This window comes from Cupriavidus sp. D39, assembly GCF_026627925.1.
Classification (GTDB): Bacteria; Pseudomonadota; Gammaproteobacteria; order Burkholderiales; family Burkholderiaceae; genus Cupriavidus; species Cupriavidus ulmosensis.
The window spans coordinates 4,000,002-4,115,344 of sequence record NZ_JAPNLE010000009.1; the positions used below are offsets into that span (position 1 = coordinate 4,000,002).

At 63.2% G+C, this 115,343-nt stretch carries 93 protein-coding genes, 1 tRNA gene and 16 pseudogenes (2 of these 110 cut by a window edge); 63 read left to right on the top strand and 47 right to left on the bottom strand.

The features are described from left to right. From OMK73_RS30720 to OMK73_RS39470, 3 genes and pseudogenes are all read left to right on the top strand, one after another. Nucleotides 1-288: the 3' end of an HsdM family class I SAM-dependent methyltransferase gene (locus tag OMK73_RS30720; protein WP_267605339.1), read on the top strand. 1,251 nt of this gene lie to the left of the window's left edge; only the last 288 of its 1,539 coding nucleotides appear in the window; the start codon falls outside the window, past its left edge; its stop codon occupies nt 286-288. Continuing rightward, nucleotides 285-1,421, top strand: a complete 1,137-nt coding sequence (locus OMK73_RS30725; protein ID WP_267605340.1) for a restriction endonuclease subunit S — start codon at nt 285-287, stop codon at nt 1,419-1,421. The genes OMK73_RS30720 and OMK73_RS30725 overlap by 4 nt, the downstream gene beginning before the upstream one ends. Continuing rightward, nucleotides 1,422-4,812, top strand: a pseudogene (locus OMK73_RS39470) (DEAD/DEAH box helicase family protein). A 503-nt stretch (nt 4,813-5,315) separates the two neighbouring features. Here the strand turns inward: OMK73_RS39470 and OMK73_RS30735 are convergent. Further along, nucleotides 5,316-5,975: a DNA-binding protein gene (locus OMK73_RS30735; RefSeq protein ID WP_267605341.1), complete on the bottom strand. Its 660-nt coding sequence runs from the start codon at nt 5,973-5,975 to the stop codon at nt 5,316-5,318. 377 nt (nt 5,976-6,352) lie between these two features. Between OMK73_RS30735 and OMK73_RS30740 the strand changes: the two genes are divergently transcribed. Then, nucleotides 6,353-7,408 (top strand): DUF6035 family protein, encoded by a 1,056-nt coding sequence (locus OMK73_RS30740; protein ID WP_267605342.1) that lies wholly within the window; start codon nt 6,353-6,355, stop codon nt 7,406-7,408. A gap of 457 nt (nt 7,409-7,865) precedes the next feature. Here the strand turns inward: OMK73_RS30740 and OMK73_RS30745 are convergent, their stop codons facing one another. Together OMK73_RS30745 and OMK73_RS30750 are read right to left on the bottom strand one after the other, a co-directional pair. Then, nucleotides 7,866-8,501: a VIT1/CCC1 transporter family protein gene (locus OMK73_RS30745; protein ID WP_267605343.1), complete on the bottom strand. Its 636-nt coding sequence runs from the start codon at nt 8,499-8,501 to the stop codon at nt 7,866-7,868. A 793-nt stretch (nt 8,502-9,294) separates the two neighbouring features. Further along, nucleotides 9,295-10,344, bottom strand: a complete 1,050-nt coding sequence (locus OMK73_RS30750; RefSeq protein WP_267601047.1) for an IS30 family transposase — start codon at nt 10,342-10,344, stop codon at nt 9,295-9,297. A 252-nt stretch (nt 10,345-10,596) separates the two neighbouring features. Between OMK73_RS30750 and OMK73_RS30755 the strand changes: the two genes are divergently transcribed. The 5 genes from OMK73_RS30755 to OMK73_RS30775 are packed head-to-tail and all read left to right on the top strand — an operon-like array spanning nt 10,597 to nt 14,356. After that, on the top strand, nt 10,597-11,361 hold the full coding sequence (locus OMK73_RS30755; RefSeq protein ID WP_267605344.1) for a hypothetical protein: 765 nt from the start codon (nt 10,597-10,599) through the stop codon (nt 11,359-11,361). Nucleotides 11,362-11,399: 38 nt separating this feature from the next. Next, entirely contained in the window at nt 11,400-11,867 is a 468-nt protein-coding gene (locus OMK73_RS30760) for an ABC-three component system protein (RefSeq protein WP_324291834.1), read from the top strand. Beyond that, nucleotides 11,867-12,358 (top strand): three component ABC system middle component, encoded by a 492-nt coding sequence (locus OMK73_RS30765; protein WP_267605346.1) that lies wholly within the window; start codon nt 11,867-11,869, stop codon nt 12,356-12,358. The genes OMK73_RS30760 and OMK73_RS30765 overlap by 1 nt, the downstream gene beginning before the upstream one ends. Then, a complete protein-coding gene (locus OMK73_RS30770; protein WP_267605347.1) occupies nt 12,345-13,373 on the top strand; it encodes a hypothetical protein in 1,029 nt (342 codons plus the stop codon). The genes OMK73_RS30765 and OMK73_RS30770 overlap by 14 nt, the downstream gene beginning before the upstream one ends. Further along, complete coding sequence (locus tag OMK73_RS30775; RefSeq protein ID WP_267605349.1) at nt 13,367-14,356, top strand: DUF3732 domain-containing protein; 990 nt, start codon at nt 13,367-13,369, stop codon at nt 14,354-14,356. The genes OMK73_RS30770 and OMK73_RS30775 overlap by 7 nt, the downstream gene beginning before the upstream one ends. Nucleotides 14,357-14,378: 22 nt before the next feature. On the opposite strand, the gene OMK73_RS30780 is transcribed toward OMK73_RS30775, so the two are convergent. The 5 genes and pseudogenes from OMK73_RS30780 to OMK73_RS30800 all read right to left on the bottom strand — a co-directional run bounded on the left by OMK73_RS30780 (nt 14,379) and on the right by OMK73_RS30800 (nt 22,290). Next, a complete protein-coding gene (locus OMK73_RS30780; RefSeq protein ID WP_267605350.1) occupies nt 14,379-15,050 on the bottom strand; it encodes a hypothetical protein in 672 nt (223 codons plus the stop codon). A gap of 45 nt (nt 15,051-15,095) precedes the next feature. Further along, the gene (locus tag OMK73_RS30785; protein WP_267605352.1) at nt 15,096-18,179 is read right to left on the bottom strand and encodes a VPA1269 family protein; all 3,084 of its coding nucleotides are present in this window, start codon (nt 18,177-18,179) and stop codon (nt 15,096-15,098) included. A 400-nt stretch (nt 18,180-18,579) separates the two neighbouring features. Beyond that, nucleotides 18,580-20,025 carry a site-specific integrase gene (locus tag OMK73_RS30790; protein ID WP_267605354.1) on the bottom strand — a complete coding sequence of 482 codons (1,446 nt, stop codon included), beginning with the start codon at nt 20,023-20,025 and terminating at the stop codon, nt 18,580-18,582. Nucleotides 20,026-20,827: 802 nt separating this feature from the next. Next, nucleotides 20,828-21,889, bottom strand: a pseudogene (locus tag OMK73_RS30795) (YifB family Mg chelatase-like AAA ATPase); the annotation flags it as partial. Nucleotides 21,890-22,026: 137 nt separating this feature from the next. Further along, a complete protein-coding gene (locus OMK73_RS30800; protein WP_043343307.1) occupies nt 22,027-22,290 on the bottom strand; it encodes an accessory factor UbiK family protein in 264 nt (87 codons plus the stop codon). 377 nt (nt 22,291-22,667) lie between these two features. On the opposite strand from OMK73_RS30800, the gene OMK73_RS30805 reads away from it, so the two are divergent. The 13 genes and pseudogenes from OMK73_RS30805 to mnmH all read left to right on the top strand — a co-directional run bounded on the left by OMK73_RS30805 (nt 22,668) and on the right by mnmH (nt 36,342). Beyond that, nucleotides 22,668-23,477, top strand: a complete 810-nt coding sequence (locus OMK73_RS30805; protein WP_267605355.1) for a TorF family putative porin — start codon at nt 22,668-22,670, stop codon at nt 23,475-23,477. 65 nt (nt 23,478-23,542) lie between these two features. After that, nucleotides 23,543-23,881 (top strand): P-II family nitrogen regulator, encoded by a 339-nt coding sequence (locus OMK73_RS30810; protein ID WP_006159494.1) that lies wholly within the window; start codon nt 23,543-23,545, stop codon nt 23,879-23,881. Between the two features lie 31 nt (nt 23,882-23,912). Then, nucleotides 23,913-25,448, top strand: coding sequence for an ammonium transporter (locus OMK73_RS30815; protein WP_267605357.1), 1,536 nt, complete (start codon nt 23,913-23,915; stop codon nt 25,446-25,448). A gap of 488 nt (nt 25,449-25,936) precedes the next feature. Continuing rightward, on the top strand, nt 25,937-27,334 hold the full coding sequence (gene ltrA, locus OMK73_RS30820) for a group II intron reverse transcriptase/maturase (RefSeq protein WP_267602818.1): 1,398 nt from the start codon (nt 25,937-25,939) through the stop codon (nt 27,332-27,334). Nucleotides 27,335-27,815: 481 nt separating this feature from the next. After that, nucleotides 27,816-29,110: pseudogene (gshA, locus tag OMK73_RS30825) on the top strand (glutamate--cysteine ligase). A 29-nt stretch (nt 29,111-29,139) separates the two neighbouring features. Then, nucleotides 29,140-30,093 carry a glutathione synthase gene (gene gshB, locus OMK73_RS30830; protein ID WP_267605358.1) on the top strand — a complete coding sequence of 318 codons (954 nt, stop codon included), beginning with the start codon at nt 29,140-29,142 and terminating at the stop codon, nt 30,091-30,093. Between the two features lie 52 nt (nt 30,094-30,145). Continuing rightward, nucleotides 30,146-30,600 (top strand): annotated as a pseudogene (locus OMK73_RS30835) (PTS sugar transporter subunit IIA). Beyond that, nucleotides 30,569-30,838, top strand: coding sequence for an HPr family phosphocarrier protein (locus tag OMK73_RS30840; protein ID WP_035861002.1), 270 nt, complete (start codon nt 30,569-30,571; stop codon nt 30,836-30,838). Before OMK73_RS30835 ends, OMK73_RS30840 begins: the two are co-directional and overlap by 32 nt. A gap of 137 nt (nt 30,839-30,975) precedes the next feature. Next, a complete protein-coding gene (gene ptsP / locus OMK73_RS30845) occupies nt 30,976-32,751 on the top strand; it encodes a phosphoenolpyruvate--protein phosphotransferase (RefSeq protein WP_267605360.1) in 1,776 nt (591 codons plus the stop codon). 234 nt (nt 32,752-32,985) lie between these two features. After that, nucleotides 32,986-33,282 carry a (2Fe-2S)-binding protein gene (locus OMK73_RS30850; protein WP_324291786.1) on the top strand — a complete coding sequence of 99 codons (297 nt, stop codon included), beginning with the start codon at nt 32,986-32,988 and terminating at the stop codon, nt 33,280-33,282. A gap of 112 nt (nt 33,283-33,394) precedes the next feature. After that, entirely contained in the window at nt 33,395-33,874 is a 480-nt protein-coding gene (gene bfr / locus OMK73_RS30855) for a bacterioferritin (RefSeq protein WP_267605363.1), read from the top strand. A gap of 249 nt (nt 33,875-34,123) precedes the next feature. Further along, on the top strand, nt 34,124-35,191 hold the full coding sequence (gene selD / locus OMK73_RS30860) for a selenide, water dikinase SelD (protein WP_267605365.1): 1,068 nt from the start codon (nt 34,124-34,126) through the stop codon (nt 35,189-35,191). Continuing rightward, nucleotides 35,191-36,342, top strand: a complete 1,152-nt coding sequence (gene mnmH / locus OMK73_RS30865; RefSeq protein ID WP_267605366.1) for a tRNA 2-selenouridine(34) synthase MnmH — start codon at nt 35,191-35,193, stop codon at nt 36,340-36,342. The genes selD and mnmH overlap by 1 nt, the downstream gene beginning before the upstream one ends. On the opposite strand, the gene OMK73_RS30870 is transcribed toward mnmH, so the two are convergent. The 3 genes from OMK73_RS30870 to gpmA form a co-directional block, all read right to left on the bottom strand. Continuing rightward, nucleotides 36,339-37,115: a HesA/MoeB/ThiF family protein gene (locus OMK73_RS30870; RefSeq protein WP_267605368.1), complete on the bottom strand. Its 777-nt coding sequence runs from the start codon at nt 37,113-37,115 to the stop codon at nt 36,339-36,341. The two genes, mnmH and OMK73_RS30870, sit on opposite strands and share 4 nt — an antisense overlap. Nucleotides 37,116-37,165: 50 nt before the next feature. Next, complete coding sequence (locus tag OMK73_RS30875; RefSeq protein WP_267605369.1) at nt 37,166-38,752, bottom strand: S41 family peptidase; 1,587 nt, start codon at nt 38,750-38,752, stop codon at nt 37,166-37,168. A gap of 160 nt (nt 38,753-38,912) precedes the next feature. Then, nucleotides 38,913-39,659 carry a 2,3-diphosphoglycerate-dependent phosphoglycerate mutase gene (gene gpmA, locus OMK73_RS30880; RefSeq protein ID WP_267605370.1) on the bottom strand — a complete coding sequence of 249 codons (747 nt, stop codon included), beginning with the start codon at nt 39,657-39,659 and terminating at the stop codon, nt 38,913-38,915. Nucleotides 39,660-39,799: 140 nt separating this feature from the next. On the opposite strand from gpmA, the gene OMK73_RS30885 reads away from it, so the two are divergent. The 6 genes and pseudogenes from OMK73_RS30885 to OMK73_RS30910 all read left to right on the top strand — a co-directional run bounded on the left by OMK73_RS30885 (nt 39,800) and on the right by OMK73_RS30910 (nt 46,346). After that, nucleotides 39,800-40,213, top strand: coding sequence for a rhodanese-like domain-containing protein (locus tag OMK73_RS30885; protein WP_006159481.1), 414 nt, complete (start codon nt 39,800-39,802; stop codon nt 40,211-40,213). Nucleotides 40,214-40,318: 105 nt separating this feature from the next. After that, nucleotides 40,319-40,576, top strand: coding sequence for a glutaredoxin 3 (grxC, locus tag OMK73_RS30890; protein WP_043343338.1), 258 nt, complete (start codon nt 40,319-40,321; stop codon nt 40,574-40,576). Nucleotides 40,577-41,792: 1,216 nt separating this feature from the next. Then, the gene (gene ltrA / locus OMK73_RS30895; protein WP_267605372.1) at nt 41,793-43,496 is read left to right on the top strand and encodes a group II intron reverse transcriptase/maturase; all 1,704 of its coding nucleotides are present in this window, start codon (nt 41,793-41,795) and stop codon (nt 43,494-43,496) included. Nucleotides 43,497-43,692: 196 nt separating this feature from the next. Next, on the top strand, nt 43,693-44,211 hold the full coding sequence (gene secB, locus OMK73_RS30900; RefSeq protein ID WP_267605373.1) for a protein-export chaperone SecB: 519 nt from the start codon (nt 43,693-43,695) through the stop codon (nt 44,209-44,211). Nucleotides 44,212-44,316: 105 nt separating this feature from the next. Further along, a pseudogene (locus OMK73_RS30905) lies at nt 44,317-45,331 on the top strand (NAD(P)H-dependent glycerol-3-phosphate dehydrogenase). Between the two features lie 22 nt (nt 45,332-45,353). Further along, on the top strand, nt 45,354-46,346 hold the full coding sequence (locus OMK73_RS30910) for a Bug family tripartite tricarboxylate transporter substrate binding protein (RefSeq protein ID WP_267606574.1): 993 nt from the start codon (nt 45,354-45,356) through the stop codon (nt 46,344-46,346). Nucleotides 46,347-46,367: 21 nt separating this feature from the next. Here OMK73_RS30910 and trmL read toward each other — a convergent pair whose 3' ends face one another. The 3 genes from trmL to OMK73_RS30925 form a co-directional block, all read right to left on the bottom strand. Then, nucleotides 46,368-46,838, bottom strand: coding sequence for a tRNA (uridine(34)/cytosine(34)/5-carboxymethylaminomethyluridine(34)-2'-O)-methyltransferase TrmL (gene trmL, locus OMK73_RS30915; protein ID WP_267605374.1), 471 nt, complete (start codon nt 46,836-46,838; stop codon nt 46,368-46,370). Nucleotides 46,839-46,943: 105 nt separating this feature from the next. After that, complete coding sequence (locus OMK73_RS30920; RefSeq protein ID WP_267605375.1) at nt 46,944-47,075, bottom strand: ComF family protein; 132 nt, start codon at nt 47,073-47,075, stop codon at nt 46,944-46,946. Beyond that, on the bottom strand, nt 47,039-47,428 hold the full coding sequence (locus tag OMK73_RS30925) for a ComF family protein (RefSeq protein ID WP_267605376.1): 390 nt from the start codon (nt 47,426-47,428) through the stop codon (nt 47,039-47,041). The genes OMK73_RS30920 and OMK73_RS30925 overlap by 37 nt, the downstream gene beginning before the upstream one ends. A gap of 433 nt (nt 47,429-47,861) precedes the next feature. Here OMK73_RS30925 and OMK73_RS30930 point away from each other — a divergent pair. The 8 genes and pseudogenes from OMK73_RS30930 (at nt 47,862) to OMK73_RS30965 (ending at nt 54,622) form a co-directional block, all read left to right on the top strand. Next, a pseudogene (locus OMK73_RS30930) lies at nt 47,862-48,811 on the top strand (methyltransferase domain-containing protein). A gap of 265 nt (nt 48,812-49,076) precedes the next feature. Next, on the top strand, nt 49,077-49,586 hold the full coding sequence (locus tag OMK73_RS30935) for a DUF2244 domain-containing protein (protein WP_267606575.1): 510 nt from the start codon (nt 49,077-49,079) through the stop codon (nt 49,584-49,586). Between the two features lie 58 nt (nt 49,587-49,644). After that, entirely contained in the window at nt 49,645-50,907 is a 1,263-nt protein-coding gene (gene coxB / locus OMK73_RS30940; protein ID WP_267605379.1) for a cytochrome c oxidase subunit II, read from the top strand. A 23-nt stretch (nt 50,908-50,930) separates the two neighbouring features. Further along, on the top strand, nt 50,931-52,535 hold the full coding sequence (ctaD, locus tag OMK73_RS30945) for a cytochrome c oxidase subunit I (protein ID WP_267605381.1): 1,605 nt from the start codon (nt 50,931-50,933) through the stop codon (nt 52,533-52,535). A gap of 77 nt (nt 52,536-52,612) precedes the next feature. Beyond that, nucleotides 52,613-52,744 carry a cytochrome oxidase small assembly protein gene (locus OMK73_RS30950; protein ID WP_006159470.1) on the top strand — a complete coding sequence of 44 codons (132 nt, stop codon included), beginning with the start codon at nt 52,613-52,615 and terminating at the stop codon, nt 52,742-52,744. Between the two features lie 17 nt (nt 52,745-52,761). Beyond that, nucleotides 52,762-53,376, top strand: coding sequence for a cytochrome c oxidase assembly protein (locus tag OMK73_RS30955; RefSeq protein ID WP_267605383.1), 615 nt, complete (start codon nt 52,762-52,764; stop codon nt 53,374-53,376). Between the two features lie 38 nt (nt 53,377-53,414). Next, nucleotides 53,415-53,626: pseudogene (locus tag OMK73_RS30960) on the top strand (DUF2970 domain-containing protein). Nucleotides 53,627-53,761: 135 nt separating this feature from the next. After that, a complete protein-coding gene (locus OMK73_RS30965) occupies nt 53,762-54,622 on the top strand; it encodes a cytochrome c oxidase subunit 3 (protein ID WP_267605385.1) in 861 nt (286 codons plus the stop codon). Between the two features lie 172 nt (nt 54,623-54,794). On the opposite strand, the gene OMK73_RS30970 is transcribed toward OMK73_RS30965, so the two are convergent. Continuing rightward, a complete protein-coding gene (locus OMK73_RS30970; RefSeq protein ID WP_006159466.1) occupies nt 54,795-55,004 on the bottom strand; it encodes a twin transmembrane helix small protein in 210 nt (69 codons plus the stop codon). A 78-nt stretch (nt 55,005-55,082) separates the two neighbouring features. Here OMK73_RS30970 and OMK73_RS30975 point away from each other — a divergent pair, with 78 nt between their 5' ends. The 5 genes and pseudogenes from OMK73_RS30975 (at nt 55,083) to OMK73_RS30995 (ending at nt 59,413) form a co-directional block, all read left to right on the top strand. Next, nucleotides 55,083-55,844: an SURF1 family protein gene (locus OMK73_RS30975; RefSeq protein WP_420715611.1), complete on the top strand. Its 762-nt coding sequence runs from the start codon at nt 55,083-55,085 to the stop codon at nt 55,842-55,844. Between the two features lie 98 nt (nt 55,845-55,942). Beyond that, nucleotides 55,943-56,599: an SCO family protein gene (locus tag OMK73_RS30980; protein WP_267605389.1), complete on the top strand. Its 657-nt coding sequence runs from the start codon at nt 55,943-55,945 to the stop codon at nt 56,597-56,599. A gap of 7 nt (nt 56,600-56,606) precedes the next feature. After that, nucleotides 56,607-57,709, top strand: a pseudogene (locus OMK73_RS30985) (COX15/CtaA family protein). A 60-nt stretch (nt 57,710-57,769) separates the two neighbouring features. Continuing rightward, entirely contained in the window at nt 57,770-58,639 is an 870-nt protein-coding gene (cyoE, locus tag OMK73_RS30990; RefSeq protein WP_267606576.1) for a heme o synthase, read from the top strand. Between the two features lie 147 nt (nt 58,640-58,786). Then, on the top strand, nt 58,787-59,413 hold the full coding sequence (locus OMK73_RS30995; protein WP_267605391.1) for an SCO family protein: 627 nt from the start codon (nt 58,787-58,789) through the stop codon (nt 59,411-59,413). 98 nt (nt 59,414-59,511) lie between these two features. On the opposite strand, the gene rpoH is transcribed toward OMK73_RS30995, so the two are convergent. Then, a complete protein-coding gene (rpoH, locus tag OMK73_RS31000; protein ID WP_267605392.1) occupies nt 59,512-60,408 on the bottom strand; it encodes an RNA polymerase sigma factor RpoH in 897 nt (298 codons plus the stop codon). 411 nt (nt 60,409-60,819) lie between these two features. Here rpoH and OMK73_RS31005 point away from each other — a divergent pair. Next, nucleotides 60,820-61,682: pseudogene (locus OMK73_RS31005) on the top strand (pirin family protein); the annotation flags it as partial. Between the two features lie 39 nt (nt 61,683-61,721). Here the strand turns inward: OMK73_RS31005 and ybiB are convergent. From ybiB to OMK73_RS31030, 5 genes and pseudogenes are all read right to left on the bottom strand, one after another. Continuing rightward, nucleotides 61,722-62,741 (bottom strand): DNA-binding protein YbiB, encoded by a 1,020-nt coding sequence (gene ybiB / locus OMK73_RS31010; RefSeq protein ID WP_267605395.1) that lies wholly within the window; start codon nt 62,739-62,741, stop codon nt 61,722-61,724. Nucleotides 62,742-62,868: 127 nt separating this feature from the next. Then, nucleotides 62,869-63,672: an ABC transporter ATP-binding protein gene (locus tag OMK73_RS31015; RefSeq protein WP_267605397.1), complete on the bottom strand. Its 804-nt coding sequence runs from the start codon at nt 63,670-63,672 to the stop codon at nt 62,869-62,871. Nucleotides 63,673-63,724: 52 nt separating this feature from the next. Continuing rightward, on the bottom strand, nt 63,725-64,663 hold the full coding sequence (gene ntrB / locus OMK73_RS31020) for a nitrate ABC transporter permease (protein ID WP_420715612.1): 939 nt from the start codon (nt 64,661-64,663) through the stop codon (nt 63,725-63,727). 85 nt (nt 64,664-64,748) lie between these two features. Then, the gene (locus OMK73_RS31025; protein ID WP_267605398.1) at nt 64,749-66,068 is read right to left on the bottom strand and encodes a CmpA/NrtA family ABC transporter substrate-binding protein; all 1,320 of its coding nucleotides are present in this window, start codon (nt 66,066-66,068) and stop codon (nt 64,749-64,751) included. A 364-nt stretch (nt 66,069-66,432) separates the two neighbouring features. Then, nucleotides 66,433-67,006, bottom strand: a pseudogene (locus tag OMK73_RS31030) (ANTAR domain-containing response regulator). A 288-nt stretch (nt 67,007-67,294) separates the two neighbouring features. On the opposite strand from OMK73_RS31030, the gene OMK73_RS31035 reads away from it, so the two are divergent. Together OMK73_RS31035 and maiA are read left to right on the top strand one after the other, a co-directional pair. After that, on the top strand, nt 67,295-67,996 hold the full coding sequence (locus OMK73_RS31035) for a fumarylacetoacetate hydrolase family protein (RefSeq protein WP_267605400.1): 702 nt from the start codon (nt 67,295-67,297) through the stop codon (nt 67,994-67,996). Nucleotides 67,997-68,000: 4 nt separating this feature from the next. After that, nucleotides 68,001-68,648 (top strand): maleylacetoacetate isomerase, encoded by a 648-nt coding sequence (maiA, locus tag OMK73_RS31040; RefSeq protein WP_267605402.1) that lies wholly within the window; start codon nt 68,001-68,003, stop codon nt 68,646-68,648. Between the two features lie 87 nt (nt 68,649-68,735). Here maiA and ftsY read toward each other — a convergent pair whose 3' ends face one another. Beyond that, nucleotides 68,736-69,887 (bottom strand): signal recognition particle-docking protein FtsY, encoded by a 1,152-nt coding sequence (gene ftsY, locus OMK73_RS31045; RefSeq protein WP_267605403.1) that lies wholly within the window; start codon nt 69,885-69,887, stop codon nt 68,736-68,738. Nucleotides 69,888-69,947: 60 nt separating this feature from the next. Here ftsY and OMK73_RS31050 point away from each other — a divergent pair. From OMK73_RS31050 to OMK73_RS31070, 5 genes and pseudogenes are all read left to right on the top strand, one after another. Next, a pseudogene (locus OMK73_RS31050) lies at nt 69,948-71,473 on the top strand (M16 family metallopeptidase). A 59-nt stretch (nt 71,474-71,532) separates the two neighbouring features. Further along, nucleotides 71,533-72,858 carry a M16 family metallopeptidase gene (locus tag OMK73_RS31055; protein ID WP_267606578.1) on the top strand — a complete coding sequence of 442 codons (1,326 nt, stop codon included), beginning with the start codon at nt 71,533-71,535 and terminating at the stop codon, nt 72,856-72,858. A gap of 75 nt (nt 72,859-72,933) precedes the next feature. Continuing rightward, nucleotides 72,934-73,563, top strand: coding sequence for a 16S rRNA (guanine(966)-N(2))-methyltransferase RsmD (rsmD, locus tag OMK73_RS31060; RefSeq protein WP_267605404.1), 630 nt, complete (start codon nt 72,934-72,936; stop codon nt 73,561-73,563). Between the two features lie 217 nt (nt 73,564-73,780). Beyond that, a complete protein-coding gene (gene coaD, locus OMK73_RS31065; protein WP_267605405.1) occupies nt 73,781-74,269 on the top strand; it encodes a pantetheine-phosphate adenylyltransferase in 489 nt (162 codons plus the stop codon). A gap of 69 nt (nt 74,270-74,338) precedes the next feature. Next, nucleotides 74,339-74,599 (top strand): YfhL family 4Fe-4S dicluster ferredoxin, encoded by a 261-nt coding sequence (locus OMK73_RS31070; protein ID WP_043343403.1) that lies wholly within the window; start codon nt 74,339-74,341, stop codon nt 74,597-74,599. A gap of 91 nt (nt 74,600-74,690) precedes the next feature. Here the strand turns inward: OMK73_RS31070 and pth are convergent, their stop codons facing one another. The 7 genes and pseudogenes from pth to OMK73_RS31105 form a co-directional block, all read right to left on the bottom strand. Then, a complete protein-coding gene (gene pth, locus OMK73_RS31075) occupies nt 74,691-75,284 on the bottom strand; it encodes an aminoacyl-tRNA hydrolase (RefSeq protein ID WP_267605407.1) in 594 nt (197 codons plus the stop codon). 504 nt (nt 75,285-75,788) lie between these two features. Continuing rightward, on the bottom strand, nt 75,789-76,391 hold the full coding sequence (locus tag OMK73_RS31080) for a 50S ribosomal protein L25/general stress protein Ctc (RefSeq protein WP_267605409.1): 603 nt from the start codon (nt 76,389-76,391) through the stop codon (nt 75,789-75,791). 121 nt (nt 76,392-76,512) lie between these two features. Next, nucleotides 76,513-77,466 carry a ribose-phosphate pyrophosphokinase gene (locus OMK73_RS31085; RefSeq protein WP_017229695.1) on the bottom strand — a complete coding sequence of 318 codons (954 nt, stop codon included), beginning with the start codon at nt 77,464-77,466 and terminating at the stop codon, nt 76,513-76,515. Between the two features lie 95 nt (nt 77,467-77,561). Continuing rightward, nucleotides 77,562-77,638 (bottom strand) — tRNA-Gln (locus OMK73_RS31090). Between the two features lie 59 nt (nt 77,639-77,697). After that, nucleotides 77,698-78,576: a 4-(cytidine 5'-diphospho)-2-C-methyl-D-erythritol kinase gene (gene ispE, locus OMK73_RS31095; RefSeq protein WP_267605410.1), complete on the bottom strand. Its 879-nt coding sequence runs from the start codon at nt 78,574-78,576 to the stop codon at nt 77,698-77,700. Beyond that, nucleotides 78,573-79,201: pseudogene (lolB, locus tag OMK73_RS31100) on the bottom strand (lipoprotein insertase outer membrane protein LolB). The gene ispE and the pseudogene lolB overlap by 4 nt, the downstream one beginning before the upstream one ends. Before the next feature lie 119 nt (nt 79,202-79,320). Then, nucleotides 79,321-81,177 carry a tetratricopeptide repeat protein gene (locus OMK73_RS31105; protein WP_267605412.1) on the bottom strand — a complete coding sequence of 619 codons (1,857 nt, stop codon included), beginning with the start codon at nt 81,175-81,177 and terminating at the stop codon, nt 79,321-79,323. A gap of 168 nt (nt 81,178-81,345) precedes the next feature. Here OMK73_RS31105 and mutM point away from each other — a divergent pair, with 168 nt between their 5' ends. From mutM to mutY, 3 genes are all read left to right on the top strand, one after another. Then, on the top strand, nt 81,346-82,227 hold the full coding sequence (gene mutM / locus OMK73_RS31110; RefSeq protein ID WP_267605413.1) for a bifunctional DNA-formamidopyrimidine glycosylase/DNA-(apurinic or apyrimidinic site) lyase: 882 nt from the start codon (nt 81,346-81,348) through the stop codon (nt 82,225-82,227). A gap of 283 nt (nt 82,228-82,510) precedes the next feature. Further along, nucleotides 82,511-84,454: a dynamin family protein gene (locus OMK73_RS31115; RefSeq protein WP_267605414.1), complete on the top strand. Its 1,944-nt coding sequence runs from the start codon at nt 82,511-82,513 to the stop codon at nt 84,452-84,454. 163 nt (nt 84,455-84,617) lie between these two features. Then, on the top strand, nt 84,618-85,733 hold the full coding sequence (gene mutY, locus OMK73_RS31120; RefSeq protein WP_420715613.1) for an A/G-specific adenine glycosylase: 1,116 nt from the start codon (nt 84,618-84,620) through the stop codon (nt 85,731-85,733). A 381-nt stretch (nt 85,734-86,114) separates the two neighbouring features. On the opposite strand, the gene OMK73_RS31125 is transcribed toward mutY, so the two are convergent. The 11 genes and pseudogenes from OMK73_RS31125 to OMK73_RS31175 form a co-directional block, all read right to left on the bottom strand. Next, nucleotides 86,115-86,792, bottom strand: coding sequence for an LON peptidase substrate-binding domain-containing protein (locus OMK73_RS31125; protein WP_267605416.1), 678 nt, complete (start codon nt 86,790-86,792; stop codon nt 86,115-86,117). Between the two features lie 66 nt (nt 86,793-86,858). Beyond that, entirely contained in the window at nt 86,859-87,776 is a 918-nt protein-coding gene (gene rapZ / locus OMK73_RS31130) for an RNase adapter RapZ (RefSeq protein ID WP_267605417.1), read from the bottom strand. Nucleotides 87,777-87,895: 119 nt separating this feature from the next. Further along, a complete protein-coding gene (locus OMK73_RS31135; protein WP_267605418.1) occupies nt 87,896-88,228 on the bottom strand; it encodes a PsiF family protein in 333 nt (110 codons plus the stop codon). Between the two features lie 175 nt (nt 88,229-88,403). Beyond that, on the bottom strand, nt 88,404-89,375 hold the full coding sequence (hprK, locus tag OMK73_RS31140) for an HPr(Ser) kinase/phosphatase (RefSeq protein ID WP_006159437.1): 972 nt from the start codon (nt 89,373-89,375) through the stop codon (nt 88,404-88,406). 35 nt (nt 89,376-89,410) lie between these two features. After that, nucleotides 89,411-89,866 (bottom strand): PTS IIA-like nitrogen regulatory protein PtsN, encoded by a 456-nt coding sequence (gene ptsN / locus OMK73_RS31145; RefSeq protein WP_006159436.1) that lies wholly within the window; start codon nt 89,864-89,866, stop codon nt 89,411-89,413. Nucleotides 89,867-90,246: 380 nt separating this feature from the next. Next, on the bottom strand, nt 90,247-90,597 hold the full coding sequence (hpf, locus tag OMK73_RS31150) for a ribosome hibernation-promoting factor, HPF/YfiA family (protein WP_006159435.1): 351 nt from the start codon (nt 90,595-90,597) through the stop codon (nt 90,247-90,249). A gap of 49 nt (nt 90,598-90,646) precedes the next feature. Next, on the bottom strand, nt 90,647-92,122 hold the full coding sequence (locus tag OMK73_RS31155; protein WP_267605421.1) for an RNA polymerase factor sigma-54: 1,476 nt from the start codon (nt 92,120-92,122) through the stop codon (nt 90,647-90,649). A 135-nt stretch (nt 92,123-92,257) separates the two neighbouring features. Next, nucleotides 92,258-93,043, bottom strand: coding sequence for an LPS export ABC transporter ATP-binding protein (gene lptB, locus OMK73_RS31160; RefSeq protein ID WP_150991814.1), 786 nt, complete (start codon nt 93,041-93,043; stop codon nt 92,258-92,260). Nucleotides 93,044-93,089: 46 nt separating this feature from the next. Then, nucleotides 93,090-93,734, bottom strand: coding sequence for a lipopolysaccharide transport periplasmic protein LptA (gene lptA, locus OMK73_RS31165; RefSeq protein WP_267605422.1), 645 nt, complete (start codon nt 93,732-93,734; stop codon nt 93,090-93,092). 54 nt (nt 93,735-93,788) lie between these two features. Next, complete coding sequence (gene lptC / locus OMK73_RS31170; RefSeq protein ID WP_267606579.1) at nt 93,789-94,415, bottom strand: LPS export ABC transporter periplasmic protein LptC; 627 nt, start codon at nt 94,413-94,415, stop codon at nt 93,789-93,791. A gap of 15 nt (nt 94,416-94,430) precedes the next feature. Beyond that, nucleotides 94,431-95,412, bottom strand: a pseudogene (locus OMK73_RS31175) (KpsF/GutQ family sugar-phosphate isomerase). A gap of 151 nt (nt 95,413-95,563) precedes the next feature. On the opposite strand from OMK73_RS31175, the gene OMK73_RS31180 reads away from it, so the two are divergent. Then, the gene (locus OMK73_RS31180; RefSeq protein WP_267605423.1) at nt 95,564-97,543 is read left to right on the top strand and encodes a monovalent cation:proton antiporter family protein; all 1,980 of its coding nucleotides are present in this window, start codon (nt 95,564-95,566) and stop codon (nt 97,541-97,543) included. Between the two features lie 36 nt (nt 97,544-97,579). On the opposite strand, the gene OMK73_RS31185 is transcribed toward OMK73_RS31180, so the two are convergent. Together OMK73_RS31185 and OMK73_RS31190 are read right to left on the bottom strand one after the other, a co-directional pair. Continuing rightward, nucleotides 97,580-97,963: a ribbon-helix-helix domain-containing protein gene (locus tag OMK73_RS31185; protein ID WP_267605424.1), complete on the bottom strand. Its 384-nt coding sequence runs from the start codon at nt 97,961-97,963 to the stop codon at nt 97,580-97,582. Nucleotides 97,964-98,031: 68 nt separating this feature from the next. Continuing rightward, complete coding sequence (locus OMK73_RS31190; protein ID WP_043343454.1) at nt 98,032-98,610, bottom strand: DJ-1/PfpI family protein; 579 nt, start codon at nt 98,608-98,610, stop codon at nt 98,032-98,034. A 161-nt stretch (nt 98,611-98,771) separates the two neighbouring features. Here OMK73_RS31190 and OMK73_RS31195 point away from each other — a divergent pair, with 161 nt between their 5' ends. Next, nucleotides 98,772-99,344 carry an adenine phosphoribosyltransferase gene (locus OMK73_RS31195; protein WP_267605425.1) on the top strand — a complete coding sequence of 191 codons (573 nt, stop codon included), beginning with the start codon at nt 98,772-98,774 and terminating at the stop codon, nt 99,342-99,344. A 359-nt stretch (nt 99,345-99,703) separates the two neighbouring features. Beyond that, a pseudogene (locus tag OMK73_RS31200) lies at nt 99,704-101,352 on the top strand (Na/Pi cotransporter family protein); the annotation flags it as partial. A gap of 63 nt (nt 101,353-101,415) precedes the next feature. Here the strand turns inward: OMK73_RS31200 and OMK73_RS31205 are convergent. The 3 genes from OMK73_RS31205 to uvrA all read right to left on the bottom strand — a co-directional run bounded on the left by OMK73_RS31205 (nt 101,416) and on the right by uvrA (nt 105,238). Next, the gene (locus OMK73_RS31205; RefSeq protein WP_267606580.1) at nt 101,416-101,901 is read right to left on the bottom strand and encodes an adenosine-specific kinase; all 486 of its coding nucleotides are present in this window, start codon (nt 101,899-101,901) and stop codon (nt 101,416-101,418) included. A gap of 112 nt (nt 101,902-102,013) precedes the next feature. Then, on the bottom strand, nt 102,014-102,367 hold the full coding sequence (locus OMK73_RS31210; protein ID WP_267606659.1) for a hypothetical protein: 354 nt from the start codon (nt 102,365-102,367) through the stop codon (nt 102,014-102,016). Between the two features lie 6 nt (nt 102,368-102,373). Beyond that, nucleotides 102,374-105,238 (bottom strand): excinuclease ABC subunit UvrA, encoded by a 2,865-nt coding sequence (gene uvrA / locus OMK73_RS31215; protein ID WP_267605428.1) that lies wholly within the window; start codon nt 105,236-105,238, stop codon nt 102,374-102,376. Nucleotides 105,239-105,620: 382 nt separating this feature from the next. On the opposite strand from uvrA, the gene OMK73_RS31220 reads away from it, so the two are divergent. The 8 genes and pseudogenes from OMK73_RS31220 (at nt 105,621) to OMK73_RS31255 (ending at nt 113,481) form a co-directional block, all read left to right on the top strand. After that, complete coding sequence (locus OMK73_RS31220) at nt 105,621-106,877, top strand: MFS transporter (protein WP_267605429.1); 1,257 nt, start codon at nt 105,621-105,623, stop codon at nt 106,875-106,877. 190 nt (nt 106,878-107,067) lie between these two features. Beyond that, complete coding sequence (locus OMK73_RS31225) at nt 107,068-107,622, top strand: single-stranded DNA-binding protein (protein ID WP_267605430.1); 555 nt, start codon at nt 107,068-107,070, stop codon at nt 107,620-107,622. Nucleotides 107,623-107,928: 306 nt separating this feature from the next. Then, nucleotides 107,929-108,510, top strand: coding sequence for a TetR/AcrR family transcriptional regulator (locus tag OMK73_RS31230; protein WP_267605431.1), 582 nt, complete (start codon nt 107,929-107,931; stop codon nt 108,508-108,510). Nucleotides 108,511-109,036: 526 nt separating this feature from the next. Beyond that, entirely contained in the window at nt 109,037-109,702 is a 666-nt protein-coding gene (locus tag OMK73_RS31235; RefSeq protein ID WP_267605432.1) for a DUF3313 domain-containing protein, read from the top strand. A gap of 272 nt (nt 109,703-109,974) precedes the next feature. Next, nucleotides 109,975-110,585 (top strand): annotated as a pseudogene (locus OMK73_RS31240) (paraquat-inducible protein A). Then, nucleotides 110,582-111,223, top strand: a complete 642-nt coding sequence (locus OMK73_RS31245; RefSeq protein ID WP_267605433.1) for a paraquat-inducible protein A — start codon at nt 110,582-110,584, stop codon at nt 111,221-111,223. The pseudogene OMK73_RS31240 and the gene OMK73_RS31245 overlap by 4 nt, the downstream one beginning before the upstream one ends. Continuing rightward, nucleotides 111,210-112,870: pseudogene (locus OMK73_RS31250) on the top strand (intermembrane transport protein PqiB). Before OMK73_RS31245 ends, OMK73_RS31250 begins: the two are co-directional and overlap by 14 nt. Next, nucleotides 112,867-113,481 carry a PqiC family protein gene (locus tag OMK73_RS31255; RefSeq protein WP_267605434.1) on the top strand — a complete coding sequence of 205 codons (615 nt, stop codon included), beginning with the start codon at nt 112,867-112,869 and terminating at the stop codon, nt 113,479-113,481. Before OMK73_RS31250 ends, OMK73_RS31255 begins: the two are co-directional and overlap by 4 nt. A 41-nt stretch (nt 113,482-113,522) precedes the next feature. Here OMK73_RS31255 and OMK73_RS31260 read toward each other — a convergent pair whose 3' ends face one another. Beyond that, complete coding sequence (locus tag OMK73_RS31260) at nt 113,523-114,506, bottom strand: Bug family tripartite tricarboxylate transporter substrate binding protein (RefSeq protein ID WP_267605435.1); 984 nt, start codon at nt 114,504-114,506, stop codon at nt 113,523-113,525. Nucleotides 114,507-114,611: 105 nt separating this feature from the next. Continuing rightward, nucleotides 114,612-115,343: the 3' portion of a LysR substrate-binding domain-containing protein gene (locus OMK73_RS31265; RefSeq protein WP_267605436.1), read on the bottom strand. It continues 207 nt past the right edge of the window; only the last 732 of its 939 coding nucleotides appear in the window; its start codon lies beyond the right edge, outside the window — the gene reads right to left on this strand; the stop codon is at nt 114,612-114,614.

Below are 115,343 nucleotides of genomic sequence, written 5' to 3' on the forward strand. Positions count from 1 at the left end.
CAAGCGCTTACTGAGGCCGAACACGCCAAAAACAACCTGCCGGACGTTCTGGCTCGCTGGGGGCAGCGCGATGGCGATGAACGCGAGCGACCGCGCACTGCGCAGAGCTTTTGCGTGCCAAAGGCCGGCATTGCCGGACAAGGCTACGACCTCTCCATCAACCGCTACAAGGAAGTGGTCCATGAGGTGGTCGAACACTTGCCCCCGAAGGAGATTCTCGCCAAGTTGGCCGTGTTGGAGGCTGAAATTCAGGTGGGGATGAAAGTGCTTGAGGGGATGTTGACATGACGTCCGTTCGACTCCCATTTGAAGATGTTTTTGCCGATGAGTCTGGTGGAAATATCAAGACCCCGCAGAGCGAATACAGGCCGTTTGGCCGTTTCGCCGTCGTTGACCAAGGCAAGTCTTTAATTGCCGGTTACGTTGACGATGAAGCACGCATCTGTGGAGGTGGCCGAGCGGCAATCGTGTTTGGGGACCACACCCGTTGCATTAAGTTCGTTGATTTTCCCTTTTGCATGGGAGCCGACGGTGTAAAGGTCTTGCGCCCGAAGATGGACGCCGATTTGAAGTATCTGTACTATTTTTTGAGGACTCTCAAGCTCCCAGATGGTGGCTATGACAGACACTTCAAATACCTTAAGCGTACAGAAGTAGTGCTTCCGCCGCTCGCGGAGCAACACCGCATCGCCGCCATTCTCGACCAAGCGGATGCCCTCCGCGCCAAGCGTCGGGAAGCCTTGGTGCAGCTCGACAGCCTCACGCAGGCGATTTTCATGGGGATATTTGGGGACCCTGCTACTAACCCCAAGAATTGGAAAACTGGAACAGTAAAGGACGCTTTAGAGTCTGGGGAGCTTGTGGAGATACAGGATGGCAATCATGGAGAACGCCACCCAAAGGTATCGGACTTCGTATCCAATGGAATCCCCTTTGTGATGGCGAATTGCCTTGTTGATGGGCGATTGGATATCAACAAGGCATACAAACTCGACCCGTCGTGGTGTAAGAGGCTGCGTGTTGGCTTTGCAAAGTCAAATGACCTGCTGCTGTCTCATAAAGGGACCATTGGAGAGGTTGCAATTGTGCCGAGGAGCTGTGCTGGTGCAATACTTTCTCCTCAAACGACATACTACCGAACCAGCGATAAGTTAGATGTTAACTATTTGGCTGGACTCTTCAGAACGAGATGGTTCCAATCAATTTTAGAAAAAGAAGCTAAACAGTCAACGAGGGATTATATAGGAATTACTCGCCAGCAATCCTTGCCGATGCTTTTTCCCCCACTGAATCTCCAAAAATTATTTGCGGAACGGGTGAGCCGCGTTGTGGACTTGCGTAATGAATTTAATGCGGCTGTTACTGAACTAGATGCTCTTTTTGCGTCCCTTCAACACCGCGCATTCCGTGGAGAACTGTAAGTGAGTAACTTCGCCTTCCTTCGCTCGCCCGAGTGGGCTTTCCTTTTGAAGCAGTCACCAAGGCCGAAGGAACGGCGAACAGCGACCCACGCACCGCCTGTTTCTATGCCCGCCGGGCTCTCGAACTGGGGGTGGCGTGGCTATACAAGCATGACAAGTCCTTGCGGTTGCCCTATCAGGACAATCTCAGCGCGCTGATTCACGAACCGAGCTTCCGACAGGTCGTGGGCGACGCATTGTTCACTAAGGCGCGGCTCATCAAGGACCTGGGCAACATGGCTGTGCACAGCTCCAAGAAGGTCAGCGCAACCGACGCCCAGAATGCCGTCCGCGAACTTTTCCATGTTTGCTACTGGGTGGTTCGCACCTATGGACGCACCGACCGTCCGGCGCCGGGGCTGTCTTTCTCGCTGACGCTACTGCCCTCGACCTCCGCTATTCCGGCCCAGACGCAGGCGCAGCTTCAGAAGATGGAGACCGACCTCAGGGACAAGGACGAAAAGCTCACCACGTTATTGTCCCGCCATGCGGCGCTGAACGAAGAGCTGAAAAGACTCCAGGCCGAGGTCGCCGCTGCCAAGAAGGCCAATGCTGCTGAGCCGGACACTCACGACTATTCGGAAGCGGAAACCCGCAAGGCGTTCATCGACCTCTTGCTGAAGGAGGCGGGATGGGACCTCAATCCGACGAAGAACTTCGAGGTCGAGGTCACCGGCATGCCGAACGGCGAGGGTATCGGCTTCGCGGATTACGTGCTGTGGGCGGACGATGGCAAGCCACTGGCCGTGATTGAGGCCAAGCGCACGACGAAGACTCCTACGGTTGGTCAGCAGCAAGCGAAGCTCTACGCAGACTGTCTGGAACAGATGTACGGCCAGCGTCCGCTTATCTTTTACTCCAACGGCTACCAGCACTGGATTTGGGACGATTCGTCCCACCCGCCGCGCCCGGTCCAGGGCTTCTACAAGAAGCCAGAACTTGAACTACTGATTCAGCGCCGGAGTAGCCGCAAGGGGCTGGCCGAAGCCACCATCAACGGCGGCATCGTCGAGCGTTACTATCAGACCCGCGCGGTGCGACGGGTCGGCGCCACGTTCGAGCAGGATAACCAGCGCAAGGCACTCTTGGTGATGGCGACAGGGGCCGGCAAGACCCGCACCGTCATCGCACTCGCTGATGTCCTGATGCGCTGCAACTGGGTCAAGCGCGTGCTTTTCCTCGCCGACCGGGTGGCCTTGGTGAGGCAGGCGGTAAATGCCTTCAAAACCCACTTGCCTGAAGCGGTGCCGGTCAACTTGGTCACGGAAAAGGATACCGAGGGCAGGGTGTACGTATCGACGTACCCAACCATGATGGGACTGATTGATGAAGCCTTCGACGGCCAACGCCGCTTTGGCGTCGGACACTTCGACCTCATCATCGTCGACGAAGCCCATCGTTCCATCTATCGGAAGTACCGCGCCGTCTTCGAATACTTCGATGCCTTGCTGGTCGGCCTGACCGCTACACCCAAGGACGAAATCGACCACAACACCTACGGGCTCTTCGGACTCGAAACCGGGGTTCCGACCGATGCCTATGGGCTGGATGAGGCGGTGGCAGACGGGCATCTAGTGCCCCCGTCCCCATCTCGGTGCCCCTCAAGTTCATGCGCGAAGGGGTCAGGTACGACGAACTGACCGAAGAGGAGAAGGAAGAGTGGGACGAGCTCGAATGGGATGAGGAGGGCAACACCCCGACGGAAGTCGATTCCGCCGCCCTCAACCAGTGGCTGTTCAACGAGGACACGGTCGACAAGGTGTTGGAACAACTGATGACGCATGGCCAGAAGGTGGCCGGCGGGGACCGCCTGGGCAAGACCATCATCTTCGCGAAGAACAACGACCACGCGGATTTCATCTCCAAGCGTTTCGATGCCAACTACCCGCAGTACAAGGGGCATTTTGCCCGGACGGTGACGTACAAGACGGACTACGCCCAAAGTCTCATCGATGACTTCTCCAAAAAGGACAAGATGCCCCATATTGCCATCTCGGTGGATATGCTGGACACGGGTATTGATGTGCCGGAGGTAGTGAACCTGGTGTTCTTTAAAGTGGTTCGCTCCAAGACAAAGTTCTGGCAAATGGTCGGGCGTGGCACGCGTCTTTCCCCGAATCTCCTTGGGCCGGACGAGAACAAGAAGAATTTCTACATCTTCGATTACTGCCAGAACCTCGAATTCTTCAGCCAGAATCCGAACTTCAGCGAGGGCAGCGCTACCGAACCGCTGGGCACCCGACTCTTCAAGGCGCGCCTGGATGTCATCGCCGAACTGGACAAGAAACTGACTGCGGGCAAGCCCCCTGCCGACTATGCGGGCCAGGCGGGCGACACACAGCTGCGTGGGGAGGTTGCTGCGGTTCTCCATCAAGTTGTTGCGGCGATGAACGTCGACAACTTCGTCGTCCGGCCTAAGCGGCAATGGGTCGATAAGTATGCGAAAGCCGATACCTGGGCGCAACTTGGCCCTGAGGAGTTCCATGAGCTCGCCTCGCAGGTTGCCGGACTGCCCACCGAACTAAGCGACGAAGACGAAGAGGCAAAGCGCTTCGACATGCTGGTGCTGCGTACCCAGCTGGCCATCCTTCAAGCTAAACCGGAGTTCGGTACTCTCAAGGAGCGGATTCAGGCTATTGCCAGCTCTCTGGAAGAGCAAACCGCCATTCCCGCCATCAAAGCCGAAATCGTCCTGATTCAGTCCCTCTCTAGCGAAGAGTGGTGGGAAGGTGTCACGGTGCCCATGCTGGAGATGGTTCGTAAGAAGCTGCGTGCACTAGTCAAGCTCATTCCCAAAGGGCAGAAGAAGGTCGTCTACACGAACTTCGAGGATGAACTGGGCGAGCACGCTATCATCGACCTGCCCCAAGTGACTGCCGGTCTGAACATGGCGAAGTTCAAGGAAAAGGCCCGACAGTTCCTGAGAGCACACGAAAACCATGTCGCCTTGCAACGTCTGCGTCGGAATCAGCCGTTGACGCCGTCGGACCTTTCCGAGCTGGAGAAGATGTTGCTCGAAGCCGGCGGCACGCAGGACCTCATCAAGGAGGCTAAGGAAAGGAGCCATGGTCTGGGGCTGTTCATCCGGTCCCTCGTTGGCCTGGACCGGGAGGCGGCAATGCAGGCATTCAGCGAGTTCGTGAGTGGCACGACGGTGACTGCCGACCAGATTGAGTTCGTCAATCTGATTGTCGAGGAGCTGACACAGAGCGGCGTGATGGATACAACCCGCCTCTACGAGTCGCCGTTCGTGGATGTCAGCCCGATGGGGCCGGAAGGGATTTTCCCCTCAGCGAAAGTGGACCAGATGATTCAGGTGCTTTCGGAGATTCGGATTCGCGCAGTTGCCTGAGGCGCTGCCGGGCATCGACTTTGATGGGTGCGCGCTTTGCAAAATAGCAAGACCTACTTTCACTTTTCAATTAGGTTACGAAAGTTATGAGCGAATCCGCCATCTACATGCTCGCAGGTGCCATCGGTATAGTGTGGTCTTACTCCAGCTGGTCCTGCTCTTGCGCAAGGCTGCCTTTGAAACCCCGGCAGACCTCAGCACTCGGCTTGGCTTGTTAGAGCAGAATCTACAGTCACTGGCACAGGCTAGCGCGCGCAGTGAAGCCGGTAGTGAGCGCATTGAGCAGCAATTTCGGATGTTTGCCGAATCGTCCGCTCACGGATTCGAGGCATCGCGCCGCACGTTGGACGACAAGCTCGAAAAGACTGTGGAAGAGTCTCGCAGCGCGCGTACTGAGTTGATGGGCGTATTGCGCATAGACTCGCTAAGTACCGTTGCTCAGTTGGAATGGGATGCCCCCCGCAGTGGCATAAGCCTCTCTGCAGGTGTCGCGATTCATAATTTCAGCTGGTGCTGCGAACCTCCTTGGCCCGGCGCCGGCCGGCCTCCGGCTGTACTCGCAGTTCTTTGTTCTCATCGAGAAGCCGAGTAACTTGCGACTGCGCAGCTTGCAGCATGCCTCGCGCCTCCTTGACTTCATCTTCGAGACGCTTTGCGATGGCCTCTGCAGATGACAGACGCTGAACTTGCTCTCTTGCGTCGGTTAGCCTGTCACGGCAGGCCTGAAGTTCGGTGCGAAGGTGCTGCTCTGATTCACGTAGCTGTTCGACAGCGGCTTCGGCACCGCGCACTTGCTGGCGTGCTTCCTGTAACTCGCGGCTTTGCCTTTCCAGGGTATCGGTGGCGAAGGCCAGTCTTGTCGACGCTTCTTCCAACTCAAGTTCGGTTTCGCGAACACGTCCGGCTAACTCCGAAGAGCTGGTCGTGGCCACGCGTGTGAACTCGGCCTGGATAGCGGCGGCAAACTCCCGGCTGATGCTGAACTCCCAGTCCTCCCCTTGACGCTCAGCCCAGAACTGTCTGAGGTGCCTGTTGATTGTCTCCATGGACCCTATGGAGCCGAGCGCTGCTCGTATTTGCTTCTGCGTCGGAGAGATACCGAAAGCCAGTAGGTCCTCGGCCTTCTGCTTCACCAGGTCATATGTGACCAGCGTTTTGCTCATGGTCTGTTCTCGGTTACCGTACCGTATCCGAACTATAGAAATACGATACGGTATTCGCAAGCATTCTCCTAGGTCATTTTGCCTTTAGGCCCCACCCATTAGAGGGGAGTGCGGTTCTGGGTGCAGCAGAGGCCGCTTATACTAGGGAAAGCCGAGACTGCGTCATCGTGCGAGGCAATGGGAGAAGCCCGAATCACTGCCCTTCGGGCTGCTGTACAACTGGAAGTGGGGGCGATTACAGGAAGGGATTGGCGTGGCAAGGTGAACTTGGCGCTGACGAATTCGGGCGTCGGGATGGGACCTTGGTACGGTCACATGGAAAGGGCGAACCGGCCCCAGGGGAATCCTTAACGCCTTGTATATAAGCCGGAGTCTGCATGGCGACACGCACGATTGACCAAGTCCTGGACACTGAGACACAGGTTTACATTGACGCGGACAAGCTGCTCGGCGGTGATGCTGAGGCGAATCATGTACAACGTTTAGCGGACGAGGTCGCTCGGCTGGCGACTGGTAAAGGCCGCTACGCTTGCCCGTACTGCTTGGAGCCACTCTATATCCGCGGCTCTGTGGAGCGTATCTACCATTTCGCACACCCAAAGAATCCAGGGGCTGAATGCCCCTTCCGTTCAGGCATCAACCTGCCTGAAGAGCAGTGGCAGGCGCTGAAGTACAACGGAGCCAAAGAGTCTGAAGCTCACCGACAGATGAAGGCATGGATATCCGATAGTTTGCGGGCCGACGAGAACGTTACCGGCGATAGCGTAGTCGAGGATGCCAGGATGACTAGCTGGCGCGACAGAGCCATATGGCGGAAGCCGGATGTCCGTGGAAGTTGGCGAGGCAAGACTCTTGTCTTCGAGATACAACTGTCCTCGACATTCATCCCGGTGATTGCGGCACGACGGCAGTTCTACCTTCGGGAGGGGGCGCTCTTGTTCTGGATATTCAGAGATTTCGTCGCAACCGAGGAGGCGTTGAGGTTTGGCGAGCGAGATGTGTTCTATAACAATAACTCGAACATTTTTTCTGTCGATAAGGAGAGCGCCTCAGCCTCGCAGCGAGAGGGTGAGATGAAACTGTGGTGTCGGTGGCGCGAGCCCCGTGCCGATGGCACGACGCTCACGTTTGCCTGGCACAAGAAATTGGTGACCCTATCCGAGCTGACTATGGACTTCCCAAGGCAGCGCGCGTTTTACTTCGACGTCGAGGCAGCCTTTCTAAAGGCGCGGGCCGAAGTGTCTGCCGCCGCCCATGCTATTCGGCATCAAATATCGAACGCGTTTCAAGACCGTCAACTGCCGCCGGCACACCGCCAACGCCTTGACGGCGCGCGTGAAACGTGGAAAAGGCAGATTGTGGGAGAGCTGCGCATGCAGGAGGATTGCGAAATCCTGCCGCAGGAGCTTGGAACGGGCGTGGGTCGCGGCTGACAAGTGTGACTACTTTGAGATGCGACTCTCGCAGGATGTCGCTTACGAGTTCGTAACTCGCCTTCTGAGTTCCGTCTGCCCTTCGGCACCTCAGACTCTCGAAGGTCGGGAGGACTTGCGAACGGTCATTAGCGGGATTCTTTCGTTGAAGAGAGGGCGGCCAACAGGGCTTCAGGCGAAAAACCTGTGTCAAGTTGAGGACCAAATCTTCCGTCGCGCGGAGTCCTACTACCATGTCTTCCGACACGCTGCTTACGTATATCACAGGCACGGTGAACTCGGATACGGCCAGGTTGGAACCATCGCAAGTGCAAATTCCCTGATGTTTGAGGCGCGGAGGCATAGCCGGTTGCTGGCGCTGAAGCGGGACTTCAACGAAGCATTTCCGCTTTTATTTCCGGAGCTGCGTACGCGGATTGCGTGAACCCGACGGGGACATCTGTCCGATTGCGGCGCCTCAGACAACGGCGCCAAACAACGTGCCAACACCTGACGACACGCCCATTGCCAATGCGCTCCAGAAGACCACGCGGATAACGCCAGCGCCGACTTTCGCACTCCCCGTTTTTGCGGCCAGACCGCCCAAGAAGGCAAGTGATGCCAAGGCAGAGATGACTATGGCTGGAATCAAGGCTGATTCGGGAGCTAGTGCGGCAACTGCAGCCGGCAGGGCGGCGCCCACCGAAAAGCTGCAGGCAGAAGCCAACGCTGCTTGCAACGGCTTGGCGGAGGTCACTTTCGAGATGCCTAGCTCATCGCGTGCATGGGTGCCAAGCGCGTCGTGGGCCATCAGCTTTTCGGCAACCTGCTTAGCAAGCGACAAATCCAGGCCACGACGCATATAAATTGCAGTCAATTCTCGTTGCTCGCGCGGAAAGTCGGCATCGAGTTCGGCCTGCTCTTTAATCAATGCTGCCTCTTCAGTATCTGCCTGCGAAGAGACAGATACGTATTCCCCTGTTGCCATCGACATGGCCCCAGCCACCAACCCGGCCACGGCAGTGAGCACAATACTTCCATGAGCAGTATGTGCCGACGCTACGCCGATAACGAGACTTGCAGTCGATACGATGCCATCATTGGCTCCGAGCACCGCAGCACGCAACCAGCCGATGGTTTCGAGACGATGTTGTTCCCTATGTAGTCTAGCCGTATGTCCTCAACATTAGACATGTTGACGCGCCATCCCCATGGCGGTGGACGCCCAGAGCCGCCTGTTTGTCCGGTGGCGCTGCCAAGATAGTGTATGTCATTCGTCTAGCGCAGCACCGTCCGTCAGCCATCTGCGCACTCATGGTATCGACGTACACGCGTATTTCCCCTTCTGGGGAGGGGGCTATAAGAGCGAGGCGGCGGCTCGGCGGTCAGATGCGAAGCTTCGTCACCGCTATTGACTGAAAGTCGCGATATATATCGACCTCAGGTACGAGGGCTCCGATATCAACGTGAAGGAAATGAGATGGCTACCTACAAGCAATTGCTGGCAGAGAAGGAAAAGCTTGAAGCCAAGCTTAGTCGTGGCCACCCGGAATGAAATCGGGATGCTAGAGCGTGGTTACGGACTCCCCAATCCCGCCGAATGCTGGGAACGCAGCAGGAAGCGAGTTGCTCGCTGGCTCTTGGGTTGGCCGGCCGGCCCCTGGAGGCCCGTGGGGATGAAATCAGGTGTAAGCGTAGGATTCAGTGGAGGTTTAACGCCTTCCGCCCCGCGCTTATTTAGTAGCAACGCGACGCCGGAACGGACCCAGTACCTACGAGTATTAACTTTCCGGCCCCCCGCTAACCCTCCGAATTTTCGATTGTTATTATGCTCAACCAGTTGTAATATCGCCATGTGATGATTGGGGCACGAAGACGTGCGTCGTTAGCTTTTTGAGCGGGCGGTTTCAAGTCCCAAGTGCAACACCCGCGTCAGTGAATTGAAGTTGGGGGTGAGAAACTTGTTTGAGCATACGAGCGAACACCTCCAGTGGGGAGTGGAACGCGTGCGTAGCACGAGGTCGTTTGTTCAAGCTGTCGGCAATTGCGTCGAGTTCTTCTTGTGTGTGCACGGACAAGTCGGTGCCCTTGGGCAGGTACTGGCGCAGCAGCCCATTGGTGTTCTCACAAGTGCCGCGCTGCCAGGGGCTGTGCGGATCGCAGAAGTACACCTTGACGCCAGTGTTGGCGCTGAGCTCACTGTGGCGCGTCATCTCCTTTCCCTGGTCGTACGTCAGGCTCTGGCGCAGCGGCTCAGCAATCGAATTGAGCTTGGCAGAAAAGCCGGCCAGCGCCGAGGCCGCAGTAGCGTCATCCATCTTGGCCAACAGCACCAGACGACTGCTGCGTTCGACCAGCACGCCCACCGAAGACTTGTTGCCCGCGCCCTTGATGAAGTCACCCTCCCAGTGGCCCGGCATGACGCGGTCCTCGACCTCGGGCGGGCGCACATGGATGCTGACCATCTCAGGAATCTGCCCGCGTCGATCAACCCCGCGCTTGCGTGGCATGCGTGTGCTGCGGCCATGGCGCAGGCAGGCGATGAGCTGGCGGCGCAACTCGCCCCTGGGCTGCGCGTAAATGGCCGTGTAGATCGTCTCGTGAGATACATGCATGCTGGGGTCCTCGGGCCACACTCGCTTAAGGATACCGGCGATCTGTTGCGGCGACCACTTCCAATCCAACAAAGTCAGCACCGCGCCCCACCGAGCGTGTTGCGGATCGAGCTTCGCTACCGGGCGCGCCTGAACCCGCCGCGCCTGCCTCATGGCCTGCGCCGGCAGGCTCGCGTAGCCACGCAGCGCACAGCTGTTTCGCCTCAGTTCACGGCTGACGGTGCCCGCCGAGCGCCCGAGTGTGCGGGCCATGGCCCGCACACTCGAACCGCTCTGGCTCATGCTCGCAATCGTCATGCGCTCCTCAGGCTGAAGTTGTTGGTACGAAGTTCTGCTTTGCATCTGAGCACCTTACCCGAAGCAAGGTGTAGCACTTCAGATTTGAGGCCGCCGCGCCTCAACCTCGAGATGCTCCCTTCGATTCCGAAGGTAGAATCCCGGCGCTTCGAGAATCAGCTGGCTGCGCCAAGTTGCTATCGAATACTCCCGGACGGGAGGCATCAATTGTCGTTTGGAGATACTACGCTGTAAATTTGCAAGCAGTAGACAGCGTGGTGTTTTATGGAGCCCACTGCGTTCCCATCGGGGACAGGCATGAATAATAGTGACAGCAAGTCGAAAATAGAAGAACCAGTCGATACAAACGCCAAAGCTACAATTGTTGCATTCACTTTTCAATTCGAGCGAGCGCTTTTCCGACTCTTTTCAAGTCACCAAGCTAACATACGGGTTGGGATAGAAACGCTTGATGACGTCGCGGAGCTATCTCTTCAGCATGATGGCGCTGTGCAAGCGACGCTTGAGCAAGATGCGAACACTGTCCAGTCGGACGGCCATCCTTTTCAGGACAGCAGCAGAAAGCTCTGGCACACGCTGCGCATTTGGCTTAGTCACGTAGACAAGTTAAGGGCCGAATACCAGGAAGTCGCATTTTGCATGGTCACTAACGCCACAGTACCGGCTGCTGCACTAGTTCAGAGACTTGCGTTGGCGATGGCTCCAAAGGAGGTGACGCAGTGTGTGGAACTGGTCCGCCAGCATGCCATTCGTCTCAGCAAGGACGCAAAGGCGAAGGCAAAAGCGGACGCCTCTATTGTTGCGCGGTACGCCGACGATGACATCGCTTATCTGATACGTAACCTTTTCCTCTTGCACGAGGGTGGCGCCGGTTCCGGAGTGGCTCCGCGCGAGGCCACGATTCAGCTATTTCAGCTGCACTCTGGGATAGCTGACCAAGGGGTTGCCATTTACCAAAGCATTCTCGGCGCGGCGGTTGATAAATGCCAGTCGGCATGGCGAAATCAAAAGACGGCTTGGTTCTCCCCCAGGAGTTCAGGGACAAGTTGCGCGAGGAAGTGATGAGGCGGTCCCTGGATAAATATCTTGACCGCGACATGATGTCCACGAATTTTAGGGACTACGTCAAAGCCGATGGCAGAGACCATTTCTTCTTGACCCAACTGAGTCGCCTTGGACTCCCACCCAGGTTTGTTGATATGCATCTTGACAATTTCTGGGCGTTTTACTGCGAGCGTGTTCGCTTGGAGGAGGAGGGCGTGAACACAAAGGATTGGTCTTCTAGGGAGGACGAGCTCCACCAGCGTTGGAAAGTATGCCAGTTCAACGCCGAGCTCGAACTGATGAGTCAGCCCGGTTGCAGCCCTGAGGCGAGGGGGCAACTTGTGCTGGCGAAGACGCTAAGTGCAGACTACAAAGCGCCCCTGGGCGGGTACCCAACAAATCACTTGTATTTTACCCAAGGGCATTACCATTCGTTGGCGAACAAACCGCTGGAACCATGCTTTGTCTATTGGCATCCTTCATTTGGCGAGGAAGATGCCTCTGGAGAAGGGGGAGCATCCTGATGGCTGGCTACACTGACCGCTCATTGATTCACAACAGCGCGCTGGCATGTTTTGTTCTCGCAAACTTCGTCAAAGAGTATCAGACGCTGTGCGCGTATACGAGATTCCCTTCCCTCGACAAGCTGCTGCTCGTTCTCCCGCTTGTCTGGCATGGGCCAAGTCGTCGAAGCATCTCAGGGCGATTTTCGTCGACCCCACTCCATGCTGTGCTCTCCGACGAGCCGCGCATACTCGAACAGCTTGAAGACCGGATTTCGGCCTATGCAGCTGTTTCCTGTCAGGGCTTGAATCTGGCGTGCGCGACCGGTCTTCTGGCCAGGCGTCAACTGTCGAACGATGAGGCTGTCTTTGTGTTCGCACATTCCCAGTGGCCAAAAAAGAGCAAACCAACCGCGATACCGACTGAGATGCTGGCCACGTCCACAAGGTTGGCGAACTGGTTTAAGGATTTCTCCGGAGCGGAGCTCTTCGCACTTTTTGGCGTCTTCTGACAATGAAATTTTTATTTCCGACCTCATCATCTGGCCGCGCAATTCGAACAATGAAATTCGCACGCTTCATTTTGTGGAAGACAAGGTTAATGTCATTCACGGTCGAAGCCGGACAGGGAAATCATCAGTCATTGCCATCATTGACTATTGCCTTGGCGCGAGCAGGTGTGCCATACCAGTGGGTACGATTCGTGAGAAGGCTGGGTGGTTCGGTCTACAGATACGGATTCGCGACACTTGGATAATGGTTGCTCGGCGAACTCCGAATAATGGAGCTGGAAGCGGCGAGTGCCATATTTCCATGCGGGCGAGCGCGGATGCTCCCTTTCCGGGAACCATTGGGGCCACGCACAACCTCGCTCAATTCAAGGACGCTTTCAACCGCATTGCACGCGTTACCAACATCTCTCTGGGGGACGAGTCTCAGCAGGGGGAAGCCGCGGAGAACAGACCGTCGTACCGCGATTTAGCCGCTTTCAACTTTCTTCCGCAGCACATCGTCGCGAATCCAAATATCCTATTTTACAAATCCGACTCATATAAGCACAAGGAGAAACTGAAGAAGGTTCTGCCTTACGCTTTGGGCATCGTCGGTGCCGAGTATTTGATGAAAGAGCGTGAGAAAGCACGCACGCAAAAGGCCATTGATGCGTTGATGAATGAGCAGGAAGTGCGACGACGGGCGTTCGCCTCCTGGGAGGCGGATGTGCGAGGCATTTGGAATGGGGCTGTGGAACTGGGCATGGCGCAAGAGCTGGCAGGTGCCACTACCGCTTCACGCGTAGAATCTCTCAAAGCCCTGAACGAAGCGTTCCATTCTGGCCAGCTCTTCCAGCGGTTGCAAACTCCACAGTACGGATATACCAATCAATTGTTTAGAGAGGCGACGGAGCTTGAGGAAAAAGAGCAGAAGGGCGTGGATGACCTGAGCAGAGAGCTTCGCGACTACGAACGCCTCTCAGGTAGAGCGAGGGGCTTGCGCAAGCAGTTCGTACTGAGAAGGCAAGGGTGGTGAACCTTGAATGGCTTCAGCGCAGTTTGGTCAGCGATGACGCTTGCGTGGTGTGCGGTTCAAGAACGAGCCATACACACGTGGTGGTGGACCGGCTTGCGAAAGAGCTGAACCGTGTGAGTCGACTATCGGATGCGCTCATAGAAGGTCCCATTGTCGACCGCCAGCTTGAAGACCTTCGAGGCAAGTTGTTTGAGGCGGAAGGGCGACTGCAAGACGCCCGCCTAAGGCGTGCTCAATTGGAGTATAAGGACTCTTCTCCGAAGGATTCACTTGCTAGGGCGTTTGTGTTGCTCGGTAGGTTGCAGGCTCTGTTGATGGCACTTTCGACCTTGGACGGTGCGGACGAGCTCGCCGAACGATTGGAAGCCCTCAGGGCAGCCCTGAATGAGCTGGAGGCCTACTTCCAGGTTGCGGGGCGCGAGTCACGTGAGCTACATGTGAACAACGTTATCAGTCGGCTCATTCACGGATATTCGAGGAACTTCAATCTTAAACCAGAGGGGGCTATTGGTCTCGACAAGACAGAGTTGACCTTAAGCTTCTTTCGGAAGGAGCAGGGCCGAAAGGAATACCTGTGGGAGATTGGTAGCGGGGCGAACTGGATGGGATATCACCTCGCGACGTTCCTCGCGCTCCATGAATATTTTACCTATGACGCACAGATGGATGGCCCGGTCTTCAGCTTCCTAACGATTGACCAACCAAGTCAGGTGTATTTCCCTAGCACTCTCTCAGGGAAGAACCTGCTGGATGGCAAGGAGAAACAAGCTGAACGGCTGCGCGGAAAACGTGATGGTGACATTTCAGATACGAAGCGCATCTTCCGTGTGCTGTCTCGGGGTATCGAGAGGGCAAAATTTCGATTTCAAATAATCGTTCTCGAACACGCCGACAGGTCAATCTGGGGCGAGGTTTCACACATGCACGAAGTAGCGGAGTGGAAGGACGACAACGCGGGTCTGATTCCAAACGATTGGCATTGATTCAATTGTCGCAGCTGGGCATCTACTTGAGGAGTTTAAGAAGTGCTTCAACGTGTCGCTTCTCTAGTAGTTCCTCCCCGGTATTTCCGTCAAAGACCGTTTCATCCATATAACTCAGCTCGAATTTTTCCAAGTGGGTCGGGTCGGTTAGCCGTTCAATGGCTTCTCTTAAGTGCTTGAAAGATGCGGAATTATCGCCTTCTTCTGGGGGCTCTGCCATCTGAGGGCTATCGTTAAGGACGTCTGTGATAGGCATTGGTGCGAGCTTACGAAACTTAGCATTGAGCCCATCCAGCATACGTCCAAGCCATCTTATTTCGTTCTCAAGGCTGAGAACGTAGGCGCGCAGGCCGGGTTGCTCAATCTGGTCTGTTAGTTTCGTCGCCTTATAGGTAGAACCCGGAAGTACGAGTTCTTTCGCCCTGAGCTCAATATATTTCGCCTTAAGCGGTTCCTTGGAGCGATTGTGCCTGATAGAGTCGGCCGTTGGCGTTCCAAATTTCGCTTTGCATGCCTCGCCTACAACGGTTATCGAAATCGGGCAGACACGAAATCTCATACCCGCGCGCGCTTGCTCCCTAGCAGTTGAGGCTATCTCATCACAGATTGCCTTGATATTGGTTAGTGACCGTTTGAGTCGGACATCGGCGTTTGATGCTTGTGTTAAGCGGTAGAGCTTGTCTGCCTCTGACATAAGGTTGCTTTATTAGTTAGTCTCTAATATAAGGGGACCAGGCGCCTACGCGTTAAAATTCAGTGATTTCAGTTGTGGCTTCGATTTAATCAGTTGAAATACTCGACGCACGCTTGCCTGGAGTTTCGGTGATGCGACGACGTCGGGAGAATTTGTAAGCGCCTCCATCTTTGCAAATACATCGGCGCCGTCGGCCTCAGTCATGTCGGCTGAGATGAGTTCGTAAAGCGCTTGGGCAACGGTATTTGTTTTTGCCAAAGAATCTTCATCAAATCGTCCGAAGATAAATGGCTCTGCTCCTAGTTTTGAACTTAGGGCATTTATCATGTCGCGGAATTGCAGTGTTGGCACGGAGGACGCGGGATTCAGCTGCAGAATCTCAGTTGATTTGGAAATCTGCGCAAGAAGCTGAAATTTTGATGTCTTCGTAATTACCATGGAGAGACTTTCATGGTCGGCTTTGGTAATCAATATATTTCTCGATTCCCCGTCGGATTGATTGCTTGCATTCAATGTTGCCTGCATCAGGAGTAGTCGTCCCCACCAATCTCCAACAACTTCATCAAGCTTGCGCTCAATTTCGCCAACCATTACGGCAGCATCTTCGTATTCCCGTTTCCCAAGCGTGGCCTTCCGCTTCCGCTCTCGGGAACTAAGGAGGTCGCTGGACAGCTCAATAATTTCGCTCATCAAGACATTGCAAGAGTGAGCCTGTTGGTAGGTAAATGCGGTACCCGTGAGGAAAAATCTACAGTTACCACAGCGACGAGCTCCACCTAGAACCGGCGTACCATCAATTCCACCTTCGTCGCAAGAGGCGCCCGGACAAATTCCATCTCCAAACCACCGCCAAGACGAGGATGCCCCGATGACAAAGTCGGATGTGGTCGATTTGCCAAGTAGCATTTGATTCGCTTGTTTCGGCCCAAGCAGTCGCCTTAGTTCGTCAAGGGAGAGCGGTGTCCCGTCCTCTGCCTTTCGAACAAGGGCCTCAATCTGGTCTCTATCCTTGTCCGTTAATGAGCGCGCAAACGCCTTTTGTATTTCTTCGCGTACGCGCCAGTTTGGTGTCTTGTTGTACAACTCGGTTATCGCTATCGTCGAATGTCCTATTAAGCTTGAGATAATGTCAATCGGAATCCCCCGGACTCTCAGGTTGGTGATGCCGCTAACACGAAGGCTGTGGCAATCATAAGTGCATCTTAGGCCACCCTCCTTTCTGTTGGCCGGCGTGACGAGCTTGATGTTTATCCCTTTTTCATTGAGCCGTTTTTCGCCCTCTGTGCAGAGAAGAAGCCACAGTGTTTCAATCTTTCTTCGCGAAATCGGGAGAGAGCCCTCCTTTGAGTCGAAATCGCGAAACAGGGGGAAATAGCTATCGAGGAATTCCACTACGTTCTTGTGTACCGCTATATCGTCATCGCTAATGGTGATTTTTCGCGTGAAAATTGTCTCAGCTAGGAGAAATGCCCAGTCGCGCTGTATGGATAGAATTTCATAGACTTCTTTTCGTGGCCATGGAATGTGGAAGTGCACGTCCTCGGGAGAGTCAAGCGGTCCCGCCTTATTTGTTGTTATGTGAAGGCCAATCTGAGCAGTTTGTTCGGGCAAGAAAGTATCGTCAGGCTGGAAGATTCCGAATGCTCTATCTTGCTCCGCGAATTTGGTATTGCTCTGTTGGGGGTTGGGGGAACTATGGTCGAAGAGAAACCCATCTCCTACTCCACTGTCGAGCCAGCGGACCTGATGCATTCGCAACGGGATTTCTAGGAGCAGATAGACGGCGATTACTCTACTTGGCTGCCAGAGGATAGTCCGTCCTTCACGAGCCATCTTCCAGGGCCACGAGACGTGCGGCGTGGAGTCCACCTCAACCCAGTCACTGCTCAAGGATGGATGGCTGCGTACCCAATCAAACGTCGGATTTCCGTCGTTATCCTTACTGAGTAATATAGACTGCAATTCGTCAAGCACTACCTCATCGAGCGCTTTTCTTTTCGTTTTGTAACGCGTTGGGTTCCTCCATTTGCAGTCCATATCGGTTATTGGATTGACTAGCAAGAGGTCGGCTTCCGAAGTGCTCCCCTCTTCTCGCGCGACGGCATTCTCTTGGCAATGAAAGTCAAGAAGACTTTTCAATGTCCGCATGCAGTCGGATTTCCCTACATTGGATAAGGGGCGGTCTTTGGTTGGGCCAGTGGTAATCTTCAGGGCGTCAAGGTACTCTCGATACGTATTGTTGCTCTTCTGCTCGCCCGCGAGCGGCGAGATATGTTCCTTGCGAACAACATTTTTTGGCAGTAACGGCGCGCGTTCCCCCAGTTGAGCGAGGTAGTAAATCCACTTTTGCAAGTCATAGACACGACTGGCATTATTTTGGATATATAGGGCATCTAGAAAACGCTGGCCTAGTCTAATCCAAACTTCTAGCTGCGGATAATCTTCAAGCATCCAACGCAACGAGCGACAGCGCGCTTCTGGGTCAGCGCTTTTACTTGCTCCCTTTGGATATGGCAGTTCGTTTGCAAGCGATGCATATTCGCTAGTCGCTCGGAACGCCCGCCACATAAGTTTGATGTAGGATTGAGGGCCGAGTCGTGCATCAACAAGGTGCTGTAAGAGTTCGGCGGACAGGTCTCCGATATCATCTATATTCGTACTGAGAATAAACCAGGCAACATTAATTCTTCCTTCAATATCACTTTTGTCGCTATGTTCTGCGATACGCTTAAATAGCGTGTAGGATGGCATATTATAATGCCGCCCTAGTTTCTCAAGCGCACTCACTAAGCTTCCGACATTTCTGCCGGCGCCGTTTGACGTTGAGTTCGCTTTACGAATTGTGGAATATGTTCGGAAAGAGGCAAGTAAGATGTCTTTGTGATGCAAAAAAACTATTATTTGGAGGACGTTGTTTTTGAAGCCTTCATTGAGTATCCAATTGGGCCTATCGTCGCCGCTTCGAATGTGCTGAGTGGGATAGGAGAGGGCGGATAGTAGGGCATCCACGCAATCTCTGGGCTCCATTTCCAACAGAGGCTCTACGTCGATTCCGATGCCAAGGCTGAAAAGCCTTTTTTGGCAGCTATGCGCCACTCCGACAGACTGGCTGGCTTGATTTTTTGCCATAGTTCGCGCTGTTCCGAAATTGATAATTTTTTGATAGCGCTCAGTACACCGGCATAGCCGGGTGATGCTGGGCTTAGCGAGCCTATGAGACGGGGAAGCGCCCACGCCGAGTTGAGATAGGAAAATTGACTGTTTTCGCTTTCGTCGTATTGGAAGGCGCGAATTACTTTTTTCTTTAGTGGTATCTGAAAGGGATGTATTGCAGAGGTCAAAAAGGCAGAAGGAGAAATCGGTCAATAATTGGCGCCACTCTGATTTTGTAACCGTTCGTCGCAATACAAAGTGCGCGTTCGAGACATTGCAGACGGTCGTGCGCTGGGTCCCAATGCCTCTGTGCAGGAGGAGATGAGAGGTATCTTGCGTTACCAGCTGACGCATTAACGTGGGGAATTTGGATTGTTCACGCACTTCTCCAACGACTGGGAAAGTTTGGTCTCATCGATAATCCGTCGAGATAATTCTCGTGGGTCGCGCCTGGTTCAAGGCGTCGTTGCAATTCGGCCCTGACGGTGGTTGGATGGGTTAAGTAGTAAACGGTGGTTGATTCGGGGCTGCCATGCCTCAATGCCTTCTGTGCCAGCTCAATGGGCAATTTCGCGACGTTGGCCATATAGAAGCCGCCATGATGGCGGCACATATGACGGTGTGCCGGTAAATCTATCCTTTTCGCAGCACGCATGAATAGCTTCTCGAAGGCCGAGTTCTTAAGGGGCTCGCCATATCCATCCCCGGATTTGCGTCTGTCTGTATTGAAGAATAAGTAGGGATGACTTATCGCTCCGCTGCAAAGCAGCCCCTTATGCTCGCTGAGATATTCGAGTAGTAGATGGCGGAAGTAACGGCCAACTATCTCTTCTTCAATCCATATGGCGTAACGCTCCTCGGGGTCGTCGGATTGGAAAGTCATGCCTTTCCAACCGGCATACTCCGGATGGCCAATTCCAATTTCATTGCGCGGTGCGCGTCTAAACTGGGTGCGCAAATACTCGCGCCTTGTCGCTTCCTTCAATCCTGTTGAACTAGCCCAGCTAACCATTTCGTCGCCAGGATGGCCGAGTAGAACTTTTGCGGCTCCGCTGGGAAGGACGTCAGCGACGTCACTAAGGAATAGATGGAGAACTTCGGATGCGCGCAGCATGGCGTACCCCATAAGCAAGACAATCATCTTGTCGCGTGGGCAGATGCATCCGTTGTCAACAAGTTCGACCATGTCGCTGGGATAAATATATTTGGGTATTCCGCGCTTTCTCTTGTCCCGTTTTTTTACCGGTTCATAGTAGCGCTGTTGTTTAGGATGGCGGTACTTCGATAGGTGTGCAAGGATGTCACCTTTTCCAGTATCGGACCGTGCGAAGCTTGTGAGATTTCTGTCTGTAGCGTCTAGTGGATGAATTACCGGGTTTATTTCATCGGCACCATAGTTTAGATGGAGAAATGAACCGTATTCTGTGAGTATCCGTATTTCGGTACAGACTTTGGCGAAGCGCACCGCGGGCCAATAGAGGCCGAGTTCATCGATGTGTTTGTCGGCTTCGTAAGTACTACGGATGCGAGCCATCCCGAATAAAATTAGTAGCTGACGCGCGCTCCTAGGGAGAGGGATGCCGTGGTCGTCCCGAACTATCCAAAAACCATACAGCCGCCCGATAACTTGTAATTTTTTCTTTATCGTGGCGTCTTCAAGGCCTGTGGCGGAGAGGTGCTCGGAATATGCTGTGGCACGCTTCGCGCATAGACCAGGTCCCACATACAGAACCGGTGTTAGCCGCACAGCGACTCCCGCTTCGCGGATGGGGTGATGGACAATTTTCCATGGCCTTAGCGGGCGCGGCGCGAAACTTTGCATGTCATCTCCTCCAGGTTGTTGGAGGTGAACTCTAGGATATATATTCGATATTATGGTGTTGAATATTTTTATCAGTTTTTCATCTAAAATAAATTCCTTTGATAACGGAATCGTGGGTATTGATATAATGACTGTTGCTGTTTTTTACGTGGTTTAAAAATCCATTATTTAAAATGACGATTGTTGAGTTAAGTGTTTGTTTTTGCGTGGGAAATTTTTTTATATGACACTTGCAGTGTCGGTTCGGTGTTGTTCGCTGTTGCTCAAGAGGCTCTTGAGCCTCGCGAATACAACGAGGAGGATGTGGTCCTCTACCGGATGGGGTGCGTCCTGACTGAGTGCCGATATGGCCTCGTCATCAATGCACAAGTGACACTGGCTAGGCGGGACGGCTGTCGCGAGGGCGGCTTGGGAGAGGCTGCTGAGGGAGTGCGGCGTTGCCATCCCGGGCTGGTTATGGAATTAGCCAGATGAAGTGCAGTGCGTTGAGCCGGTGTTTGGCGGAAGCACGACAGTTGGCAGCATCCTACGGATGCCATATCGCCGTTACTTCCGCTGAGTAAAGCCCGACGCGGATGCAGGCCGTTGAAGCTGACTCGTGGTGGGCCAAGTTGGAGGAACGGGCGAGGGCGCGTCAGGTAAGGAGTCTTTTGGGTGATGCATGGGTAACATAAATGGCGGTTTGGGCTTCGTTTGAATGACTAGCCATTGATATTCATTCTTAGTTGGCTCTCCTCAATCCATTTATCTATGCGGCGGCTGTATGTTTGAATGGCTAAATGTGGGGGCGGAGACCCTCAAACTGGAAGCGGGCGGGGAAGTCGGCCTGGCGCGTGGCGCGCGAGATGGTGACGCGGCCGGATTCGAGCGGTTCGCGCAGGACCTCGAGTACCCGGCGGTCGAATTCCGGTAGTTCATCCAGGAACAACACGCCCTGGTGCGCCAGCGAGATCTCGCCGGGGCGAGGATTGCTCCCGCCGCCCACCAGCGCCGCCGCCGACGCGGTGTGGTGTGGCGACCGGTAGGGACGCTCGCGCCATCGGGCGGGATGAAAGCCGTTGGTGGTCAGGCTCTGCACCGCGGCGGATTCCAGCGCTTCGTCCAGCGTCATGGGCGGCAGCAGGCCGGGAAAACGCTGCGCCAGCATGGACTTGCCGGTGCCGGGCGGCCCGACCAGCAGGGCCGAATGTTGCCCTGCCGCCGCGATCTCCATGGCGCGGCGCGCTTGCGCCTGTTCCCGTACCTCACGCATGTCCCGGCCGGCCGGGTCGCCCCCGGCGATCTCCACGAGCGGCTCCGCACGCGCCAGCCGATCCTCCGGCAGCGGGCCAAGGTGAGCACAGACTTCCAGCAGGGAGCGCGCCGCATATACCGTCACGCCGTCGATCAGGGCCGCCTCGGGCGCGTTTTCCGCTGCCACCACGAAGCTGCGCGCCGGGCCTTCGCCAGCGGCTTGCCGCGCCGCGTTGTCACGCCCCAGGCCCATGGCTATGGCCAGCGCCCCGCGTACCGGACGCAGTTCGCCGGACAGGGACAGCTCGCCGGCGAACTCGCTGGCGCCCAGGCCGTCCATCGGGACCTGCCCGCTCGCGGCGAGGATGCCCAGCGCGATCGGCAGGTCAAAGCGCCCGGACTCCTTGGGCAGGTCGGCAGGCGCCAGGTTTACCGTGATCCGCCGGCTGGGAAACTCCAGGCCGCTGTTGAGGATCGCCGCGCGCACCCGCTCGCGGCTCTCGCGCACCTCGGTATCTGCCAGGCCGACGATGTTGAAGACGGGCAAGCCGTTGGCCAGGTGCACCTCGACCGATACCAGTGGCGCCTCGAGGCCGGTCAGCGCCCGGCTGCGCAGGAGGGCGAGGCTCATTTCACTCCGAAATGCATCAAGGAAGTGTTAACGAAAATGGCCGCCGGAGTACGGCGGCCATTCTGGCGGTCGGGGGTGCGTCGAGGGTCATCGGATCCACAGGACCCCTCTGACAAGCACGGGACGCTGCAAGGGCTTCAGCCCGAAACAGGCGTGTCGGACCCGCCTGCGGAGCGGCTTTCCAGCGCCTGCACGCGGGCTTCCAGTTCTTCCAGGCGCGCGCGGGTGCGTGCCAGCACCTGCGATTGGACGTCGAATTCCTCGCGGGTGACCAGGTCGAGCTTGGAAAACCCCTGCGTCATCATGCTGCGGACGTTTTTCTCGATGTCCTTGGCCGGCGAATTGCGCAGGGCTTCGCTGATCTTGGCCTGGAAATCGTTGAAGAGATCGGTGGGTTTCATACTGGTTCTCCTTTTGCACCGCCTTGGTGCGATAACTGGGTGGGCGGGATTCGGCATGCTGCATCGCGGTGCACCGAAACGGGGTGCGGACAAACGCGGTGCGTGCACGGCACTTGCCGCCGGCATGGACCGATTATCACGCTTCAAGCGTCCCCGGGAAAGCGCCAGCGCGGGCTGGTAACACCTTTTAACGTCAGTAAGTTCGCTGGGAGACCGTCGGTCTCGTCCATTTTGATGCCTTTTTGCGCACAAAATGACGCTCTCACGCCTCGGTCCCAACCTGGCACGGCAGTTGCAGTAATGGTGACAGGAGCCTCGTTCTACAAACTACTTTCAAACACACGAGTACCGAGCCAGAGGAAAAGGAGAATAAACCCATGAAGAAGTTGGCCCTTGCAGTCAGCGCCAGTGCAGTTGTGCTTTGCGGGCTCGCCCCCGCCGTCTTCGCCCAAAGCAGTGCGCAGGAGGGCGGTGCACCTACCGACGCCGCTGCCGCCGCCGAGGCCTCGCCGCACACCTTCACCGCCAACGTGACCGTGGCCAGTGAGTATCGCTATCGCGGCTTGATGCAGACCAATCGCCGCCCGGCCATCCAGGGCGGGTTCGACTACTCGCATTCGAGCGGTTTCTACGTGGGTAACTGGAATTCGAGCATCAGCTGGCTCGGCGACAGCAATCCGAAAGTCTCGGCGCCGATCGAGATGGACTTCTACGGTGGCTTCAAGAACACGGTGACGCTGGCTGGCCTGGAGTGGAACTATGACGCAGGCGTGCTGCAGTACTACTACCCGGGCGATTACCCGAACGGCTTCACGCGCCCGTACACCACGGAACTGTATGTCGGCGCCGGCGCTGGCCCGGTGTTTTTCAAATATTCGCAGGCGCTGACCAACCTGTTCGGCTTCGCCGACAGCAAGTACAGCTACTACGCCGACCTGTCGGCCAATGTGCCGCTGAACTTCTGGGACCTGACGCTCAATGCCCACGTCGGCTACCAGAACGTCAAGCACGTGAACAGCGCCTCGTACACGGACTGGAAGCTCGGGCTGACCAAGGACCTGGGCAAAGGCTTCGCGCTGGCGATTGCTTATATCGACACCAATGCGCACAAGTCGGCCTACACCAACTCGTATGGCCGCTACGTGGGCAAGGCTACCGCCTGGGCTTCCATCACAAAGACTTTCTAAACACGCATCAGGTCGAGCGGGCGCCGGACGCGAGGCCGGGCCGTCCCGCACAGAGGAGAAATCGGATGAAACTGATCATCGCCGTCATCAAGCCGTTCAAGCTCGACGAGGTGCGCGAAGCGCTCTCGGACGTGGGCGTGTCCGGCATCACCGTGACTGAAGTCAAGGGCTTCGGCCGCCAGAAGGGCCACACCGAGCTGTACCGGGGCGCGGAATACATCGTGGATTTCCTGCCCAAGGTGAAGATCGAAGTGGCCGTCCCGGACGACGTGGTCGACCGGGCCATCGAGGCGATCGAGAAATCGGCGCGAACCGGCAAGATTGGCGACGGCAAGATCTTTGTCGCCCCCATCGAGCAGGTCATCCGCATCCGCACCGGCGAGACCGGCGGCGACGCGCTGTGACGCACAGCCCAACGACAAGAGGTTAATCACAATGAAATCCTGGTTCAAGCGCATCCTGACAACCGGCGCCATGGCGCTGGCCCTGGGCACGGCCGGCATCGGCATGTCCACCCACGCTGTGGCGCAGGACAAGCCCGCAGCCGAAGCCTCGGCACCGGCCGCCGCCGCGGCACCGGCCCCGGCTGCCGCCGCTCCCGCGGCAGCGGCGCCTGCCGCTGCTGCTCCTGCTGCAGCTCCCGCTGCCGCGCCCGCACCCGTGCCCAACAAGGGCGATACCGCCTGGCTGCTGGTCTCCACGGCCTTCGTGATCCTGATGACGCTGCCCGGCCTGGCACTGTTCTACGGCGGCCTGGTCCGCTCGAAGAACATGTTGTCGGTGCTGATGCAATGCCTGGTGATCTTCTCGCTGGTGTCGCTGCTGTGGGCCGTCTACGGCTACAGCTTTGCCTTCACCGAGGGTAACGCCTTCTTTGGCGGCACCGACCGGCTCTTCATGAAGGGGCTCAACGCCGATGCCGTGGCTGCCACCTTCTCCAAGGGCGTGGTGATACCGGAACTGGCTTACTTCGCCTTCCAGTGCGCCTTCGCAGCCATTACCTGCGGCCTGATCATCGGCGCTTTCGCCGAACGTGCCAAGTTCTCGGCGGTGCTGGTCTTCGTGGTGCTGTGGTTCACCTTCTCGTACATCCCGATGGCCCATATGGTCTGGTTCTGGCCTGGTCCTGACCTGTACACCGACGCGGCAGCCGGCACGGCAGCCACGGCCAAGGGCGGCTGGCTGTTCCAGAAGGGCGCGCTCGACTTCGCTGGCGGCACGGTGGTGCACATCAACGCAGCCGTGGCTGGCCTGGTGGGGGCCTTCATGTTCGGCAAGCGGATCGGCTTTGGCCGTGAGGCCCTGCGTCCGCACAGCCTGACCTTCACCATGGTCGGCGCCTCGCTGCTGTGGTTCGGCTGGTTCGGCTTCAACGCCGGCTCGGCGCTGGAAGCCAACGGTTCGGCCGCGCTGGCCTTCGTCAACACCCTGCTGGCAACCTGCGCCGCGGTGCTGTCCTGGACCTTCGGCGAGTGGATCAGCAAGGGCAAGCCCTCGATGCTGGGCGGTGCTTCGGGTGCGGTTGCCGGCCTGGTGGCCATCACCCCGGCGGCCGGTTTCGTCGGCCCGATGGGCTCGATCGTGATCGGCATCGCTGCTGGCCTGCTGTGCCTCTGGGGCGTGACCGGCCTGAAGAAGCTGCTGGGCATGGACGACTCCCTGGACGTCTTCGGCGTGCACGGCGTGGGCGGCATCCTGGGTGCGCTCCTGACCGGCGTGTTTGCCGCGCCGAGCCTGGGCGGCACGGGGATCTACGACTACGTGGCCAACAAGGTCTCGGACGACTATTCGATCATGGGCCAGTTGTGGATCCAGTTCCAAGGCGTGCTCACCACCATCGTGTGGTCGGGTGTGGTGGCCTTCGTGGCCTTCAAGCTGGTGGATATGCTGATCGGCCTGCGGGTGCCGGAAGAAGAAGAACGCGAGGGTCTGGACATCACCTCGCACGGCGAGACCGCATACGAAGCCTGATCGTAAAGGTGTTGTGCTGGAGAGCTGATTGGGAATCTTCTCTCAGGAGTTTCGCCCGGCCTTGTGCCGGGCTTTTTCATGGTGCGCCCGGCAGGGCGCACTCACTTGAGGGTGCAAGTCCCTTACACACCCGGCAAGGGGAAGTGTTAGCCAGAGACAAGGGTTTCCCGGGCGACTGGGAGTCTGAAGGAAGTCCGAGGCAAAGCGCTGGCCTGACGAACAGGAAGCGGATGAGGCGTCGTATCGGGGTGAGGTAGCCATAATTGCCAAAGCCCGATACTTGCACGGAACGATGCGGCGTAGATCCGACAGGCATAAGCGTGAAGGTGGGTGCGTCATACCCGGGGAGATCTGCACCGCTGCCACGGTGCTACCGACGTCGAGAGGCGTCGGGACGGCGGTGCAGAAGTCAGCAGAGGCCATATTAGGTGCGCGGTTGGCACTGAAGGGCCAAACATGAATGAGCGCGATTAGGACGACAGACCTCGATGCTTACCGACGAAGCCCAAATGCACGAACGAGTGCAGCCCACAGCGGAGGAAGGCGGGCGGAACCTGCCTGGGGCCGATGGGGGTGCGGAGGCTGGCACGGCGGCTGTCGGGCAAACGAAAGCGCGGGCGCCATCGCTGATGGAGGCGGTGGTCGAGAAGGGCAACATGTGGCTGGCGTACCGGAAGGTGGTCAGGAACGGTGGCGCGGCCGGGGTGGATGCCCTGGCGGTGACGGCGTTGCGGGACTGGCTGAAGGTGCACTGGCCGAGCGTCAAGGCGGCGCTGCTGGCCGGCCAATACATCCCGCAGGCGGTGCGCGCGGTGGACATCCCCAAGCCTGCGGGCGGGGTGAGGACACTGGGCATCCCGACGGTGATGGACCGGCTGATCCAGCAGGCGCTGCTGCAAGTTCTCCAACCGATCTTTGAGCCGGGATTCTCCGAGTCGAGCTACGGCTTCAGGCCGGGGCGCAGCGCTCAGCAGGCGGTCTTGCAGGCACAGCGGTATGTGCGGGAAGGCCGGCGCTGGGTGGTGGACATCGACCTGGAGAAGTTCTTCGACCGGGTCAACCACGACATCCTGATGTCGCGGGTGGCACGGCAAGTGAGGGACGCCCGGGTGCTCAAGCTGATCCGGCGGTATCTGGAAGCGGGGCTGATGCGTGGCGGGATGGTCGAGGCAAGGAGGCAAGGCACGCCGCAAGGCGGGCCGCTGTCGCCGTTGCTGTCGAACATCCTGCTGACGGATTGGGACCGTGAGCTGGAAAGGCGGGGCCTCGCGTCCTGTCGTTACGCGGACGACTGCAATATCTATGTGCGTAGCAAGACGGCAGGACGGCAGGTGTTGGCTGGCATGACAGCGTTCCTAGCGGAGCGGCTGAAGCTGCGGGTCAACGAGGCCAAGAGCGCGTGTGCGCGGCCGTGGGCGCGCAAGTTCCTGGGCTATAGCCTGACAATGCACCGTCAGGCGCGGTTGCGCATTGCGCCGGACAGCCTGCAAAGGCTGAAGGAGCGTGTGCGGGAACTGGTGCGTCCGGGACGAGGAGGGAACCCGGCCCACACGATAGCAGTGTTGAATCCGGTACTGCGCGGGTGGATGGGGTACTTCCGCTGGACCGAAGGCAAGCGTGCGCTGGAGGAGTTGGACGCCTGGATCAGACGGCGGCTGCGCTGCTTATTGTGGCGGCAAGCCAAACGTCGTCGGACCCGGGTGGTGATGCTGCGTCGGCAGGGGCTATCGGACGAGCGAGCGTACAAGTCAGCCTACAACGGGCGCGGCCCGTGGTGGAATGCTGGCGCGATGCATCTGCGCGATGCCTTCCCGAAACGCTACTTCGACGCCATGGGGCTGGTCTCGCTGCTGGATACTCAGCGGCGCTTGCAGTCTCGTTCGTGAACCGCCGTATGCGGAACCGCACGTACGGTGGTGTGAGAGGGCTGAGGGGTAACCCCTCACCCTACTCGATTGTGGCGTCCGCCGCGGGCGGCCGGGCCAGGCGGAAAGCGGAGCCGGCGGTTTTTTCGCAAAGTGCTTAAATCCGATCTTAAAAAGCTTCAATTGTTTTTGAGGGGGAGCGCACATACAGTGCCACTGAGGCAGTTTCCTCCACCTGCAGAACGCTCCCCGTATCTGTCAGGCCATTTGAAAGCGCGGCTCCGGTCGTGCTTTTTTTGCCTCCCGGCCCTGCTGGCAGGCCGCCCGGAAGTGCTTCGGATTCCTCCTGGGACCCCCCTTTTATTCCGGGCGCCCATCCCCATATCCGTATCCCTTATCCCTTATGCCGGCGCTCGCATATGCTTATTCAGGCAGCGCCAGCAGCCAATTGGCCGTTCCTCTACAATCTGGGCGAACGATAAAGACGATCAATAGGATGTTTATGGTCCCGCATCTCATCACCGCGCTGAACGGTCCGCTGCTCGAGCTGGAAAAAAGATCCTGGATGCGACGCCGTCCATCGAGCGCTGGTTCAGGCTGGAATGGCAGGAACATACGCCTCCGTTCTACTGTTCGGTCGACCTGCGCAACGCCGGCTTCAAGCTGGCCCCGGTCGATACCAACCTGTTCCCTGGCGGGTTCAACAACCTGGCGCCTGAAATGCTGCCGCTGGCCGTCCAGGCGGCCATGGCGGCGATCGAGAAGATCTGCCCCGACGCCAAGAACCTGCTGCTGATCCCCGAGCGTCACACGCGCAACATGTTCTACCTGCAGAACGTGGCGCGGCTGTCGCTGATCATGCGCCAGGCCGGCCTCAACGTCCGCCTGGGCTCGCTGTCCGAAGACATCACCGAACCCACGCCGATCGAGCTGCCTGATGGGCAGACGCTGGTGGTGGAGCCGCTGGCCCGCCTGGGCGCGCGCGGCCGCCGCCTGGGGCTCAAGGACTTCGATCCCTGCTCGATCCTGCTCAACAACGATCTCTCCGCCGGCATTCCCCCGATCCTGGAGAACATCAGCGAGCAATACCTGCTGCCGCCGCTGCACGCGGGCTGGTCGACGCGCCGCAAGTCGAGCCACTTCTCGGCCTACGACGAAGTGGCCAAGAAGTTCGCCAAGCTGATCGACGTCGATCCGTGGATGGTCAACCCGTACTTCGCCAAGTGCGGTGGCATCGATTTCCATGAGCGCATTGGCGAGGAGGCGCTGGCCGACTCGGTCGAAGGCGTGCTCAAGAAGATCGCCAAGAAGTACCGCGAATACGGCATCAAGGAAACGCCGTATGTGGTGGTCAAGGCCGATGCCGGCACCTACGGCATGGGCATTATGACCATCAAGGATGCGTCCGAGATCAAGGGGCTGAACCGCAAGGAACGCAACAAGATGAGCGTCGTCAAGGAAGGCCTCGAGGTCAATGACGTCATCATCCAGGAAGGCGTGCACACCTTCGAGAAGGTCAACGAGGCGGTGGCCGAGCCCGTGGTGTACATGATCGACCGCTACGTGGTCGGCGGCTTCTACCGCGTCCATACCGGCCGCGGCAACGACGAGAACCTGAATGCGCCGGGCGCGCATTTCGTGCCGCTGGCGTTCGCGCCCAACGGCATTCCGGATAGCCACGCCAAGCCGGGCGCGGCCGTGCCGAACCGCTTCTATATGTATGGTGTGGTGGCGCGGCTGGCTTTGCTGGCGGCGTCGCTGGAACTCGAGAAGACCGACCCCAATCCGATTCTCTGAGACAAACGCTGCGACCGGGACGAGCCAACATGCGCATTCTGTTTATTACCGACCCGCTGGACACCTTCAAGACCTACAAGGACTCGACCTACGCCATGATGGTGGAGGCGGTGGAACGCGGCCATGAGCTGTTTGCCTGCCTGCAGTCGCAACTGTCGCTCTCGGCCCATCAGGTCGAAGCGGTGGTGCGTGCGCTGCAGTTGACCGGCGACGCCCACGACTGGTACCGCGCGGGCGAGCCCAGCCTGCAGCCGTTGACCGGCTTCGATGCGATCGTGATGCGCAAGGATCCGCCCTTCGACATGGAGTACGTGACCAGCACCTGGCTGCTGGAGCTGGCTGAGTCGCAGGGCGCCAATGTGTTCAACAAGCCACAGGCGATCCGCGACCATTCCGAAAAGCTGGCGATTGCCCGCTATCCCGAGTACATCACGCCGACCCTGGTCACCCGTGACGCGGATCGTATTCGCGCGTTCCACGCGGAGCATCGTGATGTGATTCTCAAGCCGCTCGACGGCATGGGCGGGATGGGGATCTTCCGGGTTGGCGCGGACGGCCTGAATCTTGGCGCCATCATCGAGACGCTGGGGGAAAACGGCGCGCGCACGCTGATGGTGCAGCGTTATATTCCCGAGATCAAGGACGGCGACAAGCGCATCCTGCTGATCGGCGGCGTGCCCGTGCCGTACTCGCTGGCGCGCATTCCCAAGGACGGCGAAGTGCGCGGCAACCTGGCGGCGGGCGGCACCGGCCGGGCCCAGGAGCTCTCGGCGCGCGATCGCGAGATCGCCGAGGCGCTGGCCCCGGGCCTGTGGGAACAAGGCTTGCTGCTGGTTGGGCTGGACGTGATCGGCAATTACCTGACCGAGGTCAATGTGACGAGCCCGACGTGCTTCCAGGAGATCACGCAGCAGACCGGGTTCCAGGTGGCCGCCATGTTCATCGACGCGCTCGAGCACGCGGTACAGGCGCGTTCGCGCTGAATCACGGGCGGACTGCCTGCTACAATCGCGTCAATCCAACGGATTCACCACCATGGCAGGCATCCTGATCATCGCGCACGCCCCGCTGGCTTCGGCATTGCGCGAGTGCGCCGCCCACGTCTACTGCGGCCAGCCCCAACGGCTCGAGGCGATCGACGTCATGCCGGATGCCGAGCCCGCCGCCGTGCTGGCCGAGGCCCGGCGCCGCCTCGCCGAAGTCAGCGAAGACAACGGCGCACTGGTGTTGACCGATATCTTCGGCGCCACGCCGGCCAACATTGCCGCCCGCCTCGCCGAGCCGGGCCGCGTCAAGGTGCTTGCCGGCGTCAACCTTCCCATGCTGGTGCGCGCCATCTGCTACCGTGCCGAGAAACTCGACCAGCTCGCCCTCAAGGCGCTGGCGGGGGCTCGCAGGGTGTGCTGCAGGTAGGCTCCACCACCGTCCAGAACCAGATCGCAAATCATCCCGACAAATATGCTGCAGAGGGACACCAACATAATCAATAAGCTTGGGCTGCATGCCCGTGCTTCCGCCAAGCTGACGCAACTGGCGGGCAACTTCGTCAGTCAGGTCAAGATGTCGCGCAATGGTCGGCAGGTCGACGCCAAAAGCATCATGGGTGTGATGATGCTGGCCGCCGGCATCGGCTCGACCGTGACCATCGAAACCGACGGACCTGATGAGCAAGAGGCCATGGACGCGTTGCTGGCGCTCATCGCCAATCGCTTCGGAGAAGGGGAGTAGGAGGCCGACTCGGGATGAAGGGCGGCGGCACTGAACGCCGCGGCGGGCCTGGCCGGGGCCGCTTCGCCGCATCCTGAGCCGTTTCCAAGGTGGCTGGCCCTGGCCAGACTTTTTAAACGTTCCTGACGGAGCGGTACATGCCATTTGCCCTGCACGGCATCCCGGTCTCGCGCGGCGTCGCCATCGGGCGCGCGCATTTGCTGGCGCCTGCCGCGCTCTATGTCTCCCATTACCTGGTCGACGAAGACCGGCTTGATGCCGAGGTCGAGCGCCTGCGCTCGGCGCGCGCGGCGGTGCGGGCCGAGCTGGTCACGCTCAAGCGGGATCTGCCGCGCGAGGCGCCGGAGGAACTGGGCGCCTTCCTCGACGTGCATGCCATGATCCTCGATGACGAGGCGCTGGCGCGCGAGCCCGAGGCACTGATCCGCAACCGGCGCTACAACGCCGAATGGGCGCTGACCACGCGGCTCGAAGAGCTGATGCGCCAGTTCGACGAAATCGAGGACGAATACCTGCGCGAGCGCAAGGCGGACATCCGCCAGGTGGTCGAGCGCATTCTCAAGGTGCTGGCCGGCGCGGCCGTGCTGGCCCCGGCCCCTGTGCCGCCTTCCTCGCTGGCCCCGGATGGCGAGCCGGCGCCCGGCGTGATCGTGGTTGCCCACGACATCTCGCCGGCCGACATGCTGCAGTTCCGCCACACCGTGTTCCACGGCTTCGTGACCGACCTTGGCGGACGCACTTCCCATACCGCCATCGTGGCGCGCAGCCTCGACATCCCCGCCGCCGTGGGCGTGCAGAGCGCCAGCGAGCTGATCCGCCAGGACGACTGGGTCATCATCGACGGCGATGCGGGCCTTGTCATCGTGGATCCGTCTGCGATCATCCTCGAGGAGTACCGCCACCGGCAGAGCGAGCGCGCGCTGGAAAAGAAGCGCCTGCAGCGCCTGCGCCATACGCCTGCGGTGACCCTGGACGGGCTCGAGATCGACCTGCTGGCCAATATCGAGATGGCGGAGGATGCCACTGCGGCGCTGACCGCGGGGGCGGTTGGCGTGGGCCTGTTCCGCTCCGAATTCCTGTTCATGAACCGGCGCGGCGAGCTGCCCGACGAGGAAGAGCAATTCGAGGCGTACCGCGGCGCCGTGGACGCCATGCACGGGCTGCCCGTCACGATTCGCACCATCGATATCGGCGCCGACAAGCCACTGGATGGCCGAGACGGCCGGGATGGGCGCGGCGACGATTTCGAGACGGCCCTCAATCCGGCGCTGGGCTTGCGCGCGATCCGCTGGTCGCTGTCCGAGCCGGCCATGTTCCTGACCCAGTTGCGCGCGCTGCTGCGTGCCTCGGCCTTTGGCCCGGTGCGGCTGCTGATCCCGATGCTGGCCCATGCCCGCGAGATCGACCAGACCCTGGATCTGATCGCGCAGGCCAAGCGCCAGCTCGACGCGCGCGGCCAGGCGTTCGACCCCAACATCAAGGTCGGGGCGATGATCGAGATCCCCGCCGCCGTGCTGATGCTGCCGCTGTTCCTGCGGCGCATGGATTTCCTCTCCATCGGCACCAACGACCTGATCCAGTACACGCTGGCCATCGACCGTGCCGACAACGCCGTGGCGCATCTCTACGACCCGCTGCACCCGGCGGTGCTGCAACTGATCGCCCGCACCATCCGCGAGGCCAACCGCGCGGGCGTGCCGGTGGCGGTGTGCGGCGAGATGGCCGGGGACCCCGCCATGACGCGCCTGCTGCTGGGCATGGGGTTGCGCGAGTTCTCGATGCATCCCTCGCAGTTGCTGCGGGTCAAGCAGGAAGTCCTGCATGCCGACTGCGAGCGGCTGGAGCGGCTGGTGGAGCAGGTGCTGAGCGCTTACGAGCCGGAGGAGCTCGCCTGCGCGCTGAAGCTGCTCTGACAACCCTGGCTGCGTTAAGGTTTTTACGAAAATCCAACGCCGCGCAGATGGTTTCTGGGGCACTTTTCCGCCAGTTGTGACGTTCCCTTTATCTACAATTCCCGGGCTAAGTGCCGTGTTCTTGGCATGTACCCTTTGTGATTTAATGGGAATTGTTATCATTTTCGATCTCTGATATTCTGACGTACATCGCGGGTGACATGCTGGTGTCGCCCCTCTCCCAAGGAGGGATTTGTGTACGTTTGCATCTGCAATCAGGTTACCGACCGAGAAATTCACGGTGCTGCGCATCTAGGCGTGTCCACGCTCGACGAGCTGGCCGAAACGCTGGGTGTTGGCACGTGCTGTGGCCGCTGCCGCGAATGCGCCCAACAGGTGCTTTGCGAAGGCGTCGCGGCGGTACGCAATGTGACGGCCGCGACGATCCGCATTGCAGACATTTCCTCCTGTTCGCCGTCTGGGCCACGTGCCATAATGGACACTCGGGACCCGGCAGTCGCGAACGACCAGCGCACCGAGCTGGTTGCTTAAACTCGCCCGCAACTATCAGGTTGCGGCGCGTATTCGCTTGTGTTGACTGCCTGCTGCGCGCCTTGCGCCGCTTCGCGTTTTTGCGGGGGCCCGTTGCAACAAGGAGCCTCCAATGAAAGGTGACAAGAAGGTCATCCAGCATCTGAACGCGCAGCTGAAGAACGAGCTGACCGCGATCAACCAGTACTTCCTGCACGCTCGCATGTACCGCCACTGGGGCCTGAAGAAGCTCGGCGACATCGAGTACAAGGAGTCCATCGGTGAGATGAAGCATGCCGACCGCCTGATCGATCGCATCCTGATGCTTGATGGCCTGCCCAATCTGCAGGACCTCAACAAGCTGCTGCTGGGCGAAGACACACCGGAAATGCTCAAGTGCGACCTGAAGCTGGAGCAAGGCGCGCATGCCACCGTCAAGGAAGGCATCACGTACTGCGAATCGGTGGGCGACTACGTTAGCCGCGAGATCCTGGTCGACATCCTGACCGATACCGAAGAGCACATCGAATTCCTCGAAACGCAGCTCGACCTGATCGACAAGGTTGGCCTGCCGAACTATCTGCAATCGCAGATGGAGCCGGGCGAGCAGTAATCCGCCCAGCAGCCGGCCGCAAGTTCGCAAGAACCCAGTAGCCGCACCCGCGCGGCACCACTCGGTGCTGCCGGCTCCGCCCGCATCCGGGCGGTAACCCCTATCATTCAGATTCCCATTCTTTCCCCCGCCTCACCGTCTTGCCAGGGCCGCTGTTCGCGCCAGCTTGCGCGCGATCCGCCTATGCTGCGGTAAAGGGCGCCGAATCGGCATCGCACGACACCACACCAAATGACAGGAGTCAGCATCATGGAAGACCCGATCCGCCTGACGCAGTACAGCCATGGTGCCGGCTGCGGGTGCAAGATTTCGCCGCAGGTGCTCGACGTGATCCTTGCCGGCAGCGGCAACCAACACCTGGACCCGCGCCTGTGGGTGGGCAATGCCTCGCGCGACGATGCGGCGGTCTATGCGCTGGATGGGCTGGAGCAGGGCCGTGGCGTGGTATCCACCACCGATTTCTTCATGCCGATCGTCGATGATCCGTTCGACTTCGGACGCATCGCTGCCACCAACGCCATCAGCGACGTCTATGCGATGGGCGGCGATCCGCTGCTGGCCATCGCCATCCTCGGCTGGCCGGTCAAGCTGCTGCCGCCCGAGGTGGCGCGCGAGGTGGTGGCCGGTGGGCGCCGTGCCTGCGAGGACGCGGGCATTCCGCTTGCCGGCGGGCATTCCATCGACGCCCCCGAGCCCATCTTCGGGCTCGCGGTGACTGGCGTGGTCGACCGCGCGCACCTGAAACGCAACGACACCGCGACCGCCGGCTGCCGTCTCTACCTGACCAAGCCGCTGGGCATCGGCGTGCTGACCACCGCCGAGAAGCAGGGCAAGCTGCGCGCCGAGGATGTCAACCTGGCGCGCGACTGGATGTGCGTGCTCAATCGTCCCGGCAGCCGCTTCGGCAAGCTGGCCGGCGTGCGGGCCATGACGGATGTGACCGGCTTTGGCCTGCTCGGGCACCTCGTCGAGATGGCCGATGGCAGCCGCCTCACAGCGCGTCTTGACTATGCCGCCGTGCCGCTGCTGCCGGAAGTGCTGCGCTACGTGGAGGCCGGTTGCGTGCCGGGCGGCACCCAGCGCAACTTCGAAAGCTACGGCGCACGGATTGGCGCCGGCATCGACAACCAGGGCGGCGCGTTGAGCGAAGTGCAGCGCGCCTTGCTGTGCGATCCGCAGACCAGCGGCGGCTTGCTGGTGGCGGTCGAGCCTGCTGGCGAGGCCGATTTCCATGCGGCTTGCGCGGAGTTTGGCCTGGTGCTGGCGCCGGTTGGCGAATTCGTCGAGCAGGGCCGGTATGCCGTCGAGGTGATCTGATGCGCGAGGATACGGCGGATTTCCGGCAGCTCTTTCTTTCCGGCGCGCCGCTGCTCGATGCGCGCGCGCCGGTGGAGTTCGCCCGTGGCGCGTTTCCGGGCGCGGTCAACCTGCCGCTGATGGACGATGCCGAGCGGCATCAGGTGGGCTTGTGCTACGAGGAGCAAGGGCCGCAGGCCGCGATCGCGCTAGGCCACCAGCTTGTGGCCGGCGAAATCCGCGCGGCGCGAACCGCGGGCTGGGCGGCCTTTGCACGGGCGCATCCCGACGGCTACCTGTACTGCTTCCGCGGTGGCATGCGCTCGCAGATCGTGCAGCAGTGGTTGCGCGAGGACGCCGGCATCGCTTATCCGCGCGTCATGGGCGGCTACAAGGCGATGCGCAGCTTCCTGATCGAGACCCTCGATGCCGCCGCCGCATGCAGCCTGCTGGTGCTGGGCGGCATGACCGGAAGTGGCAAGACCGAGCTGATCACTGACCTGGTCACGGGCCCGAACGGCTGCCAGGACGCCGCCATCGACCTGGAGGGCCAGGCCCGCCATCGCGGGTCCAGCTTTGGCCGGCGCGCGGTGGCGCAGCCCACGCAGATCGATTTCGAGAATGTCCTGGCGATTGCGCTGCTGCGCCATCGCGCGGCCGGGCTGCCGGCGCTGGTCGTTGAGGACGAGGGGCGCTTCATCGGTGCGCGCAACCTGCCTCCGGCCTTCTACCAGGCGATTCAGGTGGCGCCGCTGGTCTGGCTGGAGGAATCCTTCGAGGCGCGCGTGCATCGCGTGCTGGAGGACTACGTGCTTGGCCTGTCGGCGGAGTTCATGGCGGCGCTGGGTGAGCAGGCTGGTTTCGCTGCCTACGCGGCGCGCCTGCGCGATGCCATGGCGGCGATTGCCAAGCGGCTCGGCGGCACGCGCTACGAGCGGCTCTCGGACTTGCTGGACCAAGCGCTGGCGCGCCAGGAGGAAACGGGCGATACCGACCTGCATCTGGGCTGGATCGTCTTGCTCCTGCAGCAATACTACGACCCGATGTATGCCTACCAGCGCGAACAGCGCGAGGCCAGGATCGTGTTCCGCGGCGAGCGCGCCGCGGTGCTGGCTTTCCTGCGCGAGCGAACTCGCGCTGGAACGCGCGCGGGTCGCTTAGCGGGAGCTTAGGGGAGCTTAGGGGCGGCTTGCGCGTGCGCGCCACCGCAGACTTCGCAATCGGCCACGCGCGCGAGGCGCATCGTGGTCCATTCCATGCGAAGCGCATCGACCATCAGCAGGCGGCCGGCCAGGGTGGTGCCAACGCCCATCAGCAGCTTGAGGGCCTCGGCCGCCTGCACCGTGCCCACCATCCCCACCAGCGGCGCAAACACGCCCATGGTGGCGCAAGCCACCTCCTGCGCCGGCTGCGAGGGCGGGAACAGGCAGGCATAGCAGGGGGCGCCCGGCTGGCGGTGGTCGAACACGCTGATCTGCCCATCGAAGCGCAGGGCCGCGCCAGACACCAGCGGCACGCTGTGCTGCACGCAGGCGCGGTTGACGGCCTGGCGCGTGTCGAAGTTGTCGCTGCAATCGAGCACCACGCCGGCATCGGCTACCAGGCGTGCCAGTTCGGCGGCGCCCACGCGTGCCCGCACCAGGCGCACGTCGATGCCCGGGTTGATGCGCAGCATGCCCTCGCGCGCCGATTCCACCTTGGGGCGTCCGACATTGGCGGTAGTGTGGATCACCTGGCGCTGCAGGTTGGTCAGGTCGACCACGTCGTCGTCGACCACGGTGATGGTGCCCACGCCGGCCGAGGCCAGGTAGGGCAGGGCGGCAGCGCCCAGGCCGCCCGCGCCGATAACCAGCGCGTGGCTGGCAAGCAGCCGGCTCTGGCCCTCGATGCCGAGTTCGTCGAGCAGGATATGCCGCGAATAGCGCAGCAGTTGATCGTCGTTCATGGCTTGCAATGCAAAGCGGCCCCGCGGGGCCGCTGCTATTCATCAGGATTTCAGGGAGCCTTGCCGGTCGGCGTGCCCAGCGGTGTTCCGAGCGGGGCGCTCGCAGGCGGCGCGCCGGCCGGTGCCTTGGTGGCCGGCTTGGCTGGGGTAGCCGCCTTGGCCGCCGGCTTGGCCGGCTTGTCCGACGTGGCCACGGCTTCGAGCTTGGACTTGGAGCGCTTGACCGGCTGGCCTTCGAGCTGGGCGATGGCTTGCTGCAGCATGAAGTCCTCGGCCGTGCCGAACTCGATCGGCTTCTTCTTGCGTTCCTTGTCGCGCTCTTCCGGCGTCTTCTTGGCGTTTTCTTCCTCGAGCCGGCGCAGTTCCTCGACGCGGCGCTGTTCGCGCTCGTTCATCTCGGGCTCTTCCGATTCCTGCTTGTTGTGCAGGTGGCGCTCGGTGTCGATCTCGCGGGTGATCAGCGCGTCGTCAGGATCGCCTTCCGGGTTCTGGTCGACCGGGATGTCCGGGCGGATGCCCTTGGCCTGGATCGACTTGCCCGTCGGCGTGTAGTAGTACGCGATGGTCAGCTTGATGCCGGTGTCGTTGGTGAGCGGGCGTACGGTCTGCACCGAGCCCTTGCCGAACGTGGTCTTGCCCATGATCAGCGCGCGCTTGTGGTCTTGCAGCGCGCCGGCAACGATTTCGGAGGCCGACGCCGAGTAGGCGTTGGTCAGCACCACCATCGGGATCTTCTTGTACAGCGCCGGCAGGCCCTTGAGCGGATCGTCCTCGAGCGAGGACAGCCGGTAGTTGTTGAACGTGGTCTTGTAGACGCGCTTGGCATCCGGCACCTGGCCGTTGGTCGATACCACGGTCACGTCGTCGGGCAGGAAGGCTGCCGCCACGCCGACCGCGCCTTGCAGCACGCCGCCGCCGTTGTTGCGCAGGTCCAGGATCACGCCCTTCAGGTTGGGGTTCTTCTGGGCCAGTTCGTCCAGCTTCTTGCCCAGGTCGGCCACCGTGCGTTCCTGGAAGCTGGTCAGGCGGACCCAGGCGAGGCGGTCATTGTCGATCAGCTTGGCCTTGACCGACTGCACGCGGATCTCCGCGCGCGTGATCGACACCGGGAAGGTGCGTTCGTCGCTCTTGCGATAGATGGTCAGCGTGACCTTGGTGCCCGGCTCGCCGCGCATGCGCTTGACCGCCTGCTCCAGCGGCAGGCCGCGCACGGGCTTGTCGTCTATGCGGGTGATCAGGTCGCCGGGCTGGATGCCGGCACGGAAGGCGGGGGTGTCTTCGATCGGGTTGATCACCTTGACCAGCCCTTCTTCCTGCGAGATTTCGATCCCCAGGCCGGCAAAGCGTCCGCGCGTGCCTTCCTGCAGTTCCTTGAAGTCCTTCTCGTCCAGGTAGGCCGAATGCGGATCCAGGCTGGCGACCATGCCCTTGATGGCTTCGGTCAGCAGCTTCTTGTCATCCACCGGCTCGACATATTCCCGCTTGATCTGGCCGAAGATGTCGGCCATCAAGCGCAACTGCTCCAGCGGCAGCGGCCCCGGCGAATTCTGCGCGGTGGCCGATAGTTGCAGCGTGGCGAGCACGCCGGCAACGAGTCCGGCAGTAACAAGACTGATGTTCTTGAGCGTCTTACGCATGAGGGCTGCCTGAACGTGTGAGGATTGTGCTGTGTCGGAGCCGGCCTGGCGCATCGCACCGACCGGATTTGTCCGACAGTATAAGAGGGAGCAGCAAAAAGGCCTGGTCCACTGCATGAGGCGGCCGGGCGAGCCTTCGGGCGCTCGCCCGGCCCGGGCCTCAGGTTGCCTTGCCTTGGTTCGCCACGGCGGCCAGGGAGGCTGCGATCGCTTCCTGGTCGCCCAGGTAGTAATGACGCAACGGGCGCAGGTCGGCGTCCAGCTCGTAGACGAGCGGGGTGCCATTGGGGATGTTGATGCCAACGATGTCGTCATCCGAGATCTGGTCCAGGTATTTCACCAGCGCGCGGATGCTGTTGCCATGGGCAGCGATTACCACGCGCTTTCCCGCTTTGATGTCGGGTGCGATGGATTCGTTCCATAGCGGCAGCACGCGCTCGACCGTGTCCTTCAGGCATTCGGTCAGCGGAATCTGCTCGCGCGGCACTTGAGCGTAGCGCGGATCGTCGTATGCCGCACGCGGATCGTCCGCTTCGAGCACCGGCGGCGGGGTGTCGTAGCTGCGGCGCCATACCAGCACCTGCTCGTTGCCGAACTTGGCGGCGGTCTCGGCCTTGTTCAGGCCGGACAGCGCGCCATAGTGGCGTTCGTTCAGGCGCCATTCGTTGCGGACCGGAATCCACATCAGGTCCATTTCGTCCTGCACGTGCCACAGCGTGCGGATGGCACGCTTCAACACCGAGGTGTACGCTACATCGAAGGCAAGCCCTGCTTCGCGCAGCAGCTTGCCGCCCAGCTTGGCCTGGGCCACGCCGGTGTCGGTGAGGTCGACGTCGACCCAGCCTGTGAAGCGGTTTTCGAGATTCCACGTGGATTCGCCGTGGCGGATGAGAACGAGTTTGTACATGCTGCTTCCAAAGCGTGAGAAACCTGTGTGCGCCCTGCCACATACCGCCGCACATGTGTCAACTAGGAGACAATAGCGGGTCGCGGGCGCCAAACCGTCTATTTTATAATGCCGCCGACTCAACCCACCGGAATGCCAACGTGAATTTCTTCGCCGACTACAACAACCTTGCCTTGATCGCCCTCGCCGTCGTGTCGGGCGGCCTGCTGGCGTGGCCCGCCATCTCGCGCGGAACCTCCGGCAAGACCGTCAACCCGGCCGCCGCGACCCAGCTGATCAACAAGCGCAATGCCGTGGTCGTGGATATCCGGGAAGCCACCGAATACGCCAAGGGCCACCTGCCGCAAGCCAAGAGTGCGCCACTTGCCGACCTGGCAAGCCGTGCCGCCAGCCTTGCAAAGGACAAGTCCGTCCCCATCATCGTCGTGTGCCAGACCGGCCAGCGCTCGGGCAAGGGTCAAGCAGCCCTGAAGGAAGCCGGTTACAGTGAGATCTATTCGCTCGAAGGCGGCCTGGCCGCCTGGCAGCAAGCCGGCCTCCCCGTAGTCAAGTAAGCGGCGGACCCAAGCGGCTCCGGGAGCCTGTCCTCCGGAGCCGCGGCTGTCCCGGCTTGCGAGCACCGACCAACCTCCGGATTCCCGTTTTTCAAGGAGATGCGCATGGCCCGCGTTGTTATGTACAGCACGGTAGTTTGTCCGTATTGCCAGATGGCCGAGCGCCTTCTGAAGGCCAAGGGCGTGGAGGCGATCGAGAAGATCCTGATCGACCGCGAGCCCGGCAAGCGCGAGGAAATGATGAGCCGCACCGGTCGCCGCACCGTGCCGCAGATCTACATCGACGAGACCCACGTGGGTGGCTTCGACGACCTCTCGGCGCTCGATCGCCAGGGTGGCCTGGTGCCGCTGCTGGCAGCCTGAAGCGCCGCCGGTCTCGCCGCGGGTGAATTCGCCACCCGCGTCATGTACCATATACGTTTTCGTGCGACACGCACTCTCGTGTCCGGGTAGCCCCAACGTAAGGGGCATCGACCTTGTTGGGACAAGGTGAGGGTCTCGACCCAAGCCGTCCAATCCCAACCATTACTTGCTTAGACGAACCTGGCCGAACAGCTTAGGGGAGTCCATTGGCCTAATGTCGAATTGGCGAAAGCTGATTTGACAAGCGGCACTTGCTTTTGCTGGATTACCTCCAGCCATCGCCCAAAGGCGGGGACGCTCGCCTTTGGGCGAGTTCTCTGTAAACAGTCTTTCGTAAGGGAGGCTGTGTGGTTTCGAGAGATTGTTGCGAGACCACAGCATGGCATTTAAACCGGCCCAGATGGGTTGGCGCTACGCTCTTTGGGGCAGGATACGTTGACTCTCTGGAGTCTGCGCCTGTCGAGTTGATTCCGCAGTATGGAGTCACGATGTCGTAAGGATTGTGAGAGGTCCCGGAGCGAAAGCTCTACACGTTATGGTTCGGTCGTGCACGGTCGTGAGACTGCCCCGATAGAGAACCTGCTATACGACTAGCAGTAGCCTAGGGAGACATGCGTCACTGGTAACGGTGGGGTGTGAAGCTTTCCTGACAATGTAGCCCCCGCAAGGGTACGAATCTGCCGCGAGGCGGGTTGGTAGAGGCTCCGAGCAGCAACGGGGTCGAGGAGCTAGGCTGGCTGGTATGGGCAACACTAAGTGAACTGCTGATAAACGCCGTGAATATGACGGTGCCAAAGCTGCTGACAGGCACTAACCAAAAGGTATGTGGTCGGATATTCCGCTGGAAACTCGGAATACGTCGTCATCGGACCACCGGCGGAGAGGCGGGTCCTAACCCAGTCTTGTAACGTGTAGGGAACGTGGTAAGCCCGTATGGCTGCCGGAGCGCGGTATGGCTCGGGCAGGCGAACCGTAAGGAACGCTGTCGGCTGTGCGGGTATGGGAGGTTGGAGAAAGCGAATGCCGGGCTGTAATGGTCCGGATAGGGGTTGAAACATCATCCCACGCGAAAGCGGGCAGACTTCCAACTGGTCAATCGTCGCAGGACGGCTGGCTAATCTCGCTTGTTTAATTTTTCTTCCCTTGAGGGCAACTGTCCCTCAAGGGGCATGTTGTCTCTCGATGTTGGGGAAGATCCTCAAGATAGGAGAGCAGCATGGAAGCATTTATCCGTAAGGATAAATCTGCGCCCTCCGGCGTTCCGCAAAGCTGGGGTGCCATTAATTGGCGCCGCGTAGAGCGGACCGTTCGAGAGATGCAGATTCGAATTGCGAAGGCGACACAGGAAGGGGATTGGCGTAGGGTGAAAGCTCTACAGAGGTCCCTGACCCGCTCGTTCTCCGCCAAGGCATCGGCGGTCAGGCGAGTGACGGAGAACCGTGGCAGAAAGACAGCAGGTGTTGACCGCGTGCTGTGGGATGAGCCTGAAACCCGGTGGGCAGCTATCGGGCAGTTGAAGCGTCGGGGGTATCGACCGCTGCCGTTAAGGCGGGTCTTTATTCCAAAGGCCAACGGGACGGAACGCCCTCTGGGCATACCGACCATGTTGGACCGAGCCATGCAGGCCCTATACCTGCTGGCATTGGAGCCAGTGTCGGAAGGTAGGAGCGATCCGAATTCGTATGGGTTTCGGATCAACCGCTCGACCCACGATGCTATGGCCCAGTTGTTCGTCAACCTGTCCAGGAAGGTTTCGGCCTCTTGGATACTGGAGGCGGATATCAAAGGCTGCTTTGACAACATCGATCACAAGTGGCTGGAGCGTAACGTCCCGATGGACAAAGCGATCCTGCGTAAGTGGTTGAAAGCTGGCGTGGTGTTTCAAGGCCAGTTTCAGGCGACCGATGCTGGAACGCCGCAGGGAGGCATCATTTCCCCGACGTTGGCGAATGTGGCGCTGAACGGTTTGGAGCGCGACCTGACGGAGTCCCTAAGGGCAAAGTTTGGTGTTAACCAAGTTCGGAAGCTGAAGGTGAATGTCGTGCGGTATGCGGACGACTTCGTGATCACCGGCAGTACGTCGGAGGTTTTGGAACACGAAGTGAAGCCGTGGGTGGAAAAGTTCCTTGCACTGCGGGGGCTGACACTATCTACGGAGAAAACGCGGATCGTCAACATCGCCACAGGTTTCGACTTTCTCGGGTGGAGTTTCCGGAAGTACTCGGGAACACTGCTCATCAAGCCGAGTAGGAAGAACGTCAACGCGTTCTATGGCAAGGTGAAAGAGATCGTCAGCCGGCACAAGACGGCTAAGCAAGAGACGTTGATTGACTTGCTTAATCCAGTGCTACGAGGTTGGGCGCTTTACCACCAACCGGTAGCCGCCAAGTTGACGTTCACAAGAGTGGAGCACGATGTATTCCGGGCTCTATGGAAGTGGGCAAAACGGCGTCACTCGAGGAAGAGTGCTGAGTGGGTGCGCAAGAAGTACTTTGCATCCGTCGGTACACGGAACTGGGTGTTCGGAACCGCAGTGCGTCAGAAGGATGGTAGTAAGGGCAGGAAGGATTTGTACTCGCTCGCGAGCACGCCGATCCAACGGCACAAGAAAGTTCGAGGGGACTACCATCCCTTTGATCCCGAGCAGGAGTTGTACGGCGAGACCTTGCGTCAGGAGCGATTGCTGAATAGTATGTCGCACCGAAAGCAATGGATTAAGTTGTACATGTCCCAGCGGGGCTTGTGCGCGGTGTGTCAGTGCAAGATGACCAAAGAGACGGGGTGGCATGACCATCACATCGAGCAGCGCGTTCACGGCGGCTCGGATGCTCTAGGAAATCGTGTGCTGCTGCATCCAATCTGTCATGTTCAAGTGCATCACCATGGTGTAACCGTTGTGAAACCGGCCCCCTCGATTTGAGGTGAGGCTTTGAAAAGCTTGAGCCGTATGCGGGGAAACTCGCACGTACGGTTCTTAGGGGGGCAGATCAGGAATGATCTCGTCCCTACCCTCCCAACCGGGTGCCGACCCGGGCCGTGACCCTGGGCCAATCCCGCCCGCGGTGCCAATGTCCCGTACGCCTGGCCCCCAACGCCCATTTTTCCGGAAGCCTTTCATGAGCGACCAGCAGAACAATCAGCAGGAAGACCAGCCGTTCTTCAACATCCAGCGTGTGTACCTGAAGGACATGTCGCTCGAACAGCCGAATTCCCCCGGCATCTTCCTCGAGACCGAAGCGCCGGCCGTGGAAGTGCAGGTGAACGTGGGCGCCTCGCAACTGCAGGAAGGCATCTTCGAAGTCGTGGTGACCGGTACCGTGACCACCAAGGTGCAGGACAAGGTTGCCTTCCTGGTGGAAGCCCATCAGGCCGGCATCTTCGATATCCGCAACGTGCCGGTGGAGCAGCTCGACCCGCTGCTGGGCATTGCCTGCCCGACCATTCTCTACCCGTACCTGCGCGGCAATATCGCCGACGTGATCACCCGCGCCGGCTTCCAGGCCATCCACCTGTCGGAAATCAACTTCCAGGCACTATACGAACAGCGCCTGCAGGCCGCGATGGAAGAAGCTGAAGCCGTGCAAGGCGGCAACAGCGGCATCGTGATGCCCGATGGCAGCCAGGCTCGTCACTGATCCTGCTGTAGTCAGCTGCAAAGACGGGGCCTCGGCCCCGTTTTGTCTTTCCGGCCCGCGTAGTCGCGACGAATGCGCGGGGCCGAACAAGCGAGGCGAACCGCCATGAAAATCACAGTCTTCGGTGCGGGTGCCTGGGGCACCGCGCTCGCCAGCCATGCCGCCGCGACCCACGATGTGGTGCTGTGGGGGCGGGACGCTGCCCAGCTGGCCGGCATCGGCGCCGACCGCGTCAATGCCACCTACCTGCCCGGCGTGCCGCTGTCCGGGCGGCTCGCGGTGCAGGCCGATTTCGATCGGGCCGCGGCGCATGCCGATGTCGAGCCGGATGGCCTGGTGATCGTCGCCACGCCGGTCTCGGGCCTGCGCGAAATGACGCGCCGGCTGGCCGCGAGCCAGACCGGGGCTTGCGCATGCTCTGGCTGTGCAAGGGCTTCGAGGCCGGCTCCAATGCGTTGCCGCACCAGATGGTGCGCGAAGAGCTCACCGCCGCCGGCCGTCTCGATGACACCAGCTACGGCGTGCTGACCGGCCCCAGTTTTGCCCGTGAAGTGGCGCTGGGCCTGCCCTGCGCGCTCACCGTGGCGGGCACCTCGCCGGCGCTGCCCGAGCTCGCGCAGCAGGCGTTCCATCACCATGCCATGCGCATCTACGGCAGCGACGACCTGGTCGGCGCCGAGGTGGGGGCGCGGTCAAGAACGTGCTGGCGATTGCCACTGGCGCCAGCGATGGCCTGGGCCTGGGCCTGAACGCGCGCGCCGCGCTGGTGACGCGCGGCCTGGCCGAGATGACCCGGCTCGGCATGGCACTGGGAGGGCGCATCGAAACCTTCATGGGCCTGGCCGGCATGGGCGACCTGATCCTGACCGCTACGGGCGATCTCTCGCGCAATCGCAAGGTCGGCCAGCAGTTGGCCGAGGGCAAGACGCTCGCGCAGATCCTGGCCGAGCTGGGCCACGTTGCCGAAGGCGTGCGCTGTGCGCAGGCCGTGGCGGCGCTGGCCGCGGCCAAGGGCGTCGAGATGCCGATCACGCGCGCGGTATGCGCCGTGCTCTTCGAAGGGCTGCCTGCCGCCGACGCGGTGGCGCGGCTGCTCCAGCGGGATGCGCGCGATGAGTGAGTCCGCGATGGGTGAGTCAATGATGGCGGCCCGGCGCCGCGTCCTGAAAGCCCTTGCCACCTGCGCCATGCCTGGCGCGGCTGGTGCCGCGCTGGCTTCGCCCGCGTCCGCCCAGCCCTGGCCGGCGCGGCCGATCCGCATGGTGGTGCCGTTCCCGGCCGGGTCTTCGCCTGACCTGATCGCGCGCCTGCTGACCGAGAAGCTGTCCGTGGCGCTCGGCCAACCCGTGGTGGTGGAAAACCGCCCGGGTGCCGGCGGCAATATCGGCACCGACATGGTGGCCAGAGCCGCCCCGGATGGCTATACCTTGCTGCTGACCATCAATGGCCCGCTGGTCACCGCGCCAACCTTGTCGCGCCATCTCGGCTACGACCCGGTGCGCCAGCTCAGCCCCGTATCGCTGGTGGCGACGTCGCCCAATGTGCTGGTGGTGGATGCCCGCCTGCCGGTGCATGACGTGCGGGAGTTCGTGGCCCTGGCCCGTTCCCGGCCGGGCGTGCTGAACTACGGGTCGGTGGGCAACGGCAGCGCTGCCCACCTGGCCATGGAGCAGCTCAAGGCGGCCGCCGGCATCGACCTGCAGCACATTCCCTATCCGGGGTTCGCGCAGATCACCACCGCCATGGTCGGCGGCCAGGTGCAGGCCGGCTTCATGGTGCCGGCCATTGCCATGCCGCTGGTGACTGCCGGCAAGCTGCGCATCATCGCGGTGACCACCAGCGGGCGCACCAGCCTGCTGCCCGCGGTGCCGACAGTGGCGGAATCCGGCTATCCCGGCTTCGAGGCGATCTCATGGCAAGCGGTGCTGGCCCCGGCGGGCACGCCCGCGCCGGTGATCGACCGGCTCTATCGCGAGCTGGTGGCCATCATCGGCAGCGAGGACGTGCGCGCCAAGATGCGCGCCCAGTATTTCGTGCCGGCCGGCACCGCGCCGCAATCGCTGCGCCAGACCATGGCTAGCGAGAAGGTGCGCTGGGACAAGGTGATCCGCGTGGCCGGCGTGCAGCCGGAATAAGGAAGTTCGCGGGCGGCGGCTTCAGGCGCCGCCGGCAAAGCCGTTCTGGCGCCAGGCTTCGAACACCACGACCGCGACGGTATTGGAGAGGTTGAGACTCCGGTTGTCCGGCCGCATCGGCAGCCGGATGCGCTGCGCCGTGGGAAACCACTCGCGCCGCTCCGGCGCCAGCCCGCGCGTTTCCGATCCGAACACAAACCAGTCCCCGGGCAGGAAACTGACTTGGCCGAAGGGCGTCGAGCCATGCGTGGTCAGCGCGAACATGCGGGCCGGGTCGGGTTGTTCGCTTTCCATCAGCGCGTCCCAGTTCTCGTGCACGCGCATGCTGGCGTACTCGTGATAGTCCAGGCCGGCGCGGCGCATGCGCGCATCTTCCAGCGGAAAGCCGAGCGGCTTGACAAGGTGCAGGCGCGCACCGGTGTTGGCGCACAGCCGTATCACATTGCCGGTATTCGGCGGGATCTCGGGTTCGACCAGGACGACATTGAACATGGGGGAGGGGCGGGCCAGGGGCGCCGCAGCCGTGAAACGCTGGGCAGCTTACCCTGCCGGGGGCCGCCTGTCACGCCGGGCCTATGGGGTGCGCTATCGGGTGCGCTACGGGGTGCGCAAGGCAACCACCAGCGTCACGCGTGCCGCGCCGTGGGCTTTCGGGACCCGCGCCGCTTCGCCCAAGGTGGCGCCGCTGGTCATCACATCGTCGACCAGGCCGACATGCTGGCCCGCCACGTCGTTGCCGGGCACGAGGCCAAAGGCATCCTGCAGGTTGGCCTGGCGCGCGGGCAGGTCCAGCGTGGCTTGGGCCGGGGTATCGCGCGCAGCGTCGGCGCGGCGCGCACGCCCAGCCGGCGTGCCAGCGGCCTGGCGATTTCCCAGGACTGGTTGAAGCCGCGCTCGGCAAGGCGCTGCGCGGACAGCGGGATCGGCGCCAGCACATCGGGCAGGGCCACGCCGGACGTGCCGGATTCGGCCTGCCAGCGGCGTGCCAGCTCGCCCGCAAGCCAGTCCGCCAGCGGCAGCACGCCGCCGAATTTCAGGGCTAGCACCAGGCCGTCCTGCGGTCTGGCGTAGTCGCCCAGCACCAGCGCGTCGTCGAAAGGCGGCGCCTCGTAGCGGCACTGCGCGCAGAGCGAGGCAGCGCCTGGCCCGGCAATGCGCCCGAGCGGACGCGCAGCAGCGGCAACGCGGCAGCGGCGTCAGCAACTCTTGCGCGCAGCCTGCGCAGACGGTTTCGTCCTGCACAGTGCCGCACAATGCGCAGGCCGCTGGCAGGAGCGTGCGCAGCAAGCGCCGCGCATGATGGCGCAGGGCGCCTTCGCCCGGGTGCGCCAGGCGGTGCAGCAGGGGTGCGGCTGGCGCATGGGGCACGTCCGAGCCATCGGCGGCAGGCCTGGCGGTGGGCGCGTATCTTCGCGATCCTGTTGCGGCGCCGGTTGGCGCGCGCACCGTATGCCCGACGGACGCTTCACGCCCGCCGTCATCCACATTCTTAGTTTCTTGCTGCCTGGTTTGACCGTGTCCCTGCATGACGCCGACTCCCCCGATGCCTATTTGCCGCCCACGCGGCTGACCCGCCTCGCCTTTGACCGGCGCAGCGCCGGATTCGGCCAGCTGGACTTCTTGCTGGGCGAGATCGGCCAGCGCATGCAGGAGCGCATGCAGATGATCCGGCTGGCGCCGGTGCGCGCGCTCGATATCGGCTGCGGCCACGGGCGCGGCCTGGCCGCGCTGCGCGCCCAATACCCGGATGCGCAGATCGCCGGCCTGGATATTTCCGGGGCGATGCTGCGCGAGGCCGTGCAGCGCGATCCCCAGCGCCAGTCCGGGTGGCTCGGGCGCCTGCTCGGCAAGCGCCCGACCTTCGACCTGGTGCAGGGCGATCTTGCCACATTGCCCTTCGCGCCGGCCAGCTTCGACCTGTTGTGGTCCAACCTGGCGTTGCACTGGCACCCCGAGCCGCACCGGGTTTTCCCGGAGTGGCACCGGGTCACCCGCGACGAAGGCTTGGTCCTGTTCTCGCTGTTCGGGCCCGATACGCTGGCGCAACTGCGCGCCGCCTTTGCCGAAGTGGATGGCGACACCCACACGCTGCGCTTCGTCGACATGCACGATATCGGGGACATGCTGGTGCACAGTGGCTGGTCCACGCCCGTGATGGACATGGAGACCCTGACGATCACCTATGAGTCGCCACGGACCCTGCTGCGCGAAGTGCAGGCCTTTGGCGGGCTGCGCCTGCCGGCTGCCGCGGGCAAGGGCGGGGGCTGCGCGGGCGCCGCTGGCACGCAGCGCTGCTGGCTGCGCTGGAGCGCCAGCGCAATGCCGAGGGACTGATCCCGCTCACGTTCGAGATCGTCTACGGCCACGCCTGGAAGCTGGCGCCGCGCGGCAAGCAGGCCGTCGATGAACTCGGACACGCCGTGGTTCCGCTCGACAAGATCGGGCGCGCGCGGCAACGCAAGTAACGTCCGCGCCGCTGCTGCACGCATCGGCGGCGCAGTCAAGCGCGCTATCGCGAGCACCGCGCCGATGCACAAAAACTTGTCGCGCGCCAGCCCCTTGGTCAAGTAGCGGCCTTGTCCGAGTAGGCGAAGCGCCCTATAATGCGCCAGTTTGTCGCAGTGGTCTCCCTGGCACAATTTGCCCGAAATCGCACTTCAATGGTGCGTCCCAGGCGCAATCGTCCAGGCGTGCATCCAGCGCAGAGTGGTTGGCGATGCAAGGTTGGCGATGCAAGACTTGGGTATCGCACTCCAGACGGCGCAAGACAAATCCGGCGGCAGTTCCGACGGATTTGGCCCGCCGGACAAAGACTGGCTGATGAAGCGGAATTGTTCGCTGTCTCCGCGCCAGGTTGGCTGGTTTTACCTCTCGATCGTCAGTGTTTCGCTCGCCATCGCCTTGTTCTTCGCGTGGCGAGGGTCATGGCTCGTGCTTCCCTTTGCCGGGCTGGAACTGCTGGGGCTGGGCATTGCCCTGCTGGTGCATGGGCGGCATGCGTCGGACTACGAGCGCGTCAGCCTCGTCGACGGCAGGCTGGTAGTGGTTTCGGTCAGTGCAGGGCAGCTGACACGGCATGAATTCAACCCGCTGTGGGTGCGGGTCGAACCGGGTGAATCATTACGGGCGCTGGTGTTGCTGCGCTCGGGCAAGAGCGCTGTGCGGGTGGGGTGTTTTCTGGACCCGTACAAGCGGCGAAAGTTCGCGCAGGAGCTCGCATCGGCTTTACGTTCTCTCTGAGAGGCAGCGGAGGTCCGGCGAGTGACAGATTTGAATCTGTAAATTGGGTAGATAACAAATGAAAATGTGGAAGAAGGCATCCGCAGCGTGTCTGGTGGGAGCGTCCTTGCTCACTAGCCATGCAGCCCTGGCAGTGGAAGACATGCCAGGCGGCCCCGCCGTGCGTCAGCTCAATCTGACCGAGCCGGTCACCAAGATCGCCGAGCAGATTCACTGGCTGAACTGGATGATGCTGATCATGTGCACCGTGATCTTCATCGGCGTGTTCGGGGTGATGTTCTACTCCGTGTTCAAGCACCGCAAGTCCAAGGGCGCGAAGTCGGCCTCCTTCCACGAAAGCATCACCGTCGAGGTGATCTGGACCATCATCCCGTTCCTGATCGTCATCGGCATGGCCCTGCCCGCCACCAAGACGGTCGTGGCGATGAAGGACACCACCAACGCCGACATCACCATCAAGGCCACTGGCTACCAGTGGAAGTGGGGCTACGACTACCTGAAGGGCGACGGCGAAGGCATCTCCTTCGTGTCCACCCTGACCACCCCGCGCGAGCAGATCAACAACGAGGCCCCCAAGTCGAACACCTACCTGATGGAGGTGGACAACGAGATGGTGGTGCCCGTGAACAAGAAGGTCCGCATGGTGCTGACGGCCAACGACGTCATCCATGCCTGGATGATCCCGGCCTTCGGCGTCAAGCAGGACGCCATCCCCGGCTTCGTGCGCGACACCTGGTTCAAGGCCGAGAAGATTGGCGTGTACCGTGGCCAGTGCGCCGAGCTGTGCGGCAAGGAACACGCCTTCATGCCGATCGTCGTGCGCGTCGTCTCCGACGCCGACTACGCCAAGTGGGTCGACGGCAAGAAGAAGGAACTCGCCGCCAAGGCGGACGACCCCAACAAGACCTGGACCCTGGACGAGCTCAAGGCCCGCGGCGAAAAAGTCTACACCGCCAACTGCGCGGTCTGCCACCAGCCTAACGGCAAGGGCGGCGGCGCCTTCCCGGCTCTCGACGGTTCCAAGATCGTCAACGGCCCGGATGCCGGCCAGATGCATATCCTGCTGGAAGGCAAGGGTGCCATGCCGGTGTGGAAGCACCTCTCCGATACCGAACTCGCTGCCGTCATGACCTACACCCGCAACAGCTGGGGTAACAAGACGGGTGAAGTGATTCAACCGAGCGATTTCGTGAACGCGCGTGCCGGCAAGTTCCGCGAAGGCGGCGGCGCACCTGGCGCTGGCGGCGACGCCGCGCCCAAGACGGAAGACAAGCCCGCTGCCAAGCAGGCCAGCGCCGCGGGTGACCGCGCCGCAGGTTGAACAGGATTTCAGGAGTTTTCGCGATGAGTACTGCTACCCCGGACGCGCTCGCCCACCCGCACGACCACGCGCATGACGATCACCACGATCAACCGCATGGCTGGCGCCGTTGGCTGTTTGCCACCAACCACAAGGACATCGGTACGCTGTACCTGCTGTTCTCGTTCACCATGCTGCTGTCTGGCGGCGCGCTGGCACTGCTGATCCGTCTCGAGCTGTTCGAGCCGGGCCTGCAGTTCTTCCGCCCGGAACTGTTCAACCAGTTCACCACCATGCACGGCCTGATCATGGTGTTCGGCGCGATCATGCCGGCCTTCGTCGGCTTCGCCAACTGGATGATCCCGCTGCAGATCGGCGCATCCGACATGGCGTTCGCGCGGATGAACAACTTCAGCTTCTGGCTGATGCCCCCGGCAGCGCTGCTGCTGGTGCTGTCGTTCTTCGCACCGGGAGGCGCCACCGCCGCCGGCTGGACCCTGTACGCGCCGCTGTCGGTGCAGATGGGCCCGGGCATGGACATGGCGATCTTCGCCATGCACATCATGGGCGCGTCGTCGATCATGGGCTCGATCAACATCATCGTCACGGTGCTCAATATGCGCGCACCCGGCATGACGCTGATGAAGATGCCGATGTTCTGCTGGACCTGGCTGATCACCGCCTACCTGCTGATCGCCGTGATGCCCGTGCTGGCTGGCGCCATCACCATGGTGCTGACCGACCGTCACTTCGGCACGAGCTTCTTCTCGGCGGCCGGAGGCGGCGACCCGGTGATGTACCAGCACATCTTCTGGTTCTTCGGCCACCCCGAGGTCTACATCATGATCTTGCCGGCGTTCGGGATCGTCTCGCACGTCGTGCCGACCTTCGCCCGCAAGCGCCTGTTCGGCTATAGCTCGATGGTCTACGCGACCGCCTCGATCGCCATCCTGTCGTTCATCGTGTGGGCTCACCACATGTTCACGACCGGCATGCCCGTGACCGGCCAGCTGTTCTTCATGTACGCCACCATGCTGATCGCGGTGCCCACGGCCGTGAAGATCTTCAACTGGATCGCTACCATGTGGCGCGGCTCGATGACCTTCGAGACCCCGATGCTGTTCGCGATCGGCTTCATCTTCGTGTTCACCATCGGTGGCTTCACCGGCCTGATGCCGGCGGTTGCCCTGATCGATATCCAGTTGCAGGACACTTACTTCATCGTGGCCCACTTCCACTACGTACTGGTGGCTGGCTCGCTGTTCGCGATGTTCTCGGGCTTCTACTACTGGGGTCCGAAGTGGAGCGGTTTCATGTACAACGAAACCCGCGGCCAGATCCACTTCTGGGGCTCGATGATTTTCTTCAACATCACCTTCTTCCCGATGCACTTCCTGGGTCTGGCCGGCATGCCGCGTCGCTATGCCGACTACCCGACCCAGTTCGCGGATTTCAACGCGATTGCATCGATCGGCGCACTGGGCTTTGGCCTGATGCAGGTGTATTTCTTCTTCTTCGTGGTGCTGCCGTCCTATCGTGGCGGCAAGGCAGCCGGGGACAAGCCGTGGGATGGCGCCGAGGGCCTGGAATGGACCGTGCCGTCGCCGGCCCCGTTCCACACCTTTGAAGTGCCGCCGCAAGTCAGGTAAGCCGCAGTCAGGCAAGCCGCAATAGACACGGAAGGATGGGCAGTACCCGTCCTTCCGCGTCACGCAAGCAAGGTGTTATGCAGGATCCAAACAAAAGTCCATCGCAGGCAGACCGCAAGGCCTCCAATCGTCGTCTCGGCCTGATCCTTTTCTCGATCGTGATGGTTTTCTTTTTGGGTTTCTTCGCCAAGATGATCTTTCTCGGCTGAAGCTGCAGGGTATTGAGATGAGCGTGAACCAGCAGTCAAGCAATGCCACCGACAAGAAGTTCAACCGCGGGATGATGCTGCGGCTGTTGGTGGTGGTGGCGTTGATGTTCTCGTTTGGCTATGCGCTGGTGCCGCTGTACAAGAAGATCTGCGAGATCACCGGGCTGAACGTGGTGACCACGCGGGACCTGTACGGTGGCCAGGTCAAGAACACGCAAGTGGACAAGACCCGCACGATCACGGTCGAGTTCGACTCCAACGCGCGCGGGCCCTTTGCCTTCCGTCCGGTCAAGAGCAGCATGGAAGTGCACCCGGGCGAGATGACCACCATCGTCTACGAAGTGGCGAACGGCCAGGCACGCGATATCTCGGCGCAGGCCATCCCGAGCTACCTGCCCAAGCTGGCCACGCAGTATTTCAAGAAGATCGAGTGCTTCTGCTTCAAGGAGCAGACACTGAAGGCCAAGGAAGCACGCGAGATGCCGGTGGTGTTCGTGATCGATCCGGACCTGCCGAAAGACGTGAAGAACATTACGCTGTCCTATACCTTCTTCGAGATCGGGTCGCCGGTGGCGCAAGCGCCGCAAGGTCCGCTCGACGCGCAGCCGGCCGGTGCGGGCAAGGGCATTTGAATTTGCAGTTGTAGTGGTTGTGGTTGTGGGGGTAAGCCGTGGATGAGATGAAGGACGCGGTCAAGCGCAAGCTGTCATTTGCGCAAACCCTGCGCGCGGTGTTCTGGTCGTTTATCGGCCTGCGCAAGGGAGCGAGCACGAGCGCGACATGGCACAGCTCAACCCGGTCCATGTGATCATTGCCGGCCTGATCGGGGTAGCCATCCTGATCGCGGTGCTGATCACGGTCGTGCGTGTGGTGGTAGGGTGAGGCCACGCAGCGCAACGTACAGGGCAGGGTAGGAACAAGTAAAAGAGCAGGGCAAAAGCATGCCGCCGGCCTTGTCAGGGCTGGATGTGCGGATAACGATTACTGAATCAGAGACTCTGAGCTGGAGAAAAAAGAATGAGTGCGAACCGCGCAAACGCTCCGTACTACTTCGTACCGGGCCCCTCGCGCCATCCGATCACGGCTAGCTTTGGCTTGCTGCTGACGGCTGGGGGTGCTGCTGGCTGGGTAAACGGGCAGACCTGGGGGCCGTACCTGTGCGGCCTGGGCCTGCTGTGGTTCCTGTTCGTGCTCAAGACCTGGTTCGGCGAGGCGATCAACGAATCCGAGACGGGCAAGTACGGCAAGAACATCGATCTGTCGTTCCGCTGGTCGATGGGCTGGTTCATCTTCTCCGAAGTGATGTTCTTCGCGGCGTTCTTCGGCGCGCTGTTCTACGCCCGCAACATCGCCATGCCCTGGCTGGGCGACCTGAACAACAAGATCCTGTGGCCCGACTTCGCCGCCGTGTGGCCGAACCTCGGACCGGCGGGTGTCGTGGAAAGCTTCCAGACCATGGGTCCATGGCCGATCCCCACGATCAACACCGCCTTGCTGCTGATGTCCGGCCTGACGCTGACCTGGGCGCACCATGCGCTGCTGGCCAACAAGCGCAGCCAGCTGATCCAGGGCCTGGTGCTGACCATCCTGCTGGGCGCGATCTTCATGTGCTTCCAGGTGTATGAGTACCATCATGCATATTCGGAGCTGAACCTCAAGCTGACCTCGGGCATCTACGGTTCCACCTTCTTCCTGCTGACCGGCTTCCACGGTTTCCACGTGACGCTCGGCGCGATCATGCTGACGGTGGTGCTGGTGCGCGTGCTCAAGGGCCAGCTGACGCCTGACCATCACTTCGCATTCGAAGGCGCCGCCTGGTACTGGCACTTCGTCGACGTGGTGTGGCTGTTCCTCTACATCGTGGTGTACTGGCTGTAAGACACCCGATCGCAGTGCCCGCCGGCCACGCCGGCGGCGTCGCGGGGAGGTTCCTCCTCTGCTCGCGGGGAACAACAAAAAACAAGCGCCGCAGGGAAGTAGCCAGCCTGCGGCGCTTGTTTTTTGTAGTTCGATCCTGGCGTCGCCAAGGGGCGCCGGAAGCGCGCCAGCTTCAGGGCGCCATGCGGATGCCCGTGCTCTGTATCCACCCCATCCAGTGCGAGAACAGGATGAAGACGAACAGGGCCACCGAGAAGCCGACCCGGAACATCAGCGAGCGCATCATGTTTGGCGTCCTGCCGCGGTCGCGCATCATGAAGAACAGGGCGGAGGCCAGGCTACCGATGATGAGGAAGAACGCGATGAGGATGACGATACGCATGGAGGGCCCGCAAGCGCGGGGTCTGCTAGGGATGAAGTGCCATTATCGCATCGGCGCGCTTGGCAACGCCCTCGGGAAATGCCAGGGAGGCCGCACGTGAAGCTGTGGCGCGCACTGAGCCCGCTGCCCACCATCGCCGCGCTGGTGGTGATCGCCGTCACCTGTGCCTTGGGCAACTGGCAGCTCAACCGGGCCCATGAAAAAGTGGCGCGGGCCGCGCGCCTCGAGGCGCTGGCAGCCCAGCCGCCGCTGGAGATCGGGCGCAGCCTGGCGGATGGCGCGGTGGCGGAGCGGCGCGTGCACGTGCGCGGCCGCTTCGATGCAGCGCATACGGTTTTGCTGGACAATCGCCCCCACGGCAACGGGACCGATAGCCGTGCCGGCTTCATGGTGCTCACGCCGCTGCGGGTTGCAGGGGGCGATGCTTCCGCCCCGGCGGTGTTGGTGCTACGCGGCTGGCTGCCCCGCGATGCGCAGGATCGCACACATATCGCGCCGTTCCCGACCCCGGAAGGCGAGGTGGAACTGGACGGCACGGCGCTGGCGACCGTGCCGAGGGTCTTCAGCCTTGGCCAGGGCGCGAATGCCGAGGCCGGCCAGAAGATCCGCCAGAATGTGGATCTCGCCGCCTACGCCAGGGAACTTGGCGTGCCCCTGCAACCCTTTGTGCTGGAACAGCGCAACGACAACGGCGACGGGCTGGCGCGCGACTGGGCGCCAGCGGACATCGGCGCCGATCGCCACTATGGCTATGCCTTCCAGTGGTTCGGGCTGGCCGCGCTGACCCTGGTGCTGCTGGTGGCGCTGAGCTGGCGGCGCGCCACCCGCATGACGGCTTGAGCAAGCCCGCAGGCGGCCCCGGCAGCACCCACGAACCACAGCGACGTGTTGCGGTCAGATGAGCGCAACCGCCCCTAACGACAGACAGACGAAACGCTATGCAACAACCAGATCCCGCTTCGGCCCAGGCCGCCCGCGCCGCGCCGCAAGACTCGCGCATCGACGCCCGCACCCGCCGCGGCCGCATCCAGATGCTGCTGCTCCTGCTGGTGTGCGCTTCGCCTGTCATCGCTTCCTACCTGACGTACTACGTGTTCAAGCCGGCGGGCGGCTCCACCAACTACGGCACGCTCATCGATCCGCAGCGCCCCATGCCTGCGATACAGATCGCCAACGAGCGCGCGGAGTCCGTGCCGCTGGATAGTTTCAAGGGCAAGTGGCTGCTGGTGACCGCGGATGGCGCGGCGTGCGACGAAGCCTGCGCCAAGAAGCTGTTCACCATCCGCCAGATCCGCGCGGGGCAGGGGCAGGACCGCGAGCGCATCGTGCCGGTATGGCTGATCAGCGACGAGGGCGCTGTCGATTCCCGCCTGTCGGCCGCCTACAACGAGCCGTATGCCGGCGTGCGCTTCCTGCGCGTCAACCGTGAAGCCATGCAGAAATGGCTGCCGGCGCAACCGGGTGCCCGGATCGAGGACAGCCTGTTCCTGGTCGATCCGCTGGGCAACCTGATGATGCGCTTCCCCAAGGAGCCAGACCCCAAGAAGATGAGCTCCGACCTGAAGAAGCTGCTCAAGTACTCTCACATCGGTTGAGGCGCGCATGCTGCTCCAACTCGCCGTCATCGGCGTCCTGATCGCGCTGTTCCCCTTGAGCTACGTGCTGGTCAAGGGGGATCGCAACAAGTACCGCAAGCTGGTCTGGATCACCGCCTTTCTGACGCTGGACCTGATCATGTTCGGCAGCTTTACGCGGCTGACCGACTCAGGCCTGGGCTGCCCCGACTGGCCGGGCTGCTATGGCCACTCCAACCCGCATGCGGCGCAGGAGCACATCCGCGCCGCCGAGACGGCCTTGCCCAGTGGGCCGGTGACCATTACCAAGGCCTGGATCGAGATGATCCACCGCTACTTCGCCATGGCGGTCGGCGTGCTGATCATCACGCTGATGGTGCTGGCCTGGGTCAAGCGGCGCGAGCTCAAGCAGTCGCCCTGGTTCGCCACCGGCGTGCTGCTGCTGGTGTGCGTGCAGGGCGCGTTCGGCGCCTTTACGGTCACGCTCAAGCTCCAGCCCATCATCGTGGTCACGCACCTGATTCTCGGCATGAGCCTGCTGGCGGCATTGATCTGGCTGGGCTCGCGCAACGACCCGCCGCTGCGGGTCGCGCCGCAGGCGGCCGGGCTGCGCTGGCCGGCGCGCATTGCGCTGGCCTTGCTGGTGCTGCAGATCTTCCTGGGCGGCTGGGTGAGCACTAACTATGCGGTGCTGGCATGTACCGACTTTCCGCTGTGCAACGGCCAGCTCGTGCCGGACATGGACTTCCGCCACGGCTTCACGCTGTGGCGCCAGCTCGGCATGACCGCAGACGGCGATTACATTCCACACTCGGCCCTGGTAGCGATCCACTGGGTGCATCGCGGCTTTGCTTTGTCGTGCTGGCTTTCCTGGCCTGGTTCGGCCTGCAGGCGCGCCGCCTTGGCGGCCTTGCGCGCAGCGCCGGCTGGCTGCTGGGCTTTCTCGCGCTGCAACTGGCCACCGGGCTTTCGAACATCGTGTTCGACTGGCCGCTGGGCGCCGCGGTGGCGCATAACGGCGGCGCGGCGGTCTTGCTGCTGCTCCTGGTTCGCCTCAACTACAATATAGGGCTCGCGGCCCGGTCCGCTGACATCGCTACCGACGTGCCGGCCGCCGCGCGCGCCACATGAAAGACAAGAACTCCTCAGTGGTTACAGCTACCCACACATCCCCTCGGACGGGTTCGCCACCTGGTCCGCCAATATGCCGCCCTGACCAAGCCGCGGGTGACGCAGCTTGCCGTCTTCTGCGCCATCATCGGCATGTTCCTGGCCACGCCCGGCATGGTGCCGTGGCCGGTGCTGATCGGGGGCGCTGCCGGCATCTGGCTGTTGGCAGGTGCCGCTTTCGCCATTAACTGCCTGGTGGAGCAGAAGGTCGACGCGCTGATGCGCCGCACCGCATGGCGCCCGTCGGCCACCGGCGAGATCACCACCATCCAGACGCTGGTGTTCTCCGCGGTGCTGGGCGGGGCAGGGATGTGGCTGCTGCACGTCTACACCAACGACCTGACCATGTGGCTGACCGTGGCCACCTTCGTCGGCTACGCTGTGGTGTACACCATCCTGCTCAAGCCGGCCACGCCGCAGAACATCGTCATCGGCGGCCTGTCCGGCGCCATGCCGCCGGCACTCGGCTGGGCGGCGGTCGCGGGCGACCTGCCGGCGGAAGCCTGGTTCCTGGTGCTGATCATCTTTACGTGGACGCCGCCGCACTTCTGGGCCCTGGCCCTGTATCGCCGCGCCGACTACGCCAAATCCGGCCTGCCGATGCTGCCGGTGACGCACGGCGAGCGCTTCACACTGCTGCACATCCTGCTGTACACGCTGATCATGATCGCGGCCACGCTGCTGCCTTTTGTGTACGGCATGTGCGGCTATATCTACCTGGCGGCCGCGCTGGTCCTGGGGGGCGGTTTCCTGGCCTACTCGTGGAAGATGTATCGCAACTACTCGGACGCGCTGGCGCAACGCACCTTCCGCTTCTCGATCCTGTATCTCTCGCTGTTGTTCGCCGCGCTGCTGGTCGATCACTACTTCAAGTTCCTGCCGCAGGCCTGAGCGGGCCGGGCAGGCTTGCGGCATCTTGTCGCGGCCTGCGCGCGTGGCGGCCCCGATCGGCGATACTGCGTGTCATCTGTTAATGTGACCTTGTCGCGTCCAGCCGCCTGCCGGGCGGTCCGGCTCGTCAACACCACCCGAACTCGCATGCCAAACCGCTTCCCTTCAGCCTTTCTCCCCACCTTCGCGACTTTCCGCCGGTTTTGCCTGCTGGCCCTGTGCTCGCTGCTGCTGGCGGCATGTGGTCAGCAGAAGGCTTCCTTCAAGAACGTCGATATCACCGGCGGCAGTGAGTTCGGCAAGGACTTCGTCCTCACCGACCACAACGGCAAGGTGCGCTCCATTGGCGACTTCAAGGGCAAGGCGGTAGTGATGTTCTTTGGCTATACGCATTGCCCGGACGTGTGCCCGACCACCATGGCCGAGCTCAAGGCGGTGATGGAGCAACTGGGTCCGGACGCCGACAAGGTGCAGGTGCTGTTCGTCACGGTGGATCCGGAGCGTGATACGCAGGCCCTGCTGGCGCAGTACGTGCCGGCCTTCGATCCGCGCTTCCTGGGCATGCGCCCGGCCGACGATGCCGCGCTGCAGAAGGTTGCCAAGGACTTCAAGGTGTTCTACGCCAAGGTGCCGGGCACTTCGCCGAACAACTACACCATGGATCACTCGGCGGGCAGCTATGTGTTCGACCCGAGCGGCAAGCTGCGGCTGTTTATCCGCCACGGCCAGGGGCCGGAGCCAATCGTGCACGACCTCAAGCAGCTGCTGTCCTGAGGCGAGCCGCCGGCGCGAAACCGGCGGAAAAATAAAACAGGGCCGGTCGCGAGACCGGCCCTGTTTATTTCTGGTGCGCTTGAGCTTGAGCTTCAGCCTTAGGCAAAGGCCTGCAGCGCACCCTTCATCTTCTTCATCGCCGCGGTTTCGATCTGGCGGATGCGTTCGGCGGAAACGCCGAATTCGTCAGCCAGTTCATGCAGCGTGGAGCCGCCCGAGCCGTCGTCGTTGACCTGCAGCCAGCGCGCCTCGATGATGCGGCGGCTACGGTCGTCGAGCTTGGACAGCGCTTCTTCCAGGCCTTGCACCTGCAGGCGGTCGTGGCGCTGGGCCTCGATCACGCGGGTCGGCTCGTTGTGGTTGTCGGCCAGGTAGGCGATGGGCGCGAAGTCTTCTTCGCCATCGTCGATCTGCCCTTCGAGCGCCAGGTCGCCGCCCGACAGGCGGGTTTCCATCTCCATCACTTCTTCCGGCTTGACGTTCAGCTCGCGCGCAACCGCGTCGATCTGTTCCGGCGTGAAGGTATGGGCGCCCTGCTTGTGGCTGCGCAGGTTGAAAAACAGCTTGCGCTGGGCCTTGGTGGTAGCCACCTTGACCATGCGCCAGTTCTTCAGCACGTATTCGTGGATCTCGGCCTTGATCCAGTGCATGGCGTACGACACCAGCCGCACGCCCTGGTCCGGGTCGAAGCGCTTCACCGCCTTCATCAGGCCGATATTGCCTTCCTGGATCAGGTCTGCGTGGGGCAGGCCATAGCCGAGGTACTGGCGGGCGATGGACACCACCAGGCGCAGGTGCGACAGCACCATGCGGCGCGCCGCATCGACGGAGTCGTGCTCGCGCAACTCGCGCGCAAGCCGCTGCTCTTCCTCGGGGGTAAGCAGGGGAATACGGTGGACAGCCTGGATATAGCTGTCGATATTTCCCAGCGTTCCAGGAAAGGTCAGCGCAAACGTCCCGGCGCCCTGCGGCACCGTAGGCAGACGGTTGTTCATTTGGGTTTGGTCAGCAGATAAGACCGCGTTCACTCGATTGCTCCTTTCGCATTCCGGCGGGTGGGTTGCCCGCGTGTGCGGACCTCTTGGGGGGCTCGCACTGCATTGCAACACATATTAGCACTCAAGCCGGGGGACTGCTAAGTTGGAGTGACAATAGGGTTGATAGTTCCTGGTAATCGAATGGTACTTCTACATAGTGTTTTAAACCGACATCTTGCGGGATGTGGCGAGGAATGTGGCGAGGCCACTATCTCACGCGGGTGCGCCAACGATCGGACATTGATTAGAGGGCTGCTACCCCTGCCGGTTCTGTCGCCGGATGAGATGCTGTGTTTCGCTAGCAGCTACACTCTTTTCATTTATCTCAGTGGTGCTGCGCGCCAGCATCGACCAAACCGGGGAACATTCATGTCTGCTATCGAACACTTGCTCAAGCCGCATACCCGTGACCTCGGCGACTTTGCCGTGAGCCGCCTGCTGCCCGCCGCGGCAACCCAGACTGTCGGCCCATTCATCTTCTTCGACCACATGGGCCCGGTGGCCATGCCGCCGGGAGAGGGGCGGATGTGCGCCCGCATCCGCATATCGGCCTGGCCACGGTCACCTACCTGTTCGAGGGCGAGATGCTTCACCACGACAGCCTGGGCAGCAAGCAGGTCATCAGGCCGGGCGACGTGAACTGGATGACGGCGGGCAGGGGCATCGCGCACTCGGAGCGCTCGCCCCAGGCCGCCCGCGATGCCGGGCCACGCCTGCACGGCATCCAGACCTGGGTGGCGCTGCCCAAGGAGCACGAGAACGTCGAGCCGTCCTTCCATCACCATCCGGCGGCGACGCTGCCCAAGCTGGAGCGCCCTGGCGTACGCATGACGGTGATTGCGGGCGATGCGTTTGGCGCCGAGGCGCCGGTGAAGGTGTTTGGCCGCACGCTCTATGTGGCCATTGAGCTCGAGGCGGGCGCCAGCCTGGAGATTCCGGCGGAGCATGCCGAGCGCGGCGTCTACCCGGTGGACGGCACCATCGCGCTGGACGGCGAGGTGCTGCCGGAGCGGCACCTGGCGGTGCTGGTGCCGGGCCAGCCGGTGACGTTGACGGCGCAGGTGGCGTCGCGCGTGATGTTGCTCGGCGGGGACCCGACCGACGGCCATCGCTTTATCTTCTGGAATTTCGTTGCTAGCACCAAGGAGGCGATCGAAGCGGCCTCCCAGCGCTGGGAGGATGACCAGTTTCCGCGTGTGCCGGGGGAAGACGATCGCATCCCCTGCCCCAGCGCAAGCGCTGACCAGAGGCGCCCGCGCAGCCGGCCCGGATCAGACCGGGCTGGCCCAGGCTACCCGCGTGCCTTGCTGCAGGCAGTCGCGGATGGCGTCGATCTGCGTGGCGATCGGGGCGGGCACGGGCAGCTTGCCGTCCAGCACGAGGCGGATCCAGGCCGCGGTCTGGTCCACGTCGCTGCCGGGCGGCAACTCCGGCACTTCCACGATGGAGCCGGAAGTCGGGTCGACCAAAGTGCGCTGATGCCCGTCGTGCAGCCAGTCGATGCGGCTGTTGCGCCGGGCGTCCGCCACCACCTCGCCTTCGGTGCCGCGCGCCAGCAGCACATTGGCGGGCTCGCGCGAGAAATAGTCGGTCAGGGTTTCGCGGTACTCGGGGTGGGTGTAGCTATACAGCCGCAGCGCCTCGGCCGGGGAGTGCGCGCCCACCGGCTGCAGCATCTTGACCACCGTATGCGCGGAGTTGCGCAAGCCGATCTGCATGCGCTTGTCCAGCATCCGGGCCAGCGCCGGCGACAGCACGTCGATCGGCAGCACGGCCAGCGGGCCGGGCTGGGCGTCCTTGCTGCGCAGCTGGGATTCGGCCTGCGCCACGGAGCCGCAAGGCGCGACGCCCAGCGCCTCGAACAGCGAGATGCTGGTGACGCGCCCGTTGAACTGGCGGGAGCCGTGCACCAGCACCGGTACGCCCTCGCGCGCCAGCAGCAGCGCCAGCAGCGGCACCAGGTTGGGCTGCTTGCGCGCGCCGTTGTAGCTGGGGATGGACACCACGATGCGGTCCGCCGGGCCGGCCAGCGGCAGGCAATGCGCGTGTGCGGCATCGAGCATGCCGGCCAGCTCGTGCGGCGCCTCGCCCTTGATGCGATAGGCCATGAGCACCGCGCCCAACTCGATATCGGCCACGCGACCCGCCAGCATGGCATCGAACAGCGCCTGGGCGTCTTCGCGCGGCAGCGCACGGGCGCCGTTGACGCCCCGGCCGATTTCCTTGATGTACTTCGCGGCAGCGAAAGCAGGGGCGGCGGGAGCCGCAGGGGAGGTGGGCGTGGTGGTCATGGCGGGTTGGGACTATGTGGTTTGAAGTCCATGATAGCGGAGCGAGCCGGCCGTGCCCATGACAGCCGCAACGCCGGCCCGGCTTCGCCCCCGGCGCCGATAGCGCCAGGCCCCCCATTGCACCTGCTCAGGCGGCTTCCTTCAGGGCGGGATTACGCTGCTTGCGGTACAGGAAGTCCAGCACTGCCGTGCGGCATGCGTGGTAGTCCTTATCCCCGGCCAGCGCCATGCGCTCGCGCGGCCGCGGTAGGTCCACCTTCAGCACTTCGCCGATGGTGGCCGCGGGGCCGTTGGTCATCATGACGATGCGGTCGGCCAGCAACACCGCTTCATCCACGTCGTGGGTCACCATCACCACCGTGCTGCGCGTCTTCGCCACGATCTTGATCAGCTCGTCCTGAAGGTGCGCGCGGGTGAGCGCATCCAGCGCGCCGAAGGGCTCGTCCATCAGCAGCACCTTGGGCTCCATGGCCAGCGCCCGGGCGATGCCCACGCGCTGCTTCATGCCGCCCGAGATCTCCTGCGGATACTTGGCTTCGGCGTGGGTCAGGCCAACCATGGCCAGCGTGTCGTGCGTGCGGGCCTTCAGCTGCGCCTTGCTTTCGCTGCCGCCGAACACGCGCTCCACGCCAAGGTAGACGTTGTCGAAACAGGTCAGCCAGGGCAGCAGCGAATGGTTCTGGAACACCACCGCCCGATCCGGGCCCGGGCCGGCGATTTCGCGCTCGGCGCAGATCAGCGCGCCGGCGCTGGGCCGGTCCAGCCCGGCCAGCAGGTTGAGCAAGGTGGACTTGCCGCAGCCCGAATGGCCGATCAGCGTAATGAACTCGCCGCTGGCGATGGTCAGGTTGACATCGCGCAGGGCCACGAACGGCCCCTTCTTGGTCTTGAAGGTCTGCCCGACATGCTCGATACGGACGAACTTTTCCATGAGGTTCTCCTTGGGTGCCAGGGCGCGGTAGCCGACTTGGCGTCTTGGCGGCTTAGTTGCCGTAGCTGAAGCGCTTGGCCAGGCTGAGCAGCGCGTATTCGAGCAGCAGCCCGACCACGCCGATGATGAAGATCGCGATGACGATGTGTTCCACCTTCAGGTTGTTCCACTCGTCCCACAGCCAGAAGCCGATGCCGGTGCCGCCAGTGAGCATTTCCGCGGCCACGATCACCAGCCACGCGGTGCCGATGGACAGCCGCACGCCGGTGAGCATGTACGGCAGCACGGCCGGCAGCAGCACGCGGGTGAACACCTTCCATTCGGACAGGTCGAGCACGCGCGCCACGTTCAGGTAGTCCTGCGGCACGCGGGTCACGCCCACGGCGGTATTGATCACCATCGGCCAGATCGAGCAGATGAAGATGGCCCAGATTGCCGCCGGGTTTGCGGACTTGAACAGCAGCAGGCCAATGGGCAGCCACGCCAGCGGCGAGACCGGGCGCAGCAGGCTGATGATGGGCGCCATCATGGCGTTGAGAAAGGCGAAGCGGCCCAGCGCGAAGCCGGCCGGGATGCCGATCAGCGCCGCCAGCCCGAAGCCTGCCGCCACGCGCGCCAGCGATGCCAGCACGTTCCAGCCGATGCCCTGGTCGTTGGGGCCGTTGCGGTAGAACGGGTCGGCGAACAGCGGCACGGCGGCATGCCAGGTGGCGGCCGGCGTGGGGATGGCGGGGATCATGGTGGCGATGCCGTGCCACATCAGCAGGAACAGCGCAAAGCCTGCTACGGGCGGCATCACCTTGAGCACGACGGCGGCGATGGCGTCGCGCCGCGCCGCGCGGCGCGCATCGGCTTGCGCTGCGAGCGCGCGGCGCTCGGCGCGTTCATGGGCTTGCTGGTCGCCAACCACGGCGAGCTCGGCGGTGGTGCCGGCATCTGCAGGGGCGGCTTGGTTGGCAGCATGCGGGGCCGGCTGGGCTAGTGCATTCACGTCAGGCTCCTTCAGGAGCCGGCGTGTCGCCACGCCGGCGTTCAAGCGGCAAACAAAATCGGAATCACGCCAGGGCGCGTGCGCGTCAGGCCTTGATCTTGAAACCGTCGGCGTAGGCCTTCGGGTCCTTGCTGGCGTCCCATACCACGCCGTCGATCAGCTTCGCGGTGCGCAAGTCGCTCTTGGGCAGCGGCACCTGCGCCGCGGCGGCGCCCTGCTTGTAGATGTCGATGCGGTTGACCTTCTTCGCCACCTCCAGGTAGTCCGGATGTTCCTTGAGCAAGCCCCAGCGCTTTTGCTGCGTGAGGAACCACATGCCGTCGGAGAGGAAGGGATAGTTGGCGATGCCGTCCTGGTAGAACTTCATCGAGTCCGGGTCGTCCCAGGTCTTGCCCAGGCCGTTGCTGTAGCGGCCCAGCATGCGGTCCAGGATGATGTCCATGTCGGTGTTGACGTAGGACTTGGCGGCAATGGTCTCGGCGGTCTTGCGGCGGTTGGAGGCCGAAGCGTCGATGTACTTCGATGCGTCGAGCACGGCGGCAACCATCGCGCGCGCCGTGTTGGGATACTTCTGCACGAACTCGGCCGTAGTGCCCAGGGTCTTCTCCGGGTGGTCCTTCCAGATCGCCTGCGTGGTCTCCGCGGTAAAGCCGATCTTGTCGGCGATGGCGCGCGCGCCCCAGGGCTCGCCCACGCAGAAGCCGTCCATGTTGCCTACGCGCATGTTGGCCACCATCTGCGGCGGCGGCACGGTGATGGCCTTGGCGTCCTGCATCGGGTTGATCCCGTTGGCGGCCAGCCAGTAGTACAGCCACATGGCGTGGGTGCCGGTGGGGAAGGTCTGGGCGAAGGTGTACTCGCGCTTTTCCTTCATCATCAGCGCCTTCAGGCTGGCGCCGTCCTTGACGCCTTTCTCCGCCAGCTTGGACGACAGCGTGATGGCCTGGCCGTTGTGGTTCAGGTTCATCAGCACGGCCATATCCTTCTTGGGGCCGCCGATGCCAAGCTGCACGCCGTAGATCAGGCCGTACAGCACATGTGCCGCATCGAGTTCGCCATTGACCAGCTTGTCGCGCACGCCGGCCCAGGAGGCTTCCTTGGTGGGCGTGATCTTGATGCCGTACTTCTTGTCGAAGCCGAGCGTGCCCGCCATCACGACCGAGGCGCAGTCCGTCAGCGGGATGAAGCCGATCCGTACCTCCGGCTTTTCCGGTGCGTCGGAGCCGGCTGCCCATGCGCCAGCGCGTACCAGGGGATCAACCAGGGTGATCACGCTGGCGCCAGCGATTGTGGCCAGTGCGCGGCGCCGTCCGCTGCTGGCGGGCACCGCATCGGCTCCAGTGATGCTGGCGTCGGTGGCAACTGCTGAATGCAGCGGCTTGGCAATCTTCAGGCGAGAGGGCATTGACACGGCTCCAAATAAAAAGCGTCCTGAACTGCTCCGCTTTCGCCAGAAATGCGGGGGCAGGTCAGGACGCCGTTGTCCCGTGATGCGGCGCGGCCTTCGTTGGCGGCGCACATCGGTATGTGATCGGCCGTCGTTGGCCGATGACTTGATTACGCAAGCGGCGTGCCAAGGGTGGAACGGGCTGTTGTCGGAATGGCGGAGCAGGCGCGAAGGGCGCAGGAGCCGGAAGCGGGCGAGCGAAAGCTGCGCCGGTGCGGTGCCGGTGCGTGGGAGGTGTTCCTGTCGCGCCATCTTTGTGCATTGCACCAAGCGCGTGCGGCGTGCGGGGCGTATCGAAACGCCAATAGGGCTGCTTCGTGGCTTAACTCATCACATCGATGACCCGCCGCGCCGCCTCGACGAGCTTGATGCCGCGCTCCATTGCCATGCTGCGCAGCCGCTTGTAGGCCTCGTCCTCGGTCATGCCGCGCTCCTTCATCAGCAGGCCCTTGGCCCGCTCGACTTCCTTGCGCTCGGCCAGCTGCAGCCGCGTGGCATCGAGCTCGGCGCGCAGTTCCTGGTTCAGTTCGAAGCGCGCATAGGCCACGTCCAGCACGGTCTTCACGCGCTCGGCGCGCAGGCCGTCGACGATATAGGCGGTGATGCCCGCCGTCAGCGCGGCCTTGATGCGCTGGGCGTCGTCGTTGTCCGTGAAGAGCACGATGGGGCGCGGCGCATGCTGGGTCGACACACACATGCTCGACCGTATCGCGCGCGGCGGACTCCGAGGCGATGATGATCAGGTCCGGCTGCCTCGCGGCGATGGCGTCGGGCAGCCGCAGGTCGGCATCCACGGTTTCGATGTCGGTGAAGCCCGCCGATACAAGCCCGGCACGTATCGTCTCGATATTGAGCGGATCCTCGTCATGCGGATCGCGCACCAGCAAGATGCGCAGCGCGCGTGAACTCGCCGCGGCGGGCGCGGGGCTCGTCGGACTCGCCGGACTGGAAGGGGCTGGGGGCGTCTGTTCATGGCGTCACTTGGAATCTCTCGTGCCATGCAATATTCGCGCCGAGATGCTTTTAATTGTATTGCGGGGTTTCCCGGATTCAATGGCTAGTGCCATACGCGGCAGGAAACGCAGGTGTATGCTATTGCCCTGCTGCGCGGCGGGGGGCGTCTGCTGGCGACGCCGCATGCCGGTGCGTAGCCCAAAACACAGTACACAAGTCTGGAGAGATGGATGACCGAATTCGTATTTGCCCCGCCGGCGCCCCATGGCGTGCCCGTGCGTGGCAGCAGCGCTCAGTTCCCGGTGCGCCGGGTTTACTGCGTGGGCCGCAACTATGCCGCCCATGCCCGTGAAATGGGTTCGGATCCGGATCGCGAGCCGCCATTCTTCTTCTGCAAGCCCGCCGACGCCGTGAGCTATGTCGCCGACGGCACCGAAGGCACCTTCCCCTATCCCCAGGGCACCAGCAACTGCCACTACGAAGTGGAGCTGGTCGTTGCCATCGGCAAGGGCGGCAAGGGCATCGCCGAGGCGGACGCCGCGAGCCACGTGTTTGGCTACGCGCTTGGTCTCGACATGACGCGCCGCGACCTGCAGAACGAATCGAAGAAGACTGGCCGCCCCTGGGAAACCGGCAAGGCCTTCGACAAGTCCGCCCCGATCGGCCCGATCGTGCCGGTGTCCGTCATCGGCCATCCGCAGAAGGGCGCGGTGACGCTGGCCGTCAACGGCGTCGAGAAGCAGCGCGGCGACCTATCGGACCTGATCTGGTCGGTGCCCGAAATGGTGTCCTATCTCTCCAAGCTGTTCGAGCTGCAACCCGGCGACCTGATCTACAGCGGCACGCCGGAAGGCGTGGGCCCGGTGGTCAAGGGCGATGTCATGCTGTGCAAGATCGAAGGCGTGGGCGAGCTCACCGTCAAGGTAGTCTGAGCCCATGCTCAAGCTTTACAGTTACTTTCGCAGCTCCGCCTCGTACCGTGTGCGCATCGCCCTGCAGTTGAAGGGCCTGCCTTACGAGTACATGCCGGTCCATCTGTTGCGCGACGGCGGCCAGCAACTGCTGCCGGCCTACCGGGCGCTGAACCCCGATGCGCTGGTGCCGACCCTGCTGGATGACGATCATGTATTGATCCAGTCCGTAGCGATGGTCGAGTACCTCGACGAGACGCATCCCGAGCCGCCCCTGCTGCCGGGCAGCGCGCTCGACCGCGCCTACATCCGCGCCCTGGCGCTGGAGGTGGCATGCGAGATCCATCCGCTGAACAACCTGCGCGTGCTGAAGTACATCAAGCACACGCTGGGCGTGGCGGAGGAGGCCAAGGACGCATGGTATCGCCACTGGGTCGAGCTGGGTTTCGAGTCGGTGAATACCAACCTCGTGCGCTCGGGCAAGGCAGGGCGCTTCTGCTTCGGCGATACGCCGACGCTGGCCGATATCTGCCTGGTGCCGCAGGTGTTCAACGCGCAGCGCTTCAATATCGACGTGGCCCGCTACCCGGCCATCGCCAAGGTGTTCGACTCCTGCATGGCGCTGCCCGCGTTCCAGCAGGCCGAGCCCAAGGCGCAGCCGGACGCTGAGTAAGCTGGCAGGCTAAGCCCCGGCAGTGCGCAAAGGAAAAAGCCCCGCAAGCGATTGCGGGGCTTTTCTTCTGGCGGGCCGGTTTGCCGCTCAGCCGAGCAGTGCGTCGGCGAATTCCTCGGCATTGAAAGGCTGCAGGTCTTCGACCTTCTCGCCCACGCCGATGAAGTAGACCGGTACCGGGCGCTGGCGCGCGATCGCGGCCAGGATGCCGCCCTTGGCGGTGCCGTCGAGCTTGGTCACGATCAGCCCGGTCAGGCCCAGCGCGTCGTCGAACGCCTTGACCTGGGACAGCGCGTTCTGGCCGGTGTTGCCGTCGATCACCAGCAGCGACTCGTGCGGCGCGTTCGGCATCGCCTTGGCGATGACGCGCTTGACCTTCTTCAGCTCTTCCATCAGGTGCAGCTGCGTGGGCAGGCGGCCCGCGGTATCGGCCATCACGATATCGATGCTGCGTGCGCGTGCCGCGTTGACCGCGTCGAAGATCACCGCGGCCGGGTCGCCGCTCTCCTGCGAGACCACGGTGACGTTGTTGCGCTCGCCCCAGATGGTCAGCTGCTCGCGCGCGGCGGCGCGGAAGGTGTCGCCGGCGGCCAGCAGCACGGACTGGTCATAGCTCTGGAAGTGCTTGCACAGCTTGCCGATGCTAGTGGTCTTGCCGGCGCCGTTGACGCCCGAGATCATCATCACCAGCGGCTGCTCGCGGCCCAGTGACATGGTTTTCTCGAGCGGGCGCAGCAGGTCGGTCAGCAGTTCGCGCAGCGCGGCCTTGACGCCTTCGGCGGTGTCGATGCGTTCGGTCTTGACGCGGCGCCGCAGGGCGCTCAGCAGGTGCTCGGTAGCCTCGACGCCGGCGTCGGCCATGATCAGGGCCGTTTCCAGGTCCTCGAACAGGTCTTCGTCGACCTTGACGCCAACGAACAGCGTGCCCAGGTTGCGGCTGGTCTTGGACAGCCCGGTGCGCAGGCGCTGCATCCAGCCGCGCCTGGCCTCGGCGGAGGCGGCCGGCGGCGGGGTCAGCACCAGTTCCAGTTCCTCGGCAGCGGCCGCAGGCACGCTCTGGACCGGTTCGATGGGGGTTGTCGGGACGGAAACGACGGCGGCCGGGGCAGGCCCGGCCGTGGGAATGGGGGTTGGCGCGCTGGCGGGCGCCGCGGCCGGTGTGGCGGCGGGCGCCGGGCTTTGCACCTCGGGCGGCGCACTCACCGGTTCGGCCTTGCGCTTCTTCCAGAAACTAAACATTGGGAAAGGGGTCAATACCCCGGTAGAATCAATCGCCAAAATTCTAGCAGACGGGGTCGCATGAACCATTGTGCTGTCAGGTCCAGGTCGGGCGCCGCCCGTACCGCTTCGCATCTTGCCGGCGCCGGCGCTGTTCGCCAGGCCGCTTTCTCCCGGCGCCTTGTTCCCACCCTTTTGTTGATCGCGATGCCCTGGTTCGGCGCTGCCTATGCGCAGACCGCCGTGGTGGCGCCGCCGTTGCCGAGCGGCCAGGCAACCGCCGCGCAAACCGCCGCGGCGCAGGCCGATACCACCGAGTTCAAGCTGTCCAACGGCATGCGGGTAATCGTCAAGGAAGACCATCGCGCGCCCACCGTAGCCCACCAGATCTGGTATCGCGCGGGCGGCATGGACGAGGTCAGCGGCACCACGGGCGTGGCGCACATGCTTGAACACATGATGTTCAAGGGTACACCAAAGGTCGGCCCGGGGAGTTTTCCAAGCAGATCGCGGCATTGGGCGGGCGCGAGAACGCCATGACCAACCGCGACTTCACGCTCTACTACCAGCAGATCAGCAAGCAGTACCTGCCGAAGATGATGGAGCTGGAAGCCGACCGCATGGCCAATCTCATCATCAAGAAGGATGAGTTCGACCGGGAAATGAAGGTCGTGACGGAAGAGCGGCGCCTGCGCACGGACGACTCCGCGCGCGGCACCGTCTACGAGCAGTTGCTGGCCACCGTCTACACCGCCGCGCCCTACCGGCATCCCGTGATCGGCTGGCCGGACGACCTGGTCAACATGCGCGTGGAAGACGTGCAGGCCTGGTACAAGAACTGGTACGTGCCGGACAACGCGCTGCTGGTGGTGACGGGCGACGTCACGGCGGCCGAGGTCAAGGCGCTGGCGGAGCGCACCTACGGCAAGCTCAAGGCCCGCCCGCTGCCGCTGCGCAAGAACCAGCTTGAGCCCGCGCAAAAGGGCATCAAGCGGATATGGGTCAAGGCCCCGGCCGAGAACCCCTACGTGGTGATGGCGTACAAGGTGCCGCGCCTGCACGATGTCGAGAAGGACGTTGATCCCTACGCGCTGGAAGTCCTCTCCGCCGTGCTCAATGGCTACGACAACGCCCGCCTGACGCGCGACCTGGTGCGCAAGCGCCGCATCGCCGACGACGTCAACGTGGGCTACGACAGCATCAACCGCGGCGAGTCCCTGATGGTGCTCGACGGCACGCCGGCCACGGGCCATACCACCGAGGAGATCGAGCGCGCGCTGCGCGACGAGATCGCCCGCATTGCGCGCGAAGGCGTCTCGCCCGAAGAGCTCAAGCGGGTCAAGGCGCAGGTGGTGGCGGCGCAGATCTACAAGCGCGACTCGGTGTTCGGGCAAGGCATGGAGATTGGCGTGGCCGAGATCGCCGGCATTTCCTGGCGCCAGATTGACCGCATGCTCGACAAGATTAAGGCCGTCACGCCGGAGCAGGTGCAGGCGGTGGCTGGCAAGTACTTCAACGACGATAACCTGACCGTGGCAACCCTGCTGCCGCAGCCGATCGACCCGAACAAGGCAAAGGCTCCGGCCGCCGCCGACTCGCTCCGCTGAGCTCTCTAGAGGACAGGACCCAAGATGCCCTCTTTGCCCCGACGATCCCGTCGCCACGCCTGTTGCGTCGCCTGGCAGGCGCGGCTTGCGGTGCGCTTGCCCTGATCGCCTCGCAGACCGCGCTGGCTGCGATCCCGATCGAGCAGTGGACCACCTCCACCGGCGCCCGCGTGTATTTCGTGCGCAGCCCGTCCATCCCCATGCTCGACGTCAATATGGATTTTGACGCCGGCAGCCGCTACGACCCGGCCGACAAGGCCGGCCTTGCCACGCTCGCCTCGGCTCTGCTCGACAAGGGCGCGGCCGCGCAGGATGGCCAACCGGCCCGCAATGAAGCACAGGTGGCCGACGCCTTCGCCGACACCGGTGCCGACTTCGGCGGCGCCGCCAGCAGCGATCGCGGCGGCGTCGGCCTGCGCACGCTGACCTCCGAGCCGGAACTCAGCCAGTCGCTCGCGCTGGCCGGGCAGCTGATCAAGGCGCCGGCCTACCCGGATGCCGTTGTGGCGCGCGAGAAGCAACGCCTGATCACCGCCATCCGCGAGGCCGACACCAAGCCCGGCGTGATCGCCGACAAGATGGTGTCGCGCGCGATCTATCCATCGCATCCGTATGGCGTGTCGCCGACCGTGGCCAGTGTCGAGTCGATCACGCGGGCCGATATCGAGCGCTTCTGGCGGGATAATTTCGCCGCGTCGCGCGCCGTCGTGACGCTGATCGGCGCCATCGACCGCAAGCAGGCCGAGACCATCGCCGAGCAACTGACGCGCGACCTGCCGGCCGGCGCCACGCCGCCCACGATGCCTCCCGTGCAACTCAAGATCCCGGCCAGCGAGCAGCGCGTGCCGCATCCGGCGCAGCAGGCTACGGTAGCAATCAGCCAGCCCGCCATCGCGCGTGGCGATCCCGACTACTTTGCCCTGCTGGTGGGCAACTACGTGCTCGGCGGCGGCGGCTTCAGCTCGCGCCTGACCGATGAGGTGCGGGAAAAGCGCGGCCTGACCTACGGTGTCGACAGCTACTTCGCGCCGGCCAAGCAGGCAGGGCCCTTCGGCATCAGCCTGCAGACCAAGAAGGCGCAGACCAACGAAGCCCTGGCGCTGGTGCGCAAGGTGCTGGCGCAGTACGTGGCGGAAGGCCCCAGCGACACCGAACTGAAGGCCGCCAAGGACAATCTGGTCAACGGCTTCCCGCTGCGCATCGACAGCAACCGCAAGCTGCTGACCAATGTGGCCAATATCGGCTGGTACCGGCTGCCGCTGGACTACCTAGACACCTGGACCGCACAGATCGGCAAGGTCACCCGTACCCAGGTCCGGGAAGCCTTCCAGCGCCACGTGTTCCCGGACGCCATGGCGACCGTCATCGTGGGTGGACCGGAATAGCGAAGTAACGGGCGCCGGCGCCGGGGTGTTCCCGGCGCTTGCGCTTTTCCGCGCCACAGGCTCTACAATCACGGCATGAATTCGCGTACCCGATCTCCCTCGCCCGCCGCCAGCGGGCGATCCCCATCCTCCTCGCCGCGGCAGTCTCCTGCCCAGGTCCGTATCATTGGCGGCAAGTGGAAGCGCACGCCACTGCCCGTGCTCGACGCCGAAGGCCTGCGTCCCACCCCTGACCGCGTGCGTGAGACCCTGTTCAACTGGCTGGGGCAGGACATGTCCGGGCTGGCGTGCCTCGATCTGTTTGCCGGCTCCGGCGCACTGGGTTTCGAGGCTGCCTCCCGAGGTGCCCAGCAGGTCACCATGGTCGAAGCCAATCCGCGCGTGGCCAAGCAACTGCGGGACAACCAGTACCGGCTCGACGCCCAGCAGATCCGGGTGGTGCAAGGTGACGCATTCGCTACGGCGGCGCAGATGCCGTCGGCCAGCTTCGACGTGGTGTTCCTCGATCCGCCCTTTGCCGAAGACTGGCTTGGCCCCGCGCTGGAGCATGCGGCGCGGCTGTCACGTCCAGGCGGCGCCGTGTATGTGGAAACGGATCGCGCCCTGAGCGGCCCCGACGCCCCGGTGCCCGCGGCGCTGGAGATCGTGCGGCATGCGCGGGCCGGCGCGGTGCATTTCCATTTGCTGCAGCACAGGAACCTTTGAACACGGGATGGCCGCGAGCATTGTGACCGGCCACCCGCACGCAAAATGCGGCAGCGCGGCGAAACCGTAATGTGGCGGCTTGCAAGTGCCGCGTTTAGAGTTACACTACGCCGCTGTCGCCAACGCTCGTCACGCAGCCTTGGCTCCAGCCCTCACCATAGTGGGCGGGGTCGATCGGTCCATCCAGGGCCGGCAGCGGGCAGAACAAGGAGGAAGCATGGTCGTCGCGGTCTATCCCGGCACTTTCGATCCAATGACCCGGGGCCACGAGGATCTGGTGCGCAGAGCATCCAACATCTTCGATGAGCTCGTGGTCGGCGTGGCGCATAGCCCGAACAAGCGCCCGTTCTTTTCGCTGGAAGAGCGCATAGGCATCGCCCGTGAAGTCCTCGGGCACTATCCCAATGTGCGCGTCGAAGGTTTCTCCGGCCTGCTCAAGGATTTTGTCCGCAAGAACAACGCGCGCGTGATCGTGCGGGGTTTGCGCGCGGTCTCCGACTTCGAGTACGAGTTCCAGATGGCGGGCATGAACCGCTACCTGCTGCCGGACGTGGAAACCATGTTCCTGACACCGTCCGACCAGTACCAGTTCATCTCCGGCACGTTCGTGCGCGAGATCGCGGTGCTTGGCGGGGATGTCAGCAAATTTGTATTTCCCTCGGTCGAACGCTGGCTCGCGGAGAAGATCAGCAGCAAAGCGGAATAAAATAGAGTCTTGCGACATGTCAGGCGCGGCCAGTCGGGCGCGGGGCATGTCGGGTTTAAAGGAAATACCATGGCACTATTGATCACCGACGACTGCATCAATTGCGACGTTTGTGAGCCGGAGTGCCCAAACGAAGCCATTTCGATGGGGCCCGAGATCTATGAGATCGACCCCAACAAATGTACCGAATGCGTCGGGCACTTCGACGAGCCGCAATGCCAGCAGGTTTGCCCTGTGGCTTGCATCCCGCACGATCCCAACCGGATCGAGACGCGCGAGATCCTGATGGATCGCTATCGGCTCCTTACGGCGGCCAAACGGGTAGCCTGAGCCGCCACTGCGGCTTGCAGCACAAACGCTCGCAGCACAAAAAAGCCCCATTACCTTCACGGTGGTGGGGCTTTCCTATTTGCGCGCACGTTCAGCGGTTCGTATGCAATTCCAGCATGGCACGCTCGGACTCGCCTTTGGCCAGTAACCCAAGCGGTGCGACGCTGCGATCGATGGCCTCGTCGATGGCCTGCTGCTCTTCGCGGCGCGGCGGCTTGAGCACAAAATTGATCACATCCTCGCGCTCGCCGGCACCACCCGCCGAATTGCGCGGATGGCCGACGCCAACGCGCAGGCGCCAGTAGTCCTGGGTGGTCAGGTGCGCTGAAATATCCTTGAGGCCATTGTGGCCGCCCGCGCCGCCGCCACGCTTGAGCTTGACGGTGCCGGACGGCAGGTCCATCTCATCATGGGCCACCAGGATCTCGTCCGGCAGGATCTTGTAGAAGCGCGCGAGCGACACCACCGACAGCCCGGAGCGGTTCATGAAGGTGGACGGCTTGAGCAGCCAGATCTCCTGGTCCCACAGCCTGGCGCGCGCGGCCAGCCCGTGGAAGCGGCCTTCCACGCGCAGGGTGACGCCCCCCATGCGGGCCAGCTGGTCGACCAGCCAGAAGCCGGCATTGTGGCGTGTGGCTTCGTATTCCGCCCCGGGGTTTCCGAGGCCGACGATGAGTTTGATCATGCGTTGCACTACTTGGTTGATGGGGCTCGGCGCACTATGCGCGGGGCAACTGCTTGGCTAACTACTTGGCTGCAACTGCAACTGCAACTGCAACTGCAACTGCAACTGCAACTGCAAAGTCAAAATCAACTGCAGTTTCACCACCCCTGCGGGGCGGCGACCTACTTTTTTGTCTTGCCAAAAAAGTAGGCAAAAAAGCGCGCCGGATGGGGCGACACCCCCTCGTGGTCAGGCAAAAAGAGCGGCCGGGACCCAAAGTCGCATCGCCTTAAGGCGATACTCAGACATGGGTCCCTCTTTTCCGCTCTTTTTGCCTGCCCACGAGGCGCCCCATACGGCCACTAACACCGCGAGGGCTCGCTTCGCATCGCGCATGGGTGTGCCGCCAGAAGCCAAGGATACGCGAAGCTTGGCACGAAAAAAACCGCCGGACGCGCCGGCGGTTTTTTCTTGCGGCTGCGAGAGCCGTCCTGTCGCACAGCCCGAAGGCTGCGTTCAGGGTACTCAGGCAGCAGGCGTTTCACCTTCGGCGGCTTCCGACACGCCACCGGCCGGCAGCGAGATGCTGGCGATAGTGGGGTTTTCGTCACCGTGGGTGATGGCGCTCACGCCCTTCGGCAGCTTCACGTCGGACAGGTGCAGGGTCTGGCCCAGTTCTGCATTGCCCAGGTCCACTTCGATGAACTCAGGCAGGTCGGCCGGCAGGCACGACACTTCCAGTTCGTTCAGGATGTGGTTGACGATGCCATGGCCCAGCTTCACGCCCGGGGCGTTTTCCTGGTTCATGAAGTGCAGCGGCACCTTGACGTGGATCTTGTCGGTGGCCGACACGCGTTGGAAGTCAACGTGCAGGACCAGCGGCTTGAACGGGTGCATCTGGAAAGCGCGCAGCAGGGCCTTCTCAGCCTTGCCTTCCACTTCGAGGTCGAGAATCGACGAGTGGAATGCTTCTTTCTTCAGCGCGTGGAACAGTGCGTTGTGATCGAGTTCGATCATCTTGGGCTCGGCTGCGCCGCCATAGATGATGCCGGGGGTCTTGCCGGCGTTGCGCAGGCGGCGGCTCGCACCTGTTCCCTGTACGCTACGCTCGAAGGCTACTACTTTCATGATGACTCCAAATGTAAGAGGGCTGTCCGCGACCAGACAGCCCGATGAACCTCGCCACGTGCCGTAATCGGGGTCTTACCCCAAAAAAACAGCCGCAAACGCGGTAAAGCCTTGAATTCTATCAGGAATCGGCAAACAGCGACATAATCGAGTCGCCCTTGACGATCCGGGTAAAGGTCTCTGCCAGCAGCGATGCGGTCGAGAGCTGGCGAATCTTGCCGGACTGGATGGCATCGTCGCGCAGCGGAATCGTGTCGCACACCACCACTTCATCCAGCTCGGAGTCGGCGATGCGGGCAGCCGCGCCGCCGGACAGGACCGGATGGGTACAGTAAGCGAATACCTTCAGCGCGCCGCGTTCCTTGAGTACCTGGGCAGCCTTGCACAGGGTGCCGCCGGTGTCGATCATGTCATCCATGATCACGCAGTTGCGGCCGTCGACTTCACCGATGATGTTCATCACTTCGGCCACATTGGCCTTGGGGCGACGCTTGTCGATGATGGCCAGGTCGCAGTTCAGCTGCTTGGCCAGTGCACGGGCGCGCACCACGCCGCCGACGTCGGGCGAGACCACCAGCAGATTGCCGTAGTTCTTCTCGCGCAGGTCGCCCAGCAGAACCGGGGAGGCGTAGATGTTATCAACCGGGATATCGAAGAAGCCCTGGATCTGGTCGGCGTGGAGGTCCATGGTCAGGACCCGCTCGACGCCGGCAACTTCCAGCATGTTGGCTACCACCTTGGCCGAGATCGCGACGCGCGCCGAACGCGGGCGGCGATCCTGGCGGGCATAGCCGAAGTAGGGCATGGCCGCGGTGATGCTGCGTGCCGAGGCGCGCTTGAGCGCATCGACCATCACCATCAGTTCCATCAGGTTGTCGTTGGTCGGCGCGCAGGTGGACTGCAGCACGATGACGTGCTTGCCGCGAACATTTTCCTGGATTTCAACTTGGACTTCGCCGTCGGAGAACCGGCCGACCTGGGCTTTCCCGAGCGGGATGCCGAGGTGCTGCACGACAGCCTCCGCGAGTTTGGGGTTGGCGTTGCCGGTAAAAACCATCAAGCCTTCGCTGCTCATTCGGTGCACCTGTCTTGCTGCTGGAGGGGAACGATTGCTGCCGGCTAGTGCCGGCAGCTTTTCGTGCAGGTCCGTTAGGACACTGTAGGATGTAATGGCAGGGGAAGAAGGATTCGAACCTTCGAATGCCGGAATCAAAATCCGGTGCCTTGACCAACTTGGCGACTCCCCTACACAACCGGGTACGTCCATCGTCACATTCAACTGCCTGCGACGCCGAACGAAAAACTTTTATGCGAGCGTTGCGAGTGGGTGTTGCGATAAACTCTTCGCACACCTGCCATCCCATTCGGGAGGCAACCGGTCTAGTACCTGCTGCGCAGTTTGCTCGTCGTTAAATCGGGCAAACACGCAGGCTCCGGAACCGGTCATCCTTGCATGTGGACTGTACTGTCTCAACCATTCAAGGGCTCGGGCAACTTCGCGGAACTTCACCGTTGCTATCGCTTCCAGGTCGTTGCGACCGAAACCGAACTTGTTTGTGCATCCAGTGAAGTCCGCTATTATGGTGATCGCTGTATCCCTTGTCAAGCGCTTGTCCGAAAAAATTGCAACGGTCGGAACATGCTGGCGCGGATGGATGATCACGAACCAACTGTCGGGCAATTCGACCGTCGTCAGCTCCTCGCCAACCCCTTGCGCGAACGCGTTTTCTCCATGCACGAAGAACGGCACGTCGGCGCCCAGCGTGAGCCCGATGCGCTTGAGTTCGTCGCGCCCCAGGCCCAGCCCCCACAGATGATTCAGCGCCAGCAGCGTGGTCGCCGCATCCGAAGATCCGCCGCCGATGCCGCCGCCCATCGGCAGCCGCTTGGCAATGGCGATGTCCGCGCCAAAGCCGGTGCCGCTAGCCTGCTGCAAGGCCCTAGCGGCACGCACGATTAGGTCGCTCTCCACCGGCACGCCCGGCACGTCGCTGATGCGCTCGATGCGGCCATCGTCGCGGCGGCAAAAATCCAGCGTATCGCTCCAGTCCACCAGTTGGAAAACCGTCTGCAGTGTGTGGTAGCCGTCCGCGCGGCGTCCGGTCACATGCAGGAAGAGATTCAGCTTGGCGGGCGCCGGGCAGTTGCGCAGCTCCGGCGGCGGCAGGGGGCGGGCCGTACTCATTGTGCTTGCTCCGGATCGATGACGAGGCGTACCGAGAGCGGGTTGGCTTGGCCGTCGCGTGCCAGGTCGATGCGGCGCGGGCGCGCCGCGGCCGGGGTGGATGGTGTGGATGGCGTCGTGGGCGAGGCTTCCTGCCACGCTACGTAGCGTACGGTCCAGCCGTTCTGCGCCAGGGTAGCCAGGCGTCCGCTGTCGTCACGCGTGGTGCGCGCCGGGCTGCCGGGCGCGGGGCGGGCGTGCAGCCAGTCGCGCAGGCCCGCCACCGGCAGCGAGAAGCCAAGCGCTTCTTCCAGCAAGGTGTCGACCTCGGGCGCGTTGCGCGGTGCCTGGTTGGGCAGGTCGAGCGTGGCGCCCGAAGGCGTGGAAGTGACCACGGCCAGGGTCTGGCCCAGCGGCGAGATCAGGTCCAGGCGCACATTGCGGCCCTGCTCATGCCATTGGAAGCTGCCCTGCACGCCTTCATCGCGGCCGTAGCGCACGTAGTTGGCGGCGAAACGGCCGCTGAGCTCGCGTGGCTGGGCGGTCTCGCCAGCATCGAACTGCCGCGTGGGCGTGATGCTGGCGCAGGCGGCGAGCCATAGGGGGCGCTCAGGTAGAGCAGGGCAAGGCGTCGGGATGTGGGCATGGCGTTTGGCGTGCGCGCCGGCGCCGCCGGGCGCCAGGCTGCCGGCCCGGCGCGAGGGCCGGGCGGCGGATGATTGCGGGTGATCTGTTTGCTGCGTGACGGCTGCGGACAGCAGGATGCTACTTGGACAGCGCGGAGAGCGGCACGTTGTAGCGGCGCAGGGTGTCGATCAGGATGACGTTATCCGGCTCGATTTTGGCGGCTTCGGTCCAGGTCTTGCGGGCTTCGTCCTGCTGGCCGAGTTGCCACAGCACCTCGCCGAGGTGGGCACCGATTTCGGCCTCGGGCGCCTTGGCGTAAGCGTTGCGCAGCAGTTCGGCGGCCGGCTGCAACTGGCCCAGGCGGAATTTGACCCAGGCCAGGCTATCCATGATGTAGGGATCGTCCGGGCCCAGCGCGGAGGCCTTTTCCAGCAGCTTGAGGGCCTCGGGCAGGCGCACGTTGCGATCCGCAAGCGAATAGCCCAGCGCGTTGTAGCCTTGCTTGGCTTCCGGCTGCATGGCGATCACGCGGCGCAGCAGCTTTTCCATGCTGTCGTAGCGCTTCTCGCGCTCATCGAGCATGGCAAGCTCATAAACCCAGTCCGAGTTGTCCGGCTCCGCCGCGGCGCGTTCCTCCAGCACCTTGCGGGCGCGGTCATAGGACTTGGCGTCGATCAGCATGCCGACTTCGGCCTGGCGGATCGCGGTCATGCGCTGTGCGCGCTGGTCGGGCTCGGGAATATCCTCGGCATCGGCCAGCATGTCGTTGAATACCGCCTGGGCGTCGTCGAGCTTGCCCATGCGGCCCAGCAACTGCGCGCGCTTGACGGCTGCCGCCGGCGCGAGCCGGGCGTCGTCGATGCGGTCGAGCCAGGCCACTGCCGCCGGATAGTCCTTCTTTTCCTCGGCGATCTGCGCCAGGTACTGGTAGGCGATATCCGGGCTGGCCGCCGGCACTTGCTCGGCGAGCTGCAGGTACTCCTTCAGGTACAGCTCGGCTTCGTCATAGCGCTTGGACTGCAGGCTGGTGAGGCCGAGGGCGAGCGGCACGCGCGGATCCTTCGGCGCGATCGTGCGCAGCGTCTCGAACTCCGAGCGCGCGGCTTGCAGGTCGTTTTGCTGCAGGTAGAGGCGGGCCAGCGTGATGTGCCCGTTGACCGAGGCCGGGGCCTTGTTGACGAACGCCTTGAGCCCGGCAATGGCCTGGTCCGGCGCGCTGTCGGCACGCAGCTCGGCGGCCATCAACGCAGCGGCTTCGAAGTCGGGGCGGATCTTCTGGGCCTCGTCGAGCTCGGCCAGGGCGCCGGGAATGTCGTTGGCGGTTTCCTTGGCGCGCGCGAGGGCAAGGTGGGCCTCGGCCGACTTCAGGTCGTTGGCCACCAGGCGCTGCAGCAGCGCGGCGGCCCCGGCGGGATCGCTGGTGCGCGAAAGCTGCTGCTGCATCTGCAGGATGGCCTCCGGCCGGTGGCTCGGCGGCACGCCATTGAGCTGCAGGGCCAGCAGGGGCTCGGCTTCGTCCCATCGGCCGCTCAGGACCAGCAGGGTCGACAGCACTTGCCGCGCACCGGCGGAGGTCGGCGCAAGCTCGGTCCACAGCCGCGCGGCGTCAAGCGCTTGCTGGGCGCTGCGGGCATTGAATGCGATCTCGGTGGCACGCTGCGCAAAGCGCGGGTCGCGCGTATTGCGGGCCAGCTCAACGTACGTCTGGTAAGCGGGGCCGACCACGCCGCGCTGGGTGGAGATTTCCGCGGCCAGCACCCGATAGAGAATGTCCGCGGTCAGCGGCACCGCCGGCAGGGGCATCTTCGGCGGCAGCGGGTTCGAGCGGATTGGCGTGGTGGCCTCCGCGGCGACCTTCATCGCGGGCTTGCCGTTCGCGGGCGCGGCATGGCTGGCGAGCGGCGCCAGCGCGCAGACTGCTACCGCGGCCGCAGCCGTGGCCGCGAGCCTGTGACGCAGCGGCCGCCGGGGAGAAATAAATTGAGCGGTGGTCATCGGGGTACGGTCCAGGCGGTCCGACATGTGGGTGGGTACTCCAGCACTCAAAGGCGATGGGGAAGGTAAAGGCATTGTAGCCTGCCGCTACAATGCTTTGCTTATCCGCATGGCACTAGCACGGCTGGGGTCTCTGGCGGTTTGAGTGGCACAAAAGGGAGAGGTTCGATGCCTGAGTTGCCGGAGGTCGAAGTGACCCGGCGCGGCTTGCTGCCGCATGTGGTTGGGCGGCGCATTGCCGAAGTGGTGGTGCGCCATCGCGGCCTGCGCTGGCCGGTCGAGCCGGACCTGGAGTCGCAGCTGGCCGGGCGGGTGATCGCGCGCATCGAGCGGCGTGGCAAGTACCTGCTGCTGGAGTGCGTGCGCCCCGACGGGGAGGCCCCCGGATGGCTGCTGATCCACCTTGGCATGACCGGCACGTTGCGGGTGCTGCCGCAGGCGCCGCCGCCGGGCACGCACGATCACCTTGACCTGATCCTCGCCGACCCGGAAGGCCCGGGTGATGCGCGGTCCGGCGCCGGCACCGGACTAGTGCTGCGCTTCCGCGATCCGCGGCGCTTTGGCGCGGTGCTGTGGAGCCTGCTCGAAGAGTCGCAATTGCCGACCCATCCGCTGCTGAGCAAGCTTGGCATCGAGCCTTTCGACCCACGCTTTGACGGGGCCTGGCTCTACCGGCTGGGACGTGGGCGCAGCGCGGCCATCAAGACCGTGCTTCTTGCCGGCGACATCGTGGTGGGCGTGGGCAATATCTATGCGTCGGAAAGCCTGTTTGCCGCTGGCATCCGCCCCACCACGCCGGCCGGGCGTTTGTCCCTGGCGCGTTGCGAGCGTCTTGCCGAGGCCGTGCGCAACACGCTGGCCCGCGCGATCGAGCGCGGTGGCAGCACCTTGCGCGACTTTGTCGGCAGCGATGGCAGCAGTGGCTATTTCCAGCTGGATTGCGCCGTGTACGACCGCGCCGGCCATCCATGCCGGGTCTGCGGCACCACCATCCGGCAGATCGTCCAGGGCCAGCGCTCGACGTTCTATTGCCCGACCTGCCAACGCTGAGTCCGGCGGGGCCGTGCAGGTGGCTCTCGTGCCGCAGGCCGCATGAGAGTGACGATTGCCTATCTTCCCGCGAATGTGGTGCCAACCCGATGGCCCGGCGCAACAGGAGAGGCGGCGGGCGGCTCGAATTTCACAAAAGTCCGCCGTAAACCTGTATCTTGAAGAACGTAAAAAAGTGTTACAAAGACACCATGTCACCGCCCGGGTGCCGGCCATCGGACATCAAGATGCCAGGCCTGCAGCGCCGTCGCGGGGGCTTTTCGCCAAGCCGATCCCAGTGCCAATGACAACCCTCGCCCTTCAATTCGAACAATACGGCGCCTGGAGAACCGGGGTACTCAACTCCCTGGCCGAATTCCGCTCCTGGCTCCAGCAGCACGATCTCTACGACGCCCAGGCCGACGAACGCGTCCAGCGCATCCAGGGCGTGCTCAAGAGCGACCGGCTCAAGGTGGCGTTCATCGCGGAGTTCTCGCGGGGCAAGAGCGAGCTGATCAACGCAATCTTCTTTGCCGACTACGGCCGTCGCATCCTGCCGTCTTCCGCCGGGCGCACCACGATGTGCCCGACCGAGCTGCGCTACGACGAAGCCGAGGCACCGTGCATCCGGCTGCTGCCGATCGAGACGCGCCTGCAGGAGGCTTCCACCGCCGATTTCCTTGACGTCGACGCGCACTGGCATACGGTGCCGCTCGACCCCTCGTCGCCCGACGGCATGCTGGATGCGTTCCGGCATGTCGTCGAGACCAACCGCGTCACGCGCGAGATGGCCGAGTCGCTCGGCCTGTACAACGAGAACGATCCCGACGCCGCCTACGCGCTCGATGCCGACGGCATGGTCGAGATTTCCCGCTGGCGCCACGCGGTCATCAACTTCCCGCATCCGCTGCTGCGCCAGGGCCTGGTCATCCTCGATACGCCTGGCCTCAACGCGATCGGCACCGAGCCCGAGCTGACGCTGCGCCTGATCCCGGACGCGCATGTCGTTGTGTTCATGCTGGCGGCCGACGCCGGGGTGACCAAGAGCGACCTCGACCTCTGGCGCAGCCATGTGAGCGCAGGCCACCGCAAGGGTTGCCTGGCCGTGTTGAACAAGATCGATGGCCTTTGGGACCCGCTCAAGTCGCCCGCCGAGACCGCGGCCGAGATCACGCGCCAGGTCACAACCAGCGCCCATGTGCTGGGCATCGACGAGTCGCGCGTCTATCCGGTGTCGGCGCAGAAGGGCCTGGTGGCCAAGGTCACTAACGACGACGACCTGCTGGCGCGCAGCGGCCTGCCGCAATTCGAGCACGTGCTGTCGGACCAGCTGATCCCGCAGCGGCGCGAGATCGTCGCCGACCAGGTGCAGCGCTCGGTGGAGGAGATGGCACGCGGCGCGCAGCAACTGCTGCAAAGCCGCCGCCGCAGCATCGTCGAGCAGTTGTTCGAGCTGCGCGGCCTGCGCGGCAAGAACCACGCGATGGTCAAGCACATGCTGATGCGCGTGCAGTCCGAGAAAGAGGAGTTCGAGCAGAGCATCGCCAAGTTCCAGGCGCTGCGGCTGGTATTCGGGCGCCATAGCGCCGACATCATCAAGAGCCTGCAGCTGCGCGACGTGCGCCGCACCATGCGCGAGCGCCGCGAGCAGATGAAGGAGCGTTTCTTCTCGCGCGGCATGCGCGAGGACATGGACGGCTTGTTCGCGCGGCTTGGCGAACTGGTCAGCGAGGCGGACCAGAAGATCGCCCAGCTACACCAGCTCACCGACAGCATGTACCGCCGCTTCAATGCCGAGCATGGCTTTACGCTGCCCGCGCCGATCCAGTTCGTCACCGCGCGCTACGTCAGCGAACTGCAGCAGACGCTGGCGCTGGCCCACACGCACTTCGGTGCCATGAACATGCTCACGCGCACGCGCCCGCAGCTGGTGCAAAGCGCGTTTTCCACCATCGCGACCCGCGTGCTGGAAACCTTCCGCGATCTGAACCGCGATATCGAGATCTGGCTCAAGTCGGTGATGACGCCGCTGGAGGCGCAGGTGCGCGAACACCAGAAGCAGTTGCGCCGCCGGGTCGATTCGATCGAGCGCATCCATGAGGCCACCGACACGCTCGAGAGCCGCATCGCGCAGCTCGAGGAAGTGCTCAACGGCCTGGACGATCGCAGCGGGCGCATCGAATCCTTCTCCAGGCGGATCCTGCAGCCGGACGCCGACGAGGGGCAGCTCAGGGCGTTCGCGGCCTGAAGCGCGGCCGGCGCAAGGCTGGCCGCGAGTGCCGGTGGCGGCGAGGCGGTATCATGACGCGCCGCTGCCTGCGGCGCTGTCGCCCTGTTGCCTTACCCGTCACGTACCCGATGCCCCGCAAGCCCGCTGTTTCTCCTGCCGTTTCTTCCGATCTTCCCCCGCCGTGGTTCCTGCCGATTTCGCTGCGCGCGTGGTGGGCTGGCAGCGCGTGCACGGGCGCCATGACCTGCCCTGGCAGAACACCCGCGACCCTTACCGCATCTGGCTGTCCGAGATCATGTTGCAGCAGACCCAGGTCAACGCGGTGATCGAGTATTTCCAGCGCTTCGTCGGTCGCCTGCCAACCGTGGCCGCATTGGCCGAGGCCAGCGCGGACGAGGTGATGGCGCTGTGGGCCGGGCTTGGCTACTACTCGCGCGCGCGCAACCTGCATCGCTGCGCCAAGGCCGTGATGAGCGAGCATGGCGGCGTGTTCCCGACCGACCCCGAAGTGCTGGTGACGCTCCCCGGCATCGGCCGCTCCACCGCGGCGGCCGTGGCCGCGTTCAGCGCCGGCGTGCGCTCGCCGATCCTGGACGGCAACGTCAAGCGCGTCTTTGCCAGGTTCTTCGGCATCCATGGGCATCCCGGCGTCAAGGCGGTGGAGAACCGCATGTGGCAGCTTGCCGATGAGGTCTTGCCAGCCAAGGGGACCACGCAAGCCGAGGACATGGTGTCCTACACCCAGGGCGTGATGGACCTTGGCGCCACCGTATGCTCGCGCGGCAAGCCAGCTTGCCTCGCCGCCGCCGCGTCATGCCCGCTGGCGAGCGACTGCGTGGCGCGCCGCGACGGCCTGACCGGCGTGCTGCCCACGCCAAAGCCGCGCGCCGCCATTCCCGAGCGCAGCACCGTGATGCTGCTGGTCCGCCGCGGCCGCGAAGTCCTGCTCGCGCTGCGCCCGGACAGCGGCATCTGGGGCGGCCTGTGGAGCCTGCCCGAAATGCCGGTCGATACCGTGCCCTTCGATGCGGAGCTGGCCGAAGACGCTGCGCTAGAGCGCGCTCGTGAATTCGGCAATCCCGGCGCTACCTACATGGTCGGCGAGCTCACCCATGTCTTCACCCACTTCCGCCTGCTGATCCGCGCCATCCGCGTCGACGTCACCGGCCTCGTAGTGCGTGACGCAGATAGCGGCCCCGCGCTGCGCTGGCTTTCGCTGGACGATCTGGACGCGGTAGGCACGCCCGCGCCAGTGCGCAAGCTGCTGGAAGCGCAAGCCCAGGGCGGTCTGTTTTAACGGCGTCTCGGAAAATGCGAAGAAATCGTAGCGAGCGGCCCGTGGCAGGCGCGAGCACCGCAGCGCCTGCCACCGGTCGCGCAGTAGATTCTTGATGCAGTAGGCACGCCAGCCCCAGTGCGCAAGTTGCTGGAAGCGCAAGCCCAGTGCGGTCTGTTTTAACAGCGTCTCGGAAGTCTTGATGCAGTAGGCACGCCAGCCCCAGTGCGCAAGTTGCTGGAAGCACAAGCCCAGGGCGGTCTGTTTAAACAGCGTCTCGGAAGGTGCGAAGAAATCGTAGCGAGCGGCCTGTGGCAGGTGCGAGGAGCGCAGCCGTACATGCGTACGGCGAGCACCGCAGCGCCTGCCACGGGTCGCGCAGTAGATTTATTCGCACCTTCCCTACAGGATGTGGTGCTGGTGCATGTACTTGTGCACGATCTCGATCCGCATCCCGGCGTCCGGCAGTGCCATCAACATCTGCTTGGCCTTGAGCGGCACCGGCAACAGTTCGCACAGCCGATTGGCGACCCAGCTGGGGTCATCCCACAGGAACGGCTCGGTGAACGGCAGCTTGCCCGGATGCTCCGCATGGAGCGAGGCGACGATACGCCGCAGCACGGCCAGGCATTCGCCCAGCAGCTCCAGCTTGCAGTCGATGATGTCGGGCGGCAGCAATTCCGCCTGGCCAACCAGCAAGCCATCCGGGTTCAAGCTGTGGCCCAGCAGCCGGAAGCGCTGGCGGCCCCGCGCGCTGATCAGCAGCACGCCAAGTTGCTCCATATTGCAGTCGACGATGTCGGCCAGGCAGCCGATCGGCTCGGGCAGCGTGGGCTCGTCCGGCCGCGCGACCTCGTTACCGCTGGCGATCAGGCAGACGCCAAAGGGCGTGCGATCGCGCATGCAGGCGCGCACCATGTCCACATAGCGTGCTTCGAACACGCGCAGTGGCAACAACCCATCGGGAAAGAGTACGGTGTGCAGTGGAAACAGCGGCAGGCTATCCAGCGTAGGCGCCGCCGAGGTGCTGTGCGAGGCGGGGCTGGATGCGGATGAACTGGGCGTGGCGGGTGAGGACATGCTGAGCCAGCAAAGGTTTCGGGCGGGGATTGCCGAGCCTGGCCGCGAAACCTGGCGGTGCGGCGTTCAGCCGCCCGGTGCGAGCTCGCGGTGTCTCACCAGCACATTACCATGGGCGCGAAAATAGTTGGCAAGTCTTTCCGCGATGTAGACCGAGCGATGCTGGCCGCCCGTGCACCCGATTGCGACGGTCAGATAACTGCGATTGTCGGCGATGAAACTTGGCAGCCACTTTTCCACATAGGCGCGGATGTCATCGGCCATGGCCAGCACCATCGGCTGGCTCTGCAGGAAATCGATCACGGGCTCGTCGCGGCCGGTTAGCGGCCGCAGCGCCAGGTCGTAATAGGGGTTGGGCAGCGAGCGCACGTCGAACACCAGGTCGGCGTCGCTGGGCACGCCGTGCTTGAAGCCGAACGACTCGAACAGCAGTGTGAGCTTGATGTCATCGCCGCGCACGAATTCCTTGATCCACGCGCGCAGTGTATTGGTGCGCACATTGCTGGTGTCGATGCGGTGCGCAGCCTCCGCCAGCGGGCTCAGGAGCTCGCGCTCCATCTCGATGGCCTCGATCAGCGAGGTGTCGTTGAATGTGGCCTCGGCGGCGCTATCCGCAGGATTCTCGTTCTTGGGATTTGCCGAGAGCCCGGCCATGGCCGCGCGCATCGACAGCGGATGGCGCCGCCTCGTCTCGGAATAGCGCTGCACCAGCGCATCGGTATTGGCGGTCAGGAAGACCACCCGCACCTGGTGCTCGGAGGCGAGGTCGCGAAGCGTGCCAGGCAACTCGTCCAGCGATTCGCGGCTACGAATATCGGTGGCTACGCCCAGATGGGTGTAGCCCTGCGCCGCGAGGTACTGGGCCAGCTCCGGGATAAACTGAGCCGGCAGGTTGTCGACGCAGTAATAGCCCGCATCTTCCAGTACGTTCAGGGCAACGGATTTGCCGGAGCCGGAGATCCCGGTGATAAGTATGATGCGCATAGCGTGACAAGCATAACATCAGGTGATGACGCCGTCATGACGGCGACGCGCCAGTAAAAATGGCGAACCGAAGAGGTTCGCCATTTTTACATGTCCGCGCCGCAAGTGATGCCGGCAGCTTACTTGGACAAGCAATCGCTCATGAAGGCTTTGCGCTCGTCACCCTTCTTGCCGGTGGCCTGCGCGTTGCAGGTCTTCATCTTTTCCTGCTGGCTGTTCTTGGCGGGTGCGGCCGCGGGCTTGTTGGACAGGCAGTTGCTCATGAAGGCCTTGCGCTCGTCGCCCTTCTTGCCGGTGGCCTGCGTGTTGCAAGCCTTCATCTTGTCCTGCTGGGTGTTAGGGGCCGCCGGGGCCGCCGGTGCCGCAGGTGCAGCGGCCGGTGCATTCTGGGCGAAGGCGCCGGTGGCAAAAAGCGGGGCTACCAGCACGCACATCGCGATCAATCTTTTCATGCTTGCTCTCCTGGCTGTGGAAAACTTCATGGCTGCTGGCCTGTCGGCTCGGCAACTCGGGGCTGGGCCCAATGCCCATTACTGCACAAAACGGCCTATGCCCCGATCGCGTTGACGATCGAAGCGCAGCTGGATGTAAGCAATTGAAAACAGCCCCTCTACGGGGCTGCCAAACCTAGAGTAGCCGACCCTGGCCCCGCGATGCGACATCGGCCTGCATCGCGGCGCGCTGGCGGTCCATGAAGTCGCGCAGCGTGTCGATGCCGCGCAGGCGCAGGATGGTGTTGCGCACGGCGGCCTCGACCAGCACGGCGAGATTTCGGCCGGCCGCCACCTGGATCTTGACCATGTGGATGGGCAGGCCGAGCACGTCGAGATACTGGGAATCCAGCGGCAGGCGCTCGAATTCGCCGTCGTTGCGGCGTACCAGCTGCACCACCAGCTTCAGCTTCATCTTGCGGCGTACCGCGGTCTCGCCGAAGATGGTCTTGATGTCGAGCAGGCCCAGGCCGCGCACTTCCAGCAGGTTCTGCAGCAGCGGCGGGCACCGGCCCTCGATGAAGTCCGGCCCGAGGCGCACGAAATCCACGGCATCGTCCGCCACCAGCCCATGTCCGCGCGAGATCAGTTCCAGGCCGAGCTCGCTCTTGCCCAGGCCGGATTCGCCCATCACCAGCACGCCCATGCCGAGGATGTCGAGGAACACGCCGTGCATGGTCACGCGCGGCGCGGAAATGCGGGACAGGTAGAGGCGCAGGTGATCGATCACCGCCGCGGAAGACACCGGCGTGGTGAACAGCGGGGTGGACGAGCGCGTGCAGCGCAGTTCCAGGTCCGGCGGCGGCTCCATGCCGTCGGCGATCACCAGGAACGGCGGCTCCAGCAGGATCAGCTCGCCCATCTGGCGCTTGCGCATCTCGTCGTCGAGGCGCTGGTAATACGTGATTTCGGGCTTGCCCAGCACCTGGATCCGGTTCGGGTGGATCAGGTTCAAGTGGCCGACGAGATCGGCCGCGGACGTGGCTTCACGCGCAAACTCGACATCGAAGGCCCGGTCCGCGCCCTCCAGTCCTGCTACCCAGGAGAGTTTGATATCGGCTGCGTTGTCGTCGAAGATCGACTGCGAGGTGACGCCAGTGAGTTCCATTCGGGTGCTTTCAGGGACGGGCTTTCAGTGGCGGATCAAGGGTGCCATTGCGTCAGCAACTGATGCACGTCGTCGGGGGTGGGCAGGGTAGCCAGTCCTTCGCGCATCTCGCGGTCGGACAGCAACTGGGCGATCTCGGAGAGAATTTCCAGATGCTGCTGGGTGGCCTGTTCGGGCACCAGCAGGAAGATCAGCAGCGCTACCGGCTTACCGTCGGGCGACTCGAAGGGGATCGGCTCGGCCAGGCGCATGAACGCGGCCAGCGGCTGCTTCAGTCCCTTGATGCGGCCGTGGGGGATCGCAACCCCGGCGCCAAGGCCGGTGGACCCCAGCGACTCGCGGGCGAACAGGTTGTCGGTCACGGTCGCGCGCGCAACGCCATGGTTGTTCTCGAAGAGGAGCCCGGCCTGTTCGAACACGCGCTTCTTGCTGGTGACGCTGACGTCGAGGTTGATGTTGCCGGGTGGCAGCAATTTAGCCAAACGATTCATGTGGAATGCGCAGGGTTTTCTAGTAAGCAGGCCCGGGGCAAGGAGGCGTCCCGCCGGGCGGAAAGAAGATAAAAACCAAGGCCCGATGTTTCCACCGGGTGTCCCCATGCCGGTGTCGGGCGTCTGGCCATTATAGAGCAGGCCCGCTGCCGCTTTGTGCATTGCAATAGCCGAGGCGCTGAAGCGGTGCCGCATGCACGGAAATGGCCAGGCAAATCAACTATGTATGGCACAGCATACACCGGTACATATGCGTTGCGGAATCCCCTGCGTGGCCCGAAGGGGGAGGCTGGAACGAAAAAGCCGCGCTCTGGGCGCGGCTTGATTCCGTTTTCAATGGACTGACACCGACGGCCCGGTATGTGGGCCGCCAGGCACGGTCATTGCTGCATCTGGGATGCGGCCATCTGGTACTTGACCGCTTCACGGTCGTGGCTTTGCACGCGATCCTTGTGGCGAATCACCTGCCGGTCGAGCTTGTCGACCAATGCGTCGATAGCGGCATACAGGTCTTCATGATGCGCTTCGACAAAGATGTCCTTGCCCTTGAGATGTAGATTGATTTCCGCGTACTGCCGCCGGTCCTTTTCTTTTGTATTGTCGACAGAGAGCAGCACACTTACGCCAATGACTTGATCGAAATGCCTGACGATACGCTCCAGTTTCGTTTCCACGTACTCACGCAGAGGGGGCGTGATGTCCAAGTGGTGTCCACTGATCTTGAAGTTCATAGCGTTTCTCCTTCTGAAAGAGCTGCATCAGGCAGGCGATGCAGCTCGGCTACAAAGTCTTACGGAGATTGACCGCGGGAATCTTGAGCGCTTCGCGGTATTTGGCAACGGTACGCCGTGCCACCACAAAGCCTTGCTCGCCGAGCAATTCGGCAATCCGGCTGTCGGACAAGGGGTTCCTAGCGTCTTCGGCTCCTATCAATTGCTTGATCAACGCACGGATTGCCGTTGATGAGGCCGCGCCGCCGGTTTCTGTGGATACGTGAGAGCCGAAAAAATACTTCAGCTCGAAAGTCCCCATCGGCGTTGCCATGTATTTATTGGTAGTCACCCGAGAGATGGTGGACTCGTGTAAACCCAGTGTATCGGCAATCTCCCGCAAAACCAAGGGGCGCATCGCAATTTCACCGTGGGTGAAGAAGTTCTTTTGACGTTCGACAATGGCTTGTGCGACGCGCAATATCGTGTCGAACCTCTGCTGGATATTCTTGATCAACCAGCGTGCTTCCTGCAGTTTTTGCTGCAGTCCCGCCGCGCCGGCATCGCCTTTTGCACCGCGCAAAATCTGCGCGTACATGTCGTTGATACGTAGCCGCGGCATCACATCCGGGTTGAGATGGGCGATCCATCCGCCGCTCAACTTTCGAACAAAAACATCGGGCACCACGAAGTCGGCTTCCGGCCGGCTGTAGGCATGGCCGGGATAGGGCGCGAGCGAGCGGATCAGTTCATGCGCCGCCTTGAGTTCCGGCTCGTCCACTTGCAGGGCCTTTTTCAGGCGCGTGTAATCGCGCACCGCCAGCAGTTCCAGGTGATTGGTGACGATGCTCAGCGCCAGTTCGCGCTGCGGATGCTTGAGCCTGCGCAGTTGCAGCGCCAGGCACTCGGCTGCGTTGCGCGCCCCGACACCCGGCGGATCGAAGCTCTGCAGCAGCGTAAGCACGGCCTGGATCTCGTCGACCTCGAACTCGAGCTCCTCCGGCAGCTCGCTGCAGATTTCCTCGAGCGTGGCGCTCAGGTAGCCGTCATCGTCCAGGGATTCGACCAGGAAGATGGCCAGCCCTTTGTCGCGCAGGGAAATCTTGAGCGGCGCCAGCTGCTCCATGAGGTGTTCGCGCAGCGTGGGCTCGGCGTCGCGCAGCTGCATCGGCGTTTTTTCGTCGTCTTCGCCTTGCGGGCGGCGGGCGAAATCGTCCAGGCTCCAGTCGTTGCCGTAATCCTCGTTGCTGTCGGAATAGCTGTCGTCGGCCTCGGGGGCGCCATCGGGGCGGTTTTCGCTGGTGCCCTGGCCATCGGCGGGCGCTGGCGCGGGCGCGCTCTGGAGGTTCACCGAGCCGTCCGAGGACACGCGCAACGGGCTGTCGAGCCAGTCGTTCTCGCGCTCGAGCAAGGGGTTCTCGGTCAGCGCCTGTTCCACTTCCTGCTGCAGTTCAAGCGTGGACAGTTGCAGCAGCCGGATCGACTGCTGGAGTTGCGGCGTAAGCGCGAGATGCTGCGAGAGGCGGAGCTGTAGCGACGGTTTCATGCGACCTATTTTATGCCCAACTTCCGTGCTGGTGGAACGGAAATTGCTATCGCTGGCGTCGCATGATCGTTTGAAGGATGAAAGGCGACACCGAAGCCGCCCGAGTCCGATGCGCGGCAGGCGCCGCGCGCGCCTTTACATGCGGAAGTTCTCGCCCAGGTAGACCTTGCGCACCGACTCGTTGGCGATGATGTCTTCAGGCTGGCCGGACGCCAGCACCGCGCCCTCGCTGATGATGTAGGCGTGGTCGCAGATGCCCAGCGTCTCGCGTACGTTGTGGTCGGTGATCAGCACGCCGATATTGCGCGCCTTGAGGAAGCTGACGATGCGCTGGATTTCGCCGACCGCGATCGGGTCGACGCCGGCGAAGGGCTCGTCAAGCAGGATGAAACGCGGCGCGGAGGCCAGCGCGCGGGCGATTTCCACGCGGCGGCGCTCGCCGCCGGACAGCGACAGCGCCGGGTTGTCGCGCAGGTGGGCAATCTGCAGGTCATCCAGCAGGGTGTCCAGCCGGCGCTCGATCTCGGCCTTGCCCAGGGGCTTGCCATCGTTGAGCTGCAGCTCCAGCACCGCGCGGATGTTCTCCTGCACATTGAGCTTGCGGAACACCGAGGCTTCCTGCGGCAGGTAGGACAGGCCCATGCGTGCCCGCTCATGGATGGCCAGGCCGCTGATGTGCTTGTCGTCGAGCACGATATCGCCCTCGTCCAGCGCCACCAGCCCCACGATCATGTAGAACGACGTGGTCTTGCCTGCGCCGTTGGGGCCGAGCAACCCGACCACTTCGCCGCTCTTCACGTCGAGGGACACATCCTTGACCACAGTGCGCGAGCCGTAGCGCTTCTTCAGGTGGCGCACGACCAGCGTGCTGCTGTCCTTCAGGGTGGCGGGCTGGGACGGTGCGGTTTGGGTAGCGGTCATGAAGGTGAAGGCAGAATCCGTGGATTGGGGGCGTGGCGGCGTCAGGTCAGGGGTTGACGGGGGCGGGTGCCGGCTTGAGCGGCAGCGGGTTGGCTGCGGCGCCGCTGGCGGGCTGCTCCTGGCGCGGCGACAGCACGGCGCGCACGCGGCCGGACGGGCTGCCCGCGGTCGCATTCTCGGCGCCGCCGCTGGCCGTATAGAACTCGTTGCGGCTGTCATAGGTGATCACCGCGCCGCGGATCTCGTCGACCAGCTTCGCGCCGGCCAGGCGGGCCATGCGGGCGCGCCCGATCAGCTTGGACAGCTCCTGCTTGCCGTCATATTCGATGCGGTCGCCCCAGCCGTCGATGTACTCGTCGACGTTGTCGCGCTTCTGGCGGATATAGGCTTGCTTGCCACCCTTGGAGGTCGCGACCGCGTACTGGTAGCCCTCGGGGTCGGTACGGACTTCGGCCGCGTCGGATTTCAGCACCATGGTGCCCTTGGTCAGCACCACGTTGCCGGTCAGTACATAAACCTGCTTGACGTCGTCGTAGCTGGCATTGTCGGCCTCCAGGACCAGCGGCTTTTCGCGGTCAGCTTTTTCGGCGCTGGCGGGCGCGGACAGCGCAAGGCCCAGGACGGCTGCCAGCGTCAGCAAAGCGGCCGTGCTGCGGCGGCGACAGGACGAAGTCGTCAGGAATGGATTCATGTTGGCGTGATGGCGGTTGACGCGGGCGGCTGGAGCCCGCGGGCGGCTTCAGGGCTACTTCGCGGGACTTGCCGGCGGCGGCACCGTAATGATGGTGCCGCGTACGTTACCCAGCAATTGTACTTCGCGAGTGACATTGTTAAAGATCAGGCCGTTGGCGGTCATCACCGACGGGCCGCGGGTCAGCTTGACAGCCTTGTCGGTCTTGACGATGTCATCGTTGACCAGCACCTGGAAATACTCCGAGGCGGCCGTCATCTTCGGATCCTTGGCGGGGTCGGTGCCCTGGGCGCGCACGATGAAGCCATTGCCGAACAGGTCGATGACCGAGCCTTCCGCGTTCATCGTGCCGCGATCGGAGTGGCCAGTGACGGGCGGGCGGTCGATTTCGTAGGAGCGCATGGCCGGGCGCGTCACCTCGTAGGTCTGGTCGTCCTCGAAGTGGATCATCTTGTCGCCGGTGAAGCGCAGCTTGGTGTTCCCGTCCTCGGCAAGCTCGGTCGCGGAAAAACGGATCATGTAGTAATCCGGCTCATGCTTCTTGCCGACCGGCCCGGTGTCCGCTTCCTTCGGGGAGTTGACCTGCACCAGCCAGAAGGTGCTGCCCGCCACCAGCGCCATCAGCAGCAGGGGCAGCGCTCGCATGGCAAGCCGGCTCAGGGAGGACAGGATTTCCCGCATAGGCATGGGCTGGCCTCAGATGACCTTGGCGCGGGTCAGGTCGTGGATGTGGAGCGCGCCGACCAGGCGCCGCTCTGCGTCGACCACCAGCATCTGGTTGACACGGTTCGCCTCCATCACCTGCACGGCTTCCACGGCCAGCTGGTCCGGCCCGACGGTATGCGGCGTGCGGTGCATGACCTCGCTGATGGGTACGGTCTTCCAGTCGCGGGGGTTTCGAGCAGGCGGCGCAGGTCGCCGTCCGTGAAGACGCCGATCAGGCGGTCGTCCGGATCAACCACCGCGGTCATGGCCATGCCCTTGCGGGTAATTTCCATCAGGGCTTGTGCCAGCGGTGTGCTCTCGCGTACCTTGGGCACCGCGTTGCCGCTGCGCATGACGTCGCGCACGTGGGTTAGCAGCTTGCGCCCGAGCGCGCCGCCTGGATGCGAGCGGGCAAAATCTTCCTCGCCAAAGCCGCGGGCATCCAGCACGGCCACCGCGAGCGCGTCGCCCATCGCCAGTGCGGCGGTGGTGCTGGCGGTCGGGGCCAGGTTGAGCGGGCAGGCTTCTTTTCCACGCCGGCATTGAGGTGCGCGTCGGCCAGCTTGGCCAGCGTGGAGGCGGGGTTCCCGGTCACGGAGATCAGCTTGGCGCCGATGCGCTTGACGATCGGGACGATCGAAAGCAACTCGGCGGTCTCTCCGGAATTGGAAAAGGCGATCAGCACATCGTCGCGCGTGACCATGCCCAGGTCGCCGTGGCTGGCCTCGGCGGGATGCACGAAAAACGCGGGGGTGCCGGTCGAGGCCAGCGTGGCCGCGACCTTGCGGCCAATGTGGCCGGACTTGCCTATGCCGGACACGACCACGCGTCCGCTGCAATTGAGCGTCAGTTGCACGGCCTGCGCGAATCCGTCGTCCAGGCGGCCTGCGAGGGCGGCGACGGCGTCGGCTTCGATCTGGAGGGTCTCGCGAGCGAGCCGAAGTGCTCGATCCGCATTGAAATTAGCTATCATGGCGACGAAGTATACCAACGAATGCGATGGCGCTTGGGCTGTTCCTGGGATCGGGCGGCCGGGGAGGCCATCGCGCTTGCCGTAATCCACCGGCAGGGTCGCCCGCACCGGGCCGGCCCGGTGCCCGGGGCGGCGTACCCTGACCCTGTCGATGCACTCTCCGCTGGACCTTACCCTAGTCCTGCTGGCCGCCGCCGTGTTCGGCGTGGTCGCCTTTCGCATGCTGCAGCTGCCGCCCATGCTGGGGTACCTGGTCGTCGGCATCCTGATCGGGCCGCACGCGCTCGGGCTGGCCAGGGATACCGCGCAGACCAAGTACCTGGCCGAGTTCGGCGTGGTCTTTTTGATGTTTTCGATCGGCCTGGAGTTCAGCCTGGGCAAGCTCAAGGCGATGAAGCGGCAGGTGTTCGGGCTGGGCGGCTCGCAGGTGGTGCTGTCGCTGCTGGCGGTGATCCCGGCGAGCTGGGCATTCAACTGGCTGTTTCCGCTGTCCTGGCAGGCCTCCGTGGCGCTGGGCGGGGCGTTGGCCATGTCGTCCACCGCCATCGTGTCCAAGATGCTGTCGGAGCGCCTGGAGCTGGAAAGCGAGCACGGGCGCAATATCATCAGCATCCTGCTGTTCCAGGACCTGGCCGTGGTGCCGCTGCTGATCGTGATCCCGGCGCTCTCGCGCGATCCTGGCGACCTGATGATGGCGCTGGGCCTGGCCACGGTGAAGATCGTGGTGGCCCTGAGCCTGATCTTCTTCGTCGGCCAGCGCTTCATGAGCCGCTGGTTCCACATCGTGGCAGCGCGCCGCTCGCAGGAGCTGTTCATGCTCAACCTGCTGCTGGTCACGCTGGGCATGGCCGCGCTGACCGAGCGGCTTGGCCTGTCGATGGCGCTGGGCGCCTTCATGGCCGGCATGCTGATCTCCGAGACGCCTTATCGCCATCAGGTGGAGGAGGACATCAAGCCCTTCCGCGACGTGCTGCTGGGGCTGTTCTTCGTCACCATCGGCATGCTGCTCAATATCCATGTGGTGCTCGACCACCTGTGGCTGGTGCTGGCGCTGCTGGCGGTGCCCATTGTCTTCAAGCTGGTCCTGATCTCCGGCCTGGCGCGCCTGTTCGGCTCGCGCCCGGGCGTGGCGATCCGTACCGGCCTGGGCCTGGCGCAGGCCGGCGAGTTCGGCTTCGTGCTGCTTAACCAGATCGACGGCCTGAACCTGGTCGATCCCGTGCTGATCCAGGTCATCCTGGCCTCGATGCTGTTGTCGATGCTGGCGGCGCCGTTCCTGATCCAGTACAGCGACGCCATCGTGTTGCGCTTTACCGCCAACGAGTGGCTGATGCAGTCGCTCAACATGACGCGCATCGCGGCGCAGAGCCTGCAGACCGAGAAGCACGCCATCATCTGCGGGTTTGGCCGCAGCGGCCAGAACCTGGCGCAAATGCTGGAGCGCGAGGGCATCACCTACGTGGCGCTGGACCTCGACCCGGACCGCGTGCGCGAAGCCGCCGGCGCGGGCGACACGGTGGTGTACGGCGATGCCGGCCGGCGCGAAGCGCTGATCGCGGCGGGCCTGCATCGCGCGGCTGCCTTGATCATCACCTACAACAACACGCCCTCGGCCCTCAAGGTGCTGCACCATGTGCAGGAACTGGAGCCGGCGCTGCCCGTGATCGTGCGCACCATGGACGATTCGGAACTCGACATCCTGCAAAAGGCCGGCGCGACCGAGGTGGTGCCGGAGAGCATCGAGGGCAGCCTGATGCTGGCCTCGCACGCGCTGGTGCTGCTGGGCGTGCCGATGCGGCGCGTGGTGCGCGGCGTGCAGGAGGCGCGCGACGCGCGCTACAGCCTGTTACGCGGCTATTTCCACGGCCGCGACGACGAGGAAGACATGGTGGAGCGCGAGTCCGTGCGGCTGCACTCCATCTCGCTCGGCCCGGAGGCCACGTCGGTGGGGCGGCGCCTGGGCGCGCTGGGGCTGGATATTATCGGGGTGGAAGTGACGGCGGTGCGCCGGCGCGGCATCCGCGCGTTCGATCCGGAACCCGATACGGTGCTGGAGCCTGGCGATATCGTGGTGTTGCGCGGCCAGCCAGAGGCGCTGGAAGCGGCCGAGGCGCGCATGCTGGCCGGCTGAGGCTGCGCTATGCGCGCAGCGGCCGCAAGTTCAGGTTCATGCCGCCGCGCGGCTGCCGACGTGCGCCTCTTCCGCCCACGATGGCGGCAGGCCTTCTAGCACGGAGCGCGCGTCGAGCGAGCCGATCGGGACGCGCGGGTCGGCGGGAATGCGGCCTTCGCCTTGCAGCATCAGGTAGCGCAGGCAGCACACGCGCAGGAAGGACGTGAAGTTTGCCGCCTCGCCCCGGTATGCCACCAATTCGTCGTGCAGCCGGGTGATGAGCTGGCCCACGCTCATGCCGTCGCGGCGCGCCAGCGTTTCGAGCACTTCCCAGAACAGGCTTTCCAGCCGGATGCTGGTGGCCACGCCATGCAGCCGGAGCGAGCGCGACTGGCCCTGGTACGACTGCGGGGTGGCCCGGATGAAGATTTCACACATAGAAGAACTCCCGTGCGGAACGGCCCGCGATAGCCCTCGACAGGCTCGCGGGCCGCGTTCGGTAGCCTCTAATGTACGATCTTGGTGCCCAGGACGGCAAGGAACTGCGCCAGCCATGCCGGGTGCGCGGGCCAGGCCGGTGCGCTCACCAGGTTGCCGTCGGTGTAGGCCTGGTCGACCGGGATGTCGGCATATTTGCCGCCCGCCAGGCGTACTTCGGGCGCGCACGCCGGATAGGCCGAGCAGGTCCGGCCTTCCAGCACGCCGGCCGCGGCCAGCAGCTGGGCGCCGTGGCACACCGCTGCGATCGGCTTGTTGGTGCTGGCAAAGTGCCGCACGATCTCCAGCACCCGCTCGTTCAGGCGCAGGTATTCGGGCGCGCGCCCGCCCGGGATGACCAGCCCGTCGTAGGCTGCCGGGTCCACATCGGCAAAGCTCGCGTTCAGCGCGAAGTTGTGGCCGCGCTTTTCACTATAGGTCTGGTCGCCTTCGAAATCATGGATGGCGGTGGGGCAGCTGGCGCCGGCCGCCTTGTCCGGACACACCGCATGGACCGTGTGGCCTACCATCTGGAGTGCCTGGAAAGGCACCATGGTTTCATAGTCTTCGGCGTAGTCGCCGACCAGCATCAAGATCTTTTTTGCCATCGCTGTCTCCTGTATGGTTACGGGTGTCCCGGGGGAGCCGCGCCGCAAAGCGTGCAATCCGCCCAGGCGTTGCCCATTGTGTTGCCGATTGCGGCAGCCCGGGTGGTAACCCATTACCGCATCCAGCCTGCCGATATGGCGGGCGGTCCGAACGAGTCCCCATGCCCAACACCACGATCCAGTCGTCCGCCCTTGGCGACGTTACCCACTACCTGCGCGAACGCATCCGCACCGTGCCGGACTGGCCTCAGCCCGGCGTGATGTTTCGCGACATCACGCCATTGCTGCAGGATCCCAAGTCCCTGCGCGTGCTGATCGACGTCTTTGTGCACCGTTACATGGACGCCAAGCTCGACGTGGTGGCCGGCATCGACGCACGCGGCTTTATCCTGGGCGCCATCGTGGCGTACGAGCTGAACCTGGGCTTCGTGCCGATCCGCAAGAAAGGCAAGCTGCCCTTCGAGACCGTGGCCGAGGAATATGAGCTGGAGTACGGCAGCGCCACGGTGGAAATCCACGCCGATGCCTGCAAGCCGGGTGACCGCGTGCTGCTGGTGGACGACCTCATCGCCACCGGCGGCACCATGATGGCCGGCCGCAAGCTGCTCGAGCGCCTGGGTGCCACCGTGGTGGAGGGCGCCGCCATCGTCGACCTGCCCGAACTGGGCGGCTCGCGCCACCTGCTGGACAGCGGCCTGCCGCTGTTCACGGTTTGCCGCTTTGACGGGCATTGACGCCTGGCCACGGATCATTGACCGGCGCGCGCATCGATCGCCGCGGCGTGCGTCTGTGTCTGTGTGAGACGCCGTTGCAGGGCTACATTGTTTCTGGCAATGATGCAACAAAATGCCAATAAATGTAATAATATGCCAATCAAGGCGCGCCCGGCATTGGCCGCCCCGGGCACGCCCGCGGTAGTTGCGTCCAACGGCGTGCGCGGCATTACGCCTTGGACTTGCGGCCATTCCGGCCGCTTGCCTATGGCGTTGTCCCCACATGCGCGGGGGCGCATAATGCCCCATTGACAACGATACGATGGCCGGGCGAAGTCTTGCGTGATGCAATGGAGGCACCGGTCACATAAGGGCGCACCATGGGCGTACTACTTCATTTGCTTTCCGGCGTGGCGCTGCTGGTGTGGGGCACCAACATCGTCAAGGTCGGCATCCTGCGCGTGTATGGCGCCAACCTGCGCCACGTGCTCTCCTCCAGCATCTCCAACCGCTTCACGGCCTTTGCCGCCGGCCTCGGCGTGACCGGCCTGGTCCAGAGCAGCAACGCGACCGCCGTCATCGTCAGTTCCTTCGTCGGCCAGGGCCTGATTGCCGTGGCCCCGGCGCTGGCCATCATGCTGGGCGCCAACGTCGGCACCGCCATCATGGTGCAGGTGTTCTCGCTGGACCTGTCGTGGCTGTCGCCGCTGCTGATCTTCGTCGGCGTGATCCTGCATCTGTCCTGGAAGGGCAACAAGCCCGGCCACGTGGGCCGCGTGCTGATCGGCCTGGGGCTGATCACGCTGGCGCTTGAGCTGATCGCCATTGCCACCCGCCCCGTGGTGGAAGCGGCCGGCGTCAAGGTGCTGTTCGGCACGCTCACGGGAGACCCCACGCTGGACATGCTGATCGGCGCCTTCCTGACCATCCTGTGCTATTCCAGCCTGGCGGTGGTGCTGTTCTGCGGCGCGCTGGCCTCGGCCGGCGTAGTGTCGCTGCATGTGGCGATGGCGCTGGTGCTGGGTGCTAACCTGGGCTCCGGCATCTCCGCGTTGCTGACCACCTCGGGCAACAACCAGCCCGGCAAGCGCGTCACGCTGGGCAACCTGCTCTCGCGCCTGCTCGGCTGCGTGATTGCGCTGCCCTTGCTGGGGCAGGCCGAACGCCTGCTGGCGCTGGTCGATGCCGATCCGCAGCGGCTGGTCGTGAATTTCCACCTGCTGTTCAACGTGGCGCTGGCGGTGCTGCTGCTGGGCGCCACGGGTCCGCTGGCGCGCCTGTGCGAGGCGGTGCTGCCCGGGCGCAATACCGGCGATAGCCAGGTCACCCCCGCCACCTCGATCCCGCCGCGCTGCCCACGCCGACGCTGGCGCTGTCCAATGCTGCGCGCGAGGTGCTGCGCATCGGCGACCGCATCGAGCAGATGCTGGACAACATGCTGCGCGTGCTGCGCACCAACGATGCCAAGCTCGCCACCGCCACCTGTCGCATCGACGACGAGGTGGACGATCTCTACACCGCGATCAAGCTCTACCTGACCCGGATCAGCCTGGAGGCGCTGGATGAGCGCGACGGCCGGCGCTGGACCGAGATCATCTCGCTCACCATCAACCTCGAGCATGCCGGCGACATCATCGAGCGCATCCTGCAGGACGCGCGCGAAAAGAAGATCGCCCACAACCTGGCCTTCTCGGAGGCGGGCATGCAGGAGATCTCGCAGATGCATGCGCGCGTGGTGGCCAACCTGCGGCTCGGGCTGTCGGTGTTCCTCTCCGGCGACCTGAAAAGCGCGCAGCAACTGATGGCGGAGAAGGCGACCTTCCGCGAGATGGAGCGCCAGTACGCGCGCACCCACCTGCAACGCATCGCCGAGCAGACCGCCGAGAGCATCGAGACCAGTTCGCTGCACCTCGACGTGATCAGCGATCTCAAGCGCCTGAACTCGCTGTTCTGCGCCACCGCCTACCCGGTGCTGGAAGACGCCGGCGTGCTTAACCGCAGCCGCATGAAGGAAGACGACGGCGAGCCCCGGTGCGGGCGGTGCCGTCGCCGCAAGCGCACTGAGGGCGGGGCTGCCGCTTCACGGAGCCGGCTACAGCTTGTAGCCGATCTCCCGCAGCAAGGTCCGCCGCGAGGCAATGTCCGCCTCGGTTTCCAGCCCGAGCGGCGACGCGCCATCCACCACGCCAAGCACCGCGCGCCCCTGCGCGGTCTGCGCCACCACCACCTCGGTCGGGTTTGCCGTGGCGCAATAGATCCTGCATACCTCCGGCACCGCGCGCACGGTCGCGAGCACATTGACCGGATAAAAGCCGTCGCCAAGGAACAGCAGGAAACTGTGGCCCGCGCCGATCGCCAGCGCGTTCTGGCACGCCAGGTCGATCATTGCCTCGTCGGTGCCGGACCAGCGCACCAGGCGCTTGCCCGAGGCCTCGCAGAATGCCAGTCCAAAGCGGATGCCCGGCACCGCGCCCGCCAGTGCCTCGTGGATGTCGTCCACGGTCTTGATGAAATGGGATTGCCCGAAGATGAAATTGGTCGCCTCAGGCTTGGCGATCTGCACTACGGTGAGCTCCATGGCCGTGCTCCTGCTCTGGCCGGTGCCAGCCCCGGAAAGGGCTTCGACAGGCGCGGCCTTCCGCAGTCTATGGTAGGCCGGGCAAGGTCGAATGCAAGGCGGCTGCGTGCGCCTACTTCGAGGAAGGCGGGCGGCGTCTGCGGCGTGCGCGCTGCAGCATCACGGCGATGGCCACGAGCACGGCCGCGCCGCCCAGCGTCAGCGCCAGATTGCCGGAGACCGCGCCGCTTGCCGTGCCTGGCACCTGGGCCTTGCTGGCAGCGCTGGCGGCGCTGGCGTCCTGGGCGGCTTGCGCGGGCGGGGCGGACGCCGCTGTCGCGGCAGGTTCATCGAGCGCTCGCGCCGCCGGCGCTGCCAAGTCGATGGGCGTGACCGTGGCCTGCGCCGCGGCGGGACCGGCAGCGGCGCTGCCGAGCAGCAGCGCGCATTGCCAGGCGCACAGGATGAGGCGGGATTGCGCGCGCACTGCGTTTCAGCGACGCTCTAGCAGCGGCGCCAGGTACTTGCCGGTGAAGCTCGCGCGGCTCGCCGCCACCGTTTCCGGTGTGCCCTTGGCGATCACCTGGCCGCCCCCAGCGCCGCCTTCCGGGCCCATGTCGAGCAGCCAGTCCGCGGTCTTGATCACGTCCAGGTTGTGCTCGATGATGACCACGGTGTTGCCCTGGTCGCGCAGCTTGTGGATGACCTTGAGCAGCAGCTCGATATCGTGGAAGTGCAGGCCCGTGGTGGGCTCGTCCAGGATGTAGAGCGTGCGGCCGGTGTCGCGCTTGGACAGCTCCAGCGACAGCTTGACGCGCTGCGCCTCGCCGCCCGAGAGCGTGGTGGCGGACTGGCCCAGCCGGATGTAGCCCAGGCCCACGTCGAGCAGCGTCTTGAGCTTGCGCCGCACGACAGGCACCGCCAGGAAGAACTCGTGCGCGTGCTCCACCGTCATGTCGAGCACTTCGTGGATGTTCTTGCCCTTGTAGAGCACTTCCAGCGTTTCGCGGTTGTAGCGCTTGCCGTGGCAGACATCGCAAGGCACGTACACATCAGGCAGGAAGTGCATCTCGACCTTGATCACGCCATCGCCCTGGCAGGCCTCGCAGCGCCCGCCCTTGACGTTGAACGAGAAGCGGCCCGGATCGTAGCCACGCTCCTTGGCCGAGGGCACGCCCGCGAACAGCTCGCGGATCGGCGTGAACAGGCCGGTGTACGTAGCGGGGTTCGAGCGCGGCGTACGGCCGATCGGGCTCTGGTCGACGTTGATGACTTTGTCGAAATGCTCCAGCCCGTCGATGCGGTCGTGCGCCGCGGGCTCCGCCGTGGAGCCATACAGGTGGCGCGCCACCGCGTGGTAGAGCGTGTCGTTGATCAGCGTCGACTTGCCCGAGCCGGACACGCCGGTCACGCAGGTGAGCAGGCCCACCGGGATCTCGGCGCTGACGTTGCGCAGGTTGTTGCCGGTGGCATTGATGATGCGCAGCAGCTTTTCCTCGTCGGGCGCGGCGCGCTCCTTGGGCACCTCGATGCGGCGCGCGCCGGACATGTACTGCCCGGTGAGCGAGTTGGGCGACTGCTCGATCTGCAGCGGCGTGCCTTCGGCCACGATCATGCCGCCGTGCACTCCGGCGCCCGGGCCGATGTCGACCACGTAGTCGGAGGCGCGGATCATGTCTTCGTCGTGCTCCACCACCAGCACGGAGTTGCCGATGTCGCGCAGGTGCTTGAGCGTGCCGATCAGGCGGTCGTTGTCGCGCTGGTGCAGGCCGATGGAAGGTTCGTCGAGCACATACATCACGCCCGTCAGGCCGGAGCCGATCTGCGACGCCAGCCGGATGCGCTGCGCCTCGCCGCCCGACAGCGTGTCGGCGCTGCGTTCCAGCGACAGGTAATCCAGCCCCACGTTGTTGAGGAAGTTCAGGCGCGCGCTGATTTCCTTGACGATCTTGTCGGCAATCTCGCGCTTGGCGCCGTGCATGTCCAGCGTGAGGAAATACGTCAGCGCGTCGCGCAGCGGCCAGCCGTTGATCTCGTAGATGGCGCGCGCCTGGTCGTTCTCGCCCAGCTTGACGTGGCGCGCCTCGGTGCGCAGGCGGGTGCCGTGGCAGGCGGGGCAGGGCTGGTTATTCTGGTACTTGGCCAGTTCCTCGCGCACCGCGATCGAATCGGTCTCGCGATAGCGCCGCTCCAGGTTGGGGATGATGCCCTCGAAGGCATGCTCGCGCACCGTGGTGCGGCCGCGCTCGTTCATATAGGTGAACGGGATCTCCACCTCGCCGGAGCCGTGCAGCACGACTTCCTGCACCTCGGCCGGCAGGTCCTCGAAAGCCGTCTCGAGCTCGAAGTCGTAGTAGGCCGCCAGGCTCTGCAGCATCTGGAAGTAGAACTGGTTGCGGCGGTCCCAGCCCTTGATGGCGCCCGAGGCCAGCGACAGGTTGGGGAAGGCCACCACCCGCTTGGGATCGAAGAAGGTGATCTGGCCCAGGCCGTCGCAGGTCGGGCAGGCGCCCATCGGGTTGTTGAACGAGAACAGGCGCGGCTCGAGTTCCTGCAGCGAGTACGAGCAGATCGGGCAGGCGAACTTGGAGCTGAATACATGCTCCTGGCTGGTGTCGATCTCCAGCGCGATGGCGCGGCCATCGGCCAGGCGCAGCGCGGTCTCGAACGATTCCGCCAGCCGCTGCTTGATATCGGGGCGCACCTTGACGCGATCCACCACCACCTCGATGGAGTGTTTCTCGGTCTTCTTCAGCTTGGGCAGCGCGTCCACCTCGTAGACAACCGCCGGCGCCTCATGCGTGGTGCCGCCCCCCGAACGCACGCGAAAGCGCACGAAGCCCTGCGCCTGCATGGTGTCGAACAGGTCGGAATGCTCGCCCTTGCGGTTGGCCACCACCGGCGCCAGGATCATCAGCTTGGTGTCTTCGGGCAGCGCCAGCGCGGCGTCGACCATCTGCGAGACGCTTTGCGCCTGCAAGGGCAGGTTGTGATCGGGGCAGTAAGGCGTGCCGGCGCGGGCGTACAGCAGCCGCAGGTAGTCGTGGATCTCGGTGACCGTGCCCACTGTCGAGCGCGGGTTGTGGCTGGTTGCCTTCTGTTCGATGGCGATCGCCGGCGAAAGCCCCTCGATCAGGTCGACGTCGGGCTTCTCCATCAGTTGCAGGAACTGGCGCGCGTAGGCCGACAGCGACTCCACGTAGCGGCGCTGGCCCTCCGCGTACAGGGTGTCGAAGGCGAGCGAGGACTTGCCCGATCCGGACAGCCCGGTAATCACGATCAGCTTGTTGCGCGGCAGATCGAGATTGATGTTCTTCAGGTTGTGGGTACGGGCACCACGGATTCTAATTTCTTCCATATACCGATTGTCTTCGCCAGGCGGGGCCGCCGGTCGGGTCGACAGGCCGGGTCTCACGGAATTTCAAGAAAAAGCATGCCAGCAGGGCTGCAGCCGGCTTCAGGCCAGCCTCGGGCCGGGCTTCGCCGGCCCGCGCCGGGGCTTGCGGCGTCCGGTCCGGACCCGAAAGCGCAGCGGAGCAAACCTGTTAATATACCGAACTTCGGTTTCCGGGGGTTGCTTGGGCCATTAGACTGCGCCCTGCAGCAACGGTGGCAGAAGCGCCGCAACTTCCGCTCCGGCCGTGGATCGAAGTTGTCGCCGCCCCGTCAGCATTGGGGTGATGCGGTGCGTGCGCGGTGCACGAGCCGGCAATCCGTCATAGAAATTCCCCACGATCGCAATGTCGTCGATCCATAGCTCCTCCCAAGATGCGGCCAAGGCCGACGATTCCAAGGTTCAGCCGGCTGCCGGGCGCGACCGCATGACCAGCATGGAAGTGCGCGCCAGCATTTCGCTCGCCAGCATCTTCGCGCTGCGCATGCTGGGCCTGTTCCTGATCCTGCCCGTGTTCGCCGAGTACGCGCACGGCCTGCCCGACGGGCACGATGCCCAGCGCGTGGGCCTCGCCATGGGCATTTACGGCCTGATGCAAGCCTTCCTGCACATTCCGCTCGGCTGGCTGTCCGACCGCGTCGGCCGCAAGCCGGTGATGGTGGCCGGCCTGCTGCTGTTCGTCGCCGGCGGGCTGGTGGCGGCCAATTCCGACACGCTGTCCGGCATCATCATCGGCCGCTCGCTGCAAGGCATGGGCGCGATCTCCGCGGCCATCACCGCCTGCATCGCCGACCTGACCCGCGAGCAGCATCGCACCAAGGCCATGGCCATGGTGGGTGGCAGCATCGGCCTGACCTTCGCGCTGTCGCTGGTGATCGCCTCGCCGCTGCTGCACAGCATCGGCATGCCGGGGATCTTCACGCTGATGTCGGTGCTGGGCGTGATCGCCATCCTGGTGACCCTGTTCCTGGTGCCCACGCCGCCGCCGCCGCATCCCGTGCGGCTGCCGTTTCGCAGCGTGCTGCTCAACCCCGACCTGATCCGCCTGAACGTGGGCGTGCTGGCCTTGCATGCGTCGCAGGTGGCCATGTTCATGGTGGTGCCGGCCATGCTCAGCGACGCCGGCATGCCGCTGGACCAGCACTGGAAGGTCTACCTGCCGGTGGTGCTGGTGTCCTTCGTCCTGATGCTCGGCCCGATGATGGCCGCCGAGCGCTATGGCAAGGTGCGCCCCGTGCTGCTCTGCGCTGTTGGCCTGATGACCGCGGTGCAACTGCTGTTTGCCGCCGTGCACGGCCTGTGGGGCATCGTGGGCGTGCTGCTGTTGTTCTTCGTCGCCTTCAATGTGCTGGAGGCCATGCAGCCCTCGCTGGTATCGCGCTACGCCGCTGCGGCGCGCGGAGCGGCGCTTGGCGTCTACAACACCACGCAGGCGATGGGCCTGTTCCTGGGCGGCGCGGTGGGTGGCTGGCTGCTCAAGCATGAGGGCCGCAGCGCGGTCTTCATCGGCTGCGCCGTCGTGCTCCTGCTCTGGCTTATAATTGCCTGGAACATGAAGTCGCCTCCGGCCCGGAAAAGCAGTGTCCCGGCCGTCGCTGTCTGAAGTTGGCAGCCCGCGGTGGTTGGCCCGCAAGGGTTGCCCGCATCACTTCGTATAGCTTTTTGCCGTAAATTGGCACTAGCATGACCGCGCGCCCGACTTCTTGGCCGGGGGCGCGTTATTCGTTTACGCATCAGTCAAGGCATCGCCACGCCGCTTGCAGCAGAGGGCGTGGCCCTGGGAGAACATTCACATGGCATCGATCAACAAAGTCATCCTCGTCGGCAACCTGGGCGCGGACCCGGAAACCCGCTACCTGCCCAGCGGCGACGCCGTGAGCAACATCCGCCTGGCGACCACCGATCGCTACAAGGACAAGACCAGCGGCGAGATGAAGGAAGCCACCGAGTGGCACCGCATCGCCTTCTTCGGCAAGCTGGCCGAGATCGCGGGCCAGTATCTGCGCAAGGGCTCGCAGGTCTATATCGAAGGCCGCATCCGTACCCGCAAGTGGACCGACCAGTCCGGCGTGGAAAAGTACAGCACTGAAATCGTGGCTGAGCAAATGCAGATGCTGGGCTCGCGCCAAGGCATGGGCGGCGGCGGCGGTGGTGGCGACGACATGGGCGGCGGTGGCTACGGTGGTGGCCGTGAAGCTTCGGGCGGTGGCGGCGGTGGCTACGGCGGCGGTGCACGCAGCGGTGGCGGCCAGGCTGCCGGTGGCCAGCAAGGTGCTGGCGGCGCGCGTCGCCAGCAGCAGGCTCCGTCGAACGGCTTTGAAGATATGGACGACGATATTCCGTTCTGACGATCACTTTTCTGCTTCTGTCAACAACTAGCCTGCAGCCCTGCCGCTGTGGGCTTTTTTGTTTACTGTCTCTCTGACGGCGTTACTGGACTGAGTCTTGCAGCCCACCTCTCGGGATGCGTGAACAAGTCGGTCCCCATCTTGTCTTCCCCCAATCACGCACCGCTGGCGCTCGCAGCCCCACGCGCACTGAATGCCGCAGGGGCGTAGGCGCAAAAACAATACATAAATATTGTTTTTCATCGAAATTCCGGCTATGTTCGAGGGTTCGTTAGGCGGGGTAACCCTCCGCTGTGGAGATAGACAATGGAGAACACGGTACGGTCGGAGCGATCCCGCCAGATCATCCTCGACGCAGCAATCGCCATCCTCGCGCGCGAGGGCCCTGGCCGGCTCACGATCGATGCCATCGCGCAAGAGGGCGGGATCAGCAAGGGCCGGGTGATGCACCAGTTCCGTACAAAGGCGGCCGTGGTGGAGGCGCTGCTGGAGCATCAGATCGAGTACTTCGACAAGTTCGCGAAGGACTACTTTGCCGCTGCCGGCGCCGGGAATCCCGAGGCGCAGCTGTCAGAGCAGATCCTGGCGTTTCGCGAATCCATCTCCCATCCACAGTCGCTCGTCTTTGCCATCCTCGGCTCCATTGCGGAGAACCCAGAACTGTTGTCGGTGGTCAGGGAGAAGACGGCCGAGAAGGTGGTGCGCATCAAGGAAGAGGCTGAGGATCCCGATCTGGCGCTGCTGCGCTGGCAGGCTGCCCAGGGGATGGTGCTCGCAAAGATGCTGGGGCTCTGCCCGCTTGCGCCGCAGGAGCGCGACCGCTTGTTCGACCGGCTGCTCGACAGCCAGGCCTGGTCAACGCAGCCCAAGCCCAAGAAAAGAAAGTAGTCCGCGCTAGAGCTAGACGGTGCCTGGCAAGGCATCGGCGATATCTGCCCAGGCGGCAGCCAGGCTGCCGCCCACGGACGTGCAAAGCGTCTGATCTGAAGCAGGAGCCCCGGGGCTTGCCGGAATAGGGCAAGCATCGAGCGGCACCGCGCTGGCTCCGTCTGTCCGTCTCTCCCTCCCGCCCCTCTCCCGACCTCCAGCGATTGTTAGTCTTCAGCCGCTTGCCTGCTCAAAAACAAACCGACTGTATTGTTTGCAAATTGATTGCGAGACGCTATACTTGCGTCTCAAGGCAGCGCTCGTTACGTCAGAGTCCTGCTCTTCCATGGAAAACGCGAAACATTGGCGCCTTTTGGCGCTGTGGATTCGTGCGCCTGTTTGCAGCGGCGCTGCTTCACAGTCCAGGGAATAGAACCAGAGTCGACCAGCGCTTGGATTCGCAAGCATGGCTCATCCACCAAATGGCCTCCGACTTCCGTTCAATAGCGAACGCGGTCCGCTGGGCAAATCAACGAAGGGATTTCAAATGCTCGCCTCCAATACAACGAACCGACTTCTGGTGATGGCAGTACTTGCCGTGGTCATGACAGGTTGCGCGAGCACAAAGCCCGTGGCCTATTCCGGCATCTCATCGTCAGCCGTGCTGACAACCAACGCCAAAGAGGAAGCCGAGCGCATTCCGTATAGCTATGCGACGACGGTGGACTGGCGCAAATACACTTCGATCATCGTTGACCCGGTTGAAATCTACAAAGGCCGGGACCATCAGTTCGAAGATATGTCCGCTGAAGACAAAGCCGCGCTTGCGAGCTACATGCAGTCGCAATTTTCCGAAAAGCTTAAAACCCGCTTTGCTGTAGTGAACAGCCCGGCCCGGGACACGTTGCGCCTGAAGCTGACCCTGACCGGTGCGAATACCACTACACCTGTTCTCGGGCCATTGTTGCGCTTCGACATTGCCGGTGGGCTCTATAACGGGGTGCAGGCAATCCGGGGGCGAGAGGGCGCGATGACGGGCTATGTCATCTACGCCGTCGAGATTTTCGATGCGCAGAGCAACCGGCTTCTCAAGGCATACATCACCAAGCAATACCCCAATGCCATGAACGTTGTCGCCAATTTCGGTGCATTGACTGCTTCCAGGACTGGCATCGATAAAGGTGCGGACGCGCTCGTAGAACAACTCCGGTGACCACGTCGCTGCCACGCGTCCCGCTCGCTGGCTCGTTTTAAGTTGAGCTGCAAGTGGCATCCAGCCGGAGTTGAGTCATGGACCTCAGATGGGTGGCGCTCTGCATTGGCTGCGGCTGGATAGCCGGTCAGATGGCGCAGTGGCTTGCGATGCCGTAGTCAGCGTAGTTGACGGCAACACGTAGTGTTCGCCGTTACGACGCTCGAACCTGCTTTGCGCCCGTGAGGTACCGTAATGCCCCCTCCGTGAAGCGAGATGCTTGGGCTCACCCAGTGAGCATCCCGCACTTGATCGCCTGCAAATATTGCGACGCTGTCCATCAGCAAGCTGATCTCGCCGAGGGCGAGCGCGCGCTGTGCCTGCGCTGCGGCGGTCTGTTGTATCGCGAGTGTCAGCGCGCCTATCAGCGCCAGCTGCCGCTGGTGGTGATCGCGCTGATCCTGTTCATTCTCTCAAGCGCCTGTCCCATCGTCGAGATGGATCTCAAGGGGTGCGCACCGAGACCTCGCTGTGGGGCGCGATACAGGCCCTCTCTACCGGCCGGATGGCACCGGTGGCCATCCTGGTGTTCGCTACCACCATCCTGTTTCCTTTTGCCGAAATGCTGATGATGCTCTGCCTGCTGGTGCCGATGGCCCTGCGCCGCATGCCCCCGGGATTCGGTCGTCTTGTCCGCGGTGTCCAGCAGGCCAGGCCGTGGGGCATGCTCGAAGTCTTCATGATCGGCGTGCTGGTCACGCTGGTGAAGCTCTCGACCGTTGCCCAGGTGCTGCCGGGCGTCGCGCTGTGGTCGTTCGCCGCACTGATGATCGTGCTCGCCGCGATGCTTTGCTTCGACCCGCGCGACCTCTGGCGGTACCTGGATGAGGATGCGCCACGATGAGAATCCCAACCGCCACAGCACACCCAGCTGCCTCACTGGGTCTTCTGTCTTGCCACGCCTGCGCCGCGCTCAGCCCGAGCGATCTGGTGGGCGAACCCTGCCCGCGCTGCGGCGCCACCCTGCATCATCGCAAACCGCGGAGCCTGACCCGTACATGGGCCTTCCTGCTGGCGGCCTACATGCTCTATATCCCTGCCAACCTGCTGCCAGTGATGGTGACGCAATCCATCCTTGGCACGCAGCGCGACACCATCTTCTCGGGCGTCATCTACCTGTGGATGTCGGGCGCCAATCTGCTCGCCATCATCGTACTGATTGCGAGCATCGTCGTGCCGCTCTTGAAGATGGCGATCCTTACCCTCTTGCTGCTCACCGTGCAATTGCGCTCAAGCTGGCGCATCCGCCAGCAGACCCGCCTCTATCGCCTGCTTGAACTGATTGGTCGCTGGTCGATGCTCGATATCTTCGTGGTCGCGCTGCTGGCTTCGCTGGTACGGGCCGACTCGCTAGCGACCATTGTTCCAGGCGGCGGGGCGATTGCCTTCGGCTCCGTGGTGGTGCTCACCATGATGGCTTCGCTGAGTTTTGACCCACGCCTGCTGTGGGATTCGCTGGATGCAAGACATGTCCGACCTTGAGGCATCCGTGCCCCTTCCGCCTTCTCCCACATGGCCACCGTCGCCGCCGATGCCCGGGCCGGAGCGCCGGCAGCGCGGGCGCTGGGTACCCTCGCTCGTCTGGCTGATTCCGCTTGTCGCCGCCGTGATCTCGCTGTCATTGCTGATCCACACATTGGCCGAGCGCGGCCCTTCGATCACCGTGAGTTTCCGCTCCGCCGATGGACTCATCCCCCGCAAGACCCCTGTGCGCTACAAGGCCGTGGATATCGGCCTTGTCAAGTCACTGCGCCTGGCGCCGGACCGCTCGCATGTCGTCGCCACTATCGAGCTGACTAGCGATGCCGAGAGCTTCTCGACCAGCGATACGCGCTTCTGGGTGGTGCGCCCGAGGATTGCCGTGTCTGGCATCTCGGGCCTGGAGACGCTGGTGTCCGGCTCCTATATCGGCGTGGACGCCGGCAGGTCGGAGGTACGCAGACGCGCTTTCACGGGGCTGGAAGCACCGCCTGTTGTCACCACCGATGCCTCCGGCAAGCAATTCGTGCTGCGCGCCGCCGACCTTGGCTCACTCGATATCGGCTCTCCGGTCTACTACCGGCGCGTGCAGGTCGGACAGGTGGTGGCCTACCAGCTCAATCCCGACGGCCGAGATCTATCCGTGCGGGTATTCATCAACAAGCCTTACGACCAGATGGTCACCGTGGATGCGCGCTTCTGGCACGCCAGCGGCGTCGATATCAAGCTCGACTCGGGTGGGTTCAAGCTCAACACGCAGTCGCTTGCCACGATGTTGCTCGGTGGCGTTGCCTTCCAGGCCCCGGACGATGCCAAGGCCACCGCCGTGGCAGGAGAAAACACCCAGTTCATGCTCGCCAGCGACCAGGCCAACGCCTTCAAGGCATCCGACGAACTTGCGCCTACGCTGGCCGTGCTCTACTTCGACCAGTCCGTGCGCGGCTTGTCGCCTGGCGCTCCGGTTGACTTTCGCGGCATAGCCGTGGGCCAGGTGAGATCCATCGGCATCGAATACCAGCGCGACAAAAAAGCGTTCCGCATGCCCGTCGTAGTGGAGTTATATCCGTCCCGCATTGGCTTATCCGCGCGTGATCTCGCGGATAAGCCCCACGCCAGGGGCATCGCCGATGTCCTGAACAAGCGCGGCCTTCGGGCGCAGCTGCGCACCGGCAACCTGCTGACCGGCCAGGTCTTTGTGGCGTTTGATTTCTTCCCTGGCGCGCCACCGGTAAAGCTAAGCCTGGACAACGCGGTGCCCGAACTCCCCACCATACCGGGGACGTTGGACGAGCTGCAGACCAGTTGGGCAACATCGTTTCCAAGCTGGATAAGGTGCCGTTTGATCAGATCGGCCAAGACCTTCGGACCACGATGGCGTCGCTGGACAAGATGCTGAGCAATGCCGACAAGCTGGTGACTCAGTTCAACGGCGATGTGATGCCGCAAGTCACCACCGCGCTGCGCGATGCGCACAAGACACTGGAGATGGCCAACGGCGCGCTCGACGCAAACGCGCCGATGCAACAAGACGCGCGCCGCATGATGCAGGAGTTGACGCGCGCCGCCATCTCGCTGCGCACCTTGGCGGACTATCTGGAAGGGCATCCGGAAGCCCTGGTGCGCGGCAAAACGGATCAGGAGACACCATGATGAAAGGCAGCAATCTGCCACGACTGGCTGCGGGGCTGGTGATCGTGTCTGCCGCCGCTGTGCTGGCCGGCTGCGCCTCGCCCGAGGCGCGGTATTACACCTTGTCACCAGCGGCGGAGGCTCGTCCTGCGGCCGTGCCGGTGACTGGCCAGGCACCGGAGCCTGTATGGATCGAAGTGGCACCCGTTCGCGTGCCGGAACGCGTCAACCGGGTCAATCTTGTCCTGAGCAACAGCAGTGGCAGGCTCAAGCTGTTGCAGCAAGATCGCTGGTCGGCATCGCTCCCGGACGAATTTCGCGACGCGCTGTCTCAACGCTTGCAAGTGAGCCTGGGCGCCGTCGATACGTACCAGCATGGCAGGCCCGGCGCGGAGCCGCTTTATCGCGTCAGCGCCGAAGTGGTACAGATCGATGCCGCCATCGACGAACGTGTCAGCGCTATCGTCCACTGGACCGTGCACCGGTTGCCCGACGGCAAAGTGACGGTGGGGTACACGCGGGCGGAGCTGGCAGCAGCGGGAGGCGTGGATGGCGTTGTAGCCGCCTATCAGCAGGTAGTGATCAACACCGCCGCCGACATCGCGGCGGCGGTGCGCTCGCTACGATCGTGAGTGCCTGGGCGGCTCTGGCGCGGTCCGCAACGGCACGGCATTCATTCCATGCTGGCGCCGGAGTCCTTGGCCACCTTGGTCCACTTGGCAGTTTCCGAACGGATGAACCCGGACAACTGCGTCGGCGTCATATCGCCCGCCGTCACGCCTTGCTCCTCGAAGCGTTTCTGCACCTCGGGCAGCTTCAACACCTTGGCCAGCTCCGCACTGACACGCTGCTCGACCGCGGGCGGTGTGCCCCGCGGCGCCATCAGCGCGTACCACGTCGTCACCTCGAATCCCTTGACGCCGCTTTCGTCGAGCGTTGGCACGCCTGGATAGGCGGTGGACCGCTTCGCCGTGGTGACGGCGAGCGCCTTCACCTTGCCGCTGCGCACGTGGGGCGCGGCGGAGGGGCTGGTTTCGATAGCCATCTGGATTTGCCCGGCGATCAGGTCTGTCATCATCGGGGCGCCGCCCTTGTAGGGCACGTGGGCGATGTCGGTGCCCGTCATCGCGCGGAACAGTTCGCCGGAGAGGTGCTCGGTGCTGCCGGTGCCGGCGGAGCCGTAGTTGACCTTGCCCGGATGTGCCTTGATGTAGGCGATCAGTTCCGGCACGGACTTGGCCGGGATCATTTGGTTGACCAGCAGCACGTTGGGTGTCAGCGCGACCATGCCGACCGGGTCGAGGTCCTTGGTGAAATCGTAGGGGAGCGTCTTGTAGATGCCGGGCGCCATGGTATGCGCCACGGTAGCAAGCAGGAAGGTGTAGCCATCGGCCTGCGCCCTTGCCACATTGGCGGCGCCGAGCGTGCCGCCGGCGCCGGGCCGGTTGTCGATCACCACCGGCTGGCGCAACGCTTCACCGAGCTTCTGGCCGATGGTGCGGCCGATGATATCGGTGGTGCCGCCAGCGGCAAACGGGACCACCAGCGAGATCGGCCTGGCTGGCCAATTGTCCGCCGCGAATGCGACGACACCCACCGACATGAGGGCGGTGCCGAGGATGCCGGCGATCACGGCGCGGCGTGCGGTGGACTTCATCTTGTCTCCTGCGGGAACGTTCTGGTAGTCGGCGGGGCGTTTTTTGCTGGCAAGACTGTACGTAGCGCCACAGGCGGGCGCCAGTCACGTTCCGGCAAGGGGTCTTCAGGCTTTGTGAAGAGTGGCGCCGGGCCAGCGCCCGTCCTCGACCAGTGCGCGGGTCACGCTGGCCAGCACGGTGCGGGCCGCCAGGCCGGCCGGGGAGAGTTCGTCGTCGCAGAGGCTGACCAGCAGGTTGGGCCGATGGACCGTGCCGGTGCTGCTGCTGTCGGCGATTTCCATCATGCGCAGCGGCTCGCCGATCAGCCGGGCCACCGCCGCGCCAGGCTGGATGGTAGCGCCGAGGCCGGCGCGCACCGCATCCATCAGCATCGCCAGGCCGTCGATCTCGGCAATGACGTTGAGCGGATGCTGGCTGCGCGCAAACGCGGTATTGAGCAAGGCGCGCAAGCCGTGTGGGCTGCTCGGCAGGATCAGCGGCAGGTTGCCAAGCTGTTCGAGCTGCACGGGCGCAGCCACTGGCAATCCGGGGAGTCCCTCCTTGGCGATGACGAACAGCCGCTCGTCGAGCAGCGGCGTCACGCTCCAGCGTTGGGTACCTTCGACCTGGAACAGCACGGCGAGGTCGAGTTGCCGCGCGCCGATCATCGACGCCAGGTTGCCGGACAGGTTTTCGACCAGATGCAGCCGGATATCGGGGTAGCGCTCGCGCATGGCCAGCATGAAGGGCAAGCCGAGCACGGCGATCGTACTCGGCGCCATGCCCACGCTGACATGGCCGGACAGGCGTGCCAACTGCGCGGCGCGCACGGCGTCGTCGGCGTGGCGGATCGCCAG

Bases quoted from the DNA above. Each gene is read 5' to 3' on its own strand.
- OMK73_RS31115 (WP_267605414.1), top strand. From the start codon at position 82,511: ATGACAACCCTCGCCCTTCAATTCGAACAATACGGCGCCTGGAGAACC.
- hpf (WP_006159435.1), bottom strand. From the start codon at position 90,597: ATGAACTTCAAGATCAGTGGACACCACTTGGACATCACGCCCCCTCTG.
- ptsP (WP_267605360.1), top strand. From the start codon at position 30,976: ATGCCATTTGCCCTGCACGGCATCCCGGTCTCGCGCGGCGTCGCCATC.
- OMK73_RS30840 (WP_035861002.1), top strand. From the start codon at position 30,569: ATGCTGCAGAGGGACACCAACATAATCAATAAGCTTGGGCTGCATGCC.
- OMK73_RS30735 (WP_267605341.1), bottom strand. From the start codon at position 5,975: ATGAGCAAAACGCTGGTCACATATGACCTGGTGAAGCAGAAGGCCGAG.
- maiA (WP_267605402.1), top strand. From the start codon at position 68,001: ATGCTCAAGCTTTACAGTTACTTTCGCAGCTCCGCCTCGTACCGTGTG.
- OMK73_RS31025 (WP_267605398.1), bottom strand. From the start codon at position 66,068: ATGCCCTCTCGCCTGAAGATTGCCAAGCCGCTGCATTCAGCAGTTGCC.
- OMK73_RS30970 (WP_006159466.1), bottom strand. From the start codon at position 55,004: ATGCGTATCGTCATCCTCATCGCGTTCTTCCTCATCATCGGTAGCCTG.
- OMK73_RS31185 (WP_267605424.1), bottom strand. From the start codon at position 97,963: ATGTGTGAAATCTTCATCCGGGCCACCCCGCAGTCGTACCAGGGCCAG.
- OMK73_RS31245 (WP_267605433.1), top strand. From the start codon at position 110,582: ATGAGAATCCCAACCGCCACAGCACACCCAGCTGCCTCACTGGGTCTT.
- gpmA (WP_267605370.1), bottom strand. From the start codon at position 39,659: ATGTACAAACTCGTTCTCATCCGCCACGGCGAATCCACGTGGAATCTC.
- OMK73_RS30755 (WP_267605344.1), top strand. From the start codon at position 10,597: ATGAATAATAGTGACAGCAAGTCGAAAATAGAAGAACCAGTCGATACA.
- OMK73_RS30790 (WP_267605354.1), bottom strand. From the start codon at position 20,025: ATGCAAAGTTTCGCGCCGCGCCCGCTAAGGCCATGGAAAATTGTCCAT.
- OMK73_RS31015 (WP_267605397.1), bottom strand. From the start codon at position 63,672: ATGGAAAAGTTCGTCCGTATCGAGCATGTCGGGCAGACCTTCAAGACC.
- secB (WP_267605373.1), top strand. From the start codon at position 43,693: ATGAGCGACCAGCAGAACAATCAGCAGGAAGACCAGCCGTTCTTCAAC.
- coaD (WP_267605405.1), top strand. From the start codon at position 73,781: ATGGTCGTCGCGGTCTATCCCGGCACTTTCGATCCAATGACCCGGGGC.
- OMK73_RS31195 (WP_267605425.1), top strand. From the start codon at position 98,772: ATGCCCAACACCACGATCCAGTCGTCCGCCCTTGGCGACGTTACCCAC.
- OMK73_RS31190 (WP_043343454.1), bottom strand. From the start codon at position 98,610: ATGGCAAAAAAGATCTTGATGCTGGTCGGCGACTACGCCGAAGACTAT.
- OMK73_RS30955 (WP_267605383.1), top strand. From the start codon at position 52,762: ATGAGCGTGAACCAGCAGTCAAGCAATGCCACCGACAAGAAGTTCAAC.
- OMK73_RS31260 (WP_267605435.1), bottom strand. From the start codon at position 114,506: ATGAAGTCCACCGCACGCCGCGCCGTGATCGCCGGCATCCTCGGCACC.
- bfr (WP_267605363.1), top strand. From the start codon at position 33,395: ATGAAAGGTGACAAGAAGGTCATCCAGCATCTGAACGCGCAGCTGAAG.
- OMK73_RS30870 (WP_267605368.1), bottom strand. From the start codon at position 37,115: ATGAACGACGATCAACTGCTGCGCTATTCGCGGCATATCCTGCTCGAC.
- OMK73_RS31070 (WP_043343403.1), top strand. From the start codon at position 74,339: ATGGCACTATTGATCACCGACGACTGCATCAATTGCGACGTTTGTGAG.
- ltrA (WP_267602818.1), top strand. From the start codon at position 25,937: ATGCTTACCGACGAAGCCCAAATGCACGAACGAGTGCAGCCCACAGCG.
- OMK73_RS31085 (WP_017229695.1), bottom strand. From the start codon at position 77,466: ATGAGCAGCGAAGGCTTGATGGTTTTTACCGGCAACGCCAACCCCAAA.
- lptA (WP_267605422.1), bottom strand. From the start codon at position 93,734: ATGAATCCATTCCTGACGACTTCGTCCTGTCGCCGCCGCAGCACGGCC.
- OMK73_RS31230 (WP_267605431.1), top strand. From the start codon at position 107,929: ATGGAGAACACGGTACGGTCGGAGCGATCCCGCCAGATCATCCTCGAC.
- OMK73_RS31180 (WP_267605423.1), top strand. From the start codon at position 95,564: ATGCACTCTCCGCTGGACCTTACCCTAGTCCTGCTGGCCGCCGCCGTG.
- OMK73_RS30995 (WP_267605391.1), top strand. From the start codon at position 58,787: ATGCCAAACCGCTTCCCTTCAGCCTTTCTCCCCACCTTCGCGACTTTC.
- coxB (WP_267605379.1), top strand. From the start codon at position 49,645: ATGAAAATGTGGAAGAAGGCATCCGCAGCGTGTCTGGTGGGAGCGTCC.
- ltrA (WP_267605372.1), top strand. From the start codon at position 41,793: ATGGAAGCATTTATCCGTAAGGATAAATCTGCGCCCTCCGGCGTTCCG.
- OMK73_RS31225 (WP_267605430.1), top strand. From the start codon at position 107,068: ATGGCATCGATCAACAAAGTCATCCTCGTCGGCAACCTGGGCGCGGAC.
- trmL (WP_267605374.1), bottom strand. From the start codon at position 46,838: ATGTTCAATGTCGTCCTGGTCGAACCCGAGATCCCGCCGAATACCGGC.
- OMK73_RS31035 (WP_267605400.1), top strand. From the start codon at position 67,295: ATGACCGAATTCGTATTTGCCCCGCCGGCGCCCCATGGCGTGCCCGTG.
- pth (WP_267605407.1), bottom strand. From the start codon at position 75,284: ATGATCAAACTCATCGTCGGCCTCGGAAACCCCGGGGCGGAATACGAA.
- uvrA (WP_267605428.1), bottom strand. From the start codon at position 105,238: ATGGAAGAAATTAGAATCCGTGGTGCCCGTACCCACAACCTGAAGAAC.
- OMK73_RS31155 (WP_267605421.1), bottom strand. From the start codon at position 92,122: ATGAAACCGTCGCTACAGCTCCGCCTCTCGCAGCATCTCGCGCTTACG.
- OMK73_RS30980 (WP_267605389.1), top strand. From the start codon at position 55,943: ATGCAACAACCAGATCCCGCTTCGGCCCAGGCCGCCCGCGCCGCGCCG.
- ptsN (WP_006159436.1), bottom strand. From the start codon at position 89,866: ATGAATCGTTTGGCTAAATTGCTGCCACCCGGCAACATCAACCTCGAC.
- OMK73_RS31220 (WP_267605429.1), top strand. From the start codon at position 105,621: ATGTCGTCGATCCATAGCTCCTCCCAAGATGCGGCCAAGGCCGACGAT.
- rapZ (WP_267605417.1), bottom strand. From the start codon at position 87,776: ATGCGCATCATACTTATCACCGGGATCTCCGGCTCCGGCAAATCCGTT.
- hprK (WP_006159437.1), bottom strand. From the start codon at position 89,375: ATGGAACTCACTGGCGTCACCTCGCAGTCGATCTTCGACGACAACGCA.
- OMK73_RS30965 (WP_267605385.1), top strand. From the start codon at position 53,762: ATGAGTGCGAACCGCGCAAACGCTCCGTACTACTTCGTACCGGGCCCC.
- ispE (WP_267605410.1), bottom strand. From the start codon at position 78,576: ATGAGTACGGCCCGCCCCCTGCCGCCGCCGGAGCTGCGCAACTGCCCG.
- OMK73_RS31080 (WP_267605409.1), bottom strand. From the start codon at position 76,391: ATGAAAGTAGTAGCCTTCGAGCGTAGCGTACAGGGAACAGGTGCGAGC.
- ftsY (WP_267605403.1), bottom strand. From the start codon at position 69,887: ATGTTTAGTTTCTGGAAGAAGCGCAAGGCCGAACCGGTGAGTGCGCCG.
- lptC (WP_267606579.1), bottom strand. From the start codon at position 94,415: ATGCGGGAAATCCTGTCCTCCCTGAGCCGGCTTGCCATGCGAGCGCTG.
- lptB (WP_150991814.1), bottom strand. From the start codon at position 93,043: ATGACCGCTACCCAAACCGCACCGTCCCAGCCCGCCACCCTGAAGGAC.
- ctaD (WP_267605381.1), top strand. From the start codon at position 50,931: ATGAGTACTGCTACCCCGGACGCGCTCGCCCACCCGCACGACCACGCG.
- OMK73_RS30875 (WP_267605369.1), bottom strand. From the start codon at position 38,752: ATGCGTAAGACGCTCAAGAACATCAGTCTTGTTACTGCCGGACTCGTT.
- OMK73_RS30935 (WP_267606575.1), top strand. From the start codon at position 49,077: ATGCAAGACTTGGGTATCGCACTCCAGACGGCGCAAGACAAATCCGGC.
- OMK73_RS30805 (WP_267605355.1), top strand. From the start codon at position 22,668: ATGAAGAAGTTGGCCCTTGCAGTCAGCGCCAGTGCAGTTGTGCTTTGC.
- OMK73_RS31135 (WP_267605418.1), bottom strand. From the start codon at position 88,228: ATGAAAAGATTGATCGCGATGTGCGTGCTGGTAGCCCCGCTTTTTGCC.
- selD (WP_267605365.1), top strand. From the start codon at position 34,124: ATGGAAGACCCGATCCGCCTGACGCAGTACAGCCATGGTGCCGGCTGC.
- grxC (WP_043343338.1), top strand. From the start codon at position 40,319: ATGGCCCGCGTTGTTATGTACAGCACGGTAGTTTGTCCGTATTGCCAG.
- OMK73_RS31205 (WP_267606580.1), bottom strand. From the start codon at position 101,901: ATGGAGCTCACCGTAGTGCAGATCGCCAAGCCTGAGGCGACCAATTTC.
- ybiB (WP_267605395.1), bottom strand. From the start codon at position 62,741: ATGACCACCACGCCCACCTCCCCTGCGGCTCCCGCCGCCCCTGCTTTC.
- OMK73_RS30780 (WP_267605350.1), bottom strand. From the start codon at position 15,050: ATGTCAGAGGCAGACAAGCTCTACCGCTTAACACAAGCATCAAACGCC.
- OMK73_RS30750 (WP_267601047.1), bottom strand. From the start codon at position 10,344: ATGCAAAGCAGAACTTCGTACCAACAACTTCAGCCTGAGGAGCGCATG.
- rsmD (WP_267605404.1), top strand. From the start codon at position 72,934: ATGAATTCGCGTACCCGATCTCCCTCGCCCGCCGCCAGCGGGCGATCC.
- OMK73_RS30725 (WP_267605340.1), top strand. From the start codon at position 285: ATGACGTCCGTTCGACTCCCATTTGAAGATGTTTTTGCCGATGAGTCT.
- OMK73_RS30975 (WP_420715611.1), top strand. From the start codon at position 55,083: ATGCCAGGGAGGCCGCACGTGAAGCTGTGGCGCGCACTGAGCCCGCTG.
- OMK73_RS30910 (WP_267606574.1), top strand. From the start codon at position 45,354: ATGGCGGCCCGGCGCCGCGTCCTGAAAGCCCTTGCCACCTGCGCCATG.
- rpoH (WP_267605392.1), bottom strand. From the start codon at position 60,408: ATGAACAACCGTCTGCCTACGGTGCCGCAGGGCGCCGGGACGTTTGCG.
- OMK73_RS30810 (WP_006159494.1), top strand. From the start codon at position 23,543: ATGAAACTGATCATCGCCGTCATCAAGCCGTTCAAGCTCGACGAGGTG.
- OMK73_RS30950 (WP_006159470.1), top strand. From the start codon at position 52,613: ATGCAGGATCCAAACAAAAGTCCATCGCAGGCAGACCGCAAGGCCTCC.
- gshB (WP_267605358.1), top strand. From the start codon at position 29,140: ATGCGCATTCTGTTTATTACCGACCCGCTGGACACCTTCAAGACCTAC.
- OMK73_RS31125 (WP_267605416.1), bottom strand. From the start codon at position 86,792: ATGTCCTCACCCGCCACGCCCAGTTCATCCGCATCCAGCCCCGCCTCG.
- mutM (WP_267605413.1), top strand. From the start codon at position 81,346: ATGCCTGAGTTGCCGGAGGTCGAAGTGACCCGGCGCGGCTTGCTGCCG.
- OMK73_RS30815 (WP_267605357.1), top strand. From the start codon at position 23,913: ATGAAATCCTGGTTCAAGCGCATCCTGACAACCGGCGCCATGGCGCTG.
- OMK73_RS30785 (WP_267605352.1), bottom strand. From the start codon at position 18,179: ATGGCAAAAAATCAAGCCAGCCAGTCTGTCGGAGTGGCGCATAGCTGC.
- OMK73_RS31235 (WP_267605432.1), top strand. From the start codon at position 109,037: ATGCTCGCCTCCAATACAACGAACCGACTTCTGGTGATGGCAGTACTT.
- OMK73_RS30800 (WP_043343307.1), bottom strand. From the start codon at position 22,290: ATGAAACCCACCGATCTCTTCAACGATTTCCAGGCCAAGATCAGCGAA.
- mnmH (WP_267605366.1), top strand. From the start codon at position 35,191: ATGCGCGAGGATACGGCGGATTTCCGGCAGCTCTTTCTTTCCGGCGCG.
- OMK73_RS30760 (WP_324291834.1), top strand. From the start codon at position 11,400: ATGTCCACGAATTTTAGGGACTACGTCAAAGCCGATGGCAGAGACCAT.
- OMK73_RS31255 (WP_267605434.1), top strand. From the start codon at position 112,867: ATGATGAAAGGCAGCAATCTGCCACGACTGGCTGCGGGGCTGGTGATC.
- OMK73_RS30740 (WP_267605342.1), top strand. From the start codon at position 6,353: ATGGCGACACGCACGATTGACCAAGTCCTGGACACTGAGACACAGGTT.
- OMK73_RS30765 (WP_267605346.1), top strand. From the start codon at position 11,867: ATGGCTGGCTACACTGACCGCTCATTGATTCACAACAGCGCGCTGGCA.
- OMK73_RS31105 (WP_267605412.1), bottom strand. From the start codon at position 81,177: ATGACCACCGCTCAATTTATTTCTCCCCGGCGGCCGCTGCGTCACAGG.